The 111,210-nt window shown below is 67.3% G+C and carries 107 protein-coding genes and 1 riboswitch (1 of these 108 only partly in view); of the genes, 67 read left to right on the top strand and 40 right to left on the bottom strand.

Features of this window, described 5'->3' with window-relative positions:
- A protein-coding gene (locus ACGTN6_RS13230) for an electron transfer flavoprotein-ubiquinone oxidoreductase (RefSeq protein WP_394592251.1) crosses the window boundary here: on the bottom strand, positions 1–1,188 show its 5' portion. The gene continues 480 nt to the left of window position 1, outside the view; the window shows 1,188 of its 1,668 coding nt (coding positions 1–1,188); it begins with the start codon at positions 1,186–1,188; its stop codon lies off the left edge, out of view.
- Positions 1,189–1,792: 604 nt separating this feature from the next.
- Between ACGTN6_RS13230 and ACGTN6_RS13225 the strand changes: the two genes are divergently transcribed.
- A complete protein-coding gene (locus tag ACGTN6_RS13225; protein WP_394592249.1) occupies positions 1,793–2,542 on the top strand; it encodes an electron transfer flavoprotein subunit beta/FixA family protein in 750 nt (249 codons plus the stop codon).
- A 29-nt stretch (positions 2,543–2,571) separates the two neighbouring features.
- A complete protein-coding gene (locus ACGTN6_RS13220; protein WP_394592247.1) occupies positions 2,572–3,498 on the top strand; it encodes an electron transfer flavoprotein subunit alpha/FixB family protein in 927 nt (308 codons plus the stop codon).
- A gap of 196 nt (positions 3,499–3,694) precedes the next feature.
- On the opposite strand, the gene ACGTN6_RS13215 is transcribed toward ACGTN6_RS13220, so the two are convergent.
- Positions 3,695–4,093, bottom strand: a complete 399-nt coding sequence (locus ACGTN6_RS13215) for a hypothetical protein (protein ID WP_394592245.1) — start codon at positions 4,091–4,093, stop codon at positions 3,695–3,697.
- A gap of 139 nt (positions 4,094–4,232) precedes the next feature.
- Here ACGTN6_RS13215 and ACGTN6_RS13210 point away from each other — a divergent pair, with 139 nt between their 5' ends.
- Genes ACGTN6_RS13210 through ACGTN6_RS13185 form a run of 6 tightly spaced genes read left to right on the top strand, consistent with a single transcriptional unit; the run spans position 4,233 to position 9,247 of the window.
- Positions 4,233–5,021 (top strand): DUF3450 domain-containing protein, encoded by a 789-nt coding sequence (locus ACGTN6_RS13210; protein WP_394592243.1) that lies wholly within the window; start codon positions 4,233–4,235, stop codon positions 5,019–5,021.
- Positions 5,021–6,421, top strand: coding sequence for a MotA/TolQ/ExbB proton channel family protein (locus ACGTN6_RS13205; RefSeq protein ID WP_394592241.1), 1,401 nt, complete (start codon positions 5,021–5,023; stop codon positions 6,419–6,421). The genes ACGTN6_RS13210 and ACGTN6_RS13205 overlap by 1 nt, the downstream gene beginning before the upstream one ends.
- A complete protein-coding gene (locus ACGTN6_RS13200; protein ID WP_394592239.1) occupies positions 6,402–6,938 on the top strand; it encodes a MotA/TolQ/ExbB proton channel family protein in 537 nt (178 codons plus the stop codon). The genes ACGTN6_RS13205 and ACGTN6_RS13200 overlap by 20 nt, the downstream gene beginning before the upstream one ends.
- Complete coding sequence (locus tag ACGTN6_RS13195; protein WP_394592237.1) at positions 6,931–7,338, top strand: ExbD/TolR family protein; 408 nt, start codon at positions 6,931–6,933, stop codon at positions 7,336–7,338. The genes ACGTN6_RS13200 and ACGTN6_RS13195 overlap by 8 nt, the downstream gene beginning before the upstream one ends.
- A complete protein-coding gene (locus ACGTN6_RS13190) occupies positions 7,338–8,105 on the top strand; it encodes an energy transducer TonB (protein WP_394592235.1) in 768 nt (255 codons plus the stop codon). The genes ACGTN6_RS13195 and ACGTN6_RS13190 overlap by 1 nt, the downstream gene beginning before the upstream one ends.
- Positions 8,102–9,247: a hypothetical protein gene (locus tag ACGTN6_RS13185; RefSeq protein ID WP_394592233.1), complete on the top strand. Its 1,146-nt coding sequence runs from the start codon at positions 8,102–8,104 to the stop codon at positions 9,245–9,247. Before ACGTN6_RS13190 ends, ACGTN6_RS13185 begins: the two co-directional genes overlap by 4 nt.
- On the opposite strand, the gene xthA is transcribed toward ACGTN6_RS13185, so the two are convergent.
- Together xthA and ACGTN6_RS13175 are read right to left on the bottom strand one after the other, a co-directional pair.
- A complete protein-coding gene (xthA, locus tag ACGTN6_RS13180) occupies positions 9,248–10,078 on the bottom strand; it encodes an exodeoxyribonuclease III (protein WP_394592231.1) in 831 nt (276 codons plus the stop codon).
- A 3-nt stretch (positions 10,079–10,081) separates the two neighbouring features.
- On the bottom strand, positions 10,082–10,318 hold the full coding sequence (locus ACGTN6_RS13175; RefSeq protein ID WP_394592230.1) for a hypothetical protein: 237 nt from the start codon (positions 10,316–10,318) through the stop codon (positions 10,082–10,084).
- 161 nt (positions 10,319–10,479) lie between these two features.
- Between ACGTN6_RS13175 and rhlB the strand changes: the two genes are divergently transcribed.
- Both rhlB and dinG read left to right on the top strand, forming a co-directional pair.
- Positions 10,480–11,760 (top strand): ATP-dependent RNA helicase RhlB, encoded by a 1,281-nt coding sequence (gene rhlB, locus ACGTN6_RS13170; RefSeq protein WP_394592228.1) that lies wholly within the window; start codon positions 10,480–10,482, stop codon positions 11,758–11,760.
- A gap of 123 nt (positions 11,761–11,883) precedes the next feature.
- Positions 11,884–14,016: an ATP-dependent DNA helicase DinG gene (dinG, locus tag ACGTN6_RS13165; protein WP_394592226.1), complete on the top strand. Its 2,133-nt coding sequence runs from the start codon at positions 11,884–11,886 to the stop codon at positions 14,014–14,016.
- Between the two features lie 206 nt (positions 14,017–14,222).
- Here the strand turns inward: dinG and ACGTN6_RS13160 are convergent, their stop codons facing one another.
- On the bottom strand, positions 14,223–14,813 hold the full coding sequence (locus tag ACGTN6_RS13160) for an SCO family protein (protein WP_394592224.1): 591 nt from the start codon (positions 14,811–14,813) through the stop codon (positions 14,223–14,225).
- Positions 14,814–14,829: 16 nt separating this feature from the next.
- Positions 14,830–15,702 (bottom strand): cytochrome c oxidase assembly protein, encoded by an 873-nt coding sequence (locus ACGTN6_RS13155; protein ID WP_394592222.1) that lies wholly within the window; start codon positions 15,700–15,702, stop codon positions 14,830–14,832.
- A gap of 186 nt (positions 15,703–15,888) precedes the next feature.
- On the opposite strand from ACGTN6_RS13155, the gene ACGTN6_RS13150 reads away from it, so the two are divergent.
- From ACGTN6_RS13150 to ACGTN6_RS13140, 3 genes are all read left to right on the top strand, one after another.
- Positions 15,889–16,782: an Nmad3 family putative nucleotide modification protein gene (locus ACGTN6_RS13150; RefSeq protein ID WP_394592220.1), complete on the top strand. Its 894-nt coding sequence runs from the start codon at positions 15,889–15,891 to the stop codon at positions 16,780–16,782.
- Complete coding sequence (locus tag ACGTN6_RS13145; RefSeq protein ID WP_394592218.1) at positions 16,779–17,210, top strand: GNAT family N-acetyltransferase; 432 nt, start codon at positions 16,779–16,781, stop codon at positions 17,208–17,210. Before ACGTN6_RS13150 ends, ACGTN6_RS13145 begins: the two co-directional genes overlap by 4 nt.
- A 78-nt stretch (positions 17,211–17,288) precedes the next feature.
- The gene (locus tag ACGTN6_RS13140; RefSeq protein WP_394592216.1) at positions 17,289–18,044 is read left to right on the top strand and encodes an alpha/beta hydrolase family protein; all 756 of its coding nucleotides are present in this window, start codon (positions 17,289–17,291) and stop codon (positions 18,042–18,044) included.
- Positions 18,045–18,206: 162 nt separating this feature from the next.
- On the opposite strand, the gene ACGTN6_RS13135 is transcribed toward ACGTN6_RS13140, so the two are convergent.
- Entirely contained in the window at positions 18,207–19,286 is a 1,080-nt protein-coding gene (locus ACGTN6_RS13135; RefSeq protein ID WP_394592214.1) for a 3-deoxy-7-phosphoheptulonate synthase, read from the bottom strand.
- 331 nt (positions 19,287–19,617) lie between these two features.
- Here ACGTN6_RS13135 and rpoE point away from each other — a divergent pair, with 331 nt between their 5' ends.
- The 11 genes from rpoE (at position 19,618) to acpS (ending at position 30,211) form a co-directional block, all read left to right on the top strand.
- The gene (rpoE, locus tag ACGTN6_RS13130) at positions 19,618–20,223 is read left to right on the top strand and encodes an RNA polymerase sigma factor RpoE (protein WP_394592212.1); all 606 of its coding nucleotides are present in this window, start codon (positions 19,618–19,620) and stop codon (positions 20,221–20,223) included.
- Positions 20,224–20,416: 193 nt separating this feature from the next.
- Complete coding sequence (locus tag ACGTN6_RS13125) at positions 20,417–21,091, top strand: sigma-E factor negative regulatory protein (RefSeq protein ID WP_394592210.1); 675 nt, start codon at positions 20,417–20,419, stop codon at positions 21,089–21,091.
- Positions 21,092–21,120: 29 nt separating this feature from the next.
- The gene (locus ACGTN6_RS13120) at positions 21,121–22,104 is read left to right on the top strand and encodes a MucB/RseB C-terminal domain-containing protein (protein ID WP_394592208.1); all 984 of its coding nucleotides are present in this window, start codon (positions 21,121–21,123) and stop codon (positions 22,102–22,104) included.
- Between the two features lie 166 nt (positions 22,105–22,270).
- Entirely contained in the window at positions 22,271–23,686 is a 1,416-nt protein-coding gene (locus tag ACGTN6_RS13115; protein WP_394592206.1) for a DegQ family serine endoprotease, read from the top strand.
- 164 nt (positions 23,687–23,850) lie between these two features.
- Entirely contained in the window at positions 23,851–25,671 is a 1,821-nt protein-coding gene (gene lepA / locus ACGTN6_RS13110) for a translation elongation factor 4 (protein ID WP_394592204.1), read from the top strand.
- 16 nt (positions 25,672–25,687) lie between these two features.
- Positions 25,688–26,494 (top strand): signal peptidase I, encoded by an 807-nt coding sequence (gene lepB, locus ACGTN6_RS13105; RefSeq protein WP_394592202.1) that lies wholly within the window; start codon positions 25,688–25,690, stop codon positions 26,492–26,494.
- Between the two features lie 42 nt (positions 26,495–26,536).
- On the top strand, positions 26,537–27,223 hold the full coding sequence (gene rnc, locus ACGTN6_RS13100; RefSeq protein ID WP_394592201.1) for a ribonuclease III: 687 nt from the start codon (positions 26,537–26,539) through the stop codon (positions 27,221–27,223).
- Positions 27,220–28,119 (top strand): GTPase Era, encoded by a 900-nt coding sequence (gene era, locus ACGTN6_RS13095; RefSeq protein WP_394592199.1) that lies wholly within the window; start codon positions 27,220–27,222, stop codon positions 28,117–28,119. The genes rnc and era overlap by 4 nt, the downstream gene beginning before the upstream one ends.
- A gap of 60 nt (positions 28,120–28,179) precedes the next feature.
- Positions 28,180–28,881 (top strand): DNA repair protein RecO, encoded by a 702-nt coding sequence (recO, locus tag ACGTN6_RS13090; RefSeq protein WP_394592197.1) that lies wholly within the window; start codon positions 28,180–28,182, stop codon positions 28,879–28,881.
- Between the two features lie 149 nt (positions 28,882–29,030).
- Positions 29,031–29,837, top strand: a complete 807-nt coding sequence (gene pdxJ / locus ACGTN6_RS13085) for a pyridoxine 5'-phosphate synthase (RefSeq protein WP_394592195.1) — start codon at positions 29,031–29,033, stop codon at positions 29,835–29,837.
- Positions 29,834–30,211: a holo-ACP synthase gene (gene acpS / locus ACGTN6_RS13080; RefSeq protein ID WP_394592193.1), complete on the top strand. Its 378-nt coding sequence runs from the start codon at positions 29,834–29,836 to the stop codon at positions 30,209–30,211. The genes pdxJ and acpS overlap by 4 nt, the downstream gene beginning before the upstream one ends.
- Here the strand turns inward: acpS and ACGTN6_RS13075 are convergent.
- Positions 30,151–32,889, bottom strand: a complete 2,739-nt coding sequence (locus ACGTN6_RS13075; protein WP_394592192.1) for a HAMP domain-containing sensor histidine kinase — start codon at positions 32,887–32,889, stop codon at positions 30,151–30,153. The genes acpS and ACGTN6_RS13075 overlap by 61 nt on opposite strands.
- Before the next feature lie 119 nt (positions 32,890–33,008).
- Here ACGTN6_RS13075 and cysM point away from each other — a divergent pair, with 119 nt between their 5' ends.
- Genes cysM through ppc form a run of 5 tightly spaced genes read left to right on the top strand, consistent with a single transcriptional unit; the run spans position 33,009 to position 41,125 of the window.
- Positions 33,009–33,905, top strand: a complete 897-nt coding sequence (gene cysM / locus ACGTN6_RS13070) for a cysteine synthase CysM (protein ID WP_394592190.1) — start codon at positions 33,009–33,011, stop codon at positions 33,903–33,905.
- A 52-nt stretch (positions 33,906–33,957) separates the two neighbouring features.
- Positions 33,958–35,340 carry a TRAM domain-containing protein gene (locus ACGTN6_RS13065; RefSeq protein WP_394592188.1) on the top strand — a complete coding sequence of 461 codons (1,383 nt, stop codon included), beginning with the start codon at positions 33,958–33,960 and terminating at the stop codon, positions 35,338–35,340.
- Entirely contained in the window at positions 35,333–37,609 is a 2,277-nt protein-coding gene (relA, locus tag ACGTN6_RS13060) for a GTP diphosphokinase (RefSeq protein ID WP_394592186.1), read from the top strand. Before ACGTN6_RS13065 ends, relA begins: the two co-directional genes overlap by 8 nt.
- Positions 37,609–38,487, top strand: a complete 879-nt coding sequence (gene mazG / locus ACGTN6_RS13055; RefSeq protein ID WP_394592184.1) for a nucleoside triphosphate pyrophosphohydrolase — start codon at positions 37,609–37,611, stop codon at positions 38,485–38,487. Before relA ends, mazG begins: the two co-directional genes overlap by 1 nt.
- Positions 38,477–41,125 (top strand): phosphoenolpyruvate carboxylase, encoded by a 2,649-nt coding sequence (gene ppc / locus ACGTN6_RS13050; protein WP_394592182.1) that lies wholly within the window; start codon positions 38,477–38,479, stop codon positions 41,123–41,125. The genes mazG and ppc overlap by 11 nt, the downstream gene beginning before the upstream one ends.
- Before the next feature lie 145 nt (positions 41,126–41,270).
- Here ppc and ACGTN6_RS13045 read toward each other — a convergent pair whose 3' ends face one another.
- From ACGTN6_RS13045 to ACGTN6_RS13035, 3 genes are all read right to left on the bottom strand, one after another.
- Positions 41,271–41,792, bottom strand: a complete 522-nt coding sequence (locus tag ACGTN6_RS13045) for a hypothetical protein (protein ID WP_394592180.1) — start codon at positions 41,790–41,792, stop codon at positions 41,271–41,273.
- A 154-nt stretch (positions 41,793–41,946) separates the two neighbouring features.
- Positions 41,947–42,864 (bottom strand): ketopantoate reductase family protein, encoded by a 918-nt coding sequence (locus ACGTN6_RS13040; RefSeq protein ID WP_394592179.1) that lies wholly within the window; start codon positions 42,862–42,864, stop codon positions 41,947–41,949.
- On the bottom strand, positions 42,861–44,867 hold the full coding sequence (locus ACGTN6_RS13035) for a DNA topoisomerase III (RefSeq protein WP_394592177.1): 2,007 nt from the start codon (positions 44,865–44,867) through the stop codon (positions 42,861–42,863). The genes ACGTN6_RS13040 and ACGTN6_RS13035 overlap by 4 nt, the downstream gene beginning before the upstream one ends.
- A 121-nt stretch (positions 44,868–44,988) precedes the next feature.
- On the opposite strand from ACGTN6_RS13035, the gene ACGTN6_RS13030 reads away from it, so the two are divergent.
- Both ACGTN6_RS13030 and ACGTN6_RS13025 read left to right on the top strand, forming a co-directional pair.
- Positions 44,989–46,233, top strand: a complete 1,245-nt coding sequence (locus ACGTN6_RS13030; RefSeq protein ID WP_394592175.1) for an ABC1 kinase family protein — start codon at positions 44,989–44,991, stop codon at positions 46,231–46,233.
- 61 nt (positions 46,234–46,294) lie between these two features.
- On the top strand, positions 46,295–48,115 hold the full coding sequence (locus tag ACGTN6_RS13025) for an SEC-C metal-binding domain-containing protein (protein WP_394592173.1): 1,821 nt from the start codon (positions 46,295–46,297) through the stop codon (positions 48,113–48,115).
- A gap of 47 nt (positions 48,116–48,162) precedes the next feature.
- Here ACGTN6_RS13025 and ACGTN6_RS13020 read toward each other — a convergent pair whose 3' ends face one another.
- On the bottom strand, positions 48,163–49,524 hold the full coding sequence (locus ACGTN6_RS13020) for an AmpG family muropeptide MFS transporter (RefSeq protein ID WP_394592172.1): 1,362 nt from the start codon (positions 49,522–49,524) through the stop codon (positions 48,163–48,165).
- A 152-nt stretch (positions 49,525–49,676) separates the two neighbouring features.
- Between ACGTN6_RS13020 and rfaH the strand changes: the two genes are divergently transcribed.
- The 3 genes from rfaH (at position 49,677) to ccoM (ending at position 51,250) form a co-directional block, all read left to right on the top strand.
- Positions 49,677–50,219 carry a transcription/translation regulatory transformer protein RfaH gene (gene rfaH, locus ACGTN6_RS13015; protein ID WP_394592170.1) on the top strand — a complete coding sequence of 181 codons (543 nt, stop codon included), beginning with the start codon at positions 49,677–49,679 and terminating at the stop codon, positions 50,217–50,219.
- Between the two features lie 92 nt (positions 50,220–50,311).
- Positions 50,312–50,818, top strand: coding sequence for an FKBP-type peptidyl-prolyl cis-trans isomerase (locus ACGTN6_RS13010; protein WP_394592169.1), 507 nt, complete (start codon positions 50,312–50,314; stop codon positions 50,816–50,818).
- A 312-nt stretch (positions 50,819–51,130) separates the two neighbouring features.
- Entirely contained in the window at positions 51,131–51,250 is a 120-nt protein-coding gene (gene ccoM, locus ACGTN6_RS13005) for a cytochrome c oxidase subunit CcoM (protein WP_394592167.1), read from the top strand.
- A gap of 96 nt (positions 51,251–51,346) precedes the next feature.
- Here the strand turns inward: ccoM and ACGTN6_RS13000 are convergent, their stop codons facing one another.
- Both ACGTN6_RS13000 and ACGTN6_RS12995 read right to left on the bottom strand, forming a co-directional pair.
- Positions 51,347–52,003 (bottom strand): transglycosylase SLT domain-containing protein, encoded by a 657-nt coding sequence (locus ACGTN6_RS13000; protein WP_394592165.1) that lies wholly within the window; start codon positions 52,001–52,003, stop codon positions 51,347–51,349.
- Between the two features lie 19 nt (positions 52,004–52,022).
- A complete protein-coding gene (locus tag ACGTN6_RS12995) occupies positions 52,023–53,735 on the bottom strand; it encodes a proline--tRNA ligase (RefSeq protein ID WP_394592163.1) in 1,713 nt (570 codons plus the stop codon).
- Positions 53,736–53,976: 241 nt separating this feature from the next.
- Here ACGTN6_RS12995 and ACGTN6_RS12990 point away from each other — a divergent pair, with 241 nt between their 5' ends.
- Complete coding sequence (locus ACGTN6_RS12990; RefSeq protein ID WP_394592161.1) at positions 53,977–55,512, top strand: acetyl-CoA hydrolase/transferase family protein; 1,536 nt, start codon at positions 53,977–53,979, stop codon at positions 55,510–55,512.
- A gap of 32 nt (positions 55,513–55,544) precedes the next feature.
- Here ACGTN6_RS12990 and ACGTN6_RS12985 read toward each other — a convergent pair whose 3' ends face one another.
- Positions 55,545–56,033 carry a DMT family transporter gene (locus ACGTN6_RS12985; RefSeq protein WP_394592159.1) on the bottom strand — a complete coding sequence of 163 codons (489 nt, stop codon included), beginning with the start codon at positions 56,031–56,033 and terminating at the stop codon, positions 55,545–55,547.
- An 11-nt stretch (positions 56,034–56,044) separates the two neighbouring features.
- A complete protein-coding gene (locus ACGTN6_RS12980; RefSeq protein ID WP_394592157.1) occupies positions 56,045–56,476 on the bottom strand; it encodes a DMT family transporter in 432 nt (143 codons plus the stop codon).
- 88 nt (positions 56,477–56,564) lie between these two features.
- Here ACGTN6_RS12980 and ACGTN6_RS12975 point away from each other — a divergent pair, with 88 nt between their 5' ends.
- Complete coding sequence (locus ACGTN6_RS12975) at positions 56,565–57,503, top strand: LysR family transcriptional regulator (RefSeq protein WP_394592155.1); 939 nt, start codon at positions 56,565–56,567, stop codon at positions 57,501–57,503.
- 4 nt (positions 57,504–57,507) lie between these two features.
- Here ACGTN6_RS12975 and ACGTN6_RS12970 read toward each other — a convergent pair whose 3' ends face one another.
- The 3 genes from ACGTN6_RS12970 to ACGTN6_RS12960 all read right to left on the bottom strand — a co-directional run bounded on the left by ACGTN6_RS12970 (position 57,508) and on the right by ACGTN6_RS12960 (position 60,331).
- Complete coding sequence (locus tag ACGTN6_RS12970) at positions 57,508–58,419, bottom strand: carbon-nitrogen hydrolase family protein (RefSeq protein ID WP_394592153.1); 912 nt, start codon at positions 58,417–58,419, stop codon at positions 57,508–57,510.
- The gene (locus tag ACGTN6_RS12965) at positions 58,416–59,012 is read right to left on the bottom strand and encodes a GNAT family N-acetyltransferase (RefSeq protein ID WP_394592152.1); all 597 of its coding nucleotides are present in this window, start codon (positions 59,010–59,012) and stop codon (positions 58,416–58,418) included. Before ACGTN6_RS12965 ends, ACGTN6_RS12970 begins: the two co-directional genes overlap by 4 nt.
- Before the next feature lie 107 nt (positions 59,013–59,119).
- Entirely contained in the window at positions 59,120–60,331 is a 1,212-nt protein-coding gene (locus ACGTN6_RS12960) for a benzoate/H(+) symporter BenE family transporter (RefSeq protein WP_394592150.1), read from the bottom strand.
- Positions 60,332–60,487: 156 nt separating this feature from the next.
- Between ACGTN6_RS12960 and ACGTN6_RS12955 the strand changes: the two genes are divergently transcribed.
- Positions 60,488–61,123 carry a helix-turn-helix domain-containing protein gene (locus ACGTN6_RS12955; protein WP_394592148.1) on the top strand — a complete coding sequence of 212 codons (636 nt, stop codon included), beginning with the start codon at positions 60,488–60,490 and terminating at the stop codon, positions 61,121–61,123.
- Here the strand turns inward: ACGTN6_RS12955 and ACGTN6_RS12950 are convergent.
- From ACGTN6_RS12950 to ACGTN6_RS12935, 4 genes are all read right to left on the bottom strand, one after another.
- Positions 61,042–61,965, bottom strand: a complete 924-nt coding sequence (locus ACGTN6_RS12950; protein WP_394592146.1) for an N-acetylmuramoyl-L-alanine amidase — start codon at positions 61,963–61,965, stop codon at positions 61,042–61,044. The two genes, ACGTN6_RS12955 and ACGTN6_RS12950, sit on opposite strands and share 82 nt — an antisense overlap.
- A gap of 4 nt (positions 61,966–61,969) precedes the next feature.
- Positions 61,970–62,713, bottom strand: coding sequence for a DUF3307 domain-containing protein (locus ACGTN6_RS12945; protein WP_394592145.1), 744 nt, complete (start codon positions 62,711–62,713; stop codon positions 61,970–61,972).
- Positions 62,710–63,357, bottom strand: coding sequence for a hypothetical protein (locus ACGTN6_RS12940; RefSeq protein WP_394592143.1), 648 nt, complete (start codon positions 63,355–63,357; stop codon positions 62,710–62,712). Before ACGTN6_RS12940 ends, ACGTN6_RS12945 begins: the two co-directional genes overlap by 4 nt.
- 173 nt (positions 63,358–63,530) lie before the next feature.
- On the bottom strand, positions 63,531–64,418 hold the full coding sequence (locus tag ACGTN6_RS12935; protein ID WP_394592141.1) for an NAD(P)-dependent oxidoreductase: 888 nt from the start codon (positions 64,416–64,418) through the stop codon (positions 63,531–63,533).
- Between the two features lie 459 nt (positions 64,419–64,877).
- Between ACGTN6_RS12935 and ACGTN6_RS12930 the strand changes: the two genes are divergently transcribed.
- The 4 genes from ACGTN6_RS12930 (at position 64,878) to trxC (ending at position 69,288) form a co-directional block, all read left to right on the top strand.
- On the top strand, positions 64,878–65,516 hold the full coding sequence (locus tag ACGTN6_RS12930; protein WP_394592139.1) for a LysE family translocator: 639 nt from the start codon (positions 64,878–64,880) through the stop codon (positions 65,514–65,516).
- A 22-nt stretch (positions 65,517–65,538) separates the two neighbouring features.
- Entirely contained in the window at positions 65,539–66,300 is a 762-nt protein-coding gene (locus ACGTN6_RS12925; protein WP_394592137.1) for a metallophosphoesterase, read from the top strand.
- Positions 66,301–66,355: 55 nt separating this feature from the next.
- Positions 66,356–68,719 carry a DNA polymerase II gene (locus tag ACGTN6_RS12920; RefSeq protein ID WP_394592135.1) on the top strand — a complete coding sequence of 788 codons (2,364 nt, stop codon included), beginning with the start codon at positions 66,356–66,358 and terminating at the stop codon, positions 68,717–68,719.
- A gap of 131 nt (positions 68,720–68,850) precedes the next feature.
- Positions 68,851–69,288 (top strand): thioredoxin TrxC, encoded by a 438-nt coding sequence (trxC, locus tag ACGTN6_RS12915; RefSeq protein WP_394592133.1) that lies wholly within the window; start codon positions 68,851–68,853, stop codon positions 69,286–69,288.
- A 37-nt stretch (positions 69,289–69,325) separates the two neighbouring features.
- Here the strand turns inward: trxC and ACGTN6_RS12910 are convergent, their stop codons facing one another.
- The 6 genes from ACGTN6_RS12910 to ACGTN6_RS12885 form a co-directional block, all read right to left on the bottom strand.
- The gene (locus ACGTN6_RS12910; RefSeq protein ID WP_394592131.1) at positions 69,326–70,522 is read right to left on the bottom strand and encodes a GGDEF domain-containing protein; all 1,197 of its coding nucleotides are present in this window, start codon (positions 70,520–70,522) and stop codon (positions 69,326–69,328) included.
- Positions 70,523–70,684: 162 nt separating this feature from the next.
- A complete protein-coding gene (locus tag ACGTN6_RS12905; protein WP_394592129.1) occupies positions 70,685–71,680 on the bottom strand; it encodes a nucleoid-associated protein in 996 nt (331 codons plus the stop codon).
- Between the two features lie 82 nt (positions 71,681–71,762).
- Complete coding sequence (locus ACGTN6_RS12900) at positions 71,763–72,350, bottom strand: NAD(P)H-dependent oxidoreductase (protein WP_394592127.1); 588 nt, start codon at positions 72,348–72,350, stop codon at positions 71,763–71,765.
- A 69-nt stretch (positions 72,351–72,419) separates the two neighbouring features.
- Positions 72,420–73,181: an ABC transporter permease gene (locus ACGTN6_RS12895; protein ID WP_394592125.1), complete on the bottom strand. Its 762-nt coding sequence runs from the start codon at positions 73,179–73,181 to the stop codon at positions 72,420–72,422.
- Positions 73,178–74,119, bottom strand: coding sequence for an ABC transporter ATP-binding protein (locus ACGTN6_RS12890; protein ID WP_394592123.1), 942 nt, complete (start codon positions 74,117–74,119; stop codon positions 73,178–73,180). Before ACGTN6_RS12890 ends, ACGTN6_RS12895 begins: the two co-directional genes overlap by 4 nt.
- 215 nt (positions 74,120–74,334) lie before the next feature.
- A complete protein-coding gene (locus tag ACGTN6_RS12885; RefSeq protein ID WP_394592121.1) occupies positions 74,335–74,613 on the bottom strand; it encodes a peptidylprolyl isomerase in 279 nt (92 codons plus the stop codon).
- A gap of 127 nt (positions 74,614–74,740) precedes the next feature.
- Between ACGTN6_RS12885 and ACGTN6_RS12880 the strand changes: the two genes are divergently transcribed.
- Both ACGTN6_RS12880 and ACGTN6_RS12875 read left to right on the top strand, forming a co-directional pair.
- Positions 74,741–75,199 carry an HIT family protein gene (locus ACGTN6_RS12880; RefSeq protein WP_394592119.1) on the top strand — a complete coding sequence of 153 codons (459 nt, stop codon included), beginning with the start codon at positions 74,741–74,743 and terminating at the stop codon, positions 75,197–75,199.
- Between the two features lie 166 nt (positions 75,200–75,365).
- Positions 75,366–76,031, top strand: coding sequence for a cell wall hydrolase (locus ACGTN6_RS12875; RefSeq protein WP_394592117.1), 666 nt, complete (start codon positions 75,366–75,368; stop codon positions 76,029–76,031).
- Between the two features lie 97 nt (positions 76,032–76,128).
- On the opposite strand, the gene ACGTN6_RS12870 is transcribed toward ACGTN6_RS12875, so the two are convergent.
- Complete coding sequence (locus tag ACGTN6_RS12870) at positions 76,129–77,076, bottom strand: LysR substrate-binding domain-containing protein (protein WP_394592115.1); 948 nt, start codon at positions 77,074–77,076, stop codon at positions 76,129–76,131.
- A gap of 120 nt (positions 77,077–77,196) precedes the next feature.
- On the opposite strand from ACGTN6_RS12870, the gene ACGTN6_RS12865 reads away from it, so the two are divergent.
- From ACGTN6_RS12865 to ACGTN6_RS12850, 4 genes are all read left to right on the top strand, one after another.
- On the top strand, positions 77,197–78,066 hold the full coding sequence (locus ACGTN6_RS12865; RefSeq protein ID WP_394592113.1) for a pirin family protein: 870 nt from the start codon (positions 77,197–77,199) through the stop codon (positions 78,064–78,066).
- 76 nt (positions 78,067–78,142) lie between these two features.
- Positions 78,143–78,766, top strand: a complete 624-nt coding sequence (gene ycaC, locus ACGTN6_RS12860) for an isochorismate family cysteine hydrolase YcaC (RefSeq protein ID WP_394592111.1) — start codon at positions 78,143–78,145, stop codon at positions 78,764–78,766.
- 60 nt (positions 78,767–78,826) lie between these two features.
- Entirely contained in the window at positions 78,827–79,768 is a 942-nt protein-coding gene (locus tag ACGTN6_RS12855; RefSeq protein ID WP_394592109.1) for a pirin family protein, read from the top strand.
- 38 nt (positions 79,769–79,806) lie between these two features.
- Entirely contained in the window at positions 79,807–80,367 is a 561-nt protein-coding gene (locus ACGTN6_RS12850; protein ID WP_394592107.1) for an antibiotic biosynthesis monooxygenase, read from the top strand.
- Between the two features lie 16 nt (positions 80,368–80,383).
- Here ACGTN6_RS12850 and ACGTN6_RS12845 read toward each other — a convergent pair whose 3' ends face one another.
- Positions 80,384–81,040 (bottom strand): DUF1826 domain-containing protein, encoded by a 657-nt coding sequence (locus ACGTN6_RS12845; RefSeq protein ID WP_394592287.1) that lies wholly within the window; start codon positions 81,038–81,040, stop codon positions 80,384–80,386.
- Positions 81,041–81,175: 135 nt separating this feature from the next.
- Here ACGTN6_RS12845 and ACGTN6_RS12840 point away from each other — a divergent pair, with 135 nt between their 5' ends.
- Genes ACGTN6_RS12840 through folE2 form a run of 3 tightly spaced genes read left to right on the top strand, consistent with a single transcriptional unit; the run spans position 81,176 to position 83,765 of the window.
- Entirely contained in the window at positions 81,176–81,607 is a 432-nt protein-coding gene (locus ACGTN6_RS12840) for a TraR/DksA family transcriptional regulator (RefSeq protein WP_394592105.1), read from the top strand.
- Complete coding sequence (gene zigA / locus ACGTN6_RS12835) at positions 81,604–82,860, top strand: zinc metallochaperone GTPase ZigA (RefSeq protein WP_394592103.1); 1,257 nt, start codon at positions 81,604–81,606, stop codon at positions 82,858–82,860. The genes ACGTN6_RS12840 and zigA overlap by 4 nt, the downstream gene beginning before the upstream one ends.
- Positions 82,860–83,765, top strand: coding sequence for a GTP cyclohydrolase FolE2 (folE2, locus tag ACGTN6_RS12830; protein ID WP_394592101.1), 906 nt, complete (start codon positions 82,860–82,862; stop codon positions 83,763–83,765). The genes zigA and folE2 overlap by 1 nt, the downstream gene beginning before the upstream one ends.
- Positions 83,766–83,806: 41 nt before the next feature.
- Here folE2 and ACGTN6_RS12825 read toward each other — a convergent pair whose 3' ends face one another.
- Both ACGTN6_RS12825 and ACGTN6_RS12820 read right to left on the bottom strand, forming a co-directional pair.
- The gene (locus ACGTN6_RS12825; RefSeq protein ID WP_394592099.1) at positions 83,807–84,631 is read right to left on the bottom strand and encodes a metal ABC transporter permease; all 825 of its coding nucleotides are present in this window, start codon (positions 84,629–84,631) and stop codon (positions 83,807–83,809) included.
- Positions 84,628–85,344 (bottom strand): metal ABC transporter ATP-binding protein, encoded by a 717-nt coding sequence (locus ACGTN6_RS12820; RefSeq protein WP_394592097.1) that lies wholly within the window; start codon positions 85,342–85,344, stop codon positions 84,628–84,630. The genes ACGTN6_RS12825 and ACGTN6_RS12820 overlap by 4 nt, the downstream gene beginning before the upstream one ends.
- A 155-nt stretch (positions 85,345–85,499) precedes the next feature.
- Here ACGTN6_RS12820 and ACGTN6_RS12815 point away from each other — a divergent pair, with 155 nt between their 5' ends.
- The 4 genes from ACGTN6_RS12815 (at position 85,500) to ACGTN6_RS12800 (ending at position 88,650) form a co-directional block, all read left to right on the top strand.
- A complete protein-coding gene (locus tag ACGTN6_RS12815) occupies positions 85,500–86,573 on the top strand; it encodes a zinc ABC transporter substrate-binding protein (RefSeq protein WP_394592095.1) in 1,074 nt (357 codons plus the stop codon).
- Between the two features lie 147 nt (positions 86,574–86,720).
- Positions 86,721–87,455 carry a maleate cis-trans isomerase family protein gene (locus ACGTN6_RS12810; protein WP_394592093.1) on the top strand — a complete coding sequence of 245 codons (735 nt, stop codon included), beginning with the start codon at positions 86,721–86,723 and terminating at the stop codon, positions 87,453–87,455.
- A gap of 312 nt (positions 87,456–87,767) precedes the next feature.
- On the top strand, positions 87,768–88,043 hold the full coding sequence (locus ACGTN6_RS12805; protein WP_394592091.1) for a hypothetical protein: 276 nt from the start codon (positions 87,768–87,770) through the stop codon (positions 88,041–88,043).
- A gap of 136 nt (positions 88,044–88,179) precedes the next feature.
- Positions 88,180–88,650: a GFA family protein gene (locus ACGTN6_RS12800; protein ID WP_394592090.1), complete on the top strand. Its 471-nt coding sequence runs from the start codon at positions 88,180–88,182 to the stop codon at positions 88,648–88,650.
- An 88-nt stretch (positions 88,651–88,738) separates the two neighbouring features.
- Here ACGTN6_RS12800 and nhaD read toward each other — a convergent pair whose 3' ends face one another.
- Together nhaD and ACGTN6_RS12790 are read right to left on the bottom strand one after the other, a co-directional pair.
- Positions 88,739–90,160: a sodium:proton antiporter NhaD gene (gene nhaD / locus ACGTN6_RS12795; protein ID WP_394592088.1), complete on the bottom strand. Its 1,422-nt coding sequence runs from the start codon at positions 90,158–90,160 to the stop codon at positions 88,739–88,741.
- A gap of 430 nt (positions 90,161–90,590) precedes the next feature.
- Complete coding sequence (locus ACGTN6_RS12790) at positions 90,591–90,716, bottom strand: hypothetical protein (protein ID WP_394592086.1); 126 nt, start codon at positions 90,714–90,716, stop codon at positions 90,591–90,593.
- A gap of 265 nt (positions 90,717–90,981) precedes the next feature.
- Between ACGTN6_RS12790 and ACGTN6_RS12785 the strand changes: the two genes are divergently transcribed.
- The 6 genes from ACGTN6_RS12785 to ACGTN6_RS12760 all read left to right on the top strand — a co-directional run bounded on the left by ACGTN6_RS12785 (position 90,982) and on the right by ACGTN6_RS12760 (position 97,251).
- The gene (locus ACGTN6_RS12785) at positions 90,982–92,490 is read left to right on the top strand and encodes a Na+/H+ antiporter NhaC family protein (protein ID WP_394592084.1); all 1,509 of its coding nucleotides are present in this window, start codon (positions 90,982–90,984) and stop codon (positions 92,488–92,490) included.
- A gap of 50 nt (positions 92,491–92,540) precedes the next feature.
- Positions 92,541–93,608, top strand: coding sequence for a class II histone deacetylase (locus tag ACGTN6_RS12780; protein WP_394592082.1), 1,068 nt, complete (start codon positions 92,541–92,543; stop codon positions 93,606–93,608).
- Between the two features lie 47 nt (positions 93,609–93,655).
- Positions 93,656–94,456, top strand: coding sequence for a helix-turn-helix transcriptional regulator (locus ACGTN6_RS12775; RefSeq protein WP_394592080.1), 801 nt, complete (start codon positions 93,656–93,658; stop codon positions 94,454–94,456).
- Positions 94,457–94,535: 79 nt separating this feature from the next.
- A complete protein-coding gene (locus ACGTN6_RS12770; protein WP_394592079.1) occupies positions 94,536–95,498 on the top strand; it encodes a YbgA family protein in 963 nt (320 codons plus the stop codon).
- Complete coding sequence (locus ACGTN6_RS12765; RefSeq protein WP_394592077.1) at positions 95,488–96,687, top strand: methyltransferase; 1,200 nt, start codon at positions 95,488–95,490, stop codon at positions 96,685–96,687. The genes ACGTN6_RS12770 and ACGTN6_RS12765 overlap by 11 nt, the downstream gene beginning before the upstream one ends.
- A 78-nt stretch (positions 96,688–96,765) precedes the next feature.
- Positions 96,766–97,251, top strand: coding sequence for a GNAT family N-acetyltransferase (locus ACGTN6_RS12760; protein WP_394592075.1), 486 nt, complete (start codon positions 96,766–96,768; stop codon positions 97,249–97,251).
- Positions 97,252–97,340: 89 nt separating this feature from the next.
- On the opposite strand, the gene ACGTN6_RS12755 is transcribed toward ACGTN6_RS12760, so the two are convergent.
- The 3 genes from ACGTN6_RS12755 to ACGTN6_RS12745 all read right to left on the bottom strand — a co-directional run bounded on the left by ACGTN6_RS12755 (position 97,341) and on the right by ACGTN6_RS12745 (position 99,604).
- A complete protein-coding gene (locus tag ACGTN6_RS12755; RefSeq protein WP_394592074.1) occupies positions 97,341–97,811 on the bottom strand; it encodes an aminoacyl-tRNA deacylase in 471 nt (156 codons plus the stop codon).
- A gap of 174 nt (positions 97,812–97,985) precedes the next feature.
- Entirely contained in the window at positions 97,986–98,759 is a 774-nt protein-coding gene (locus ACGTN6_RS12750) for a triose-phosphate isomerase (RefSeq protein ID WP_394592072.1), read from the bottom strand.
- 50 nt (positions 98,760–98,809) lie between these two features.
- Positions 98,810–99,604: a hydroxypyruvate isomerase family protein gene (locus ACGTN6_RS12745; RefSeq protein WP_394592070.1), complete on the bottom strand. Its 795-nt coding sequence runs from the start codon at positions 99,602–99,604 to the stop codon at positions 98,810–98,812.
- A gap of 186 nt (positions 99,605–99,790) precedes the next feature.
- Here ACGTN6_RS12745 and ACGTN6_RS12740 point away from each other — a divergent pair, with 186 nt between their 5' ends.
- The 7 genes from ACGTN6_RS12740 (at position 99,791) to ACGTN6_RS12710 (ending at position 108,693) form a co-directional block, all read left to right on the top strand.
- Positions 99,791–100,774 (top strand): sugar-binding transcriptional regulator, encoded by a 984-nt coding sequence (locus tag ACGTN6_RS12740; RefSeq protein WP_394592069.1) that lies wholly within the window; start codon positions 99,791–99,793, stop codon positions 100,772–100,774.
- Positions 100,775–101,004: 230 nt separating this feature from the next.
- Complete coding sequence (locus ACGTN6_RS12735) at positions 101,005–102,567, top strand: FGGY family carbohydrate kinase (RefSeq protein WP_394592067.1); 1,563 nt, start codon at positions 101,005–101,007, stop codon at positions 102,565–102,567.
- A gap of 36 nt (positions 102,568–102,603) precedes the next feature.
- A complete protein-coding gene (locus ACGTN6_RS12730; RefSeq protein WP_394592065.1) occupies positions 102,604–104,193 on the top strand; it encodes a glycerol-3-phosphate dehydrogenase in 1,590 nt (529 codons plus the stop codon).
- A gap of 97 nt (positions 104,194–104,290) precedes the next feature.
- On the top strand, positions 104,291–104,947 hold the full coding sequence (locus ACGTN6_RS12725; RefSeq protein WP_394592063.1) for a DUF2291 family protein: 657 nt from the start codon (positions 104,291–104,293) through the stop codon (positions 104,945–104,947).
- Positions 104,948–104,980: 33 nt separating this feature from the next.
- Positions 104,981–106,522, top strand: a complete 1,542-nt coding sequence (locus tag ACGTN6_RS12720; RefSeq protein WP_394592061.1) for a sugar ABC transporter ATP-binding protein — start codon at positions 104,981–104,983, stop codon at positions 106,520–106,522.
- 26 nt (positions 106,523–106,548) lie between these two features.
- Positions 106,549–107,664, top strand: coding sequence for an ABC transporter permease (locus ACGTN6_RS12715; RefSeq protein ID WP_394592059.1), 1,116 nt, complete (start codon positions 106,549–106,551; stop codon positions 107,662–107,664).
- A 72-nt stretch (positions 107,665–107,736) separates the two neighbouring features.
- Positions 107,737–108,693, top strand: a complete 957-nt coding sequence (locus tag ACGTN6_RS12710) for a D-ribose ABC transporter substrate-binding protein (protein ID WP_394592057.1) — start codon at positions 107,737–107,739, stop codon at positions 108,691–108,693.
- A gap of 185 nt (positions 108,694–108,878) precedes the next feature.
- Here ACGTN6_RS12710 and ACGTN6_RS12705 read toward each other — a convergent pair whose 3' ends face one another.
- Both ACGTN6_RS12705 and ACGTN6_RS12700 read right to left on the bottom strand, forming a co-directional pair.
- Positions 108,879–109,358, bottom strand: a complete 480-nt coding sequence (locus ACGTN6_RS12705) for a 6,7-dimethyl-8-ribityllumazine synthase (protein ID WP_394592056.1) — start codon at positions 109,356–109,358, stop codon at positions 108,879–108,881.
- A 104-nt stretch (positions 109,359–109,462) separates the two neighbouring features.
- A riboswitch (FMN riboswitch) is annotated at positions 109,463–109,639 on the bottom strand.
- Positions 109,640–109,780: 141 nt separating this feature from the next.
- On the bottom strand, positions 109,781–111,210 hold a 1,430-nt coding region (locus ACGTN6_RS12700), incomplete at its 5' end, for a transketolase family protein (RefSeq protein ID WP_394592054.1).

Here is a 111,210-nt window from a genome sequence, read left to right as displayed (position 1 = left end):
GAAGCTGCGGGTCTCGTCGAGCTCGCGGTAGGCCCAACTGGCCTGCCACTTGTCTTCGAAGGCGCTCAGTTCCAGGCCGCCCTCGTCGCCGGCCGCGATGGCCTCGAAGACGCTTTCGGCGGCCACCATGCCCGACTTCATGGCGGTGTGCAGTCCCTTGATCTTGGCGAAGTTGAGGGTGCCGGCGTCGCAGCCGATCAGCAGGCCGCCGGGAAAGGTCATCCTGGGCAGGCAGTTGAGGCCGCCCTTGGCGATGGCACGGGCTCCGTAGGCCACACGCGAGCCGCCCTTGAGATGCTTGGCGAGCACCGGATGATGCTTCATGCGCTGGAACTCGTCGAAGGGCGACAGCCAGGGGTTCTGGTAGGAGAGGTCGAGGATCAGGCCGACCACCACCTGAGAGTTCTCGGCGTGGTAGAGGAACCAGCCGCCCTGGGTCGACTTGTCCAGCGGCCAGCCGGAGCCGTGCAGCACCAGGCCAGGCTCGTGCTGCTCGGCGGGCACGTCCCACAGCTCCTTCAAGCCGATGCCGTAGTGCTGTGGATCCTTGCCCTCGTCGAGATGGAAACGCTCGATCAGTCGCTTGCCCAGATGGCCGCGGGCGCCCTCGGCGAACAGGGTGTACTTTGCGCGCAGTTCCATGCCCGGCATGTGGCCGTCCTTGGGCTGACCGTCCGCGCCCACGCCCATGTCACCGACGATGATGCCCTTGACCACGTCATCCTCGACGATCGTTTCCTGGGCGGCAAAGCCGGGGAATACCTCGACGCCGAGCTCCTCGGCCTGCTCGGCTAGCCAGCGGCACAGGTTACCGGCGCTGATCACGTAGCGGGTGAGGTCGCCACCGGTGTTATGCATGGTCTTGGGGACCAGGGCGTTGGGCAGCTTCTGGGCCTTTTCGGCATCCTTGAGCAGGTAGACTTCGTCGCGCACGGCCGGGGTGGTCAGTGGCGCGCCGCGCTGCTCCCAATCGGGAAACAGCTCCTGCAGGGCGCGGGGCTCGAAGACGGCGCCGGAGAGCGTATGGGCGCCCACCTCGGAGCCCTTCTCGACCACGCACACCGTCAGTTCGTGTTCGGCCTCGCTCGCCTGCTGCATCAGACGGCAGGCCGCGGCCAATCCGGAGGGCCCGGCGCCGACGATGACCACGTCGAATTCCATGGCGTCGCGTTCGATCTGTTCTGTCATTGGATTTTTCTCCTTCCTTGCCGGTCACGCCCGGGGCCTGGGTCCTGTACGAAAACTGTCTGCGCTCGTCCCTGCGGTGTTTGACATCGGCTCGTGTAAGAGCCCGGTCCGTCTTTTGACTCGTGACATCCTGTCACTCGCTCTGCGAGCGTCGGGCTGCCCAAGCGGCAACCCTGGCGATCTGTCGTCGATGCTTGCCTTGCGACCCACATGGATGCGGGGAGTGCGCCGGCATGTCGGGAACCGGTCTGGCCATCGTTCGCCGACTTTTTCGTACAAAACCCGGGCACCATTCACGGTGGCAGGTTTTAAAACGGTCGTTTGCTTCTAGGTGTGTCCCATGATAGGCATAATAGCCGCAAAGGGGCACCCCTTACGATGGCAGGGGCTCGAGAAGCCGGAATCTCGGCATAATCGGGGATTGTTGCCACAGCCCGGGCTGTGGCACATTTAGGGGGTTTTTTCGGTATGGCGCCTATCAAACGCTTGCATGAAACGCATAAGAGCATGCCGGACGGTTCTATGAGGCCCGGTGTCGCGTTCCGTCAGCGTGTCGCCGACCTCCGTCACCCAAGGTTCCGATACTGAACCAAGCGAGGGCATTATGAAGGTACTCGTCGCGGTCAAACGCGTCATCGATTACAACGTCAAGATCCGTGTCAAGCCGGATCACTCCGACGTCGACCTGACCAACGTCAAGATGGCCATGAACCCCTTCTGCGAGATCGCCGTGGAAGAAGCGGTGCGGCTCAAGGAGAAAGGGGTGGCGACGGAAGTGGTCGCGGTCACCGTGGGCCCCAAGGCCGCCCAGGAGCAGCTGCGCACCGCGCTGGCGCTGGGCGCCGACCGGGCGATCCACGTGCAGACCGACGAGGCCGTCGAGTCGCTGGCCGCGGCCAAGCTGCTGGCCAAGGTGGTCGAGGAAGAGCAGCCGGGGCTGACGATCCTCGGCAAGCAGGCCATCGACAGCGACAACAACCAGGTGGGGCAGATGCTCGCCGCGCTGACCGGCCGCCCTCAGGGTACTTTCGCCTCCGAAGTGGAAGTTGACGGCGACACCCTCAAGGTGACCCGCGAGATCGACGGCGGCCTGCAGACCGTCGCCCTCCAGCTGCCGGCCATCGTCACCACTGACCTGCGCCTCAACGAGCCGCGCTACGCCAAGCTGCCCGACATCATGAAGGCCAAGAAGAAGCCTCTGGACACCAAGACGCCGGACGAGCTGGGCGTGTCGGTTGCCTCCGGGCTCAAGCGTGTGCGCGTCGAACCGCCGGCCGAGCGCCAGGGTGGCGTCAAGGTGGGCTCCGTGGACGAGCTCGTGGACAAACTCAAGAACGAAGCAAAAGTTCTTTGATAACAGTTGCTTTGAAAGGAGCTGATCTGATGAGCATTCTGGTACTCGCGGAGCATCACGACGGCCAGCTGGCCGAGGCCACCGCCCACGTGGTCGCCGCCGCCCAACGCATCGGTGGCAATATCGACGTTCTCGTGGCCGGCGAGAACGTCGGCGCCATCGCCGAGGCCGCCGCCAGGCTCGATGGCGTGGCCCGGGTGCGCGTGGCCGACGCCGCCGTCTACGCCCACCAGCTGGCCGAGCCGCTGGGTGACCTGCTGGTGGCGCTGGCCGACGACTACTCTCACGTTCTGGCCGCTGCCACCACCACCGGCAAGAACGTGCTGCCGCGGCTCGCCGCGCTCAAGGACGTCAGCCAGATCTCCGAGATCATCGGCGTGGAGAGCGCCGACACCTTCCAACGACCGATCTATGCCGGCAACGCCATCGCCACCGTGCAGAGCGAGGACGCGCTGAAGGTGATCACCGTGCGGCCCACCGCCTTCGATGCGGTGGGCGAGGCGGGGAGTGCCGCCGTGGAAGCGGTCGAGGCCGGCATCGACAACGCCCTGTCGAGCTTCGTCGACGAGCGGCTCGAGCAGAGCGACCGCCCCGAGCTGGGCGCCGCCAAGATCGTCATCTCCGGCGGCCGCGGCATGGGCAGCGGCGAGAACTTCACGCTGCTCGACGGCATCGCCGACAAGCTCGGCGCGGCGATCGGCGCCTCGCGTGCGGCGGTGGACGCCGGCTTCGTGCCCAACGACATGCAGGTCGGCCAGACCGGCAAGATCGTGGCGCCGGAGCTGTACATCGCGGTGGGGATCTCGGGCGCCATCCAGCACCTGGCGGGGATGAAGGACTCCAAGGTGATCGTCGCCATCAACAAGGACGAGGAAGCGCCGATCTTCCAGGTCGCAGACTATGGTCTGGTGGGTGATCTGTTCGAGGTGCTGCCGGAGCTAGAGAGCAAGCTGTAAACCGAAGACAGGGATCTTCCAGGTGTCGCTTTCGATGATCGGTGGCCTCGTGGCGGATCTATTCGAGGCGCTGCCGGAGCTCGAGCACGAACGTCGAGGCTCCGGCAAGCGGTAAGCGCTCGACCGCATGCGCCCAATGACAAGGGGCCGGCCTCCAGCGAGGCCGGCCCCTTGTGGTGTGGGCATGTGTGCGGCGTCAGTGCCGCAGCCAGCCGCCCAAGCGGCGGGCTGCCGCCTGCCAGGGGCCCTCGCGACGGATGGGGGAGGCCAGTCGCGTAGTGGTGTCCCCCAGCGGGGCAATGATGGCTTCCAGGTGCTGTCGACAGCGTCGATGGTCCAGGGCGCCGGGACATTGGGCCATCAGCAGCCCGCAGTGGGAGAGGGCGGTGTCCAGGGAGGGGTGGAGGTCCGGGAAGGGTGCCGCCTCTTCGCGACAGCGTCTTAGTTCTGCCGACAGCATTTCGACCGTCCGGGTGTCCAGCCAGCATGGCATGCCTGGGCGGCGGGCGTGCCCGTCCACCGATTCCAGCAGGGCCCGGAAAGACACGCAGAGAAAGGTGCAGGAGTAGTAGAGCCGAGCACGGTCCGTCGTCATGGCGTCTCACCTCTTGGATAAAATAGATTCTCATTCTTGTTTTGTGGGATGGATCTGTCAATCGCCTGCGCCAGGGATTGATAACAATTCTTGTTCGGAGTAGGGTGCTCCGCATCTGTGCACCTTTCGGGAGACGCGAGTGCCCTACCCAACCCCCTGGATCCGCCATGGCCTGGCAGGCGTCGCCCTGATGCTGGCCGCCACGGCGGCCGCCGAATCCACCTTACGTGACGAGGCCCTCGACGCCCAGCGCACTCAGGCTGAACTGCAGGCGCGCATCGACGAGGCCGATGACGACGTGCGTGACAAGCTCCAGGCCCTTCGCCAGGCGCGCGAGGAGACTCGCCGCCTGAACGACTACAACGCCGAGATGGCGCCGCTGGTCGAGCGACAGGCCGAGACCCTGGCCGAGCGTGACGAGGCGCTGTCCACGCTATCCGCGACCCGCGAGGTGCTTCCCGGGCTGGTGCGCGACATGGTCGAGCGCCTGCGTGCTTGGGTGGCGAGCGACATGCCCTTCCTGCATGACGAGCGCATGTCACGAGTAGAGAGCCTCGAGCACCTGCTGGCGGCCCCCGAAATGAGCCGTGACGAGAAGCTGTCCAGAGTGTTGGCCGCCTGGCGTGCGGAGCTCGACTATGGTCGTGGGATCGATGCCTGGCGGGGTGAGTTGCCCGGCGACACGGCGAGCGAGGTGGATTTCCTGCGCCTTGGGCGGGTTGGCTGGTATTACCTGACCCCCGATGGTCGCCGGGGTGGCGTATGGAGCGTCGAGCGAGGCGACTGGCAACCGCTCGATGATGCGGCCCGAGCCGAGGTGCGCAAGGGGCTGGCCATAGCGCGTGAGCAACGTGCGCCGGCCCTGCTCGAACTGCCCGTGTCTCAAACCGTCTCGAGCGCCGAGACGCCAGCGGGGGAGGGCGCCTGATGAAGATGCCGACGATAATGTGTGCTGCCCTTGCCGGCCTGTGGCTGGCTAGCATGCCGCTGCAGGCCTCGGCCCAGCAGACGGCTGCGACCGGCGACGAGGGTGCGCTGACGACCCTGAGCGCCGAACGCGAAGCCGCGGAAGCCCGCGACCGCGCCCGCCTGGCCGAGTTGGTGGACGACGAGGCGGCTCTGGATGCCGCCCTACAGGAGGCCCAGGCCGCGCTGGCCGAGGCCCGCGAGCGCCGCGAATCCCTCGACGCTCGGGAGCAGTCCCAGCGCGAGGCGCTCGAGGAGCTCAACGCCCGCCGCCAGGAACAGGGCGGAGATCTGCAGGCCCTGTTCGATGAGGTGGCCGGCGTCAGCGGCGAGCTGCGTGACGATCTGGCCGCCAGTTGGCTGACCCTCGGCGGCCAGGCCGAGTTGCCGCCGCGGCTCGAGGCCGATGGCATCCTCGGCGCCGATCAGGTGGCCGTCCTCGCCGACAGCCTGATGGCGCTGACACGCGAAACCGCCCGCGTGGCGGAGCTTGAGGCCCCGGTGGCCGGTGCCGATGGTGAGGTGGTCGAGCGCTCGGTGCTGCGGGTCGGCGATCTGCTGGCGGCCACCGAAGACGGTCAGCTGCTCGAGCGCTCCGGTGAGGAAGGGCGCCCAGCGGTACTGCCGACGACGCCCGAGGCGATCGCCGACCGGGTTGCGGCCTTCCTGGGCGGCGCGGGCGACACCCTGGCCTTCGATCCGGCCGACGGACAGGTCATCGCGGCCATGGCACAGACGCCGAGCCTTTGGCAACGCTTCCAGCAGGGGGGCGCCGTGGGCTATGTGGTCGTGGCGCTGGGCATCATCGGCCTGCTGGTGGCGCTGGTGCAGTATCTCTATCTGACGAGGGTAACCGTACGGCTGCGTCGTCAGCTTGGCGATCTCGACCGGCTGCGCGATGACAATCCGCTGGGGCGCGTGCTCAAGCGTTTCCATGCGCTCGGCCCGGGTCATGCGCCCGAGGCGCTGGAGGCCCGCCTCGACGAGGCGCTGCTCGCCGAGCAGCCGAAGCTCGAGCGCGGCCAGGGGTTGGTCAAGATGCTCGCCGCCGTGGCGCCGCTGATGGGCCTGCTCGGTACCGTGACCGGGATGATCGTGACCTTCCAGTCGATCACCGTGTTCGGCACCGGCGACCCGCAGCTGATGGCCGGGGGCATCAGTCAGGCGCTGGTGACCACGGTGCTGGGCCTGATCACCGCGGTGCCGCTGCTGTTCGCTCAGACGGCGCTCTCCAGCCGCAGCCGTTCGCTGATCGGCACCCTCGAAGGGCGCGCCAGTGCCGTGCTCGCCGACACCCTCGAAGCCGGCCGCGACGCTGCTTCCCCGAGCGTGACGCCGCGCCATGCCGATGCTCTGGCTTGATCCCCTGGCCTGGCTGGTCGAGGCCGGCGGCCCGGTGCTGGTGGTCATCATCGGCGTGGCGGTGCTGCTGTTCTCGCTGGGCCTGGAGCGCTGGTGGTTCTTCCGCTTCCACTATCGTCCGGCGCGCCACGCCCTGGTGGCGCGCTGGGTGGCCCGCGAGGATCACGTCAGCTGGAGTGCGCTGACCCTGCGCGAGATCTGGGCCCGCGAGCTGATCACCCGTCTCCGTGCGCCGCTGCCTTGGCTCAAGCTCTTGGTGGTGATCTGCCCGCTGTTCGGGCTACTCGGCACGGTGACTGGCATGATCACCGTCTTCGACAGCCTGTCTGTGAGCGAGGTCAATCAGGCGCGCGCCATGGCCGACGGCGTAGCCCGCGCCACTCTGCCGACCCTGAGCGGCATGGCGGTCTCGGTGGTGGGGCTCTTGTTCATCGCTCGTCTCGAACACATCATCCGGCGCGAGGATCAGCGGTTGCACGACCGCCTGGCGCGCGCCGCGGAGGACGCACATGCGTAGACGTCGACTGGCGGCGGCCGGTGAGGAGAGCAGCGAGGTCAACCTGACCCCGATGCTGGACGTGGTCTTCATCATGCTGATCTTCTTCATCGTGACCACCAGCTTCATCAAGGAGAGCGGCGTGGAAATCGAGCGGCCCGAGTCCAGCGCGGCATCGCCGCGGCCGGACGTTCAGGTGCTGGTAGCGATCACCCCCGAGGGCGCGGTATGGGTTGACGGCGAGCCCGTGGATCTGCACCGGATCGGCCCGCACGTGGCCGGCATGGTCAGCGACGACGGCTCGGTGGTGATCCAGGCCGATCGCGATGCCACCACCGGCGTGCTGATCGAGGTCATGGATCGCCTGCGCGAGGCCGACGTCGATAATGTGGCGGTGGCCGCCCAGCGGAGCGGTGACTGATGCGGCTACCGGTTTCTCTGCTGGCCGGGGCGGCCCTGACCCTGGCGCTGTTCGCGCTGCTGGCCTTGCTGGTGGCGCCTCCCGAGGCCGAGCCCGAGCCTCAGCAGGAGATCATGATGACGCTGGCCGAGGCGCCGGCCGAGATGGCGCCCGAGCCGGCCACGGCGGCCAGCGCGGCGCCACCGCCGCCGCCCAGTGCTCCGACGCCGCCGCCACAGCCGGCGCCCGTGCCCCAGGTCGACAGCGCCATTTCCTTGCCGGAGCCGGAGCTTCCTCCCATGGAAACGCCGGAGACGCCGGTGGACGAGGCCTTGCCGGAGCTCACCGAGACGCCGCCTGAACCTGAGCCACGACCCGAACCGGAACCCGAGCCGCAGCCTGAGCCCGAACCGCAGCCGGAACCCGCGCCGGCGCCCGATCCTGCCCCGAGTCCGGCACCGACGACCAGCGCCTCTGCCGCAGCACCGGCTGCGACTCAGGCGGCCTCCAATACGCCCGTGGACGTGGGCTCATCGGCCCAGGCCACGCGTCGCGTGCCGCCCGAGTATCCCCCCCGCGCGCGGCGTCGCGGCCTGGAGGGGTACGTGGTGGTGCAGTTCATCATCCGCCGTGACGGCAGCGTCGAGCGCGACAGTATCCAGGTAGTGGAGGCCAATCCGCAGCGCGTCTTTGATCGCGTCGCTCGCCGTGCCATCGCCGGCTGGCAGTTTGCCGCCGCCGACCATCTCCGTCGGGCCCGCCAACGCCTGGAGTTCCAGCTGAGATGAAGACCATGATGCAGACTCGCCCGCTGTGCCTGCTCGCCTGGCTGCTGTTGGCGTCGCCCGCGCTGGCGGCGCCTACCCTGTCCGGGGCACGTATCGACGATCTTCAGGGCCTCGAGCGGCGCTTGGGGCAGTCCGAGTTTTCCGCCGTGCGCGAGCTCGCCCTGAGCCAGGCAGAGCGCTTGGCCGGCGGTAATGCCTCGGATCGCTGGGCGCGTGCCCTTTATCTTCAGCTCGCCGCGAGTGCCGAGTCGCGCCTCGACGACCCGCTTGCCGCCGCCGACCATCTGGCCGAGGCGCGCGGAATCCACGGGGTGGAGCGCGCCCAGGCGGATCGCTGGCTGCGCCAGGAGGCGGGCCTTCGCCTGCAGGGTGATCAAGCTGGACGGGCGAGGGCGCTGCTGGGCGACTGGTTTCAGCGCCATGGCGGCACCAGCGAGGATCACTGGTTGATGGCTCAGCTGCTGGCTGCCGAGTCCGAGTGGGAGGCCGCAGCGCGCTGGGTGAATCGTGCCCTGGAGGCGGACGCCACACCCGGCCAGGCCCGGGCGACGCTTGCTGCTACCGTGCTGCAACGGGCCGGCGACGAGAGCGCCGCGCTGGCGGTGATCGAGCGGCGCCTGGCTGCCGCCAACGGCGATCCCGAGACCTGGCGCCGGGCGGCGGGGCTGGCCCAGCGCCTGGGTGATCCCGGCAGAGCGGCGGCGATCTGGGAGGCCGGCTGGCGGCGTGGCGTGTTGGCGGGCAGCGATGACCTGCGCCAGCGAATCCGCCTGCATCTGGCCGGCGGCACCCCGGCGCGGGCCGCCGAGCTGTTGACGAGTTCGCTCGAGGAACAGGCGTTGGCCGACGATCTGGACAATCGACGCCTGCTGGCCAGGGCCTGGCAGGCGGCGAGGGATCATGAGCGGGCGCTTTCCGCCTGGCGGGATGTCGCTGAACGCAGTGGAGCCGGTGACGACTGGCTGCAGTTGGGCGAGCTGGCCTATGGCTGGGGCGAATGGGACCTTGCTGGCGAGGCGCTGGTGAAGGCCCAAGCGCTGGGCGAGCTCGAAGCGGAAGCCTGGCTGTCGAGCCTGCCGGAGCAGAACGGCGATGAGGAAACGGGCGGGACCAAGGAGAATGGTCCCGCCGCCGAGGCCTGATTACGACTCGAACTCGGTCCACACGGGCGCGTGGTCGGACGGCTTCTCCATGCCGCGCAGCACGTAGTCGATGCCGGCGTCACGCACCTGGCCGGCCAGCGGCTGGGTGACCAGAATGTAGTCGATACGCAGGCCGCGCTTGGGCTCACGGTCGAAGCCCTTGGAGCGGTAGTCGAACCAGCTGAAGCGATCGTCTACGTCCGGATGGCAGAGCCGATAGCTGTCGCTGAGCCCCCAGGCCTTGATGCCCTCGAGCCACTCGCGCTCCACCGGCTGAAAGCTGGTCTTGCCCTCGCGCAGCCACCGTTTCCGGTTGGACTCGCCGATGCCGATATCGATGTCCTCGGGGGAGATGTTGAAGTCGCCCATGATCGCCAGGCGCTCGTCGGGCGTATGCTGCTCGTCGAGCAGTCGCGACAGCTGGGCGTAGAACTCGCGCTTGTGGGGAAACTTCACCGGGTGATCGACGTTCTCGCCCTGAGGGAAGTAGCCATTCCATACGGTCAGCGGTTCGCCGCCGCCGATACGCAGGCGCACGCCGATCAGCCGGCGCTGGGCCTCCTCACCGTCGTCCGGGAAGCCACGATAGACCGCCTCCGGACCCTCCGGACACTGCTTCCGGCAGATCATCAGAGCCACTCCATAATGGCCTTTCTGGCCATGGAAGTGGACGTCGTAGCCCATGGCTTCCACGGCCTCGAGTGGAAACTCGCTGTCCTGGACCTTGGTTTCCTGAAGACCGATCACCGCCGGGCGATGGGTCTCGATCAGCGCCTCCAACTGATGGAGGCGGGCGCGAATTCCGTTGATGTTGAATGACACCAGGCGCATCGGTCAGTCGTCCTTGTGCTCGGGCTTGTCGGGATGGATGGCGATCGGCTGCCCGGCCTCCTGCCGAGCCTGCTTGCGTTCGGCCTGCAGCTTGCGCTGCTGGCGCTTCTTCTCGGTGTAGCGCCGCGACGAGGTGACCTCGTCCGGGTTCTCGTGGCGCCACTGCTTGTAGTCCTTGCGCCGGCCGGTGCGGATGGTCACCTTGTCGGCCAGTGAGCGGGTCTTCTTCTTGCGTGTCATGACGCAGGCTCCTTGATCGTTGGGCGCCATTCTAGCAGCCGGGAGCAGACCTTCGACAGCGAACGCGCCCTCGGCGCCAGAGACTGTTACAATGGCCGTTTGCGTCACGCATCCCTGCCGATGCGCCTCCATCCACGAACATGGACGAGACAGCACAGCCTATGAGCGAGTCGGAACAGACCACAGCACCGGCCCAGACCCAGAATCGCAAGCCCAAGCGTCGCCGCCGCAAGCCGCGCCGCCGCCAGTCTAACTGGGATCTGCGCCAGTTCCAGGTCCCCGCTGTGGCGGGCAAGTGGCGATTCCACGACTTCGATCTGCCGCTGCCGCTGATGCGGGCCATCCATGCTCAGGGCTTCGAGTACTGCACGCCGATCCAGGCCGAGGCGCTGACGCATACCCTGCTCGGCGGAGACGTGGTCGGCAAGGCGCAGACCGGCACCGGCAAGACCGCCGCCTTCTTGATCTCGATCCTGGCCTACTTCCTCGAGGAGGAAGCGCCGGACGGCCAGAAACCCGGCGCGCCTCGCGCGCTGATCGTGGCGCCGACCCGTGAGCTGGCACTGCAGATCGAGAAGGACGCCAAGGCGCTGGCCCGCTTTACCAACCTCAACGTGGCCAGCGTGGTCGGCGGCATGGACTACCAAAAGCAGCTCGAGGGGCTGGGCAAGACGCTCGACATCCTGGTGGCCACCCCGGGCCGGCTGCTGGACTTTCATCAGAAGCGCGACGTGGACCTGACACAGGTCGAGGTGCTGGTGCTCGACGAGGCGGACCGCATGCTCTCCATGGGCTTCATCCCCGACGTCAAGCGCATCATCCGCCACACGCCGAAGAAGGAGGAGCGCCAGACCTTCCTGTTCTCGGCGACCTTCACCGACGACATCCTCAGCCTGGCCAGCCAGTGGACCCAGTCCCCGGCCCACGTGGAGATCGCGGTCACCGTCGATAACGCCGCCGACATCGACCAGCGCGTCTACCTGGTCAGTGACGAGGACAAGCAGCGCCTGCTGGTCCAGCTGCTGCAGCAGGAGAGCTTCGACCGGGTGATGGTGTTCGGCAACCGCCGCGACCTGGTGCGCAAGCTCGACGAGCTGCTCCAGAAGGCCGGCATCAATGCCGCCATGCTCTCCGGGGACGTGCCCCAGAACCAGCGTATCCGCACCCTGGAGCGTTTCCGCGAAGGCGAGATCCAGGTGCTGGTGGCCACCGATGTGGCCGGTCGCGGCATCCATATCGAGGATGTCAGCCACGTGATCAACTACACCCTGCCCGAGGACCCGGAAGATTACGTCCACCGCATCGGTCGTACCGGGCGTGCCGGAGCCAAGGGCGTCTCGATCAGCTTCGTGGGCGAGGAAGACGCCTTCTCGCTGCCGGAGATCGAGCGCTTCATCGACGACAAGTTGCCCTGCGAGCATCCGCCGGAGGGACTCTTGTAAGCTCTTAGCTTTAAGCTTGAAGCTGGAAGAAAAAACACCGGCTGTGCCGGAAGCCAGAGCCTTATCCGACTGGCAATGGTGTGACTTCCAGCTTCCGGCCTCCGGCTTCCGGCTAGGAATTTTATGCTTGACGAGGTCCTGAAGGGCGAGATCCAGAGCGCCTATCGCAAGGTGCTAGATGGTCTCGACCTGACGCCGCGCTACGGCCAGCGGCTGATGATCGCCGAGATCGCGCGCACCCTGGGCGGCATCGAGGCCGATGACGCTGGCCAGCGGACCAGCAACGAGCACGTCTGCGTGCTCGAGGCAGGCACCGGCACCGGCAAGACCCTGGCCTACCTGCTCGCCGCGCTGCCGGTCGCCAAGGCCCGTGGCAAGCGCCTGGTGTTGGCCACTGCCACGGTGGCCCTGCAGGAGCAGGTGTTGCACCAGGACCTGCCGTCCCTCAAGGCCCATAGCGGGCTGGCCTTCGACTACGCCCTGGCCAAGGGGCGCGGGCGCTATGTATGCGTGGCGCGCCTCGACCAGGCCATGGACGGCGGCGAAGACAATCCCACCCTGTCGCTGTTCGAGCAGGCCCTGGACAGCGGCGGCGATGACTTCCAGCAGCTCGTCCAGTCGCTGGGCGAAGCCTACGGCAACGGGCGTTGGGCCGGTGACCGCGACAGCTGGCCGGAGGGCATCGAAGATGCTCACTGGCGCAAGCTCACCGTCGACCATCGCCAATGCACCAATCGGCGCTGCGGTCACTTCGGAGCCTGCGCCTTCTTTCGCGCCCGCCGCGATCTGGACAGCGCCGAGGTGATTGTCGCCAATCACGACCTGGTGCTGGCCGACTTGGCGTTGGGCGGAGGCGTGGTGCTGCCGGACCCCGGCGACTGCATCTACGTCTTCGACGAGGGCCACCACCTTCCCGACAAGGCGCTCAACCACTTCACCCACCGCTTCGCCGTGGGCTTCACCCTGCGCTGGCTGGGCACCCTGAAGAAGTCGCTCACCGAGCTCAACCAGGCGCTGGCCGTGCAGCCGACCCTGGCGCGGCTGCTGGCGAGCCTGCCGCCGCTGTTCGAGGCGCTGGAACCGCGGCTCGGCGAGGCGTTCTCGCTGGGTCACCAGATTGCCGGCCGACCCGAGGGCCTGGGCGATGGCGAGGACGGCGCCCAGCACCGCTTCGAGATGGGCCGGGTGCCGGACGCCCTGCGCGAGCAGGCCGACGGCCTGGTGACGCTGTTCGCCGAGCTGTCGCGGACCCTGGAGTCGACGGCCGACATCCTGCGCGAGAGCCTGGACCCGGATAAGTCCACCGGGCTGCCCAAGGAACAGGCCGAGCCCTGGTTGCCGCTGGTGGCGCTGCTCCACGGCCGCGCGCTGGAAGCCCACGCTCTGTGGCAGGCCTTCGCCGAGACCGATCCCGAGGGCGAGCCACCGCGCGCCCGCTGGCTGACGCTGGAACGCTTCGGCGGTGATCCGGAGCTGACCTTCTCGGCCAGCCCGGTTTCCGCTGCGCACACCCTGGCGAAATCGCTGTGGGGGCGCTGCTTCGGCGCCGTGGTGACCTCGGCGACCTTGACTGCCCTGGGTCGCTTCGAGCGGCTTCAGGAGCGCGCCGGGCTTGCCAACCGCTATCGCTACCAGAGCCTGCCGAGCCCCTTCGACTATTCCCGGGCGGTGCTCAGCGTGCCCCGCGAGGCGGCGGATCCGTCCGACCGCGAGGGCCACGAGCGCGCCATCGTCGAGTTCGTCGAGGCGCTGGGCGAGGACGAGGCCGTGCTGGCGCTGTTCTCGTCCCGCGCCCAGCTGCGCGCCGTGGAGCGCGCGCTCTCGGCGACCACCCGCGAGCGGGTGCTGGCCCAGGGCCGGCTGCCCAAGCGCGAGCTGGTGGAGCGCCACCGGGCGAAGATCGACAAGGGCGAGGGCAGCATCCTGTTCGGCCTGGCGAGCTTCGCCGAGGGTATCGACCTGCCCGGCGACTATCTGACGCACGTGGTGATCACCCGGCTGCCGTTCGCGGTGCCCGACGACCCGGTGGGCGCGACGCTGGCCGAGTGGATCGAGCGCCAGGGCGGCAATCCCTTCATGCGCATCAGCGTGCCCGACGCCTCCATCAAGCTGGTCCAGGCCTGCGGCCGGCTGATTCGCAAGGAGGCCGATCGCGGCCGCATCACGCTGCTCGACCGCCGCGTGCTGACGCGCCGCTACGGCCGCGCGCTGCTGGATGCGCTGCCGCCCTTCGTGCGCGAGATCGACGGCCAGTAAAGGTCGAAAAGTGGCTGTGCTCGGCTATACGGTGTTAAACATAAACTCGTGCGCGAGTCCGATCAAAGTCCTCATTTACGGCTCGTAAACTCCGGCTTTTCGTTGATGTTTGCCTTGCGACCCACAAGGACGTGGGAAGTGCGTTGGCCCGCAGGGAGCGGGCCTAGCCCTAGCCTTCGCTCACCGACTTTTACCCTTTTTTGAGATCATCCTTCCTCGGCGAGCAGCCGCTCGAGGTCGTGGCGCACGGCTTCGGGGGCGTCGCCGTCGCGGATCAGCAGCCGCGCCGCGCCATCTCGATCGAAGGCGAAAATGCCGCTCGGGTGGGAGACCGGATAGTCCCCATCGCTGTCCTTTTCCCCGTAGCCGTAGGTCACCCGATAGCGCTTGGTGAGGGCGTCGAGCTGTGCCCGGCTGCCGGTCAATCCGACAATCGCCGGCCCGAAGGCGTCGGTGTAGGTCGTCAACCGCTGGGGGCCGTCGCGGGTCGGGTCCACCGAGACGAACAGCACCCGCACGTCTTCTCGCGCCTCGGGCGCCAGGCCATTCAGGGTTTTGGCGAGCCGGGCGAGGGTGGCGGGGCAGACGTCCGGGCAGTGGGTATAGCCGAAGTACAGCAGGGTTACGTCGCCGTGGTAGCGGCTGGCCTCCACCGTCCGGCCTCGCTCGTCGGTCAGCGTGAAGGCGAGCGGCGGCATCAGCGAGGCGATGTCCTTGGTCCGCCAGTCATCCTCGCCGCAGCCGGCCAGAACCAGCAACGCGAGCAGTGCAAGCCGTCGGAGCATGGGGTGGCGCATGTTATCTCCTCGGCGGTCAGCCGGTCGCATCCCGCGGCGCAGGGGCGGCCGCCGTCTGTCGGTCGCTTGTCTCGCCACGCCGCAGCTGGCGCAGCACGATCAGGGTGCCGATCACGCTCATCATGGTGGCCGGGATCCAGGTGATCAGCCCGCCCAGCTGCTGGTCGACCAGCGGCGCCAGCGGCCAGGCGCGGCCGCACACCTCATAGACGTCGAACAATACCGTGGAGCTGAAGGTGAGATAGGCGCCGAGCAGGATCTGCGGTGGCACTACGGCCAGCAGCAGCAGGATGCGTCGACCATGGCCGAGCCTTGTGGATGGCGTGAGCACCAGCCACCAGAACAGCACGCCGTCGACCAGCATGCTCCAGTTCATGAGCTGGTAGAGCTCTCGGCTGAGCATGGCGTCGAAGTGCACCTCCGGGATCAGCCAGAAATAGATCAGGCCCACGAACAGCAGTGGCGCGACCAGCGGCTGCTGCAACACATCGATCAGGGGGCGCGCGAGTCGCCGCGGACCCTCGAGCCCGGCCGGCAGGCCGGCTGCCAGCACCGGCCCGGGGAACGCGAGGACCATCAGGAAGGGCGCGGTATGGTGCAGCACCAGGTGCTGGGCCCGGTGGGGAAAGAACATGTACTGAGAGAGGTAGTCGTAGTGGGTCTGGCTGACGAGGTAGACGAGAGCGAGCCCGGCGAGGAAGGCGGTCGGTCGCGCCCAGCCGACGGCGGGATGGCGGCGGCCCAGGCGCCGAACGCCGCGCAGATAGACGGCAGAGGCCGCCAGGCAGGCGAGTCCCCACAGCGGCTCGAACTCCCAGGGGGCGAGCCAGGAAGCAAGGGAGGCGAGTGGGGCGGTGAAAGAGTCCAGCAGGGCCGTTGATTCCGCCATCCGCGGGTCCTTGTGGTCGGGGAGGGGGTATCGCCTCAAGCTAGCCGAGGCCCGTGCGGCCGGCAATCGGGCCCGCTCACGCTACAGTGACGCTTGAACCCCGGGACGCGATTGGCCAGTATTTCCCGCGCTCGACCCGTTGTTGCCGCCTGGTTGCGTTGGCCTGTTCTTCCGCAAGGATTCGCGATGAAATTGATCCTGAGCCGCAAAGGCTTCGATACTTCTGCCGGAGGCGTGCCCAATCCGATCCTGCCCGATGGGCGGCTGCTTGCGCTGCCGATTCCCGATGCGCGAGCGACGGCTGCCTATGAGGACATCACCCAGCAGGGCGAGCCGCTGGGGCCGCTCGTCGCCGACCTGACGCGGGGGAAGATCGCCCCGAGTGCCCGGGCCCACTTGGATCCCGATCTGCGCGCCGATCAGCGGCCTCGCGCGCCGGGCTGGCGGCCGCTGTTTGGCCAGATGGGAGCGGCACAGAGCCATCTGCGCAATCAGGGGGTGGGGCCGGGCGATCTGTTCCTGTTCTTCGGGCTTTTTCGAGACGTCGAGCGCGTTGATGGCCGCTGGCGTTTCGTGTCCGCGTCAAGGCCGCGTCATGTGCTGTGGGGCTGGCTGCAGGTGGCTGACATCCTTGCCCTCGGTGATCACCTGCCGGTCGGATTCGAGTGGGCCCACGACCACCCGCATTGCCAGCACCTGGGCACGCCTCGCAACATGCTCTATATCGCCAGTCCACGGCTCACCAGCGACGGGCGTGACGTCGGGCTGCCGGGCGCCGGTATCTTCTCGCGCTACGCCACTCGGCATCGCCTGACGGCGCCGAATGCCGAGACGGTATCGGCCTGGGAACTGCCAGCCTGGTTTCAACCGCGCAAAGGTCAGCCGCCGCTGACCTATCATGCCGACCCCCGCCGCTGGCGGCGGTGCAGCGATCGCGTTGCGCTGCAGGCCGTGGCCCGTGGGCAGGAGTTCGTGCTGGATGGCGAACAGTACCCCGAGGCGATACCCTGGGCGCGGGAGTTGATCGCTGGCGCAGTCGATGTCGGGCACGACGCGACGGGAGACGAGGGGGCAGGATGACGATGCGCTTCCGGCAAGCGACGGCGATAGACGCCGAAGCGCTGGCCGGGCTGATGGGACAACTGGGCTACGAACATGGCCCCGACGGGGTAAGAGACAACCTCGCGGCGATGGTCGAGCGAGGTGACGCCGTTATCGTCGCCGAGGATGAGCGGGGCATCGTCGGCTGCGTCTCGGCGATCCTCGACGTGCGCCTGGCGGAGGGGCGCTGTGGTGAGGTCGTGAGTCTGGTGGTCGCGGAGTCGAGCCGGGGGCAGGGGCTTGGCGCCCAACTGGTGGCCGCCGCCGAGGCCTGGCTGCGGCCACGCACCGATCGGGTCCGGGTGCGGGCCAACGTGACGCGCGAAGCCGCGCATGCTTTCTACGGGCGGCAGGGCTATCGGCTCGACAAGCGCCAGTGTCTGCTGACCAAGTCGCTAGAAGAGTAAGGGCTCGGACGCGGTAAGATCGTGCCGACGCTCCATTCAGGGTGCAACAAGCAAGACACCCGCGGACAGGGAGGTCCCATGTTGAATATCGTGCGCCGGCTGCTGCCGGAATTCGGCACCACTTACGGGCCCGCCGGGGATGGCCCGTTTCCGGGCATCTTGATCCTGCATGGCTCTGAGGGCGGCTTCTCCGGCTGGTCGCACCGGCTGGCCGTCCTGTTTGCTGCGCACGGTTTTCTGGCCTATCCCCATGCCTATTCGCGTGGCGGTAATGTCTGGAATGCCGGCGCGATCGAGGAGGTGGCGCTGGATCGTACCGCCGAGGCCATGGCGGCGCTGAGGGAATCGGCCTACTGCTCGGGGCAGGTCGGGATGCACGGCGTGTCACGAGGCGGCGAGCACGCCCTCTTGCTGGCATCGCTGATGGCCGAGGAGGGTCTCGCGGGGCAGGCCGATGCGCTGGCTGCTCATGCCCCCGCCGACGTGGTTTGCGGGGCTTTCGATGCGCGTTCCTTCCGGGACTCGGGGGACCCGGGCTGGCAAGCTTGGGACGCCGCCTCCCGGGCCTGGGCATGGCGGGGAAGCTCTGAGCGCCTCAAGCCGACCACTCGCATCGAGATCGAGCGCTATGCCGGCCCCGTCTTGTTGAGTCACGGCGTGGAGGACGCCACCTGGAGCGTCGACATGACCCGGCGCCTGGCGGAGCGCCTCGGCGCAAGAGGCGGCTATGTCGAGACGCATCTCTACGAGGGGGAGGGGCATATGCTGCGCGGCGAGGCGGAGAACCTTCACCATGAGCAGCTGCTGCGATTCTTCACTCGTTTCCTGGGCTAGGTTCGTCCATGGCATCCAAGCGCTGCACGCTCGAGCCTCGCGCCAAGGGCAGGGTTCGGTAAGGACCATGTTCGGTAAGAGCAATGTTTGATAAGAGCAATGTCCGGACGAAATGGGCCCGCCATGCGGCGGGCCCATCGATAGCGTGAAGGCTCGAGCGCGTCAGGCGGCGCGGCTCCGCTTGGCCAGGATCGGGGCCAGCTTGTCGTTCATGGTCGTGAAGGCCTGTTCGGTGGCGTCCCAGTCGATGCAGGCGTCGGTGACGGAGACGCCGTAGGCCAGCTGGCTATGGTCCTCGGGGATCTTCTGGTTGCCCCAGCCGATGTTGGATTCGACCATCAGGCCGATGATCGAGCGGTTACCTTCCAGGATCTGGTTGGTGACGTTCTCCAGCACCAGCGGCTGCAGGCTGGGGTCCTTGTTGGAGTTGGCGTGCGAGCAGTCGATCATGATGTTGGGCGTGACGCCGGCCTTGTTCAGCTCCTGCTCGGCCAGCGCCACGCTGACGCTGTCGTAGTTGGGCTTGCCGTTGCCGCCACGCAGTACCACATGGCCGTAGCGATTGCCGCGAGTGCGGATGATCGCCACCTTGCCGGCCTGGTCGATACCCAGGAAGTTGTGCGGGTGGGCAACCGACTGCAGAGCATTGACGGCCACGTCGAGGCTGCCGTCGGTGCCGTTCTTGAACCCTACGGGGCCGGACAGCCCGGAAGCCATCTCGCGGTGAGTCTGGGATTCGGTGGTACGTGCGCCGATCGCCGACCAACTGATGCAGTCCTGCAGGTACTGGGGCGAGATCGGGTCCAGCGCCTCGGTGGCCAGCGGCAAGCCCAGCTCGGCGAGTTCGACCAGCAGGCGCCGGGCGATATGCAGGCCTTCCTCGATCTCGAAGGAGCCGTTGAGATGCGGGTCGTTGATCAAGCCCTTCCAGCCCACGGTGGTTCGCGGTTTCTCGAAGTAGACGCGCATGACGATATAGAGGCTGTCCTTGACCGCGTCCGCCAGCCGACGCAGGCGGCGAGCGTAGTCCAGGGCCGCGTCGACGTCGTGGATCGAGCAGGGACCTACTACCATCAGCAGTCGGGAGTCGCGGCCGTCGAGAATGTTCTGGATGGTCTGGCGCCCCTCGATCACCGTGCGTTCGGCGTCCTCGGTGAGCGGGATTTCCCGCTTGAGGTCGGCCGGGCTAATGAGGACGTCCTCGGCGAGAACGTTGAGGTTGTTGACCTGTTGCTCGGACATGTTGCTTCGCTACCTGTGTCGTGTCAGCGCTGATGCGGCGTGAGAGGCCTACTATCGCCCGCGTGCCGGTCAAATTCAATCGGCTCGGGAACCCGGCGGGGAGGCGGGTTGTCCTAGCGCCGGCGCGGGGCCGTCCGTCGATCGGCGTCAGCGGGCCCATGGCGGCGTCGAGGCTTGATGCGCGCCCGCGAAACAGGAACACTTGGGCACCCGCCGATATCGGCGCATGCTCACCCCAGGGTCTAGGTTGATACATATGGAAGCGATACCCGTCTCTATGCGACGTCATTCTGGCGCGTCGCGGCAAGCTCCCGCCACGGGGAGGCGCTGAATGGGCACCCGGGAAACCGACCAGCAACTCGTCGAACGCGCACAGAAGGGGGATACCCGCGCCTTCGACCTGCTGGTGAAGAAGTACCAACACAAGATCATCGGGCTGATCGGCCGCTACGTGCACGATCACGCCGAGGTCCAGGACGTGGCGCAGGAGGCCTTCATCAAGGCCTACCGGGCGCTTGGCAAGTTTCGTGCCGAAAGCGCCTTCTATACCTGGATGTACCGCATTGCCATCAATACCGCCAAGAACCATCTGGTCTCCAAGGGGCGTCGCCCGCCGGGCAGCGACCTGGACATCGTCGATGCCGAGGTGGTCGATCACAGCGGCCGCCTGGCAGACATCGAGACGCCCGAGGCGGCCATCGCGCGGGATCAACTCCAGGCTGCCGTGTTCGAAGCCATCGAGGCGCTGCCCGATGACCTGCGAACGGCGATTACTCTGCGCGAGCTCGACGGCCTCTCCTACGAAGACATCGCCAACATCATGGAGTGCCCGGTTGGCACGGTGCGTTCGCGAATCTTCCGCGCTCGCGAGGCCGTGGATCAGCATATCCGGCCGCTGGTCACCACCTCCCGCAACCAGGAAGCGGTGGTCGAATGAAGCGAATTTTCACCGTTTTTGCGGATTGGCTGAACTGTCGGGCGCGAGTGACGTCATATGCGGTGACCGATCCGTACATGGCGGGTCTGGGGCCTCTCGATATGGCCGACACGACGGGCAACGAGGTCGGGATTCCGGGCTTCCAACAGGATTCAAGGCGGTGGTGCCTTGTCGATTGTGAGGGTGATGAGAAATGAGTCAGAACGCACGGGAATCGCTTTCTGCGCTAATGGACAACGAAGGGGACGAGCTCGAGCTGCGGCGCGTCCTCAAGTCGCTGGATGACGAGCCCGATGCGGCGGATGCCTGGCGCCGCTACCACTTGATGAGAAGCCTGTTGCGGCGCGAGAGCGACGTTGACATGGCCACTGATCTGTCGGCCGGCGTCATGGCCGGCCTGCGCGATGAGCCCGCTCCGCTAGGGGCGTCCGTCTCGACGACACGGCGTTCCCTGCCGCTTGGGCGCAGTGCCGGCATTGCCGCTGCGGTTTCGTTGATGGTGATCACCGGTGTGCAGTTTTATAACGGTGCATCTCCTCTCGGCGGCAGCGAGGCGCCGGTGGCCAGTACCGTCTCTAATACCGAGTCCGTGGGGGCGTCGCTGGCGAGTAGTCCGGCGCCATCGCTGGTGGACATGCCGATGTTCCAGGGCTCGAGCGGTAACAATCAGGGGCTGATGACCGTCGGGGCAGATGCGCCGACGATGCTATCGCCCACTCAGCGCCAGTCACTGCTTATGGATCGCCAGCAGGCGCTGCTTCTGCAATCCTACCTGGATCGTCACGCCGAGGGTGCCGCTGCTACCGGCGGTGATGTCTGGATGCCGCTGCTGCGAGCCTCGGGAAGCGAGTCTTCAGGGGCGCGCTGATGGTTAGGCAGGGGAGTTGCTCGGCCCTTTTGGGGGCGTGGCTCCTGATCAGCGCAGTCCTTGCGTCGCCGATCGGCACCGCCCAGGCGGCGTCGGTCGGCACCGATTTCGACTGCTCCCGGCTGGCGGAGGAGGATGAGCCCGACTCGGCGATGGCCTGGTACGAACGCAGCCTGTGGGCCGGCCATTGCTATGTCTTTCAGGCCAGAGCGGTGCGTATCGGCAGCGACGGCGTGCGCAGCCTGGCCATGTCCCATGAGATTCAAGATGGCATCGAGCGAGAGGTAGCACGCTTCCTCGATGGTCCTGCCGTCGCCTTCGAACGGGAAGGGCGTATAGCGCTATTGGGCGGCATGGCGCCGGGCAAGGCGTCCTCGGCCTCTCCCGAGGCCATCGTTGGACATCTCGATGGCCTTTACCGTCTGCAGCTGTCCGGGTCGGACCGGATTGCCGGCCGCCATGCGATGCGCCTCGACATCGAGCCCCTCGACGACCAGCGCTACGGCCATCGCCTGTGGCTCGATGCCGCTACTGCTCTGCCGCTCAAGCAGATGCTGCTCGATGAGCGCGGGCGGGTGCTCGAAACCTTCCAGATCACCGAACTGCGCTCTCCCCGGCTCTACCAGGGTCGGGTCGGTCTGGCCCCGGAGCGCCAACTCGAGCGACGACCCTGGCGGCCGGCCTGGCTGCCCGAGGGCTTCGTCGCCCAGCCGGTGAAGACCGGCGAGCGTCGCCCCGGCGTCAGCCATCGGGTCTACGGTGACGGTCTGGCGACCCTGAGCCTGTTCGTTGAACCCCTCGAGAACCGTGACCTGCTGATTCCCGGCATTCACCGCCTGGGCGTTTCCTACGCGGCGGTGCTGCACCGAGAGCTCGGCGGCCGGCCGCGCCAGGTGGTGGCCATGGGCGAACTGCCACCGCCGGTGTTGCGGCGAGTGGTCGAGTCGGTGGTCTGGTCCGGCGAGACGCCGACGGCCGAAGCCGCCGCGGACGAGGCGGAGGGCACGCCATGAGCGCTCGCTTCAAAGCATCCCCAAGGCGCGTGGGATCGCCGCGTACCGATTCCTGCCGCCGCCCACCCCGGCTCAAGCCGCCCTGCTGAACCTTTTGCCCTCGTCGAGGTAAGGGGTAGGGGCAGATGTCCTTGCCATCCATTGCACCTTGTCACAGGAGTCATTCATGACACGCATGACGCGCACGCTATCTTTCTGGGTGCTGCTGGTCGTGGCGCTGTTCGCCACCCAGTCCGCCATGGCCCGCGAGTTGCCGGACTTCACCGAGCTGGTGAAGGATGCCGCCCCCGGGGTCGTCAACATCTCCACGTCCCGGGTGGTGGAACGTCGCGATTCGCCCTTCCGCGGCTTCGGCAACCAGGAGATTCCCGAGATCTTCCGTCACTTCTTCGGCGACCAGCTGCCGATGCCGCCTGGAGGAGGGCACGGTCACAGTGAGGAGCGCCAGTCACTGGGCTCGGGCTTCATCATCAGCGAGGACGGCTACATCATGACCAACGCTCATGTGGTCGATGGTGCCGATCAGATCCTGGTACGTCTCAACGACCGTCGGGAGCTCGAGGCCGAGCTGGTAGGGGCCGACGAGAAAACCGACGTGGCCGTTCTCAAGGTCGATGCCAGCGACTTGCCGAAGCTCACGCTGGGCGACTCCGATCGGCTCGAGGTGGGCCAGTGGGTGGCGGCCATCGGCTCGCCGTTCGGCTTCGACCACTCGGTGACTTCGGGCATCGTCAGCGCCATCAACCGCACCCTGCCGCGTGACGTATACGTGCCCTTCATACAGACCGATGTGGCGATCAATCCCGGCAATTCCGGGGGGCCGCTGTTCAACCTCGACGGCGAGGTGATCGGCATCAATTCCCAGATCTTCACCCGCAGCGGCGGCTTCATGGGGCTGTCGTTCGCGATTCCCATCAACGTGGCGATGGACGTAGCCGACCAGCTGAAGGCCAGTGGCTCTGTCGAGCGCGGCTGGCTCGGGGTGATGATCCAGCCGGTGTCCCGTGAGCTGGCCGAGTCCTTCGGCATGGATAATCCCGAAGGCGCGCTGATCGCCGATCTCGATCCCGAGGGGCCGGCGGCCGAGGGCGGCCTCAAGGCCGGCGACGTCATCCTCGAGGTCAACGGCCAGGGTGTCGAACGTTCCAGCAGCCTGCCCCGGCTGATCGGCCGCGTATCCCCAGGCGGCAGCGTGGCCCTCACCGTGCTGCGTGATGGCGAGCGCGAGACGCTGGACATCGAAGTCGGCGAGTGGCCGGACAGCGCGGCGACTGGCGGCGGCAGCGATCAGGCTGAGCCCGCTCGACTCGGCGTGGTGGTTCAGCCGCTGGGCGAGGCCCAGCGCCGCAAGCTCGAGCTTGACCAAGGCGTTCAGGTGACCGAGGTCGACCCCGAGGGCATCGCCGCCGCGGCTGGCATACGGCCCGGCGATGTCCTGATCAGCATCGGCCAGCAGACGGTGGAGAGCCCTGACCAGCTTGCCGAGCTGGTGGCTGACCTGCCTGAGGGTAGCGCGGTGCCTGTGCGGCTCTATCGGGACGGGCGGTCCTACTACGTGGCGCTGCGCCTGGCCAGCGACTGATCAATGCGACCCTCGTCGTGACCTGCGACCCGACGGCCATGCCGTCGGGTCGCTGTATCTGGCCGGCGCATCCCGCTACAATGCCGCCATCTCACTCGACGCACCAGAGACGGCGAACGCCAATTTTTGTACACGGGTGCGTACACGAACCGGATCTTTTTCGAATGTCAGAAAGCGATAACCGCAAAGTAATCAACGGGATACGGAACTTTTCCATTATTGCCCACATCGATCACGGCAAATCGACCCTGGCCGATCGCCTGATCCAGAACTGTGGGGGACTCACGGAGCGGGAACTCAAGGAGCAGGTGCTCGACTCCATGGACCTGGAGCGTGAGCGTGGTATCACCATCAAGGCCCAGTCGGTGACGCTGGACTACCATGCCCAGGACGGAAACGTCTATCAGCTGAACTTCATCGATACCCCGGGACACGTGGACTTCTCCTACGAGGTGTCCCGCTCGCTGTACGCCTGCGAAGGCGCCCTGCTGGTGGTGGATGCCGCCCAGGGCGTCGAGGCCCAGTCGGTGGCCAACTGCTATACCGCCATCGAGCAGGGCCTCGAGGTGCTGCCGGTGCTCAACAAGATGGACCTTCCCCAGGCCGACCCGGACAAGGTCAGCGTGGAAATCGAGGAGATCATCGGCCTGGATGCCACCGACGCCTGCCAGGTGTCGGCCAAGAGCGGGCTCGGCATCGATGCGCTGCTCGAGCGACTGGTACGCGATATTCCGCCTCCCAGGGGCGATCGCGAGGCTCCGCTGCAGGCGCTGATCATCGACTCCTGGTTCGACAACTACCTGGGCGTGGTGTCGCTGGTGCGTATCTTCGATGGCACGCTGAAGAAGAACGACAAGATCCGCATCACCTCCACCGGTCGCGACTGGCAGGCCAACCAGGTCGGTATCTTCACTCCCCAGCGTCGCGAGACCGACGTGCTTCGCGCCGGCGAAGTGGGTTTCGTGGTGGCCGGGATCAAGGACATCCATGGCGCTCCGGTGGGTGATACCATCACTCATGCCAAGACGCCGGACGTCAAGCGTCTGCCGGGCTTCCAGAAGGTCAAGCCCCAGGTCTATGCCGGCATGTTCCCGGTCAGCGCCGATGACTACGAGGACTTCCGCGACGCCCTGGAGAAGCTGGCCCTCAACGATGCCTCCCTGGACTATGAGCCCGAGAACTCCGACGCCCTGGGCTTCGGCTTCCGGGTCGGCTTCCTCGGCACCCTGCACATGGAGATCGTTCAGGAGCGGCTGGAGCGCGAGTACGACCTCGACCTGCTAACCACGGCGCCGACCGTGGTCTACGAACTGCTGATGAAGGACGGCGAGGTCCGTTACGTCTCCAACCCCTCCAAACTGCCCGACATGGCCGACGTGGAGGAGATGCGCGAGCCCGTGGTGCGGGCCAGCATCCTGGTGCCCCAGGAGTTCGTCGGCAATGTCATCGCCGAGTGCGAGCAGCGCCGCGGCACCCAGCTCGACATGCTGTTCCTGGGCAGCCAGATCCAGCTCACCTACGAGCTGCCCATGGCCGAGGTGGTGATGGATTTCTTCGATCGCCTCAAGTCCATCTCCAAGGGCTACGCCTCGCTGGAGTACAACTTCGAGCGCTTCGAGGCCGCCAGGCTGGTGCGCCTCGACGTGCTGATCAACGGCGACAGGGTGGATGCCCTGGCAGTGATCATTCACCGCGACCATGCCCACACCCGAGGGCGGGTGCTGGTCGAAAAGATGAAAGAATTGATTCCGCGGCAGATGTTTGATGTGGCCATCCAGGCGGCCATCGGCGGCCAGGTGGTGGCGCGCTCCACCGTCAAGGCACTGCGCAAGAACGTGACCGCCAAGTGCTACGGTGGCGACGCCTCGCGCAAGAAGAAACTGCTCGAGAAGCAGAAGGCGGGCAAGAAACGCATGAAGCAGGTCGGCCGGGTGGAAATTCCCCAGGATGCCTTCCTCGCCGTGCTCAAGGTGAACGACGACTAAGGAAGGGCAACGACTGATGGATTTTGCACTCCTGCTGACGGTGGCCGTGCTGGTCACCGGGGCGATCTGGCTGCTGGACCTGGTATGGTGGCGGCCGGCGCGTCGGGCTCGCCTTACGGCCAGCGTCGAAGCCGGCACCACCGAGGGCGCCGATCCCGCCGTCCGCGAAAAGGCGCTCAAGGAGCCCTGGCCGGTAGATTACGCGCGCTCCTTCTTCCCGGTGCTGCTGGTAGTGCTGGTGCTGCGTAGTTTCCTGGTCGAACCCTTCCAGATTCCCTCCGGCTCGATGCGCCCGACCCTCGAGGTGGGCGATTTCATTCTGGTCAACAAGTTCGCCTATGGCTTGCGCCTGCCGGTGCTCGACACCAAGTTCGTCGACGTCGGCGAGCCGGAGCGAGGCGATGTCATGGTGTTCCGGTTCCCCAACGAGCCATCGGTGAACTTCATCAAGCGGGTGATCGGCCTGCCTGGAGATCATATTCGCTATGAAGACAAGCAACTGTTTGTCAATGGCGAGCCGGTGCCCAAGTCGCTGATCGAGGCCGGTCCCCAAGGGGCTACCGATGAGCTGTTGATGCAGGAGCAACTGGGCGAGGTCGACCACCCTATCTACAATAATCCACGCGACCCCGGTCCGCAGATGCGCGAGATCGTAGTGCCGCCGGGACACTATTTCATGATGGGGGACAACCGCGACCACTCCAACGACAGCCGCTACTGGGGCTTCGTGCCGGAGGAGAACATCGTCGGCAAGGCCTTCGCCGTCTGGATGCACTGGAACGGCGGACTGCCGAGTTTTACCAGTGTGCGCCGTATCCAATGAATGCCGGGAGCGGCATTCCTTGCATGACATAGCAGGAGCTTCGTGAGCAATTCCCTGACCATTTTCAGCCGCCGTATCGGCCACGATTTCGCGCAGTCCGATCTGCTCGAATTGGCCCTCACCCATCGTAGCTATGGCGGTCGCAACAACGAGCGCCTGGAGTTCCTCGGCGATTCCATTGTCAACTTCGTCATCGCCGAGGATCTCTACCAGCGCTTTCCCCAGGCGCGGGAGGGGCAGCTTTCCCGCCTGCGCGCCCGCCTGGTCAAGGGCCAGACCCTGGCCGAGTTGGCCCGTGAGATGGAATTCGGTGACTATCTTCGCCTGGGGTCCGGAGAGATGAAGAGCGGCGGTCATCGTCGCGATTCCATCCTCGCCGATGCCGTCGAGGCGGTGATCGGTGCCATCTATCTGGACGCCGGCATGGATACCGCTCGTGCCCGGGTGCTGGCCTGGTACGCCGAGCGCCTGGAGGCCATCGACCTTCAGGATACCCAGAAAGATCCCAAGACCCGGTTGCAGGAGTTCCTGCAGTCTCGCCAGGCGGCGCTGCCGCGCTACGAGGTGATCTCGGTAGAGGGCGAAGCCCATGCCCAGACCTTCACTGTGGAATGCCATGTGGAGATGCTGGAAGAGCATACCCGGGGGACGGGATCGAGTCGTCGTCACGCCGAGCAGCAGGCCGCCGAGCGTGCCTTGGCCCGTTTCGAACAAGGGGGGCACTCATGAGCCAGACCTGCGGATTCGTGGCCATCGTCGGCCGACCCAATGTCGGCAAGTCGACGCTGATGAATCGTATTCTCGGACAGAAGATTTCCATTACCTCGCGTCGTCCCCAGACCACGCGCCATCAGGTGATGGGGATCAAGACCGAGGGCGACGCCCAGTTCATCTATGTCGACACGCCGGGGATCCATATCCTCGAGAAGGATCGCAACAAGGCCATCAATCGCTTCATGAACCAGGCCGCTACCCAGGCCCTGCGTGACGTGGACTGCGTGGTTTTCATCATTGATCGAACGCGCTGGTCCGCCGAGGACCAGGTGGTGCTGGAGCGTCTGGCCAATGTCGAGGCACCGGTTATCCTGGCGGTCAACAAGGTCGACCGCCTCAAGGACAAGACGGAGCTGCTGCCGTGGCTGGAGTCGGTAGGCGCCCGGCGAGACTTCGCCGCTATCGTGCCCATCGCCGCCAAGCATGGCACTCACGTGGCCGACCTCGAGGCCGAGGTGGCCAGGCATCTGCCCGAGAGCGTGCACTTCTTCCCCGACGACCAGGTCACTGACAAGAGCCAGCGCTTCCTGGCCGCCGAGCTGGTTCGCGAGAAGGTCATGCGGCAGCTCGGTGACGAGCTGCCCTACCAGATGACCGTGGAGATCGAGGAGTTCCGCGACGAGGGGCGTGTGGTGCACATCAGCGCCCTGATCATGGTCGAGCGCCAGGGCCAGAAGAAGATCTTGATCGGTGAGCGCGGCGAGCGTATCAAGAAGATCGGGCGCGAGGCGCGGCTGGACATGGAGCGGGCCTTCGACGCCAAGGTCATGCTCAACCTCTGGGTCAAGGTCAAGCGCGGCTGGTCCGACGACGAGCGAGCCCTGAAGAGCCTGGGCTACGACTTGGACTGATTTCGAGCTTCGAGCTTCGAGTTTCGAGCTTCGAGTGGCGATTCTCCTGAACGGCGTCCCATGACCCCTCAGCCGGCCTATCTGCTGCACAAGCGCCCTTACCGCGAGACCAGCGCCCTGGTTGAGCTGCTGACGCTCGACCACGGCCGGGTGCGGGCGGTAGCGCGTGGCGTGCAGCGCCCCGGCAGCCGTGCCCGAGCCACGCTTCAGCCTTTCGCCCCCCTGTATCTCACCTGGAGCGGTCAGGGCGAGCTCAAGCGGCTGTCGCTGATCGAGAGCCGGGCCCCGGCGGCGATGCTGGTAGGGGAGGGGCTGCTGTGCGGGCTCTATGCCAACGAGCTGCTGACCCGGCTATTGCCGGTGGAACTCCCGGCGGGCGACGTGTTCGCCTTCTACGCTGCTGCGCTGGAGGCGCTGCCGCGTCCCGAGGGCCGGGCCGGTGCTCTGCGCCGCCTGGAGTTGTCGCTGCTCGAGGTCCTGGATGCCGAGCCGCGTTTCTGCGCGCCCGATGGTCAGGCCCTGGACCCTCAGGCCCGCTATGTCTTTCAGGCCGACTCGCGGGCCTTCGTGCCGGGTGAGCCCGGCATCGATGGGCGCACCCTGAAACTGCTGGCCAGCGGCGACTGGCGAGAGCCGGGCCTGGCCGGCACGGCCAAGGCAGTGACCCGGGCGGCGCTGGCACCGCTGCTCGGCGGCCGACCGCTGCGTTCCCGCGAGTGGATGCGCCAGTTGGCTGCCCGCCGGCGTGCCCGCCAAGCTTGAAGAGCGGCGCTGTGCGCCTGGAAGCTTGAAGAAAGGCTTGTGGCACAGCTGGATGGTAACATGCTGTTTTCCAGCTTCCAGCTTCCAGCTTCCAGCTTCCAGCTTCCAGCTTCCAGCTTCCAGCTTCCAGCTTACCGAAGGAGAGCCCCATGCATCCCCCCCGCATCCTGCTCGGCGTCAATATCGACCACATCGCTACACTGCGCCAGGCGCGCGGTACCCGCTATCCCGATCCCGTCCAGGCGGCGCTGCTGGCCGAGGAGGCCGGGGCCGACGGCATTACCGTGCACCTGCGCGAGGACCGTCGGCACATCCAGGAACGTGACGTGCGTTTGCTGGCCGAAGTGCTCAACACGCGCATGAATCTGGAGATGGCGGTCACCGAGGCGATGCTGGCGCTGGCCGAGGAGATTCGCCCGGCCCACGTCTGCCTGGTGCCGGAGAAACGCGAGGAGCTTACTACCGAGGGCGGCCTGGACGTGGTCGGTGGCTTCGAGACGATCGAGGAAGCGTGCCGGCGGCTCGCTGCGGCAGGCTCGGAGGTGTCGCTGTTTATCGACCCTGATCCCAGGCAGGTGGAAGCCGCTGCCCGTGCGGGGGCGCCGGTGATCGAGCTGCACACCGGTGCCTATGCCGAGGCGATAGGCGACGAGGCGGCCCGCGAGCATGCCCGGTTGGTGGCTGCCGCCGAGATGGCCGGTGAGCTTGGCCTGACCGTTAACGCTGGTCATGGCCTGCACTATCACAATGTCGAGGCAGTCGCGGCCATTCCGGGGCTGCACGAGCTTAACATCGGCCATGCGATCATCGCTCGGTCGCTGTTCGTGGGCCTCAAGGAGGCGGTGGCCGAGATGAAACGTCTGGCGATTGCCGGTCAGGAGGCCGGCTTCGTGGCGGCGCTCGACGAGCATGAGCACGACAACGACCATGAGGCCGGGAGCGGCTGCTGCGGATGATACTGGGCATCGGCACCGATATTGCCCGGGTCGCGCGCTTCGAGGCCGCCAAGGCTCGCCACGGCGAACGCTTTGCCGAGCGCGTGCTGGGCCTCGACGAGTTGGTTCTCTATCGGGAGCGAGGCCGGCCGGCGGGCTATCTGGCCAAGCGCTTCGCCGCCAAGGAGGCTTTCGTCAAAGCGCTGGGCACGGGCCTGCGCCGTGGCATGCGCTGGACCGACATTCAGGTGGTCAACGATGCCCTCGGACGACCTTCGCTGGTTCTGTCGGGGCGAGCCCTGGAGCTGGCCGAGGCTGAGGGGGTTCGAGTCCTTCATCTCTCGTTGTCGGACGAGTCGGCGTTCGCGGTGGCCTTCGTGGTACTGGAAGCCTGAGCGTGGGAAGACAGGGAATGGGCAGAGTGCGTCGCCTGCCAGTCGCGCAGTGCGGCCATCGCCGCATAGAGATCCGGTAGCAACGGCATGACCGCCTCCAGGCCGCGGGAGCGCAGCCGGGTTTCCAGCGTCTCGGCCAGCAGGCCAAGGCGCGGCACGCCGCAGTAGCGGCAGGCGCCGTTGAGGGCGTGGATGGCATCGAGCAAGGCCTCGGCATCGCTAGCCTCCACCGCTCGGCGAATGTCGGCCTCGCTGTCATCCAGGGAGGCGATCAGGTGGCCCAGCAGCTTGCGGGCCAGCGGCTCGCGCCCGCCGGCCAACTGGGTCCCCAGCGCCAGGTCCACCGAGTCCAGCTCGGCGTCGCTGGAAGGATCGGCTTGCGTGGTTTCGCCGGATTCCTCCAGTGCCAGGCCGACCCCCAGGTGGTGGCGCAGCAGGCTGGATAGCTGGGCGGTATCCAGCGGCTTCTCGAGCACCCCGTCCAGACCGCTTTGCAGCAGCTGCTGGCGTTGCTCGCTCTGCACATGGGCGGTAACGGCGATGATTGGCACGTGTCGCCAGGGGCCGCCCAGGCCACGCAGGGCATGCGTTGTTTCCACCCCGTCCATGCCGCTCATGCGGATATCCATCAGCACCACATCGAAGTGGGTCTCCTGGGCCATGGCCAAGGCCTCTTCGCCGCTGGCGGCCAGACTCACCTCCAACTGCGGTCCACGAATCAGCTCCTGCAGCAACAGACGGTTGGATTCGGTGTCGTCCACCACCAATAGCCGCAGCGAGGCCCTGGCGTTCTCGGATGGCGGGCGCGGGAGCTGGTCGCGGCGGGCTCGGGCCAGGGTGCGGGAGACCGCCTCCACCAGGGTGTGGCGGGACAGCGGCTTGCTCAGGATCTCGCCACCGTGGGGTAGCGTCAGGGTCGGTAGATCGGGCGGACTGGCGTTGACCAGCAACAGCGCCGGACAGGCCAGGCGCTCCAGGCGCTGTTGCAGGGCCGCCTGGCCATCCTGGCCGAGGTCGGTATCATACAGGCTGATCAGCGCCAGGACGGCGCCTTCGGTCGGCTCAGCCTGCGGATCGATGAGGCTGGCCTTCCAGCGGGTCAGCAGGTGCCGCAGGGCGGAGCGAGTCGGCGTATGAGACTCTTCCAGGATGACCTGTTGTCCGTCCAATTCCAGTTCGGGGGCACGCTGTTCTTCGCCCTGGCAGGCCAGTGGCAAGGTGAAGGCGAAGGTAGATCCTTCGTCTGGCGTACTGACGACGCTGATCTCGCCGCCCATCTGTTCGACGAGTTGACGGCTGATGGCCAGGCCCAGGCCGGTACCGCCGAATTCGCGCTGGTGGCTGGCGTCCGCTTGACGGAACGCCTGGAAGAGCCGGCGCTGGGCGTCGGCGCTCATGCCGATGCCGGTATCGCTGACCGCCACTCTCAACACCACATGCCCGCTGGCGCGCTGATCGACCATGACTCGTACGATGACCTCGCCCCGTTCTGTGAACTTGACGGCGTTGCCGGCCAGGTTGGTAAGTACCTGACGGATACGCAGTGGGTCACCGCTCAGCGACTCGGGAACGTCGTCATAGACCAGGCCGAGCAGTTGGATGCCTTTCTGCTGGGCTTGGGGCGCCTGCAGCCCCAGTACTTCGTCGACCAGGGCCACCATGTCTAGCTCGGTATGCTCCAGCTCCAGGCGCCCAGCTTCGATCTTGGAGAAGTCGAGGACGTCGTTGACCAGCATCAGCAGGTTGTCGCAGGCGCGCTGGACGTGGTCGAGCCATTCTCGCTGGCGGGGGGCCATCTCGGTGCGGTGCAGCAGGCGGCAGAAGCCGATGATGCCGTTCAGCGGGGTGCGGATCTCGTGGCTCATGTTGGCCAGGAACTCCGATTTGGCGCGGTTGGCCTCCAGGGCTCGACGATGGGCCAGGTCCAACTCGATGTTCTGGACCTCGATGGTCTCCATGGATTCCTGGAGTTCTCCCGTGGCCTGCTCTATCTGGGCCTGGAGGTCCTCCCGGGCGGCGGCCAGGTGGTCACCCAGAGCGTTGAGGCTCTGGGCGAGGCGTCCCAGCTCGGCTTCCTGCGGCACCGGCATTGGCCCTGGGTGTGCCCCCGCGGTCAACCACTCCAGCTTCTGGGCCGCGCGTTCGAGGGGATGGGTCAGCCGTCGGGACAGAACATGGGCAACCATGAACAGCAGCATGCCGACGATCAGCAGCAGCAGGCCGCCGCCGGCCAGGTGGCGATAGTAGCTCAGCGGCAGCGTCGAGGCGTCGATATCCAGTACCAATTGGGTACCGGGAGCGCCGGGTAGTGGCGCCTGTAGCTGCCAGTGTCGGCCGTTCTCTATCAGCGACGGGCCGTCGTTCGGAGCGTGGGGTGGAGCCTGGCGCAGGTGGCCAAGCTCCAGGTGTCGCTCGCCATCGGCGTCAAGAATGCTCAAGGCGCGGACATCCTCCAGTGCGAGCAGGCGGCCGGCGAGGATGTCGAGGTCGACGGTATCGCCGGCCGCCAGTGCTTGGCCAAGGCTCGGCGCCAGTAGGTCGATGGCCTGAGTCAGGCGCTCGCGCATCTGAAGGTGGTGGTGGTGATCATTCAGTTCCGTGATCGCCACCACTACCAGGGCGATCAGCACCAGTGGCAGGGCGAGGATGGCCAGCATCAGGCGGGTCTTCAATGACATCGTGAGAGCTCGTCGGCTGGAGTGTCGTGGCCCAGTATGCCACAGCCGGGCGGGATGCCTGTCCAGTGTCGTTGCCCGAGGATATAATGCCGAAAAGACGTTTCCAGAAGGATAGTTGCATGCAGTTCCCCACTCTGGAGGAGACCATCGGCCATACGCCGCTGGTGCGCCTGAAGCGGATTACCGCGGGGCGTAACAACACCCTGCTCGCCAAGCTCGAGGGCAACAACCCGGCGGGGTCGGTCAAGGATCGTCCGGCGCTGTCGATGCTTGAGCAGGCCGAGGCGCGGGGTACCATCTCGCCTGGCGACACGCTGGTCGAGGCCACGTCCGGCAATACCGGGATCGCGCTGGCCATGGCGGCGGCGATCAAGGGCTATCGGCTGATCCTGATCATGCCGGAGAACGCCTCCAGCGAGCGCAAGCAGGCCATGGCCGCGTATGGCGCCGAACTCATCGAGGTCAGCCGCGAGGGCGGCATGGAGGCCGCCCGCGACCTGGCCGACACCATGATCGCCCGCGGCGAGGGCAAGCCGCTCGACCAGTTTGCCAATCCGGACAACCCGCTGGCTCATTATCGTGGCACCGGGCCCGAGCTGTGGGAGCAGACGGCTGGCACCATCACGCATTTCGTCAGCTCGATGGGGACCACCGGCACCATCATGGGCGTCTCTCGCTACCTCAAGGAGATGAGCCCGGAGGTGCAGATCGTCGGCCTGCAGCCCGAGGACGGTGCCAGCATTGCCGGCATCCGTCGCTGGCCCGAAGCCTATCTGCCGAGCATCTTCGATCCTGCCCGTGTCGATCGGATGCTGGACATCGGCCAGCACGAGGCCGAGGAGCACATGCGGCGTTTGGCTCGGGAGGAGGGCATTCTCGCTGGAGTTTCGTCCGGCGGGGCTCTGGCAGGGGCACTGCGTATCGCCGCCGAGGTCGAGAATGCCGTGATCGTGTTCATCGTCTGCGACCGCGGCGATCGCTATCTGTCCACCGGCCTTTTCGCTCCGGAGTCCTGAGGTGGGCCTCGGAAAGCGTCGGCCCACCAGGGCCCGTTCTGGCGTCTCGGGGTTGCAGACACCGCAGCGCGGCAAGGCTCCTCCACGGCAGGCGAACGACGATACTGCGCCGCTGACCATCGAGGGCCTGGCCCACGACGGCCGCGGCGTGGCGCACACGGCGGCCGGCAAGACGGTGTTCGTCGAGGGGGGGCTGCCCGGCGAGCGCGTCGTGGCGGCAGTGCACCGTACCCGCAAGCGTTTCGACGAAGCCCATGTGCGCGAGGTACTCGACGCGTCTTCCGAGCGGGTCGTTCCGCCGTGTCGCCACTTCGGCGCATGTGGGGGATGTGACCTGCAGCATCTCGACCTGGCCGGGCAGCGGCGGCACAAGCAGACGGTATTGACCGAGCTGCTGGCTCGCCAGGGCATCGCACCCGAGGGTGAGCCCGAGCTGTTGGCGGAGGCCGGCGAGGGCTATCGGCGCCGGGCGCGGCTGGGCGTCAAGGTCGATGCCGATGGCGGCGTGCATCTGGGGTTTCGCGCTCGCCATAGCCATCGGCTGGTGGATCTCGATGATTGCCCCATCCTGGTGCCGTCGCTGGCCGACCTGCTGGCGCCGTTGCACCAGCATCTCGCCGCCTTGGAGGCGCCGCGCCAGGTCGGCCATCTGGAACTCACGGCCAGCGATGCCGGCGTGGTCCTCGTGGTGCGACAACTTCGCGAGCAGACCGTCGATACTCGCCGCTGGCATGATTTCGCCATGGCCCGGGGTTTGCATCTTGCTCGCTGGGTGGGTCGAGAGTCGCCGCGTTTCGAATGGCTCACTGCCGCGCCTGAACTGAGCTTCGGGTTGGCGGCGGCGGGGAGAGCGCTGACGCTTGGCTTCTCTCCAGGTGATTTCCTGCAGGCCAACGAGGCGGTCAACCGGCGCATGGTGGACACCGCCATGGCATGGCTGGCGCCCATGGCGCCGGGCGAGCGGGTGCTGGATCTGTTCGCCGGGGTCGGCAACTTCAGCCTGCCGTTGGCCGCGCTGGGGGCCCGCGTGCGGGCCGTAGAGGGCAGTCCGGCGATGGTCGAACGCCTCGCCGACAACGCGCAGCGTAACGGCTTGGAGATCGAGGCGTGCCAAGCCGACCTCAACGAGGTCACGGCCGGTGGATTCCCGCTCGAGGCGCCCGACTGCGGCACGCTGGTGCTGGACCCGCCACGTGACGGTGCCGAGGCGGTCTGTCGGGCCATCGCCGCGCATCCGGTGCCGCGCGTGCTTTACGTCTCCTGTGATCCGGCCACCCTGGCGCGGGATGCGGCCCACCTGGTGCGGGCCGGCTACGCCATCCAACGCTGGGCGGTGGCCGACATGTTCGCTCACACCGCCCATCTGGAATCCATGCTGTTGCTCGAGTACCCGAACGCCGGGCAGCGGTGCGAAGGAGCGTCAACCGATGGTTAAAGTGCGTGAAGACCAGCCCTTGAGCGCCGACGGCGGGGTCGACATCCCGCTGTGGGTCGAGCGCCTCCAGGAGGACGTCAAGCTGCGAGCACCGGACGAGATGCGCGTGGTCTGCGAGCTGGCCCAGCGCCTGGAGCGCGAGTCCGAGCGTCCCCACAAGGCCTGGCTCAAGGATGGCTCGAGCTTTCGCATGGGCCTGGAAATGGCCGATATTCTCGGCGAGCTGCGGCTGGATCAGCCGGCGCTCGAGGCGGCGGTGCTGTACCGTGCGGTGCGTGAGGGCTTGATTGGCCTGGAGGCGATCGCCAAGCGCTTCGGCCAGGAAGTCGCCGGGCTGATCGACGGCGTGCTGCAGATGGCTGCGATCAGTACCTCACAGACGCCCAGTCATGGCCTCAGCCAGCATGACCAGCAGGACAACCTGCGCAAGATGCTGGTCAACATGATCGACGACGTGCGGGTGGCACTGATCAAGATCGCCGAGCGGACCTGCGCGCTGCGCCAGGTACGCGATGCCCCGCGCGAGAAACGCCTGCAGGTGGCTCGCGAGGTGTTCGACATCTACGCGCCGCTGGCCCACCGCCTGGGTATCGGACACCTCAAGTGGGAGCTGGAAGACCTGTCCTTCCGCTATCTCCACGAGGGGGACTACAAGGCCATCGCCCGGCAGCTGGCCGAGAAGCGGCTCGATCGCGACCGCTACATCCACGACGTGGTCGAGACCCTGGAAGGCTTGATGGAGGCCCAGGGCATCCATCGTTATCAGGTGGACGGGCGCGCCAAGCACATCTATTCGATCTGGCGGAAGATGCAGCGCAAGCGCATCGACTTCTCGCAGGTCCACGACATCCGCGCGGTGCGCATACTGGTGCCCGAGATCACCGATTGCTACACCGTGCTCGGCATCGTCCACTCGCGCTGGCACCACGTGCCCCAGGAATTCGACGACTACATCGCCAATCCCAAGAAGAACGGTTACCAGTCGCTGCATACCGCCGTCTTCGGCCCGGAGGGCAAGGTGCTGGAGATCCAGATCCGCACCTTCGCCATGCATGAAGAAGCCGAACTCGGGGTGTGTGCCCACTGGCGCTACAAGGGGCACGATACCAATGCCCGCAGCGCCAGCTACGAGGACAAGATCGCCTGGCTGCGTCAGGTGCTGGAGTGGCAGGAGGAGGTCGGCGACTTCGGCGACATCCGCGAGGGGCTGACCAGCGACGTGGCCCCGGACCGCATCTACGTCTTCACGCCCGACGGCCATGTCATCGACCTGCCGCGGGAGGCCACGCCCATCGACTTCGCCTATCGGGTGCATACCGAGGTCGGGCATCGCTGCCGCGGCGCCAAGGTCAACGGCCGCATCGTGCCGCTGACCTATCGGCTCGGCACCGGCCAGCAGGTGGAGATCCTCACCGCCAGCAAGGGCGGGCCGAGCCGCGACTGGATCAATCCCAGCCTCGGCTACGTGTGCACGTCACGTGCGCGGGCCAAGATCCAGTCCTGGTTCAAGCACCAGGCGCGTGATCGTAACCTCGACGAGGGCCGCGCGCTGTTCGAGCGCGAGATGAAACGCCTCGACGTGGGCGACATGGACCTCACCCGACTGGCCAACCAGGTCAACTACTCCACACCCGACGACATGTATGCCGCGCTCGGTGCCGGCGACCTGCGCATCGGCCAGGTGTTTCACCAAGCCCAGCAGCTGTTCGGAGAGAACGACGATCAGGAGCAGCTCGACAAGCTGCTGGCCAAGCCGCGCAAGTCCGCCGACAAGAGCGGCGGCGATGGCATCACGGTGCTTGGGGTCGGCAACCTCAAGACCAGCATGGCCAACTGCTGTCATCCGGTGCCCGGCGAGTCGATCGTGGGCTTCATCACCCAGGGGCGCGGCGTCACCGTGCACCGCGAGGACTGCCCCAATATCCTCCAGCTGCGTCTCGATGAGCCCCAGCGGGTGATCGAGGTGGAGTGGGGGGAGCGGGCCCGCACCCAGTATCCGGTGGATATCGAGATCCAGGCCTGGGATCGCTCGGGACTGCTGCGTGATGTCACCGCCGTGCTCAGCCACGAGAAGGTCAACGTGCTGTCGGTGAACACCCTCACCGACACCGACGACGGCATCGCCCGCATGCAGATCACCCTGGAGGTGGACGGCCTGGAAACGCTGGGCCGGCTGTTCTCGCGCATCCAGCAGCTGCCAAACGTCATCGAGGTGCGCCGGCTGCGTGCCGGCGGCAAGGGCAAGAAGAAACGCGGGGGCAAGCGCTGATGAGCGAGCAACGCTACGGGCTTGACGACCTGCTGACGCTGATGGCGGTGCTGCGCGACCCCGCGCAGGGCTGCCCGTGGGACGTCAAGCAGGACTGGGACAGTATTGTCCCGCATACGCTGGAGGAAGCCTACGAGGTCGCCGACGCCATCGAACGCCGCGCCTTCGACGAGCTGCCCGGCGAGCTGGGCGACCTGCTGTTCCAGGTCGTGTACTATAGCCAGTTCGGTGCCGAGGAGGACCGCTTCGATTTTCACGATGTGGTTCATGTCCTCACCGCCAAGATGCTGCACCGTCATCCCCATGTCTTCCCCGACGGGACTCTGGCCTCGCGACGCCAGGGTATCAGCGCCGCCGAGGTGGAAACCCGCCAGGTACATTCCCGCTGGGAGACCCTCAAGGCCGAGGAGCGCGATGCTCGCTCGGTGCTCGACAGCGCCCAGGCATCGGTACTCGACGACGTACCGCGAAACCTGCCGGCGCTTTCTCGTGCGGCCAAGCTGTCCAAGCGCGCCGCCCGGGTCGGCTTCGACTGGCCGGACACCCGAGGCGTGCTCGACAAGCTGCGCGAGGAACTCGGTGAGGTCGAGGAGGCGTTGGTCGCCGGGGATCGCGACCATGCCATGGAGGAGGTCGGTGACCTGCTGTTTGCCACGGTCAACCTGGCACGCACCCTCGGGGCGGATCCCGAGCGCTGCCTGCGTGCCACCAATGGCAAGTTCGAGCGCCGCTTCCGCCAGGTGGAGGCCGCCCTGGCCGACGAGGGCGTGCCGCTGACTGAAGCGGGGCTCGATCGCATGGAGCGACACTGGCAGGCGGCCAAACGCCGAGACGTCCATTCCCCTGATCGGAAGGAGAACAACGCCAATGAGCCATGACCTGCATGAATCGCTGCGCGATAACGTCCGCATCCTCGGCGATAGCCTGGGGCGGACCATCGCCGATGACCTTGGTGAAGGCTTCGTCGATCGTATCGAGGCCATTCGCGGGCTCGCCAAGCAGGGTCGCCAGCGTGAGGAAGGCAGTCATCGTCAACTGATCGATTACCTGCGCGGGCTGCCGGACAATGAACTGCTGCCGGTGACCCGGGCCTTCAACCAGTTTCTCAACCTGGCCAATATCGCCGAGCAGCATTATCGGGCGCGCTTTCGCCGGGTCGAGGACTACAAGCCTGGCGCTCAGCCGGTACTCGGCGAACTGCTCCAGCGGGCCCGGGGCGAGGGCCATTCGCCGCGCAAGCTGGTCGAGACCCTTGCCAACATGCGCGTCGAGCTGGTGCTTACCGCTCACCCGACCGAGGTCATCCGCCGGACCCTGATCCAGAAGTACGATGCCATCGATGACTGCCTGACCACCATCGAGTCCTCCTCTGACTATCCGGAGCGTGCCGCCCGTGCCCGCGGTCGGCTCGAGGAACTGATCAGCCAGGCCTGGCACACCGACGAAATTCGCCACGAGCGCCCGACCCCGGTGGACGAGGCGAAGTGGGGCTTCGCGGTGATCGAGAATTCGCTGTGGCAGGCGGTGCCCGATTTCCATCGCGACCTGGACAACCTGCTGCTGGACACCGCCGGCGAGCGCCTGCCGCTGGACGCCGCGCCGATCCGTTTTGCCTCCTGGATGGGGGGCGATCGTGATGGTAACCCTAACGTCACCGCCAAGGTGACCCGCGAGGTGCTGCTGCTGGGCCGCTGGATGGCCGCCGATCTCTACCTGCGCGATCTCGAGCAGCTCAAGGCCGAGCTGTCGATGTGGAAGGCCAATAGCGCGCTCAAGGCCGAAGTCGGCGACGTCGCCGAACCGTACCGCGAGCTGATCAAGCGCCTGTTGAGCAAGGTCGAGGCCACCCGTGACTGGGCTCAGGCCCAGCTCGATGGCAAGAACTACGACGGCGGGCCGATCATCGAGACCCGTGACCAGCTGTATGCCCCGCTGCTGGCTTGCTACCGTTCGCTGTGCGACGTGGGGCTCGATACCATCGCCAACGGCGTGTTGCTCGACACCCTGCGCCGCGTCTCGGTGTTCGGAGTGACGCTCACCAAGCTCGATCTGCGCCAGGAGTCCGGTCGCCACGAACAGGTGCTGGAGGAACTCACCGACAGCCTGGGGCTCGGCCACTATCGCGACTGGGACGAGGAGCAGCGTCAGGAATTCCTGCTCTCCGAGCTGACCTCCCGCCGTCCGCTGATTCCGCGGCGCTGGGAGTGTTCCGCGGAGACCCGCGAGGTCATCGACACCTTTCGGGTGATCGGCTCCGAGCATGCCGAAGCGCTCGGGACCTACATCATCTCCATGGCCGGTCAGCCCTCGGACGTGCTGGCCGTGGCGCTGCTGATGAAAGAGGTGGGCGGCGACGCCATGCTGCCCATCGCCCCGCTGTTCGAGACCCTGGACGACCTCAATCGCGCCGGCGATGTCATCGATCGCCTGCTGGCGCTGCCGGGCTACCGAAAGCTGACCCGGGACGGCCAGGAAGTGATGATCGGCTATTCGGACTCCGCTAAGGACGCCGGCCAACTGGCGGCGGCCTGGGCGCAGTACCGTGCCCAGGAGGCGCTGGTCGAGGTGTGCAGCCGGCACGGCGTGGCCCTGACCCTGTTCCACGGACGGGGCGGTACCGTCGGCCGCGGCGGCGGCCCGGCCCACGCGGCCATCCTGTCCCAGCCCCCGGGCTCGGTGAACGGCAGCCTGCGGGTGACCGAGCAGGGCGAGATGATTCGCTTCAAGTTCGGCCAGCCCGACATCGCCCTGCGTTCCATGGAGATCTACGCCTGTGCGGTACTGGAAGCCTCGCTGCTGCCGCCGCCGACGCCCGAACCGGCCTGGCGCGAGGAGATGGATCGCCTCGCCGGGGTGGCCCACCAGGCCTACGTCGGCGTGGTGCGCGAGGATCCCGACTTCGTGCCCTATTTCCGCTCGATGACGCCCGAGACCGCGCTGGGTCGCTTGCCGCTCGGTTCGCGCCCGGCCAAGCGGCGCCAGGACGGTGGCGTCGAGACCCTACGGGCGATCCCCTGGATCTTCGCCTGGACCCAGACTCGGTTGATGTTGCCGGCCTGGCTGGGTAGCGGGGAGGCCTTCTCCCAACGCCTTCAGCAGGAAGGTGGCCTCGAGGTGCTGCGGGAAATGCGTGATCGTTGGCCGTTCTTCGGTACCTATCTGGACATGCTGGAGATGCTGCTGGCCAAGGCCGACGTCGACATCGCCGCCTACTATGAGCATCGGCTGGTGGACGAGCCGGCACTGCAGGCACTGGGCGAGCGGCTACGCGAGCGCTTTGGCCGGCTCAACGAAGCGGTGTTGACCATTCTCGACCAGCAAGAGCTGCTCGAGAGCACGCCGCTGATTCGCCAGGCCGTGGAGGTGCGCAACCCCTACATCGATCCGCTTCACGGGCTGCAGGCCGAGCTCTTGCAGCGAAACCGCGACGCCGATGGGGCGATCAGCGGAGACCTGTCGCGCGCGTTGATGGTGACCATGGCCGGCATTGCCGCTGGGCTGCGCAACACCGGCTAGGCCCGGGCTTCGCCCAGGAGCTGTAAGCTATAAGCGGTAAGCTTGAAGAGAAACACCCTCGGGGGAAGCCTCGGGGGTGTTTGCGATAGAGGGAGCGGGGATCTTGCTGCCTCGCACCTCGCACCTCGCACCTCGCACCTTATCCCTAGAACGGCACATGCACCGAGGCGGTGATCAGATTGAGGTGCGAAAGGGCCGGGTCGTCGACGCGTTCCACCTCCAGGCGGCTGACCCAGCTTGCGAAACTCAGTCGCGCGCCGAAACCATTGACGCGGGTGGTGCCGCCTTCTGGCAGGCCAGGATTGCCGCCGCTGGCCGCACGGCCTTGCCAACCCGCAAGCCCGGACTTTGCATAGAGGCCAAGGTGGCCGAGACGCACGCCGGCCAGCAAGCTGCCGCCAAGGCTGGTGGTATCGAGGAGGGTATCGCGCGCGGCGACGGAAACGGGGACGTCATCGCTTTCCCGGTAGCGTACTTCGGCGCCGATATCGAAGCGCGGCAGTCCCCTGGGAGAGAACCCGGCCGTCAGGCGGAACCCCGAGGTCACGCCATCGGGGCTCTCGACGTCGTCGCCCTGAAGACGCAGACCGTTGTCCAGCAGGGCGATATCGGTGGCATCACCGGTAAAGGCAGGAAGCTCGGCATCCGCGAGGGCCGATGAGGACACCACTAACGACGAGGGTAGTAGCAAGGCCAATAGAATGTGTCGCCATGCCGGGGAGATGTTCATGGATGCCGGGCCTTGAGAGGAGACGTCGGGTCGTAGGCTTCAATTTATTGAAGTTAGCAGGCGACACCGTCGTTTGCCAGACGCTAATGTCTCAATTCTTCATCGGCATTCTCTCTGCGAAGCGAGCATGCAGCGCCGACAGCGTCGGCGTGTCGAGATCATGATATCGCGCGGCATTGAGCAGCGGACCGAGAATGGCAGCATGCTCGGTGGGGCGCCCGGCCTGCACGTCCTGAAGCATCGAAGCGCGATTGTTGGCGGTGGCCGACACCACCGACCATACCTGCGATGACCAGCCATCCTCCGGTGCCGCGATGTCCTCGGCGGTCATGATCGCTGCCACCTCGGCGATCGCTGCGTCGACCATGGGCCGAAAAGGGCGGTCGCGCAGCTGACCGTTGCGAATCCGAAAGCGTGCCACCAGCGGATTGATGGCGGCGTTGACGGCGAGTTTGTGCCACAGCCGCACGCGGATATCGTCGACCGCGCAGGCGGCAAGTCCCGCTGCACTGAGCCGCGCCGCGATCCTCTTCGCCAGTTCGGTGTGGCGGCCGGCGAGATCGCCGATCACGGTCTGGCCCCGGCCGGCATGCACCACCCCAGCGTCGCCGTCGAGATATGCCCCCTCGGTGGTGCTGGCACATAGCACCGGGCCGGACCAGATGGCGCTGATCGATTCCTGTACGCCGTAGCCGTTCTGCCACAGCACCAGTGGCGTGTCCGGGGCGAGACGTGGCGCGATGGCCTGGAAGGCAGCCTCGGCGGCGTAGGCCTTGGTGGTCAGATGGACGACGCTGGCCCGTTCGGCAACGGCGTCGGGCAGCGTCGCCGCGGTGATGCTCTCGATATCGAGCGTTCGCGTCTCGCCGTTCAGCGCGGTGAGGGCCTGGCGGCGGGGAAGCTCGCGGCGGCCGATCAGCGTCACGCTGGCGTCGTTCGTCGCTGGCGTGGCGAGGTGCAGGGCCAGCAGTCGTCCCAGGGCGCCGGGTCCGAGAATCAGCGTGCTCATGAAGAAGAGCTCCGTCGGCGCCGGGGGCTGCTCGCGCCGGTCTTGCCGCCTTTCGCGGTCCCGCCGGTGCCGCCGCGTCGGCCGGTCGTCTTGCCGGCGCTCTTGTTCCCGCTCTTGCGTCCGGCTCCGCGGCGCGCCTTGCCGCCCGACTTGTTCGAGCGAGCCGCCGGCTCGGCACCCTGAGCATTGGCCAGGGCCTGACGCATGCGGTCGGCGTCGGCTCGGCCCAGCAGCTCGCGCAGGTCGTGCACCAGGGCATCGAGGAAGGGGGCCGGGGCGTCGCCGGCCTCGGCGATGGCGGAGAGTCGCTGCTCCCACAGGGCGGTGCGCTCCGGGCGGCCTACGGCCTCGGGTAGCGAAGCGATCAGGGCGTCACCCAGGCGAGTGGCGCGCAGCGCCTTGCCTTCGCGTACGAGATAGCCACGGGTTTCCAGGGTCTCGATGATACCGGCGCGGGTGGCTTCGGTACCCAGGCCGTCGGTGTCGCGCAGGGTGCGCCGCACTTCCTGATCGTTCACGTAGCGGGCGATGTTCATCATCGCCTTGATCAGGCTGGCGTCGGTGAAGGGCTCCGGCGGTCGGGTCTCGCGGTCTTCTACGCCGGCCTCTTCGACGCGGCATGCCTCGCCCTCTGTGAGCGGCGGCAGCGGCGGGGCCTCGTCGCGGGTGGTGAACAGCGGCTTCCAACCTGCTTCCAGCACTTCCTGGCCGCGTGCGCGGAACAGCTCGCCGGCGATCGTGAACTCGGCCTTCATCTCGCGAGTGGCGAGCGCAGGGTAGAACTGGGCCAGCACGTTGCGCGCGATCAGCCGGAAGACGTCGGCTTCCTGGCGCGACAGCTTCGCCGGATCGGCGGTCTTGCCGGTGGGGGCAAGCGCATGGTGAGCGCCGACCTTCTTGTCGTTCCAGGCCTTGGAGCGCTTGGCGAAGTCGGCGCCGGCCAGCCAGCTGCGCAGTGTGTCGTCGCCGGCACAGGCGCCTTGCAGGGTACGTCGGGCGCCGGACCAGTGCTCCTCGGGCAGGTAGCGGCAGTCCGAGCGCGGATAGGTGATCAGCTGGTGGCGCTCATAGAGGCGTTGGCAGATGTCGAGCACCGCCTTGGCCGAGAGGCCGTGGCGGCGTGCTGCATCGACCTGCAGCGCCGACAGCGAGTAGGGCAGGGGCGCGGCCTGGCGCTTGTCGCGGCGCTCGAGCTTGGTCAATCGGCCCTCGGCGCCGGGCAGGCGCTCGGCCAGGGCGGCCGCCGGGGGGCGCTCGAGCAGCCGTCCCTGGTCGTCCAGCGGATGTCCCTCGCCGGGGGCCCACCAGGCTCGCAGCCGACCGCGGGCGACGGCGAGATCGGCCCACAGCACGTAGAAGGGCTTGGGCTCGAAGTGGCGGATCTCGGCATCGCGGCGCACCACCAGGCCCAGTACCGGGGTCTGCACCCGGCCCACCGACAGCACGCCGTCGTGGCCGGCCTGGCGGCCGACCAGCGTCCAGGCGCGAGTCAGGTTGATGCCATACAGCCAGTCGGCCCGGGAGCGGGCCTGCGCGGCGCGGTAGAGCGGCGCGTAGCGGGCGTTGTCCTCCAGCCGCGAGAGCGCCCGCTTGACCGCCGGGGCGTTGAGGTCGCTGACCAGCAGCCGCGACACCGGCCCCTTCCAGCCCAGGTGTTCGATTACCTCCTGCACCAGCAGCTGGCCCTCACGGTCCGGGTCTCCGGCATGGACGACCTCGCCGGCCTGCTTGAGCAGGCGGCGGATCACCGCGATCTGGCCCCTGGCCTTGGGTCGTGGTGCGAGCTTCCAGCGATCGGGCAGGATCGGCAGGGTATCGAGGCGCCAGCGTTTGAGGTCCGGGTCGTAGGCCTCTGGCGGGGCCTGCTCCAGCAGGTGGCCGAGGCACCAGGTGACCGTGGTGTCGCCGGCCACCAGGGCGCCGTCCTCGCGGCGGGCGGCGGCGGGCAGGGCATCGGCGATGGCCCGGGCCAGGCTGGGTTTCTCGGCGATGATCAGGCGCATGGGACCTCGTTGGCGACGTTCGGCACATGGGAATTCTTACAGTATTTCACTCGGGTCGCCAGGGGTAAGATGGGGAACTGCTGTACAATACTTGTCACACTTTATCGGAGAGCCAAGGCCCATGCGCGAACGCGGTCGTACACGACGCCTGCTGGGGCTGGGGACCCGCACCGGGGGTGCCATGCTGCGCACCCGCCTGGGTGGGCAAGCGAACTGGCGCGCCCTCGGCGAGGCGCTGTTCGAAGGGCTTGCCGAGCTCAAGGGGCCGGCCATGAAACTGGCCCAGATCATGGCTCAGTGGGACGACCTGCTACCCCCGGAGCTGGCCGACGAACTGGCCCGCCTGCAGCGCCAGGCCACGCCGATGCCCTGGGAGGACATTCGGCGGACCCTGTGCGACCAGTATGGTGAGCTCGAAGCCTTATTCATCGAGGTCGAGACCGAGCCCTTCGCCAGCGCCTCCATGGGCCAGGTGCATCGGGCGGTGACCCGCGACGGCGAGACGGTGGTGCTCAAGGTGCAGTACCCGGGCCTTGACGAGGTGCTGGAAAGCGATCTCATCCAACTGCGTCGGCTGATGCGTCTGGGGCGCTGGTTCAATGTGCCTCAGGCACGCCTCGAGGCGCTGTTCGAGGAGCTCGCCGCCAGCCTGCGCGGCGAGCTCGACTACCGGGCCGAGGCCAGTGCCCTGACGCGCTATCGGGCGCGCTATGCGCACCTCGAAGGGCTGGTGATTCCCGAGCCGCTACCGGCACTGTGCGGCCAACGAGTGCTGGCCATGCGCCACGTGGCGGGTACTCCGCTGCGCGAACTGGAGGGTGCCGATGACGCCGTGCGCCAGCGCCTTGCCACTACGCTGGCCGACTGGCTGACCGAAGAGCTGTTCACCCATGGCGAACTGCACGCCGACCCTCATGCCGGCAATTTTGCCGCCGACGCGGCCGGTCGGCTGGTGATCTATGATCTGGGAGCGGTCATCACGGTGCCCCACGAGCGCCTGGCGGCGATGATGCGGCTGCTCGAGGCGACCCTGGATGCCGACCCCCTGGCGATGGACGCCGCCATGCTTGCGCTGGGCGGTCGCCAGGGCGAGGGGGCGCCTCTGTCGCTCTATCGTGAGGCCGCCGAGGCGGTGGCGCCGCTCTTCGCTCCCGGCCCCCAGGACTTCGGCGACGTACGCGTGCACCGCCGGCTGCGCGAGCTGAGCCCCCGGGTCTGGGCGGCCATGGACCGCCTGCAGCCCCCGGCGGATACCCTGCTGCTGTCGCGAACCCTCAACGGCCACTACTGGAACCTGGTGCGCCTCGGTGCGCGTCTGGACATGTCGGCGCGGGTGCGGCCGCTGCTCGCTCGGGCTTTGCGGTAAGCGGCTGCCAGCCCGTCGCTTGGCTGGTAGACTGTGCGATTTTTCGGCAGTGGAGACGGCAATGCTGGCGGTATGGGTAGAACAGCTGCTGGGGTTCGCCTCGGGCGCCCTCAAGGCGATTCGCGAAGACGAGCGTTATCCGACGCTGATGGCCTGGGCACGTGAGGAGGGACCCAAGCTGACCGGAGATCCGGCCCTGGCCCAGGCGCTGGCGCCGGAGCTGTGGTCGCAGACCCCGCTGGCACGTTTGGATTTCGCCTGCGAGGCCCTGGCTCGCCCGGGGCGCAATGAGCCCTGCTGGTGTGATTCCGGGCGCAAGACCAAGCACTGCTGTGGGGCCGTCACCCTGCCGGGCGAGGTGCCGGGCCACCTGATGTGGATGCTGTCGCTGCGCGACTGGAAGGGTGAGACCCTCAAGGCCGCGCTGGCCAGCGGGCGGGCACCGGCCCAGGCGCTGCTCGAGGCCGGACTGATCGCCGCCGAGTCCGGCCAGCGCGGTCGCGCCCAGCAGATCCTCGAATCGCTGTTCGAGACCGCCGACTGGGCGCGTCTGCCGGAGCAGGCCGAACCCGCTTTCGAGATCCTGGTCGACCTCTATCAGGAGCGAGGTTTCCACCGCAAGCGTGAGGCACTGCTCGACGCCGTGCTCGATCGCGGCCCTCTGTTCCTGCGCGGCGTCGCCCTGGAGCGGCTGTGCCTGCTGCATCTCGACAACGACGACCTGGACAGCGCCCGGGCCGCCTTCGTGCGCGCCCAGCAGGCGCTGCCCGATTCGCCGACCCTGGCCTACATCGAGGCTATGCTGCTGCTCCATGAGGGCCACGAGGAAGAGGCCCGGGAGCGCTCGCGGTTCTGGTTTCGTCGGCTCTCTCGCCAGGGCGACCTCGATCCCGACCAGCTGCAGTTCCTCGCCGACCTGGCCGACAATCCCGGGGCAACGCTGGCCGAGCAGTTGCTCAACGCCGAGGAGGACCTGGCAGAGCCGCTGGTCGCCTTCCAGGCGCTGCTCGAGTCGCTGCCCACGGCGCCATGCCTGGACCTGCGCGTAGAGGAGGGCCAGCTTGCCTACCATCGTAGTGCCCGGGAGGACACCCTTTATGCGGCCTTCCGCGCCGTGTTCCCGGCCGAGGTCGAGAACGAGGCGCCGCTCGGCTTCGATGCCGACCCCTGGTCGGCGGCCGGTGAATGGTTGCCGGAGCTGTGTGCTCATCCGGAGTGGCTGGATTCCCCGGCGGTGATGCAGTCCCTGTCGCTGGCCATGACCAGTCGCTTCGGCAGCCTGCCCTGGATGGCGCCGAGCCTGTTCGAGCCGCTGGCCGGTCGTCTGGAGCGCTGGCTCGATCAGGCTCGGCAGCTGGGGCAGGCGTCGCTGACCTGGGAAGTGGCCGACAACGCCGTGTTGCTGCGCACGGGGCTGGCGTTGGTGGTGGGCATGGAACGCGGCGCCCGGCAGCGTTCACGGCGGCTCGCCGAGCGGCTGCTCGAGCTGGATGATCGCGACAGCCTGGGACTGCGCGAGCTGGTGCTTGACCAGCTGCTGCGCGAAGGACGCGACGCCGAGGCCTTGGCGCTCAGCGAGTCCGCGCTGTCCTCGCCGTCCGAAGAAGAGGGCCTGCTGGGACTGTTGATGGGCCGGGTGCTGGCGCTTTATCGGCTGGAGCGCGGCGATGAAGCCGCCGAAGCCCTGCGCGAAGCGCACCGCCACAACTCTCATGCGCCGGCGCTGCTGTGTGCCGACAACCCGCGTCCGGCGGGGAGCGCTGACAGTGCCTCGGCGCCCGGCTCGCGGGCCGAGGCCTGGCAATACCGTACCTTGATGCGCGACCAGTGGCGGACCACCCCGGGCGCACTAGAGTGGCTGGCTGCTCGCCTGGACGCCTGACTCGGCGATCCCCGACGAGCGGCCGTGTCTCCTCGGCGTCGGTCGCGTCAGGTCGCGTCGGGCGTCGCCACCAGGCGGCGGTCGCGGCTGACCCAGATCGCCAGGGCGATGGCCGGCAGGCCCAGCAGCGAGGCCAGCAGGAAGAAGTCGGCGTAGCCCTGGGCCTCCACGACCAGGCCGCCGAAGCCGCTGAGGAACTTGCCTGGCAGGGTCATCAGCGACGAGAACAGCGCGTACTGGGTGGCGGTGTATGCCCTAGATGTGAGACTGGAGAGAAAGGCGATAAACACCGCGCTGGCCAGGCCGTTGGAGAGATTGTCACCGACGATGGTCACCACCAGCATCGGCAGGCTGTCGCCGACCAGCGAGAGGCCCACGAACAGCAGATTGGTCAGGGCCGTGGCGGTGGCGCCGAGTATCAGGATCGGGCCCACGCCATATCGGGCCACCAGCAGGCCGCCTAGCAGGCCGCCGCCGATGCTCATGGCGATGCCGAAGACGTTGGTCACGTTGGCGATGGCGGCCAGGCTGAAACCCAGGTCGATGTATAGCGGATTGGCCATCGAGGCCATGGCCAGGTCGCTGATCCGGAACACCGCCACGAAGGCCAATAGTGCCAGCGCCTTGAGCCCGTGGCGGGCGAAGAAGTCGGTGAACGGGCAGACCACCGCACCGATCACCCAGGCACCCAGGCGGCGCAGCCAGGTCGGTTGGCCGCGGCTGGCGCGCAGGAAGGCGCGCACCCGTGGCTCGTGAATCAGCTGGGTGGACAGAGCCAGACGCTCGGGCTCGGGACGCGCCAGTACCGTGATCATGCCCACCGTCACCAGGGCGGCCATGGCGAGGTAGGCGGCGTGCCAGGAGACCAGCGAGGCGACATAGAGGGCGCCGGCGCCGGCGGCGATCAGCCCGCCGCGATAGCCGATGATGTAGGTGGAGGCCATGGCCGCCTGCAGATCTTCCGGCGCGGATTCGATGCGAAAGGCATCGATGGCGATGTCCTGAGTCGCCGAGCCGAAGGCCACCAGCAAGGCGAAAGCGGCGACCAGCGGCAGATGGTCCAGCGGATCGAGGCTTGCCAGGCCCACCAGGCCGGCGGCGATCATGGCCTGGGCCAGCAGCATCCAGCTACGGCGCTGACCGAGTGCCCGGGTCAGCACGGGCAGCGCCAGGCGATCGACCACCGGCGCCCAGAAGAACTTGATCGAGTAGAGAATGCCGATCCAGGCGAAGAAGCCGATCGCCGCCACCTCGACGCCATCGCTGCGCAGCCAGGCCGAGAGCGTCGAGAACACCAGCAGGAAGGGTAGGCCCGCCGAGAAGCCCAGAAACAGCATGGTCAATACCGAGGCCTGCCGGTAGACCGATAGGGCATCGCGCCAGCTGCGCTGCGCGGTTGGGGTCGGCATGGTGAGGCTCTCCTTGCTTCATGTCAGGTCACGTACTGGGGTATCGATGCTAAGATGGCGGCCTCAACCGGGGCTCGCATCGCGGGCGGCACGCGCCGCCGATTGTTGCAGAGCCCCGGCGCCGACACCAGCCAGATGCGACTGACAACGACATGAGTGACGACGACATTCGCCAGGATGACGCCGAGGATGCGGTGCCCCGCTGGTACGCCATCCAGTGCAAGGGCGGCGAGTCCTTTCGCGCTGCCGAGCACCTGGGCAATCAGGGCTACGAGATCTTCCATCCGGTGCTCGAGGTCCAGAAGAAGCGCCGCGGTAAACTCGAGTGGGTGAGCGAGCCGCTCTTCCCTTACTACCTGTTCATTCGCCTCGACCGCCTGGTCAGCAACTGGCGACCAATCCGTTCGACGCGTGGCGTGCTCAAGCTCGTTACCTTCGGCGGCGGAATGCCGGTGCCGGTCGGCGACGCTTTGGTGGCGACCCTGCGCCAGCACGCCCAGCGTGACCAGGACGATACGGGCCATGTCTATTTTCGCGCCGGCGAGGCAGTAGAGATCACCGAGGGGCCCTTCAAGGACCTTCAGGCGATCTTCTCCAGCCACAAGGGCGAGGAACGTGCCATCGTGCTGCTCAACATGCTGCACCAGCAGCAGCGCCTGGAGATGCCCGTTACCCAGCTGCGTCGTCGCGACTGACCGCGCCTCGTTCATGCATCCGATCCGCGAGTTCGCAGAACCCGAGCGCGTTGTTTCGATGCCGAACCCATTTCCTGTCCCGGAGAACGCCCATGACCATTGCCCCCCAGCGGGTCGTCAGCCTGCACTACGTGCTCAGTGACGAGGACGGCCAGGTCCTCGACGACTCCCGTTCCCGTCAGACGCCGCTCGAGTACCTGCACGGCCATGACAACCTCATGGCGGGTCTCGAGCGTGCCCTGGCGGGCCGTGAGGCCGGCGCCGAGCTCGGTGTGACCCTGGCGCCTGGCGAGGCTTACGGCCTGCGCGACGAGGCGCTGGTGCGTGAGGTCGGCCGCGACGCCTTCCCGGTGCCGGACCTGGCTCCCGGCATGCGCTTTCAGACCCCGGGTGACGATGGCCCCGAGATCGTCACCGTGCTCGAGGTGCGCGACGACAGCGTAGTGATCGACACCAACCATCCGCTGGCCGGCCGGACCCTGCACTATCGGCTGGAAGTGCTCGAGGTGCGCGAGGCTACCCGCGCCGAGCTCGCCAAGGGGCATCCCCTGCCTCCGGGGACCACGCCGGATCAGGTGGAAGACAAGAAGATGGTCTGAGCCTGGCGGCTCGAGAGCGCTGGCCGTGTCGTTCCTCGGCGCGGCCCTTATCATCTCTATTCCTCTCCCGGCCAGTTTCTCTACTGGTCGGTTTCCTACCCTCCTTGCCTTCCTGCTCTTCTACACGAGGCAGCACCGTTTCCAGGACCGATGATCTTCCATCAGCAGCGTCGCTGGAGCGTGAAACTGACCTGGATCAAGCCTAGACGGCCGGCATGTTCACAGCGGGTGGTGCACTTGACGCAGATCAGCGTATCGCCCGGGGCGTACCGCTAGAGTGAAGCCATCACATCGCGACGGGAGGCAAGCGCCATGTACTGGGATGACGCCGTGATCTTCGGGCTTGCCACCGTCGGCATGATGATCGCCTTCATGGGCGGCTGGATTGCCTTCGTCATCCGCGACCACCATCGTCGCAATAGGAAGCGCTGATCCACCGTTCCACAGTCGTCAGGGGAGGGGGGGGCTACCCCCCACTGGGCCGATCCTTCGGGATCGGCTTTTTTTTTCGTGGCGCCAGATACGCGGTCAGCGATCGGCGGTCAGGCGACGCGGAAGTGCCGGATCGGAGGGGGTCCAGCGAGTCGCCAGGGCGTGCATCACCCGCTCGGGGTATCGGGTTTCGCCTAGGCTGCCGTGGTAGCGGGCCAGCGCTCGGGTCAGATCGCCGTTTTCCACTGCCAGGTAGTGGGCCAGGATGGTGCAGCCATAGCGCAGGTTGCGCCCGGGATCCTTCAGGTCGTCGGCAGGCAGCCCCAACTCGCGGATCCAGAATGGCATGATCTGCATCAGGCCGACGGCGCCTGCGGAGGACACCGCGTCGGCGCGGAAGGCGCTCTCTATCTGGATCACTGCCAGCACCAGCTCGGGTGCCAGGCCGGCCAGCCGGGCTTCCTGGTGAACGCGGGCCAGCAGGGCCCGGCGTCGCGCCCGGTCGGGCACGAAGCGGGCCAGGCGCGGTGCCATGTCGTCGAGCCATTGGCGGGCCGCCCATACCGCAGCTGGCGCGAGAGGTGCCTGACGTGCGGCGGCGAGGGTCGGACGCAGGGTCGCAGGCGGGGGCGTCGCCTCCTCGGTCGTTGCCTGGGCCCAAGGCGAGGGAAGGGCGAGGGCCTCGAGGAAGTCGACCGCTTCCCGGGCGGGAAGCGGCGTCGTCAGGCCCAGGCCGCCGACCGCCAGCAGCATGGCGGCCGGGAGCCGGAGCTTATTGGACCTCGATTCGCTCGCGCAGGAACGCGAGGATGTCCCCGGCGGGGACCATGGTGGCCTCGCTGTCACGGCGTCCCTTGTATTCCAGCTCTTCCTTGTCCAGACCTCGATCGCCGACCACCAGGCGATGGGGAATGCCCATCAGCTCCTGGTCGGCGAAGCGCACGCCCGGGCGCAGATCGCGGTCGTCGAGCAATACGTCGAAGCCGGCGGCGCGGAGCTCCTGATAGAGGCGCTCGCTCTCTTCGCGTACCCGCTGCGACTTGTGGGCGTTCATCGGCACCACGGCGATGTGGAAGGGCGCGATGGCGTCCGGCCAGATGATGCCGCCGTCGTCGTGGTTCTGCTCGATGGCGGCGGCCACCACGCGTGTCACCCCGATACCATAGCAGCCCATCCACGGGTGCGCGGCCTTGCCGTTGGCGTCGAGCACGGTGGCATTCATCGCCTCGCTGTACTTCTGGCCCAGCTGGAAGACGTGGCCGACCTCGATGCCGCGCTTGATCGACAGGGTGCCATGGCCGTCCGGGGAGGGATCGCCTTCGACCACGTTGCGCAGGTCGGCGACCTGGGGCAGCGGCAGGTCGCGCTCCCAGTTGATGCCGAAATAGTGTTTGCCGTCGATATTGGCGCCGGCACCGAAGTCGCTCATCATCGCCACGCTGCGATCGATGATGACCGGCATGTCGAGGTTGACCGGGCCCAGGGAGCCGGGGCCTGCACCCGCCGCCGCGCGGATTTCCTCTTCGGTGGCCATGGTCAGGGGGCTCGCCACCTCGGGCAGGTTCTCGGCCTTGACCTCGTTGAGCTCGTGGTCGCCGCGCACCAGCAGTGCGATCAGCCCGCCTTCCGTGGCGCGCACCATCAGCGTCTTGATGGTCTTCTCGATCGGCAGGCCATGCTGCTCGACCAGCGCGGCGATGGTCTTGGCGTCAGGGGTGTCGACCAGGCGCAGCTCCTCGCTCGGCGCGGCTCGCTCGCCCTGGGGCGCCAGTGCCTCGGCCTTTTCCATGTTGGCGGCGTAGTCGGACTCGGTGGAGAACACGATGTCGTCCTCGCCGGAGTCTGCCAGCACGTGGAACTCGTGGGAGCCGGTGCCACCGATGGAACCGTTATCGGCGATCACCGGGCGGAAGTCGAGCCCCAGGCGGGTGAAGATGCGTACGTAGGCGTCATACATCACCTGGTAGGTGTCCATCAGCGAGGCTTCGTCGATGTGGAAGGAGTAGGCATCCTTCATGATGAACTCGCGGGAGCGCATCACCCCGAAGCGCGGGCGGATCTCATCGCGGAACTTGGTCTGGATCTGATAGAAGTTCGACGGCAGCTGCTTGTAGCTGGCGATCTCCTTGCGTACCAGGTCGGTGATCACCTCCTCGTGGGTCGGGCCGACGCAGTAGTCGCGATCGTGGCGATCCTTGAGGCGCAGCAGCTCGGGGCCATACTGCTCCCAGCGGCCGGATTCCTGCCACAGCTCGGCGGGTTGCACGGCGGGCATCAGCACTTCCTGGGCGCCGGCGCGATCCATCTCCTCGCGGACGATGCGTTCCACCTTGCGCAGGGTCTTCAGGCCCAGCGGCAGCCAGGTATAGAGCCCTGAGGTCAGGCGGCGGATCATCCCCGCGCGCAGCATCAGCTGGTGGCTGACCACCTCGGCGTCGGCGGGAGTTTCCTTGAGGGTGGAGATCAACAGTTGCGTGGCGCGCATGGGTCCGGGGTGTCCTCGAAAGCGTCTGTCAGGGAGGGGCGGTCGGGCCGCCTGGATATGAACGACATTGTACGATCAAGCGCCAGTGGCGGCAAAAGCGACGCTCGGCGGCGGCGTGACTACGCCTTTGGTCGAAGGTGGGCGGCTATGTGTAGCTGGCAATCTATTAGCGTGAAATGATTAAGGCAGGCCGCCGGGCGCTTCCGACGGTTCCTTTCCCACCGACGAGGAGATTGCAGGCGTGTACGACAACGATCGCATCCAGCAGCGCTGCCGCTGGCCGCAATGGCATGACAGGCTCCATTCGGCCGAACAGGCCGCGGCGCTGATCGAGGATGGCATGACGGTCGGGATGAGTGGCTTCACCCGGGCCGGCGAGGCCAAGGCGGTGCCGCTGGCGCTGGCCGAGCGGGCCGCCCGCGATCCGCTGTCGATCACCCTGATGACCGGGGCGTCGCTCGGCAACGACCTGGACCGCCTGCTCACCGAGGCCAACGTGCTGGCGCGGCGGATGCCGTTCCAGGTGGACACCACCCTGCGCCGGGCGATCAACGACGGCCGGGTGATGTTCATGGATCAGCATCTTTCCGAGACGGTCGAGCTGTTGCGCAACCATCAGCTCGCCGATCTGGACGTAGCGGTGGTCGAGGCCTGCGCGATCACCGAGGACGGCGGCATCGTGCCGACCACCTCGGTGGGCAACTCGGCCAGCTACGCGCTGCTGGCCGACAAGGTGATCGTCGAGCTCAACCTGGCCGCGCCCGCCGAGCTCGAGGGCATGCACGACATCTTCGTGCCGGCCATGCGCCCGACGCGCCCGCCGATTCCGGTGGTGGCGCCGGAATCGCGCATCGGCACCACGGCCATCCCCGTCGACCCGGCGCGGATCGCCGCCATCGTGGTCACCGAGGGAAAGGACAGCCCCTCCACCGTGCTGCCGCCGGACGCCGATACCGCGCGCATCGCCGAGCACCTGATCGGCTTCTTCGCCGATGAGGTCGAGGCCGGGCGCCTGACGTCGTCGCTGCTGCCGCTGCAGGCCGGCATCGGCAGCATGGCCAACGCGGTGATGTGCGGCTTGGCCGAGGGCCCCTTTGAGCACCTGACCATGTACTCCGAGGTGCTCCAGGATTCCACCTTCGACCTGCTGGACGCCGGCAAGCTCGATTTTGCCTCCGGCTGCTCGATCACCCTCTCAGAGGCCTGCGGCGAGCGCGTCTGGCCGCGCTTGGCCGAGTACCGTGACCGTCTGGTGCTGCGGCCCCAGGAGCTCTCCAATCATCCGGGCATCGTGCGCCGGCTCGGGGTGATCGCCGTCAACACCGCGCTGGAGGCTGACATCTACGGCAACGTCAACTCCACTCACGTGAACGGCTCGAAGATGATGAACGGCATCGGCGGTTCCGGAGACTTTGCCCGCAACGCCCAACTGTCGGTGTTCGTCACCAAGTCGGTGGCCAAGGGCGGGGACCTGTCGAGCTTCGTGCCCTTCGCCAGCCACGTCGACCACACCGAGCACGACGTCGATATTCTGGTCTCCGAGCATGGCCTGGCCGACCTGAGGGGGCTGGCGCCGCGGGAGCGCGCCGAGGTGATCATCGAGCGCTGCGCCGATCCGCGCTATCGCCCAGCGCTGCGGGACTACTTCGCCAGGGCCTGCGAGCGTGGCGGCCACACGCCGCACTGCCTTGAATCGGCGCTGTCCTGGCATCTGGCCGCCCAGCGCGACGGCCATATGCGTTCGCTGATCGAGCAGGTCGAGCCGCGTTCGGCCTGACGCCGCGCGAAAACCCCGCCTTCCGGGCGGCGTCAGCCCGACGCCGTCTCCTCATTCAACGCCTGCCGACGCTCCCGGCGGGCGTTGCTCATGTAGATCAGCCACAGGGCGCCGGCCAGCAGCGCCACCGCCGCCAGGCGCGAGGCGTCGAAGGGCAGGCGGTCGTTGTGCAGCCAGCCGAAGTGGTCGATCAACAGGCTCATCAGCAGCTGGCCGGAAATCACCGCCACGGTGGCGGCGGCGGTGCCTACCCGCGGCACCGCGAAGACGATGGCCAGCATGTAGACCACGCCGAACAGCGCGCCGGTAAGCTGCCACTTGGGCACGCTGAACAGCGTCGCCTCATGGGGCGGCTCGAAGAAGAACATCAGCAGGAAGGTCACCACGGCGCCCATGACGAAGGTCAGCCAGGCGCTCGGCAGCACGCCGACGGTGGCGCCGAGGCGGCCGTTCACGGACGACTGGGCGGCCAGCACGGCGCCGCCGGCGAGCAGCAGGGGAAAGATCAGGGTCAGCAGCATGTCGGGTCTCCTCAGTGGATGAGCCAAAGGGCGGCGAGAATCAGCACCAGGGCGCCGACCCGATAGCCGTCGATGGCGCGGCGTTCGCTGCCCAGCCAGCCGAAGTGGTCGATGACGAGGCTGGCGCCGACCTGGCCGAAGAGGATGCCGACCATGGTGATGCCGACGCCCACCAGCGGGGTGGTGACGGTCAGCACCACCACGTAGATCGGCCCCAGCAGGCCGCCGATCAGCTGCCAGCGCGGCTGGCGGAACAGCGTGCCCAGCGAGACGCCACGGCTGAACACCATGGCCAGCGAGAGCAGCAGGCCGCCGACCATGAAGATCGACAGCGTCGCCGAGAGATGGCCGACCTGTTCGCCGAGCGGGCCGAGCAGGCCGGCTTCCACCGACAGGCCCATGCCGACGCAGAGCACAAGTAGCAGTATTGCGAGGGGTGGCATGTTCGCCTCCGTGATGGGGAAGGCGACCTACCCTACTTATGTGCTCTAATGGGAACAATCCGGCGATCTGACAAAGGTTCTTTGCTAAATGGACAATGATGTTCAGCTGCTGTCGCTGCGCCTCTTCGCCCGGGTGGCCCAGGGCGGCAGCTTCACCGAGGCGGCGCGGGCCTTCGAGCTGCCGCCGTCGTCGGTCTCGCGGCGCATCGCCGCCCTCGAGCGCGCTCTCGGGCAGCGCCTGCTGTATCGCCATTCACGGGCGGTGCGGCTCACCGAGGCCGGGCAGCGCTATCTGGAGCAGGTGAGCGAGGCGCTGGCGCTCTTGGACGGTGCCGCCGAGGAGGTGGCGGGGGCGACCCGCTCGCCCCGCGGCGTGCTGCGCATCAATGCGCCGGTAGCCTTCGGTCGCCGGCACATTGCCCCCTGGCTGGAGGGCTTCCAGTCGCGCTATCCCGAGCTCGAGGTGGAGCTGACGCTGACCGACGCCCTGGTCGATCCGGTACAGGAGGGCGCCGATCTGGTGGTTCGCATCGGCGCGCTGGAGGACTCCAGCCTGGTGGCCCGGGAGCTGGCCCCGCAGCATTTCACCATCGCCGCCTCGCCGGGCTATCTGGCGCGCCACGGCCGGCCCGAGCACCCGGACGATCTGCTCCACCACAACTGTCTGATCTACAAGGGAACCCGGGGGCGGGAAGCGTGGTATGTGCGGCCCGATGACCGGGAGGCGTTCCGATCCGTCGAGGTCCACGGCAACCTGCGCAGCAACAACGCCGAGAGCCTCTGCGAGGCGGCGTGTCAGGGTCAGGGGCTGGTGCTGTTCCCCACCTGGCTGCTGCAGCAGGCGCTGGAGCGCGGAGCGCTGGTGCCGGTGATGCGCGACTGGCAGGTCGCCAATCGGCCGCGGCTCGATGCCATCCACCTGATCTTTCCGGAGCACCGGCTGCGCTCCTCCAAGGTTGCTGCCTTCGTCGACGACCTGATGTCGCGGCGCGAGCGGCTGTCGCCGCGCCTCGAGGCGGGCGGATGAGTCGCTAGGTGAGCGATTCGTGGGCAACGCCTGCTGCCAGGCAGGCGTCCTGGAGAGACCAGTCGGCGTGGTTGTTGACCTGGCCGTGGTTGCGCAGGGCGCGGATCGCGGCCAGATCGAGGCGGGCCAGCTGCCAGCCGGGCGTGGCGTCCCGGGCCTGGGTCAGCACGCCGTCGGGCGGGAAGCCATGGTCGCAGGGCGTGTAGACGCCGGCCCGGCCGATGTTGATGTCCACCGCCGGTGACCACAGCGCCTCGCCCACCGTCGGCGAGTGCACGACCGCCACCTGCTGCTCGATGGCGCGGGCCTGGGCGCTGAGCCGTACCCGCTGGAAGCCGGCCTCGGTGTCGGTGCAGCTCGGCACCAGCAAGAGATCTGCGCCGGCGTCCACCAGCGCCCGGGCCAGCAGCGGAAACTCGCTGTCATAGCAGATCAGCACGCCCAGCCGCCCGGCCGGGGTGTCGAAGACCCTGAGGCCTTGGCCGGCATCCACGCCCCATTCGTCGTTCTCGAAGCGCGTCATCACTTGCTTGTCCTGGAAGCTCAGATCGCCGTCCGGGCCGCACAGCCAGGCGCGATTGACGAAGCGGCCGTCGTCGAGCCGCCAGGGCAGCGAGGGGGCGAGCAGGGTCACGCCATGCTCGCGGGCCAGCGCGCGCCAGGTCTCGACGAAGGCGTCGCGCCAGGGCTGCAGGCCGTGCAGCTGGGCCGCCAGGTCGCCCTGCTCTGAGGCGGGCAGCAGCGAGGCCAGCTCCATGGCGCCGTATTCGGGGAACACCAGCAGCTCGGCGCCCCGGCTCGCGGCATTCTGCACCCAGCGCGCCGCCTTGCCCTGGAAGTCGCCAAAGCTGGCGAACGCCTCGATGGGATACTGGGCGGTCGCCACGGTCACCGTCGGCCGGCCGCTCGCGTTCATGAATCCAGGGCCTTGAGCCAGAAGATCATCGGCTTGGCGGTCTCCTCGTCCGCATCGATGTCCTTCCAGGCGAAGGAGGTCGAGAGCGACGGTGTGCGGCGATAGCCCCAGGCGTTCCAGAAGTCGTGCAGTGGCCGGTAGTCGTCGGGCTTGAGCGGATGGTCGACCGGGCGTTCCACGGCGCAGAAGGCCGCATGACCGAAGCCCTCGCTCTCGGCGTGACTCTCGCGGGCTTCCATGAAGGCCTTGCCGATGCCGCGGCCGCGGTATTCGGGCAGCAGCACCGACTCGCCGTAGTAGAAGACGCCTTCGGGGCGGTAGCCGGCGGCCTCGAAGGGTGCGCGGAAGTCCTCGACCTCGTCGTCCAGCGGCTGGCCGGTGGCCGCGCCGACCAGGGTATCGCCGTCGAAGGCCAGCACGAAGAAGCTTTCCGGGTTGGCGGCGTAGCGCTCGAGGTAGCTGGCTTCGTAGGCTTCGTCGCCGTCGTAGAGATAGGGGAAGTCTCGGAAGACCCGGATGCGCAGTTGGGCCAGGGCCGGCAGGTGCGGGGCGATGTCGCGTCCCCGGCAGATGGATAGAGTCGGGTTCGCCATGGGTATGCTCCAGGGAGGGATTTGTTATTGGGTCGCGGCACCTTAGCAGATGCGCCCGGGGCGAAGCAGTGCGGCGACGACGCCAGCGGTGCCAAGGGCGACATGGCTCATGCACCGCTGCCCGCGGCGCGCCAGCGGCCGACGGCCAGCGCCACCAGCCCGGCCACGAGGCCCCAGAAGGCCGCTCCGATGCCGCCCAGCGCAATGCCCGAGGCGGTGACCAGGAAGGTGAGTAGGGCGGCGTCGCGCTGGGCGGCATCGTCCAGGGCGTCGGCCAGCGATGCGCCGAGGGTCGGCAGCAGCGCCAGGCCGGCGATGGCCACCACCAGTTCGCCGGGCAGGGCCGCGAACAGCGAGCTCACGGTGGCGCCGAAGAGCCCCAGCAGCAGATAGAAGCCGCCCGCCGCGACCCCGGCAGCGTAGCGTCGCCGTGGGTCGTGATGCGCCTCCGAGCCTTGGCAGACTGCGGCGCTGATCGCCGCCAGATTGAGGGCGAAGCCGCCGAAGGGCGCGAGCGCGAGGCCGGCAAGCCCGGTGCCGCCGACCAGCGGCGAGATCGGCGGTTGGTAGCCGGCGGCACGCAGGGCGGCCACTCCGGGCAGGTTCTGGGAGGCCATGGTGACCACGAACAGCGGAATGCCGACGCCGATCAGGGTGCCTAGCTCGAAGTTCGGCGCCGTATAGGCCGGCACCGCCAGCGCCGGGGTGATGGCTCCCAGATCCAGCAGGCCCTGGGCCTGGGCCACCAGGCAGCCCGCGGCCAGCACCAGCGGGATGGCATAGCGCGGCCACAGCCGCTTGGCGACCAGGTAGGTCAGCCCCATCGTCAGCGGCAGCACCAGCCGGTGCTCCACGGTCATCACCAGGTCGAGCCCGAAGCGCAGCAGCACCCCGGCCAGCATGGCCGAGGCCAGCGCTCGCGGCAGGCGGTGCATCAGGCGTTCGAACAGTCCGGTCACACCGCACAGGGTGATCAGCAGCGACGAGAACAGGAAGGCGCCGATCGCCTCGCTCATCGGCAGCCCCGGCAGGCTGGTGGCGAGCAGCGCCGCGCCCGGGGTCGACCAGGCGGTGAGCAGCGGCATGCGGTAGCGCAGCGAGAAGACCAGGGTGGTGACGCCGGAGCCGATCCCCAGCGCCCACAGCCAGGAGCCGATCTCGACCTGGCTGGCGCCGGCCGCCTCGGCGGCCTGGACGATGATCGCCGCCGAGCTTGAGTAGCCGATCAGCACGGCGATGAAGCCGGCGGTGAGGGTCGACAGGCTGCTGTCGCGCCACAGCGAGGGACGTTCGGCGGTGGCGGGGCGCGGCGTTGACATGGCAGGGGCTCCGGATGGCTGTGCGTTATAGCGCACGATGGCGCTACCCTAGCATCGTGCGCTATAACGCACAAATGGGCATGCACACCTTGAGGGCCGCGCTACAATGGCGCCTTTTCATCTATCCGAATGTCCGCACGTTACCGGGAGAGGCCGATGCAGGAGATCTCGCAGCACATCGCCGAACGGCTCAGGACGCTGCGCCGCGCCGAGGCCTGGAGCCTCGAGCGCACCGCCCGGGAGACCGGGGTCAGCAAGGCCATGCTGGGTCAGATCGAACGCGGCGAATCGAGCCCCACGGTGGCGACGCTGTGGAAGATCGCCAGCGGCTTCCGCGTGCCGTTCTCGAGCCTGTTCGAATCCGAGGCCCTCGCGCCGGACGATGGCGCGGCCGGAGCCGCGCGTCAGGTCGCGCCGACCGGTGGGGGCGACGCCGCCGGCATGACGGCGGTGCCGCTGTTTCCCTTCGACTCAGGGCTCGGCTTCGAGCTGCTGGTGGGCACCCTGGCTGCGGGCGCGGTCAGCGAGTCGGCGCCCCACGCGCCGGGCGTGGTGGAGCATCTGGTGGTGATCGAGGGCGAGCTGGAGGTGCGGGTGGACGGTGTCTGGCATCGCCTGGCCACGGGCGAGGGGCTGCGCTTCGCCGCGGACCGGCCCCACGCCTATCGCAACCCGGGCCTGGAGCCGGCGCGCTTCCACGACGTCATCCACTATCCTCGCGGCTCTGGTGTCGCCCCAGGTTTCGATGCCGGTGAGTCGAGCCCCGAGTCGGACAGCGCCTCCGGGCGATAGCGGGTCAGTAGTGCCCACAGCCGGGCGGCGGTCTCGGTGTCCGGCCGGCCGCGATAATCATCGGGTCGATAGCGCATCTGGAAGGCGCGCAGCGCGCCCCGGGTCGCGTCATCGAGCTCGCCGTTGGCCGACACCGCGAACCCCCAGGCCGCGAGCGCCCGCTGCAGCATGTCGAGCGGCGGTGGCGCCTCGGCGAAGGCCCGGCGGAAGCGCGCGATGTCGGCGTCCGCCGGCCAGGTGCCGATGCCGGCCGCATACAGGCGTTGCCAGGGGAAGGCCGGCCCCGGATCGATCTTGCGGGTGGGCGCGATCTCGGCGTGGCTCAGCACGCCGGTGGGCGAGATATCGTGGCGCGTGATCAGGTCCCGGAGCAGAGCGATCAGCGCTTCTATCTGGGCCTCGGGAAAGGGTGCCCAGGTCACCGGACCTTCGCCCGGTGAGGCGTCGGGGAGTCGATTCGGCCCGGCATTGACCAGTTCGATGCCAAGCGAGCTGTCGTTTAGGTGGGTGCGCCCCGCCCAGGCGCTGGTGCCGGCGTGCCAGGCGCGGCGGGACTCGTCGACCAGGCGGTAGATCCTCGGCGCGCCGAGCGCTCGGTCGGGCCGCTGCGGCACCAGGTAGTGGGCGCTGACTCGCGGCCCGGAGAGGATCTCGAGCGAGGTCGCCTCGTTTTCGTCGGTGTAGTGCAGCACGATAAAGCGCACCCGGCTGGAGTGGGCGCTGGATGGGTGGCGGTCGTCGATGGCGTAGCCGTCACTCTCCACGGGCCCTTGCCCGCCGGCGCAGCCGCCGAGCAGCAGGGCGGCGAGGATCGCCAGGGTCAGGGATAGACGGCGGTGCATGGCTTCAACCGCTCCAGGGTAGCTGGCGCACCAGCAGACCGAGCGCCAGGGTGGCGGTGACGCTGAGCAGGGTGCCCAGCAGCACGTATTCGGTGAGCTTGCGGTCGCGGCGGGCGCGCAGGTCACCGAAGCGCAGCACCGACTTGGCGGTCAGCAGGAAGCCTACCGCGGTGAGCTCGTCTAGCAGCACCAGGGTCAGCACCAGCAGCCGTTCGAGGATGCCGATGCGCGCACCGGCGGCGACCAGGGTGCCCGGGTCCGTGACCTCCTCGCTCCAGGGGCGCATGGCCAGTGCGATGGCGATGGCCATGGGGCGGGTGACCAGCAGATAGGCCAAGGCATGGGTCAGCACCTCGGGGCGGGCCAGCCAGTCGATGACCGCGAGCAGCGGCGCCAGGCTGCCCTGCCAGATCAGCCAGACGCCGACCAGCACGGCCAGGTGCAGGGCCTGGTCGACCAAGAACCAGGCCAGGCGACGCGGATCCAGGTGGGCCTTGCCCAGGTCGATCAGCGCGTGGCTCGCGGCGATGGTCAAGGCCAGGGCCACGGCGGCGAGCGGTTCGATGCCGGCGACGATCAATACGGCCAACGCCAGTAGCCCGTGCAGCCCGGCGTGAAGGTAGAGGACACCGGCGAGTGCCTTGTCGCGCTGGCGCGCCTCCACCCAGCGCCGCGGCTGGAGCAGGAAGTCGCCGACCAGGTGGGCGATGATCAGGGCGATCAGCGTTGCCAGTGCCGTGGGGGTCATGGGGTTGAGTCCTCCCGGGCCAAGCGCTCGCGAAAGTGCGTCAGGGTATCGGCCACGAGCGGCCAGCGCGCGGCCCGTAGCCTCTTGTGGACGCTGGGTTGGCGAATGCCGAGGCGCTGGGCCAGGGCCTGCTGCGTCTCGTCGTGCTCCAGGCGCAGACCGACGATTTCGGCGGCGTAGGGCGACCAGCCATCGACCAGGGCGTCGAGATAGCGTAGCAGCAGCGTCTGGCATGGCTCGATGGGGCCGTCGGTCAGGTTCAGGGAGAGATGTGCGTCTCCCTCGGCCAGCGTATCCAGGGCCTGGCCCGAAGCCACGAACACCGGGCCGTCGGCCGAAGCCAGGTCGTGCCCCGGACGCCATCGGTCGCGGCCCACCGCAATCGCCAGGCGGGCATCCCAGCGTCGGTCTGCCTCCGAGTTTGCAATCAGCGCCGCGCGCAGCGCCATGGCGGCGTCCAGGGCCGCATCGGCGCGGCCCAGTGCGAGTTGGAAGCCGTCGCCCCTGTAGCGCTGGTAGGCGCCATCGTGGCGGTCGGCGAGACGCGTCAGAACGGCATCGAGCACCCGGCGAAGCCGCCGGGCGTCGTCGATGCGGCGCGAGTCGATGACATCGCCGGTGAGCACGGCGAGGCGGATGGCCATGGGGCGGTCTCTCGTGTTCCGTTGATCCATAAAAATAGCCCTTTAAGGCTATTTTTCAAGTTAATAGCCTTGAATGGCTATAATTTCTTGGTATTGCCCTCACGGCCTATGGCTATCTGGTGGCCAGCCGGCCAGCTGCGGGTGGCCAACGGCTCGAGAACTGCGCTGAGCACTCAGTCGCTGTCCCGGGGGCGATAGGCCTCGACCAGGGTCGCCGGATCCGCCTCCGCATGGCCACTGGCGGCGTGGGCGCGCATCAACTGAGCCGCCAGGGCGCTCATCGGCGTGGCGCTGGTCACTCGCCCGCTTTGCGCCACCGCCATGTCCAGATCCTTGAGCAGGGTGCGAAGGTGCCAGGGCGGGGCGGTGAAGTCGCGCGCTGCCATGCGTGGCGCGAGGATGCGGAACGGTTTGGAGTCGGCGAAACCGCCGCCCAACGCCTCGTCGAGTCGGGTCGCATCCACACCGCTGGCTTCGGCCATGGCGATCGTCTCGGCGATCACCGCGGCCTGACAGCCGACGATCATCTGGTTGCAGACCTTGGTCACCTGGCCGCTGCCCACCGGCCCCATATGGGTCACGCGGGAGGCCAACGGCGCGAGCACGGGGCGCGCGGCCTCGATGTCCTCGGCGGCACCGCCGCACATGATGGCAAGCTCCCCGGCCTCGGCGCCGGCTACGCCGCCGGAGACCGGCGCGTCCACCCAGTCGACACCGCGTTCGGCCTTCATCCGGGCGGCGAAGTCACGCGTGGCGGCAGGGTCGCTGCTGGATAGATCGATCAGGCATTGACCCGGGCGGGCGTGGGTGGCCACGCCATCCTCGCCGAACACCACTGCCTCGACCACGGCGGTATTGGCCAGGCACAGCAGGAGGACGTCCGAGTGTTCGACGAGTTCGCCGAGTGATCCGGCCACGCGAGCGCCGGCGGAGGCCACGCCGGCGGTCTTGTCCGGCGAGCGGTTCCAGACGCTGACAGCGAAACCGGCGGCCAGCAGGCGACGGGTCATGGGATCGCCCATCAGGCCGATACCGATGAAGCCGAGGCGAGGTTGGGACATGGAAGGTCTCCGCGCTTGGATAAAACGCCAGAATGCTCCATGGAAGGGATTTCCATCAAGTATCGGGGCGGTATGTGCCAGGATGATGCGGGGCGGCAAGTTAATGGAGCCTGATGGTGCATGGTAGAGAAGCCGTGCGATGCCTGGCGCGGTGCGAAGGCGATGATTTTTTTGTAACTATATGATTTTATGGTTTATGAGAGAAGTTGGTTCGACTTTTGTACTGCATTAACTGTCGGCGGCCGGATCCTCCCGTGCCCGGGACCCGGATCCGGTCGTGACGTCGATTGTTGTTGCGTCGCTGTAAGGCAATCGACACGACGAGTGAGCTGGCGTGCTCCAACTGGCCTCCCTTCGGGGAGGCTTTTTTTTATGCGGCTAGGCCGGGCCACTGGACGCGCTGCCTGGACTTGCCTAGCGTAGTGAGGCTCTTGCCTCTGCTCACCGAGATCCCCGTCAATGTTGGACTATACCCTGACTCACTGGATGACCTTCCTATCTGCCGCGGTGCTGCTGAACCTGGCGCCGGGGCCTGACATGGCCTTCATTCTCGGCCAGACGGCGCGTCATGGCCGACGAGGTGGCGTGGCCGCCATGCTCGGCGTGTGGAGCGGCGCCGGAGGCCACGTGATCATGGCGGCCCTGGGCCTGTCCGCCATCCTGGCCACCTCGGCACTGGCCTTTTCGTTGGTGAAGTGGATCGGGGCGGCCTATCTGGTGTGGTTGGGGATCCAGGCGCTGCGAGGTGCCGGCGACGGAGAGTCGACGGCGACGCCGGCGGCTATCCTTCGCCCCGGCGCGATATATCGCCAGGGGGTGCTGGTCTCGCTGCTCAATCCCAAGGTGGCGATCTTCTTCCTGGCCTTCCTGCCCCAGTTCGTGGTGGACGGGGCCGGGCCGGCGAGCCTGCAGCTGGCCCTGCACGGGGCGTTGATCATCGCCGTGGCCGCGCTGATCGAGCCGCCCCTGGTGCTGCTCGGCGCGCGACTGGCCGGTGCCTTGCGTGGCCAGCGACGGCTGGGCGCCTGGCTCGAACGGGGCCTGGGTGCGCTGTTCATCGGCCTGGGCATGCGCCTGGCCCTGAGCGGTCGAAGCTGAGCCAACGGGGCGCGGAAGAAACATGCGACTCCGGGTGCTCTCCGATTTGCATCTCGAGCACTTCGACGCGGGGCGCGATCTGCCTCGAGTCGACGCCGACGTGATCGTGCTGGCCGGCGACATCCATGTCGGGTGTCGAGGACTTGCCTGGGCCGCCGACCACTTCGCGGGCCTGCCGATCCTCTACGTGCCTGGCAACCATGAGTTTTACGACAGCTGCATGGAAACCCTGCGCGCCGAGCTGGTTTCGGAAGCCGAGCGGCTCGGCATCCACCTGCTGGATTCCCGGAGCCTTACCTTGGGAGGCGTGCGTTTCCATGGGCTCACCCTGTGGACCGACTGTGCGCTGTATGACGATGATCCGGGCTACGACCCTGCCGAGACGGAGCAGGCGGCGCTGCGCTGGATGCCGGACTATCGCATCATCGAGCAGCCCTCGGGGGCGGTGTTCACCCCCGAGCAGAGCCGTCGACTGCATGCCGAGTCGATGGCCTGGTTGACCCGGGAACTGGCCCGGCCTTTCGCCGGCAGGCGGGTAGTGATCAGCCACCATGCGCCCCTGGCCGACTGCATCCCGCAGCGCTATCGCGGCGATCCCCTGTCGCCGGCCTTCGCCTCCCGGCTGTCGTCGCTGATGGGGCGGATGGACCTGTGGATCCATGGCCATGTGCATGAACCGGTGGATCTCCGGGTGGCCGGTACCCGGATCGTGGCCAATCCCGGCGGCTACCCGGGCGAGCTCGAGCCGCCGCGCTTCATCCCCGACCTGGTGATCGAGGTGTGAGGCCACCGACGGCGCGGTAAGATCATGCCGACACGAGGGGAGACGAGGAGCAGCGGTGGCGACACGGCAGGGGTTCATCCTGAGCCGGCACTGGCAGGAGACGCCCGAGGGCAACGAGGTGGTACTGTGGCTGGCCACCGAGGAGGGAGCCCTGAGGGTGAGCGTGCCGCCACAGCCGTCGGTGGCCTTCCTGCCGGCGGCTCAGCGCCGGCGCGCCGAGGCCGTGCTGCACGCCGAGGCCGGCGTCGAGCTGCGTTCACTCTCGCTGCGCGACTTCCACCTGCGCCCGGTGCTGGGCCTCTACTGCCAACAGCATCGACGCCTGACCGCCCTGCAGCGGCGCCTGAAGCACGCCGGCGTGGAGCTCTACGAGGCCGATATTCGGCCGCCGGAGCGCTATCTGATGGAGCGCTTCATCACCGCGCCCGTTTCGGTGACCGGCTCACCCGATGGCGAGGGCGGCCTGATGGCTGCGCGGCTCAAGCCGGCACCGGACTATCGTCCGCGGCTCACGATGGTGTCGCTGGACATCGAGACCAGCGGGAGCGGCGAGCTGTACTCCATCGCCCTGGAGGGTGTTGGTCAGCGGCAGGTCTTCATGCTGGGCCCGGCCAACGGTACGGCCGAGGATCTCGACTTCCGCCTCGACTACTGCGATAGCCGAGCGGCGCTCCTGCAGCGACTGAACCGCTGGTTCGTCGAACACGACCCCGACGCGATCATCGGCTGGAACCTGGTGCAGTTCGACCTGCGGATTCTGCAGGAACACGCCCGGCGGCTCGGCGTGCCCTTGCGCCTGGGCCGTGGCGGCGCCGAGCTGGAGTGCCATGCCCTGGGACATCAGACCAATCGCATCGTCGCCTCGGCGGCCGGTCGGCTGATCATCGATGGCATCGAGGCCCTGCGTTCGGCGACCTGGCAGTTCCCCTCCTTCACACTGGAAGCCGTCGCCCAGGCGCTGCTTGGCGAGGGCAAGGCCATCGATAACCCCTACCAGCGCCTCGAGGACATCCTGCGCATGTTCGCCGAGGACAAGCCGGCGCTGGCGCGCTACAACCTCAAGGACTGCGAGCTGGTGACCCGGATCTTCGCCAGGACCGAGCTCCTCGACTTCCTGCTGGAACGGGCTACCGTGACCGGGCTGCCCGCCGATCGCAACGGCGGCTCGGTGGCGGCCTTCACCCACCTCTACCTGCCGCGCCTGCACCGCCTGGGGTTCGTGGCGCCGAACCTCGGAGAGGCAGAAGCCGCCGAGAGCCCCGGCGGCTTCGTCATGGATTCGCGTCCCGGCCTCTACGACTCGGTGCTGGTGCTCGATTTCAAGAGCCTGTATCCCTCGATCATCCGCAGCTTTCTGATCGATCCGGCGGGGCTGGTGGAAGGGCTCGCCGAGCCCACGGACGCGGCCTCGGTGGCGGGGTATCGCGGGGCACGCTTCTCGCGTTCGCGACACGCCCTGCCGGACATCGTGGCGCGCGTCTGGGAAGGGCGCGAGGCGGCCAAGCGAGCGGGCAACGCGCCGCTCTCCCAGGCGTTGAAGATCATCATGAACAGTTTCTATGGCGTGCTGGGGTCGAAGGGCTGCCGCTTCTTCGACGCTCGCCTGGCCTCGTCGATCACCATGCGTGGCCACGAGATCATGCGCCGCACCCGGGCGCTGATAGAGGTCGAGGGATATACCGTTATCTACGGCGACACCGACTCCACCTTCGTGTGGCTCGGTGGCGAGCATCCGGAAGCGCAGGCGTCGGCGATCGGTCGGCGCCTGGTGGAGCGCGTCAATGCCTGGTGGCACGATCATCTGGCCCGGGAATACGGCCTGGAGAGTGCGTTGGAACTGCAGTTCGAGACCCATTACCGGCGCTTTCTGATGCCGACCATACGCGGCGCCGAGGCGGGCAGCAAGAAGCGCTATGCCGGGCTGATGCGCGACTCGGATGGGGAAGAACGGATGGTCTTCAAGGGGCTGGAAAGCGTGCGCAGTGACTGGACACCTCTGGCCAAGGTCTTCCAGCAGGAACTCTACCGGCGCATCTTCGCCGGCGAGTCCCATCGGGACTTCGTGCAGGACTACGTGCGCCGCACGGTGGCCGGCGACTTCGACGATCGACTGGTCTATCGCAAGCGGCTGCGGCGCCCCCTCGCCGAATACCGGCGCAACGTGCCGCCTCACGTGAGGGCGGCGCGACTCGCCGACGAGCTCAATGACCGGCTGGGGCGGCCGCGCCAGTATCAGCAGGGCGGCTGGATCCGCTACGTGATGACGGTGGCGGGGCCGGAGCCCCTGGAACAGCGGCGCTCGGCCATCGACACCGATCACTACCTGGCCAGCCAGCTGCAGCCGGTGGCGGATGCCATCCTGCCCTTCGTGGGCGACGACTTCGCGACCCTGATCGATCGCCAGCTCGGGCTATTCTGAGTCCGATCGTCTTCGCCACGAGCGTGGCGTATGGCTGAGCGACATTCTGCGCGCGATGGCCCGACAGGGATTGCCGGAAAGCGGCGGAGACGGCATCGTCATCCAGACATGTCTCACATCGGAGTCCTGCCATGTCCGAGCCCTTGCTGGTGGGCTGTGCCCACTGTGCCGCCGTCAATCGCGTCGCGGCCGAGCGTTTGGCGTCGGCCCCCAGGTGCGGGAAGTGCCGGCAGCCGTTGTTTACCGGGGAGCCCGTCACACTGACTGCCGGCAATTTTTCGGCCCTGGTCGAGCGCGGCACCTTGCCGGTGGTCGTGGATTTCTGGGCCAGCTGGTGTGGGCCCTGCAAGATGATGGCGCCAGTGTTCGCCGAGGCTGCCAGGGAGCTCGAGCCACGCCTGCGTTTCGCCAAGCTGGATACCGAGGCGGAACAGGCCCTGGCCGGGCGATTCGGTATCCGTAGCATTCCGACCTTGATGGTGTTCAAGGATGGGCGTGAGGTGGCGCGACAATCGGGGCTTCTCCAGGGTCGGCAACTGTACCAGTGGCTGAAGCCATACCTCGACTGACATTGTCTTGGTCACCTGCGTCTTGGTCACCTGCGTCTCAGCCGTCTACCACGACAAGGCGTGGTTCGTCCTCGACGCCGTGGACCATCACTCTGTTACGGCCCAGGGCCTTGCCGCGATAGAGCGCGGCATCGGCCCTGTGCAGGGCTGGAGTCAGCGTCGTCTCTCCGGGCTCGATGCAGGCGATGCCGATGGTGACGGAAAGTGGTTCGTGGACATCCAGGTCCAGCGTGGGTGTGGCCTCGATGCAGCGTCTCAGGCGTTCGTTGATGTCCAGGGCCTTACCCAGGTCGGTGTCGGGGAAGGCGATGACGAACTCCTCGCCGCCGATGCGACCGATGATGTCGATATCCCGGATATGTCGGCGGCACTGGCCGGCCACCTGGACCAGGACGCGATCCCCGACGGCGTGTCCGTAGCGATCATTGATGGTCTTGAAGTGGTCCAGGTCGATCATGCAGAGGGTCATGGGGCTGCCGTGACGCCGCGTACGGTGCAAGGCATGTTCGGCGCGCTCGAAGAAGCGGCGGCGGTTATCCAGGCCGGTAAGTTCATCGGTACCGGCCATGTGCCGCAGGCGCTGCTCCAGGCGGGCACGTTCTCGAATCTCTCCCTGGAGGCGCCGGCAGTAGGCGCGCTCGTCGAGCAGTGAGGCATATTGCCGGCGCTGCAGGCGCGCCAGGCGGCGCGCACTCAAGAAGCCGACCACATTGGCAAAGCCCAGCACCAGCGACTGGACCAGGACCACGCTGGGAGGGGTTGATACCCATAGCGCCGTGGTCGCCAGGAAACCGAGCGTCAGGTAGAGGCTGGCGGCGACCATCCACGGCACCCGGTTGGGCACGAAGAGATACAGGGCCATCACCGCCACGGCCGCGGAAGGTGCGTGGGTGCTGAGCGTGTCCGGCCCCAGGGGCACGATCAGGATGAGCACCGTACAGCCCAGCCAGATCACCGGATTCAGCGGTGCGAAGCGAAAGGTCAGGTCTGGGTTGCGGCGAACGGCCCACCAGGTCAGCAGGCAACCGGCGGCTGCCAGCAGCCGCAGTCCGAGCAGTTGGAAGAAGCTGTCGGTCGGGCCGAGACGGGGAAAATCTGCCACACCCAGCACCAAGAACAGCAGCGCTGCCGTCAGCATGGCGGCGCGCAACAGACCGGCGGTGGTATCGCGCACCGAGCGTCGAAAGGCAGCTTCCTGACGACGATTCGTGAACTCGCCGCTCCAGGGGGTCATGGCCTCCCCGTTTTTTCTGTATCGCATTTTTCCCCTCCCTGCTTCTTAGAAAAGTTAGCCGGGGCGACAGGGGATGACGACACGAAAAAACTCATGCTTCAGAGGGCCGAAGGCATGACTCGTCTCGACGGGGAGCGGGTAGCCTGGTGGAGAATTCGGCGCCTATTGCCGACGTTTGAGCTGGTCGCGCAGGCCGTTCGGCACCTTTTTGATGATCAGCCGGTCGCCTTCCTCGTCATACTCCACCGCGGCGCCGAGCAGGTGCGAGTCGAAGCTGATCGAGACGCCCGCGGCACGACCTGTGAAGCGTCGGAACTGGTTCAGGGTTCGCTTGTCCGGCGGGATCTCCGGTGCCAGCCCGTAGTCGCTGTTGCGGATGTGCTCATAGAAGGCCTTGGGGCGCTCTTCATCGACCAGCTCCGAGAGCTCTTCCAGAGTGATCGGCTCCCCGAGCCGTGCCTGATCGCTGGCATAGTCGACCAGGGTGTCGGTCTTCTCTCGGCTGGCCTCCTCGGGGAGATCCTCGTGCTCGACGTAGTCGCTGAAGGCCTTGAGCAGGGTGCGCGTCTCCTCGCCGGCGTCGCGCTGCTCGCGGGCCCCCAGCGTCTCGGCAAAGGCTTCGGCGAGTTTCTTGCCGCCCCGGTCGCGAGTCCAGGACAGGTAGGGGTGCGACGCCGAGCCGGCCTGCCACTGGCCGATGTCGAGCCGGGCGGCGAGCGTCATCTGCGCCAGGTTGAGCTGGCGGTCGGGCACCACGCCCAGCGACTCGTCGATGGCGAAGCCTTCCCGGTGGTGCAGCAGCGCCAGGATCAGATAGCGGGCATCGCCCTGACGGTGGTCCACGCACAACAGGTGGCCGCCCACCGGCAGGTGATCGTCGATCAGCGGGGCGAGCCGCTCGGCCAGAGCCCGAGTCAGGGCCGGGAAGTCGCGCTCGCCGGCGAGAAATGCCGCCAGTTCGGCGGGAAAGGCGGCTGGTTCCTCCTCGGCGAAGCGTCCCCAGTTCTTGGCCTTGCCGTGATAGGCGTCGTTGAGCTTCGCCAGCAGGTCGTCCAGGGCCGTGGACGGCGACAGCGGCGCATCGGCGGGCACCAGGCGTGCCGGCGTCTCGCCGTCTCCCTTGTCGATACGATGGATAATGCTGTGCAGGATCGGCATGGGGACCTCCCTCGGTGGACGGGGGAGGGGATGATACCCGGCGCGGCGCGACGACGATAGCGGCTGGCGCCGCCTGCGGTCGTCAGCGGGCGGCGGCGCCCAGCCGCTCCAGATGCTCGAACCAGCGTGCCCGGGCCGTCTCGTCCTGGTTGTCTACCGAGCCGATCAGCGTCTCGCGGACCGGGGCGAAGCCCACGAAGCCGAGGATGTTCCGCTCCAGGGATTTGACGCTGTGGGCTCGGTAGAGGTGGCGGTAGATGACGGATGGCATGCCCATGGTGACGATGATTCTCGCCGAGCGTCCGGTGAGGCCCTTGTGGCCCAGCGGGTCACCGGCCTCGTATTCGAAGGCGAAGCCAGGGCGCAGCACCTGCTCGAGGAAGGCCTTGAGCATGGCCGGCATGTCGCCGAGCCACAGGGGAAATACCATCACCAGGTGATCACAGTGCAGGATGGCGCGTTGGGCCTCGGCCAGTGGCTCGCTCGGCATGCTGGCCTGCCACTCCTGCCGGCTGCGCAGCAGCGGCACGTCGAGCGTGGCGATGTCGAGTTGCGCGACCTCATGGCCGGCTTTCTCGGCCCCGCGCCGGTAGTGGTCGGCCAGGGCATGGCAAAGGTGTTCGGCGCAATGATCGGGATGGCCCTGCAGGATCAGGATGCGTGAGGACATGGCCCGGCTCCCCGGCGGATGACGTATCGTCAGCCTAGCCGGGGCGGCAAGCGGGCGACTTGCGCCGGGTCAAGGCTTGAGGCGATAGCCGGTACGGAAGATCCAGCTCACCACGGCCAGCGCCACCATCAGAAACAGCGCCACCATCGCCAGGCTGGCCCAGATGCTGACGTCGCCCATTCCGTAGAAGCTCCAGCGAAAGCCGCTGATCAGGTATACCACCGGGTTGGCCAGCGTCACCGCTTGCCAGATCGGCGGGAGCATGTCGATGGAGTAGAAGGTGCCGCCGAGGAAGGTCAACGGGGTGATCACCAGCAGCGGCACCAGCTGCAGTTTCTCGAAGCCGTCGGCCCAGATGCCGATGATGAAACCCAGCAGGCTGAAGGTCACCGCCGTGAGGACTAGGAACAGCAGCATCACCAGCGGGTGGGCGATCGAGAAGGGCACGAACAGGCTCGCCGTGCCCAACACGATCAACCCCAGGATCACCGACTTGGTGGCCGCCGCGCCGACGAAACCGAGCACCACCTCGAAATAGGAGATCGGTGCCGAGAGAATCTCGTAGATCGAGCCCGAGAAGCGCGGGAAGAAGATGCCGAAGGAGGCGTTGGAGACGCTCTGGGTCAACAGCATCAGCATGATCAGCCCTGGCACGATGAAGGCGCCATAGCTCACGCCCTCCACCTCGCTGATGCGCGTACCGATGGCGGCGCCGAACACCACGAAGTAGAGCGAGGTGGAGATCACCGGCGAGACGATGCTCTGCAGTACGGTGCGCAGGCTGCGCGCCATCTCGGCGACATAGATGGTCCTCACGGATTCCAGGTTCATGCGTCCTCCCTGACCAGACTGACGAAGATTTCCTCCAGCGAGCTCTGCCGGGTATGAAGGTCCTTGAAGCGGACGCCGGCGGCATCCAGGTCGGCCAACAGCTCGGCGATGCCGGCCTGGTCGTCGCCGTTGCGGCGGCTCTCATAGGTGTAGATCAGCGCCTGGCCGTCCTCGGAAAGCGCCAGTTGGTGGCCGTTGAGCCCAGCCGGCAGGCGCTCGAGGGGCTCACGCAATTGCAGGGTCAGTTCCTTGCGGCCGAGCTGTCGCATCAGCTCGCGCTTCTCCTCCACCAGCACCAGCTCGCCCGCCCGGATCACGCCGATGCGGTCGGCCATCTCCTCGGCCTCCTCGATGTAGTGAGTGGTGAGGATGATGGTCACGCCGCGTTCGCGCAGCCCCCGTACCACCTCCCACATGTCACGACGCAGTTCCACGTCGACCCCGGCGGTGGGTTCGTCGAGAAACAGTATCTCGGGCTCGTGGGCCAATGCCTTGGCGATCAGCACCCGGCGCTTCATGCCGCCGGAGAGGGTGATCAGGCGATTGCGGCGCTTGTCCCACAGCGACAGCGACCTCAGTACTCGTTCGATGTGAGCGGGATCCCGTGGCTTGCCGAACAGCCCGCGGCTGAAGCTCACCGTGTCCCACACCGTGGAGAAGGCCTCGCTGGTCAATTCCTGGGGCACCAGGCCGATCAGACTGCGGGCGTGGCGATACTCCCCCACGTTGTCGTGTCCTGCCACCAGCACCCGGCCGGCGCTGGCATTGACCAGGCCGCAGATCACGCTGATCAGCGTAGTCTTGCCGGCGCCGTTGGGACCGAGCAGGGCGAAGATCTCGCCGCGGCGGATCTCGAGGTCGACGTTCTTCAAGGCCTGGAAGCCGCTGTCGTAGGTCTTCGACAGGCCCTCCACGCGGATCACGCTGTGCTCGCTCAAGCTCGATACCTCCCTGGTCGTCTGCCCCGAATCGCATCGGGGTCCTGCAATACCTTAACGTTTTCCCGGCCCTGGAGGCACAGGCATGACGCGCCTCGAGGGCCTGCCATGCCTGCCCGCTGGTCGGCTAGCTCCGGGGAGCGGCTCGGGACGCCCGACGATAAAAGGCCGCGCCGGTTTCCCGGCGCGGCCTTGTGCTGCCTGGTACGAGGCAATTAGCCGCGACTGGTGACTTCCAGCAGGTGGTAGCCGAACTGGGTCTTCACCGGGCCCTGGACCTGGTTCAGGTCGGCGGAGAACACCACCTTGTCGAACTCGGGGACCATCTGGCCGGGGCCGAAGCTGCCGAGCTCGCCGCCCTGCTGGCCGGACGGGCACTGGGAATGCTCGCGGGCGACCTCGGCGAAGTCGCGACCGTTCTCGATCTCGGTCTTGAGGGCTTGGCACTGCTCTTCGCTGGCGACCAGAATATGGCGGGCGGTGGCCTTGGTCATGGGAATCTCCTTGGCGGGTAGGGTAGGCTCTGGAATGAACCTGGAGAATAACATGCCGTCACGCCCCTGGGGGCTTGCTACGGCGTCGTCGTCTTCCGGGTGGTTCAGCGTTCAAGGAGGAACTCGCATGAGCTGCATCTTCTGCGACATCGTCGCCGGCCGGGCACCCTGCCACATGATCTGGGAAGACCGCGATCACCTGGCCTTCCTGTCCATCTTTCCCAACACGCCGGGGTTCTCCGTAGTGATCCCCAAGGCTCACTACTCGAGCTATGCCTTCGATCAGCCGGATGAGGTGCTGACCGGGCTGATGCTCGCCACCAAGCGGGTGGCACGCCTGCTGGACGCTTCCCTTGATGGCGTCGCTCGCACCGGCATGTTCTTCGAGGGCTACGGCGTCGATCACCTGCACAGCAAGCTGTTTCCCATGCACGGCACCGGCAACGATGCCGCCTTCCAGCCCGTGGAGTCGCGGGTGGACAAGTTCTTCGACCGCTACGAAGGCTATCTCTCCTCCCACGATTATTGCCGAGCCGACGATGCGCAACTGGCCCGGCTGGCGGCGCATATTCGCGGTTTTGCCTAACGCCTCCATATCAGAAGTCGACCATGGCCTTCGGGCGGCTCTCTGGGCCGCCTTAAGGCGTTGCCGTCCTCGCCATGGCACGGCTGGTCCTTCGTCACGCTACACTGTGCGTATCGCGACCGCTCGTTCCCCGGGTCCCTACGCGGACGTCGTTGAGATCCCCATCATGCATCGCTCTCCGTGCTGCCTTCTGCTGTGCCTCGCCCTCCTGATCCCGATGCCGCTGCCGGGAGCGGAGCGATCGGATGAGGCGGAGGCCGCCGAGCGCAAGGCGGAGCATCTGGAAGAGACGGTGGTGGAGGAAAACGATCCCGGGCCGATTGTGCCGGGCATGGCCATCGAGAAGTCCGAGGCCCAGGCGGTCGACCCCGAGGGCGAACAGCCCCTGGACGATGCTCTCACCTGCCTGGCGCGCACCATCTACTGGGAGGCGCGGGGCGAGGCGGCCGCCGACATGGAAGCGGTGGCTAACGTCGTGATCAACCGCCTCGCCCACGGGGGCTTTCCCGATACCGTGTGCGGTGTCGTCCGGCAGGGCCTCGAGCAGGGCACCTGCCAATTTTCCTGGTGGTGCGATGGGCGCGTCGACGAGGCGGACGAGGAGGGCGCCTATGATATTTCCAAGGAAATTGCCCGGCGAGCCCTGAACCAGCAGCTACCGGATCGCACCGACGGCGCCCTGTACTTTCACCACCGTAAGATGCTGCCCGACTGGGCGACCCACTACACCAAGACGGTCGATGTCGGCGGATTCGCCTTCTATAGGCCGCAGGACGGTGCGGCGCGCTGGGTTCTGTACGAAAACTGTCTGCGCTTGCCCATACGGCGTTAAAAATCGGCTCAAAGTACTCATTTACACCACGTAAACTCCGTCTTTTCACCGATTTTTGCCTTGTCTGGCCATCGCTCGCCGACTTTTCGCACACAACCTAGGGCCGTCGAACCTCACCGTCGTTCAGATCGGGAAACCGGTTTGCCACGTCTTCGGCTGCGATATTTTCCTCGAGGAAGTCCAGCAGCGCCCGCACCGAGGGCAGCAGTCCGCGCCGAGAGGGGAAGACCGCATGCAGGATGCCGCCCCGCGGCGACCACCCCGGCAGCACGTCGATCAGTCGACCGGCGGCCAGGTCGCATCCGCCGACCAGCAGCGCCAGCTTGACCACGCCGATTCCCGCCAGGGCCGCTTCGTGCAGGGTTTCGGCGCTGTCGGTGACCAGGCGCGGGCGATGCTGGACTCGGGCGCTTGCCCCGTCAGGTCCGACCAGGTCCCAGCAGTGCTGTCCGGCGAACTGCTCGAAGTCCAGGCTCGGCAGACGGGGCAGGTCGGCGGGCACCCTTGGCCGGGGGTGAGTCTCGAACAGTGCCGGGGCGGCCATCAGCCGCTGGGGGCTCTGGGCCAGTACCTTCATGGTCAGGTCGCTGTCCTCCAGCGGCGGGAAACGAATGCGGATGGCCAGGTCGAATCCCTCCTTGACCACGTCGACGCGTCGGCTGGCGGCCTCCACCTGGACGTTGACCTTGGGGCACTGGGCCATGAAGCGCACCAGCAGCGGCGTGATCAGGTAGTGAAGCACGCTGGGGGAACAGCTGAGGCGAACGTTGCCCTGGGGTTCTGCCCGGTGCCGCTCGATCAGCTCCTCGGCGGCTTCGGCCTCCACCAGCATGGCCACGCAGTGCCGGTAGTAGGCCTGGCCCAGTTCGGTCACCGAGAAGTGGCGCGTGGAGCGGTTGACCAGGCGCGTTCCCAGGCGTTCTTCCAACTGGGCGACGCGTCGGCTCAGCTTCGACTTGGGGATGCCCAGGGCACGGCCCGCGGGCGCGAAGCCGGCATGGTCCACCACCTGGACGAAGTAGTAGAGGTCATTGAGGTCTCGCATTCTATCGTCCTGTTTGTGGAACGCACTGTGTGAATTCTACCATCTAGTCGATTCAGCGTTCCTTACATAGGCTTTCTGCATCGGGGCCAGCGCGCCCTTCCTGCCCACAGGAGCCTCATGATGAAGCAGATCCAAGCCATATACGGTGCCCCCTACGGTCACTGGGTCGGCGACGGCTTCCCGGTACGTTCCCTGTTCACCTACGACCGCATGGGCGCCGAGCATCTCAGCCCCTTCCTGATGCTGGATCATGCCGGTCCCCATACCTTCAAGCCGGCCAAGCGGCCGCGCGGCGTGGGTCAGCATCCCCATCGTGGCTTCGAAACGGTGACCCTGGTCTACGAGGGGGAGCTGGAACACCGCGACTCCACGGGCAGTGGCGGCAAGATCGGCGAGGGTGACGTGCAGTGGATGACCGCCGGGGCCGGCATCGTCCACGAGGAGTTCCACTCTCGCGCCTTCACCGAGCGAGGCGGACGACTGGAAATGGTGCAGCTATGGGTCAACCTGCCGGCTCGCGACAAGGATGCGCCGGCGGCCTATCAGACGCTGCTCGACGGCACGATTCCGACGATTCCGCTGAATGATGCGGCCGGGCACGTCCGCGTGGTGGCGGGAAACTATCTTGGACACGAAGGGCCGGCCCGGACCTTCACACCCATCGAGCTGTGGGACGTGCGGCTCAAGGCGGGCGGCGACGCGCTGCTGCCGGTGCCGGACGGCCATACCACCCTGCTGGTAGTGCTGGAGGGCACCGTCCAGGTCAACGGCGAGGCCATCGTGCGCGACGAGGCCGTGGTGGCCTTCGAGCGCCAGGGCCACGAGCTGGTCCTGGAGGCCAACAACGACGCCAAGCTGCTGCTGCTCAGCGGCGAGCCCATCGACGAGCCGGTGGTCGGATACGGTCCCTTCGTGATGAACCACCAAGAGCAGATCCATCAAGCCTTCGCCGACTTCCAGCGTGGGAAGTACGGCGCCTTGAACGGCTAGCGGGAGGGTATCCGCTGGCGTTCGATCCCGGCGGCCGAGCCGCCGGGTTATCCCCCGATGCAATAGGAGAGCGATCATGTCCTTCACCTACAACCGCCTGAACAAGGACGACGTGGCACTGCTGATGGTCGACCACCAGGCCGGCCTGCTGTCCCTGGTGCGCGACTATAGCCCGGACGACTTCAAGAACAACGTGCTGGCGCTGGCCGACATCGCCAGGTTCTTCGATATTCCTACCATCCTCACCACCAGCTTCGAGGACGGCCCCAACGGGCCCATGGTGCCGGAGCTCAAGGAGATGTTTCCGGATGCCCCCTACTTCGCGCGGCCCGGACAGATCAATGCCTGGGACAACGAGGAATTCGTCGCTGCGATCAAGGCCACCGGCAAGAAGCAGCTGCTGATCGCCGGCGTGGTTACCGAGGTCTGCGTGGCCTTCCCGGTGCTCTCCGCCCTGGAGGAGGGCTTTGACGTCTTCGTGGTCACCGATGCGTCGGGCACCTTCAACCAGACCACCCGCGATGCCTCCTGGGATCGCATGTCCCAAGCCGGTGCCCAGTTGATGACCTGGTTCGGCGTCGGCTGCGAGCTGCATCGCGACTGGCGCAACGACATCGAGGGCTTCGGCGGCCTGCTGGCCGGCCATCTGCCGGCGTACGCCAACCTGATGCAGAGCTATGCTCAGCAGGCGCGCAGCTGATTCGTGCGGCTCGGCCCTCGTGGCCGAGCCGTCTCGCTATCCACGCAGGAGATATCGCCCATGAGCAGTTTGATTCAGGACAAGGAGCCGCAGTCCTCGCTCGATTGTCCGATCGTCGACGGCAAGCGCCAGGTCCAGCACGTGCCGCCGCGCACCGCCGATGTCGGCGGCATCCCGGTCAATCGGGTGCTACCGTCTCGCCATCGTCGCCTGGTGGGTGCCTGGTGCTTCCTCGACCATGCCGGTCCCTGCGTGTTCAAGGGCGATTCCCGCGGTCTGCGGGTCGGCCCTCATCCGCATATCGGCCTGCAGACCTTTACCTGGATGATCGAGGGCGAGGTGCTGCACCGGGACAGCCTCGGCAACCGACAGGTGATTCGCCCCGGCCAGGTCAACCTGATGACCGCCGGGCGCGGCATCAGCCACACCGAGGAGTCGGTGACCGGCGAGACCCATCTTCACGCCGCCCAGCTGTGGATCGCCCTGCCCGAGGCCGACCGGCGCACCGACCCGCGCTTCGATCACTATCCCGTCCTGCCGAACTGGCAGGAGGATGGCGTCGATTTCACCCTGCTCGTCGGCGAGTTTGCCGGCCGTCGCGCCCCGACGCTGGCCTTCTCGCCGCTTGTGGGCCTGGACCTGGCGAGTTCCGAGGCGAGCCGCATCGAACTCCCGCTGCGCGAGGACTTCGAGTATGGGGTGCTGCCCCTGGAGGGAGGCATCGACATCGAGGGAGAGACCTTCGTCGCCAACGAACTGGCCTATCTGGGGCGGGGCCGAGCGGCCGTCACCCTGGCGCTACCCGCTGGTGGCCGGGCCATCCTGATCGGCGGCGAGCCATTGGGCGAAGAGATCCTGATCTGGTGGAACTTCGTCGGCCACAGCAAGGCCGAGATCGCCGAGGCCCAGCGCGACTGGGAGGCCGGCAGCGAGCGCTTCGGCAACATTCCCGACTACGACGGCGAGCCGCTGATGCCACCGCCGCTGCCCTGGAAGGCCTGATCGGCCACCTGTGTCATTCCTCAGCAGAAGGCTTGCTCATGATCGAGACCCCGTCCAGCGATAGCGTCACCATTCGCATTCAGCATCGCGTGCGGCCGGAGGCCCGAGCGCACTATGAAGGCTGGCTGCGCCGCATCATCGAGGTGGCCGGGCGATACTGCGGGCACCAGGGCGTGCACGTGCTGAGGCCGCCGGCGGATGGCTGCGACTACGAGATCGCGGTGCGCTTCGCTTCCGAGGAGCAGGCCGAGCGCTGGCGACATTCAGACGAGCGTCGTCGGCTGCTCGACGAGATCCTCCCCTCCCTGCAGCGCAAGGAAACGATCGAGATCCACAGCGGTATCGACTACTGGTTCACGCCGTCGACCTCGACGGCCAAGCAGCCGGTGCGCTGGAAGCAGTGGCTGGTGACCACCGCCGTGATCTGGCCGCTCACCATGCTGGTACCGCTGCTATGGCAGCCGCTGTTTGCCGTTCAGCCGGTGCTCGCTACCTGGGGTGTGCGGCATGGCCTCATCGCGGCCACCGTCGTGGCCCTGGTGATCTATGTGGTCATGCCGCGTGTCGTGCGTCTGGTGGCGCACTGGATGTTCGAGTAGCTCCTCCTGACCCGCCTCAACCGGGATCAATGGTCAGCAGCAGCCGCGGCTGGCCGTGATCTCCCGCCGGGCTGCGATGCACCTGGCCGCGCGTCTCGTTGCCGATCCAGCCACTGCCCTTGAGCAGCGCCACGTCGCCTGCCTCCAGCCGGCGGATGGCGCCGTCCTCCGTCACGATCGGCGGCTTGTCGGGACGAGGCGCGCCGAGTCCGTCGCGGTTTACCGCCGTCTCGGGCAGCCATTCGCTGCCTGGCCCCAAGTAGGTCGTGACCAGCCGTACCGGCAGGTTGTCACAGTGAAAGCGCGGGCACATGGGAGCGTCGAGGACACGCAGGCGCAGACCCACGTTGTCGGTGTCGAAGAGGAAGGCCATGGCCTCGGCCAGGGTCGCGATGTCTTCCACCAGCGGGCCCGAGACGCCGGGTGCGTGCAGCGTCGCGAGCAGGTCGGCGCGTAGCGCATCGCCCGGTGCGCCGCGCCAGGAGAACGACAGCGGGCGCTTGGCGCGCATCTGAGCCAGGGCGCCGGCCAGCAGGTCGCTGGACAGCGGTCGGCGCAGCACCGCGAGGGTGATGGCGTCCTCGAAGATCCGCGGCAGCACCTCGATGCCACCGCCTTCCACCCAATGGGGCGGAGCATCGAGGTCATCGGGTAGGGATGGGGCGGCGGTCATCGGCATCGCGAGCTCCTGACGGTACGTAAGGCGGTTGATTTTTTGATATGTTATAACGTATCTTGCGGCGTCTTGAAAGCGTACTGGCGGCACTCGACCCTTGCTCGCCTTCAGACGCCCAGGAGAGAGACCGAGATGGCATACAGCGCAGAAGAGCGTCGTCTGTTGGCGATGTCCGATGAGGCCTACATGGACGACGAGCAGCGGGCCTTTTTCCGGCGTCGTCTACACGACGAGCGGGAGACCATTGAAGCGCGTCTTCGCGAGGTCCGCGAGTCGATCGCCCACCATGAGCGCGGCGGTGACGAGCTCGATCAGGCGGCGGGCGAGGAGGAGATGCGGCTGGCCTTGCGCCAGGCGGATCGCGAGTCCCGACTGCTGCGCAATATCGCCGCGGCGCTGCGCCGGCTGGATGACGGCGAGTACGGCTACTGCGAGGAAACGGGGCAGCCGATCGGCCTGGCCCGCTTGATGTTCCGTCCCACGGCCAGACTCTGCGTCGAGGCCAAGGAGCATCAGGAACAGCGCGAACACCATTATCAAAAGCGAAGAGGAGAGGCCCGATGAGTCAGTTCGAGCCCCTGCCGGTCACCGTGCTGTCAGGGTTTCTGGGCGCCGGCAAGACCACCCTGCTCAACCACATCCTGGCCAATCGCGAGGGTCGGCGGGTGGCGGTCATCGTCAACGACATGAGCGAGGTCAACATCGATGCCGCTCTGGTGCGCCAGGACGCCAGCGGCGGCGATGCCACGCCGGGAGACGTGGCGCTCAACCGGGCGGAGCAGCGCCTGGTCGAGATGAGCAACGGCTGCATCTGCTGCACGCTGCGCGAAGACCTGCTCGAGGAAGTGGCGCGGCTGGCCCGGGAAGGGCGCTTTGACCAGTTGGTCATCGAGTCCACTGGCATCTCCGAGCCCCTGCCGGTGGCCGAGACCTTCACCTTCGAGGACGAATCGGGGTATAGCCTGTCGCAGCTGGCCAGGTTGGATACTCTGGTCACCGTGGTCGATGGGGCCAACTTCCTCGCCCAGTACCGCGAGGCGCGCTCCCTGGCCGAGGCGGGTGAGAGCCTGGGAGAAGACGACCAGCGCAACGTCGCCGACCTGCTGGTCGACCAGATTGAGTTCTGCGACGTGCTGCTGATCAGCAAGGCCGATCTGATCGACGAGGCCCAGCGCGCCGAGCTCGAGGCCGTGCTGCGCACGCTCAACCCCGACGCCGAGGTCATCGCCATGGCGCAGGGGCGGGTGCCGCTGGACAAGGTGCTGGACACCGGCCTGTTCAGCTTCGAGCGGGCCCAGCAGGCGCCGGGCTGGCTGAAGGAGATGCGCGGCGAGCATGTGCCCGAGACCCAAGAATACGGCATCGGCAGCTTCAGCTACCGCGCGCGTCGCCCCTTCCATCCACAGAAGTTCCACGCGCTGCTGCACGCCGGCTGGTTCGGGGAAAAGCTGCTGCGCTCAAAGGGCTTCTTCTGGTTGGCCTCGCGCCCGCGCTTCGCCGGCCAATGGAGCCAGGCCGGCGGCATCGCCCACTATGGTTTCGCCGGGCTGTTCTGGAAGGCGGTGCCGGAGGCGGACTGGCCGACCGACCCGGATTTCCGCGACGCCATCCTCAGCGTATGGGAGGAGCCCTTCGGCGACATGCGCCAGGAGCTGGTGTTCATCGGCCAGGGGCTGGACGAGGCGCGCATGCGGCGTGCTCTGGACGACTGCCTGCTCGATGACGAGACCCTGGCGGCGGGCCTCGAGGCCTGGTGTGCGTTGCCTGATCCGTTCACCGACTTCGTGCCCGCCGCGCTCGATACCGAGGAAGCCTGATGACGACGTCTCTCATCGATATCGCCGACGGCGCCTCCGATCAGCCGGGGCGTCTCTCCTGGGTCGGCATGGAGGGCATCGACCTGCCGCTGCAGGTGGCGGGTCGCCCGCTGGCCGGCCGCGCCGATGCGGGCGTCAGCCTGGACGATCCCGAGGCGCGCGGCATCCACATGTCGCGGCTCTATCTGGCCCTGGAGCGCCTGACCGACCGGGAGCTGACTCCGGGGCGCCTGCATGAGGTGCTGGCGCACTTTCTCGACAGCCATCACGGGCTCTCGCAGCAGGCCTTCCTCGACCTGAGCGGGGAGGCCATGCTGCGCCGGCCCGCCCTGGTCAGCCCGCTGGCGGGCTGGAAGGCCTATCCCTTCGCGGTGCGTGGCCGGCTCACGGCGCAGGGGTTCGAGGCGCGGCTCGAGCTTTCCATCGGCTACTCCTCGACCTGCCCTTGCTCCGCGGCCCTGGCGCGCCAGCTGATACAGGAACGCTTCGATCGTGATTTCGCCGAGCAAGAGGCCGTCGATTCCCGGGCCATGCGTGACTGGCTGGGCAGCGAGCAGGGCATCGTCGCCACCCCGCACAGCCAGCGCAGCCAGGCGCATCTCGAGCTGCGCCTGGCCCCCGATGTCGAGTCCCTGCCCGTGGTCGAGGTCATCGACCGGGTGGAGTCGAGCCTGGGCACCGCCCTGCAGACGGCGGTCAAGCGCGTCGACGAACAGGCCTTCGCCCTGGCCAACGGCCAGAACCTGATGTTCTGCGAGGACGCCGCCCGGCGCCTGGACCGTGCCCTGCGCGAGCAGCCCGGGGTGGCCGGCTTTCGACTGCGGGTGGTGCACGCCGAGAGCCTGCACGCCCACGACGCCGTCGCGCGCAGCGCGTGGAACTGGCCCGGCGAGCAGGCTGGCTGAGTCTCCTGCGCCGCCGGCATGTAGTAGCCGGCGGCGCAGCGTCAGCGCTGACTCGGCGCACGCGCGGCCGCTTCCCTCCCGCGGCGATGGCCGATCAGGCTGGCCGCCAGGAACAGCAGCGTGGCCAGGCAGACGATGGTGGGGCCGGTGGGCGTGTCGAGTCGATAGGCGGCGGCCAGCCCGCCGTTGGCCGAGAGGACGCCGATGGCCGCCGCGACCAGGGCCATGCGTTCCGGGGTACGGCTGAAAGGCCGAGCCGTGGCGGCGGGAATGATCAGCAGCGCGGCGATCAGCAGCACGCCCACCACCTTGATGGCCACCGCCACCACCATGGCCAGGCACAGCGTCAGCACCAACTGTTCGCGCTTCGGGTCGAGGCCGGCGGCATGGGCCAGGTCGGGGTTGAGAGTGGCGGTCAGCAGGGCCGACCAGCGATAGTCGAGCAGGGTCAGCACCAGCAGGGCGCCGCCCCAGATGATGGCCAGGTCCGCACGGCTTACCGCGAGGATATCGCCGACCAGATAGCCCATCAGGTCGATGCGTACGCCGGAGACGAAGGACACGGCCACCAGACCGAAGGCCAGCGCCGAATGGGCCATCACCCCCAGCAGGGTATCCATGGCATAGCCGCGACCGCTCAGTACCGACACGGCCAGGGCCATCAGCAGCGAGACCGCCAGCACGCCGGCGAACAGCGAGGTCGAGAGCACCAGGGAGAGCGCCACACCGAGAATGGCAGCGTGGGCGGTGGCGTCGCCAAAATAGGCCATGCGTCGCCAGACCACGAAGCAGCCGAGCGGCGCGGCCGCCAGGGCCACGCCGGTGCCGCCGAGCGCCGCGCGGAACAGGAAGTCGTCGAGGATCATGCCGAAGCCTCCGTGGGTGAGGGGTGATGTCGGTAGAAGCCCACCGCGTCGCGTTCGTCGAGCCCCAGCAGGTCACGATAGGCCGGGGAGCCGGCCACCGTCTCGGGGCTGCCCTGGCAGCAGATATGGCCGTTGAGGCATATCACCCGGTCCGAGGCCTGCATCACCGCGTGCAGCTCGTGGCTGACCATCAGCACCGTGCAGCCGAGCTCCCGGCGCACGCTCTCGATCTGGCGATAGAAGGCCGCGGTGGCGCGGTGGTCGAGGCCCTGGTTGGCCTCGTCGAGGATCAGCAGGTCGGGGCGTCCGAGCAGGGCGCGTGCTAGCAGCACGCGCTGAAACTGCCCGCCCGACAGGCCAGCCATCTGGCGCTCGGCGAGCCCCTCGGCCCCGGCCTGCTCGAGGGCGCGATGCGCGTCGTCGGCGGGCCGGCGCCGTGGCAGGGCCAGGAAGCGCGCCACGCTCATCGGTAGGGTGGGGTCGATGTGCAGGCGTTGCGGCACGTAGCCGATGGACAGTCCTGGTCGACGGGTGATGGTGCCGCGGGTCGGCGCCAGGGCACCGATGATCACCCGCATCAGGGTGGTCTTGCCCGAACCGTTGGGGCCGACGACCGTCACGACCTCTCCCGCGTCCAGGGCCAGGTCGATGCCCGCCAGGATGGAATTGCCGCGACGGGAGACGCCGATATCGTGAAGGGACAGCAGATGCATGGACATTACCGGATGATTTCACCGTTGGGCGCCTGTCACCGAGGATGTCTGGCCGACCCGCTCCAGGCGGCGACGAGGTGGAGGCTTGTCATTTTGGTTATGTTATAACATATTATTGGTCGTCATAAAGACCAACGACATCCAGGAGATCTGCCATGTCCCGTCACGCTCGCCCGCTGCTGGCGCTACTCGCCGTTCCGACCCTCGCCGTGGCCGAAGTGCCCAGAGTGGCGGTGGACATCCCTCCGGTGCATGCCCTGGCGGCCCAGGTCATGGGGGATCTCGGCGCGCCCGAGATGGTCATCCGGCCCGGTGCCTCGCCCCACGGCTACTCGATGCGCCCCTCCGAGGCCGAGAGCCTGGATCGCGCCGAGGTGGTGTTCTGGGTGGGGCCGGCGCTGACGCCCTGGCTCGGGGACTCGATCGATACCCTGGCCGGCGATGCCCGGACGGTTCCGCTGCTGGAGGCGCCCGGTCTCACGCGCCATGACTTCCGCGAGGGGGCCACCTTCGAGGCCCATGACCATGGTGGTGACACCGGGCATGGCGGTCACGCTGCTGCCGACCATGACCATGACCATGACCATGACCATGACCATGACCATGACCATGACCATGACCATGACCATGACCATGACCATGACCATGACCACGACCATGACCATGACCACGACCACGACCACGACGCTGGGCATCATCATGCCCACCACGGCCTCGATCCTCACGCCTGGCTGGATCCGCGCAATGCCCAGGTGTGGCTCGGTGTCATGGCCGAGACGCTGGCCGAGGCCGACCCGGAACATGCCGAGACCTACCGCGACAACGCCCGCCGCGGCCAGGCACGGCTGGATACGCTGATCGAGGAGGTACAGCAGCGTCTCGATGCTGCAGGCTCGCCCCAGTTCATCGTCTTCCACGATGCCTATCAGTACTTCGAGCGGCGCTTCGAGGTGCCGGCCGCTGGGGCCATCTCGCTGGGCGACGCTTCCGACCCGAGCCCGGCGCGAATTCGCGAGATCCAGCGGAAGGTCGCGGATCTGGGCATCGACTGCGTCTTCTCTGAGCCTCAGTTCAACCCCGACCTGGTGCGCAGCGTGTTCGGCGACATGCCCGTGGATACCTCGACGGTCATCGATCCGCTGGGCGTGGGGCATGAGCCTGGCCCCGACCTCTATGCCGGAGTCATCCGCGACCTGGCCGAAGGCGTGGCGCAGTGCGCGACGCATTGACGACGGCAAGCAGGCGCGGGGAAAAGGTGTCTGTGGGGGAGGCCGTGGGGCGAGCGAGATGGTCATGTGGCGATGTCTTGGGCAGCGCCGAACCTCCTGCTAGAGTTTCGGGGCAATCATCCCGACACGCACGGAGGACTGCGTCCGATGAGCATCTCCGACGCCCGGCTTGGCATCCTGCTGCCCGATGACGGTCCGGACGACTACGAGTGGCACGATCTGGCCGCGAGCCAGGATGGTGGGTCTCCCCGTTTCCTGGTGGGGAAGGTGTCCAGCGATGGCCATCATTCGCCGGCGGCGCTGTTGGCCCTCGGCGACCCCGAGCGGCTTGCGCCGGTAGGCCGCGAGCTCGTCGCTCAGGGCGCCGAGGCCGTGGTCTGGGCCTGCACCAGCGCCAGCTTCATCGGCGGGCTCGACTGGGCCCGCGAGCAGGAAAGCCGGCTGGAAGCGATGCTAGGCGTGCCGGTCACCAGCACCGCACTGGCCTTTCTGGAGGCCCTCGAGGCGTTGGGTCACCGCCAGGTGGACCTGCTCAGCCCCTATCCCGACGACGTCACCCTGCGTCTGGTGAGCTTCCTGCGCGAGGGCGGCGTGTCGGCGGGTACGGTGAAGTCCCTCGACTGCCCCTATGCCGCCGATTCCCACGCCGCCGACATCCTGGACGAGGTGAGATCCCTGCGGGCGCAGCATCCCGGGGCCACTGCGCCGCTGCTGATCCCCGATACCGCCGTCAACAGCCTCGACATGCTGGCGACCCTGCAGTCAGAGGCGGGCAGGCGCGTGTTGACCGCCAACCAGGTGACACTCTGGGCCGCACTTCGTCGCCTGTCGCTCGTCGAGGCTACCCCACGGCCGCTGGGTGATCTGGACGGGCTGCGCTGAGCGCAACCGGACGGCTTGGCAAGCGAGATCGGCGACACGCCTGCCCCGGCAGGAGGATTTTTTTTCATCGGCCTCTCGCAGCAGTGGCCGAGAACTATAGTGAAAGTGCCAACGCCGGGCGCCCACCCAAGGCGGCCAGAAGGCGAAGCGCCGAGAACCAGGGGCCTCTCACGGGTCCCTCCTCACCTCCCGCGACTCCTCTCCACCACACCAGGACGGGCATGGCTGGTGGCACGGTCGTGCCTCGGTCGAGCATCGTGTCGACCGGGCGCATGCTTAGCAATACGGATCGTAGAATCGTTGAGGTGTCCCATGAAACACATGATTCTGGCGACGTCATTCGTCGTGGGGGTATTGGCATCGGCATCGCTGATGGCCATGGAGGCCCCCATGTCGGCATCGCCTCACACGGATGTTCGTACGGCCCCAAGCGATAGCGTGCTGAAGGCCGGTGAAGCGCCGCTGCTGTTGGCGGCGGGCGACGCCTGGGAGGTACGCAGCGAGCGCTTGCAGAAGCCGCTGAGTCCCAAGACCCTCAAGGCGATGCCGCAACGCGAGGTGCGTGACACCACCCCCTGGTGGCGTTGAGTCGCATAGCGCGTCGATATGGAGAGAGATCGGCCGGGGCCATGCCCCGGCCATTTTCTTGGCGTGGCCGATGGCCTTTGCGCGAGGTTCTCATCGGCTAGGCTGGGAGCGATAGCGCAGCCCGAGGAGAGGCACCATGAAGCTAGCAGGATCCTGCCATTGCGGGTCGATACGCTTTCGCGTGGAGGCGCCGCACCCCTATCCCTTCAACCGTTGCTATTGCTCGATCTGCCGCAAGACCGCGGGTGGGGGTGGCTACGCCATTAATCTCGGGGCGCTCGCCGAGACCCTGGAGGTCGAGGGCGCCGAACATGAGGCGGTCTATCACGCGGTCATCGACGGCGAGACGAGCGCCGGCGAGCGACACTTCTGTTCGCACTGCGGCAGTGCGCTGTGGGTCTATGATCCTCACTGGCCCGATCTAGTGCATCCTTTTGCCTCGGCGATCGATACCGCATTGCCGGTAACGCCGGAGCGCGTACACCTGATGCTGGACAGCAAGGCATCCTGGGTGGAGGTCGAGGCGGGTCCCGATGACCGTTGTTACGCCGGCTACCCGGACGAGAGCCTCGCCGAGTGGCACCGGCGGCTGGGGTTGGAGCGATAGGCCGGCAAGAGCCCGCGAGAAAAACGCGCGGCGGGCTAGGGCCCGCCGCGCGTCGTGTCGCCGCCGGCCCCGTGGGGCCGGATCAGGGTCAGTGGAAGACGTTGAAGCTCTCGGCGTTGATCCACAGGTGCATCAGCACGCTGGCCACGTAGCCCAGCGCGATGACCGGCGCCCAGCGCATGTGCGCGGCGAAGGTGTAGATACCACGGGCCTGGCCCATCAGCGCCACCCCGGCGGCGGAGCCCACCGACAGCAGGCTGCCGCCGACGCCGGCGGTCAGGGTGATCAGCAGCCAGTTGCCCATGGACATGTCGGGATCCATGGAAATCACCGCGAACATCACCGGAATGTTGTCGACCACCGCCGAGATCAGGCCCAGCACCACGTTGGCCCAGGTTGGATCCCAGCCGGCATAGAGGGTCTCGGACAGCAGCGCCAGATAGCCCATGAAGCCCAGGCCGCCGACGCTCATCACCACGCCGTAGAAGAACAGCAGGGTGTCCCACTCTGAGCGAGCGATCCGGGTGAAGACGTCGAATGGCACCACGCTGCCCAGCGACTCGAGCTTGCGCCAGTCACCGCGCTGGCTGTAGCGGGTGCGCTTGCGCTCGAGCGAGCGCGGCAGGCTGCGCCGCAGGTAGTAGCCGAAGAACTGCAGGAAGCCTAGCCCGGTCATCATGCCCAGCGCCGGCGGCAGGTGCAGCACGGTGTGGCACAGCACGGAGATGACGATCGTCAGCAGGAACAGCAGGACGATACGCCTGGCGCCGCGCTTGAGCCAGATGTGCTCCTCGAGAGGGCTCGGCTGCTTGTTCTTGATGAACAGGCTCATGATGACGGCCGGCAACAGATAGTTGACCAGCGACGGCCCCAGCAGCTCGAAGAATTCCTGGAACTCGACCAGCTTGGACTGCCAGACCATCAGCGTGGTGATATCGCCGAAGGGGCTGAAGGCGCCACCGGCGTTGGAGGCCACCACGATGTTGATGCAGCACAGGCCGATGAAGCGATTGTCGCCCTCGGCCACCTTGAGCACCACGGCACACATCAGCATCGCGGTGGTCAAGTTGTTGGCAACGGTCGAGATCCAGAAGGCGAGAATGCCGGTGATCCAGTACAGGGCGCGATAGCTGAAGCCCTTTTCCACCATCCAGGCGCGCAGCTTGTCGAACACCCGTCGCTCCTCCATGGCGTTGACGTAGGTCATCGCCACCAGCAGGAACAGCAGCAGCTCGGTGTATTCGAGCAGGGTTTCCTTGAAGGCGTGCTCGGCGGCATCCGGCAGGCCTTCCTGGACGTAGACCCAACCGATCAACGCCCAGATAAGGCCCGCCGCCACCAGCACGGGCTTCGACTTGCGCATGTGCAGCTGCTCTTCTGCCATGACCAGGCCATAGGCAAAGATGAACAGCGTGACGGCAATGAACCCGCTAAGCGAGTAGGTGAGGTCCAGCTCGCCGGCCCCGGCGGCCAGCACCTGGGGGCTGAACAGCAGCAGAGCGGCAAGCACGACAAAACCTGGCAGCCGGTCGCGTTGCCGGAGCCAGTGTTGCGTACGACATCTTGTCAGCATGACGAAAGCATCCTGAGGTAGGAGAGGAAGGGGGGTTAAAAAAGCGTGCGTAATTCTACTACATGGCCGACTCGATCACTATGGACGTTTCATCTAGTTAAGGGCTCCAGGCCCCCGACTTTCGGCTAGTTTCGAAGGCATCGTCACGGTCATCTGCCGGGCGGGCGCCAGCCTGGCAGCGCTGGCTTAAGGAACCCTTAAGGATCGGGAAAGATCGCGGGCGATGTGCGGCGCCCGTCGAGCGTGACTCACGGCGTGTCTTCTGGTGGTAAAAAGCGGGCCTGCACCTCCCGACGCCGGCCGCCTCGCTCCATCACACAGGAGCAGGGCGGTGCCGGGGGCTCGGCGCGCAGGCATCCGCGACATCTCATGGCAGCAGGCTCCCGGTATTCGAGACCCCCTGGTCCGCCAGCTGATGCGGCACCGCATGGCCATTGACCAGGTGGCGCACGCCCAACAGGCCCGCCACCAGGGTGTCGTCCTCGCTGGCCATGGCGCGGTCCTAGACCAGTTGAGCCTGGATGAAGGCCGCCCGATGCGTGGCGCCTTCGAAGCCGTGCGTGGCGAAACTCTACTCGAGCGTGGGCGATAGGCGGGCGAGACCGGCGCCGGCGAGGGTGGCGATGACGGTGGCGGAGTGTGGCGGCATGGGGTCTCCGGCGAGACATCCTCCCATCAGCCTATCCCGGGGTGTTGTCGCGGCAAAGGCCGATGTTCGTCCGGCGTTCCGGTTGTCCCCTTGGGGATATCGTGCCGCCATGGATGGTGGTGCTATCAATGCCGTGTCCTTCAACAACAACAAGGGGATGGCAACGCAAGACTCGACGCATTACCCACGCGAGCATGGCCTGGGCGCCGAGCCCCATCTGCGCCGCGGCCTGGCGCTGTTGGCGGCGGTAGTGGCCGCGAGCCTGAGCGGCCACCTGCTGGTGGATGATTCGGCCTATGGCCTCTATGCGCTGCTGCCCACCCTGGTGGTGATTGGCATGGCGCTGCTCACTCGCCGCACCCTGGAAGCGCTCCTGGCCGGCTGTCTCAGCGGCTTCCTGATTCTCTCGCCGACCACGGCGGTGCAGGATATGGCGGTGTCCGGCCTCGAGGTGATGCAGAACCCGACCATGGGCTGGATCATCCTGGTCTGCGGCCTGCTGGGCAGCCTGATCGGGCTGCTGCAGTTTGCCCGCGGCACCGAGGCCTTCAGCCTCAGTGCCGGTCGCTACCTGCGTAGCCGGCGCAGCGCCATGCTTGGGGCGACGGGCCTTGGGGTGCTGATCTTCATCGACGACTACCTCAACGCCATGACGGTCTCGGCGGCCATGAAGCGTCTGTTCGACAGCCTGGGGCTCTCGCGCTCGATGCTGGCCTACATCGTCGACTCCACGGCCGCCCCGATCTGCCTGCTGATCCCCTTTTCCACCTGGGCAATCTATTTGGCGGGGCTGCTGGAGAGTCACCAGCTGGCCGAGGCCGGCCAGGGGTTTGGCTATTACCTCGGCCTGGTGCCCTACCTGATCTACCCCTGGGTCGCCCTGGCGCTGGTGCTGCTGGTGGCCTCGGGCATCGTCCCGGCGCTCGGGCGCATGAAGGCCGCCGAAGGCGGCGACGAGACCCGCGAGCATGAAGAGGCCGGCGACGACGCCGAGCGACGTACGCGGCGGCCTCCTCGGTTGATGAACTTCGTGCTGCCGGTGGTCACCTTGCTGTTGGCGACCTGGTGGTTCGACATCGACGCCCTGATCGGGGTCGGCTTCGCGCTGCTGGTCACCCTGGGGTTGTATATTGCCCAGGACATTGCGCCGCTCGGTCGGTTGTTCGATGAGCTGCTGACGGGCTTCCAACAGATGCTGCTGCCACTGGGTATCGTCTTCGCTGCCTTCATGCTGCAATCGGTCAACCAGGGCCTGGGGCTCACCGAGACCCTGGTCGCCTGGGTGGAACCGGTGATGCGCGGTAGCTGGCTGCCCGGCGTGACCTTCCTGCTGCTGGCCGCGTTGGCCTTCGCCACCGGATCGTTCTGGGGCGTCTATGCCATCGCCTTTCCCATCGTCATTCCCATCGCCCAGGCCACCGATGCCTCCTTGCCGCTCACTCTGGGGGCGATGATCTCCGCCGGGGCCTTCGGCTCCCATGCCTGCTTCTTCGGCGATTCGACCGTGCTCAGTGCGCGCGGCTGCGGCATCTCGCCGATCCATCATGCTCTGACCCAATTGCCCTATGTGCTGATGTCGGCGCTGATCAGTGCCGCGGCTTATTTCCTGCTGGCTTGAACAAGGACAAGACGATGCGACGTACCGGTTTTGCATTTCACGAACACTGCATGTGGCATGACGGTGGCCCCTGCTCGGTGTTTCCCGCCCCCGGGGGACACGTCCAGCCGGCGGGCGCTGCCGAGCACCCGGAGACCAAGCGTCGGCTGCGCAATCTGGTGGAGATGACCGGCCTGATTGACCAGCTGGTGCCGCTCAAGGGCACGCCGGCCGAGGAGGCGGACCTGCGGCGCTTTCACACCCGAGACTACCTGTCGCGGCTCGCCGAGATGAGCGAGCTTGGACACGGCGAGGCGGGAGAGTGCGCGCCGGTGGGCCGCGACAGCTATGCGATCGCGCGACGCTCTGCCGGGCAGGCGATCGCCGCCATGGAGGCGGTGCTGCGGGGCGACTGCGACAACGCCTACGCGCTGTGCCGGCCGCCGGGGCACCACGCCGAACCCGATCGCGGGCGGGGCTTCTGCCTGCTGGGCAACATCCCGGTGGCGGTCATGGCCATGCAGGCGCGGCATGGCCTGGGCCGCGTGGCGGTGATCGATTGGGACGTGCATCACGGCAACGGCACCCAGCGCGCGTTCTGGGACAGCGGCGAAGTGCTTACCCTGTCGCTGCACCACGATAACAACTACCCGCTGGGCAGTGGGGGGCTGGAGGAACGAGGCGAGGGCGCCGGTTACGGCTACAACCTCAACGTGCCGCTGCCCGCCGGCAGCGGGATCGGGGCCTACCTGGCCTGCATGGAGCGCGTAGTGCTGCCGGCGCTAACTCGCTTCAAGCCCGAGCTGATCGTGGTGGCTTGCGGTTATGACGCCGCCGCGATGGATCCGCTGGGCTGCATGCTGCTCGACAGCACCACCTTCGGGCGCATGACACGCATGCTGGTGGACGCCGCCGGCGACCTCTGCGGGGGGCGGCTGGTGATGGTCCACGAGGGCGGATATTCCGAGGGCTATGTGCCGTTCTGTGGCCATGCGGTGATCCAGGCGCTGTCGGGCAGCACCATCGCCGCCGAGGACCCGGCCGCGGCGGAGATCGCCCAGTGGGGACAGCAGTCCTTGCAGCCCCATCAGGCGGCGCTGATCGAGCGGGCCGCTGCGATGCTCGAGGCGATCGGATAAGCTTGAGGCCTGTCGCCGCCGATCCGCCCCCTGACGAGAGGATGCCCATGGTGCCTGCCTCCCGCGAGAGCCTAGCGCCTGCCAGTCTGGCCCCGGTGGCTCGACTGGCCGATCAGGTACGCTCGCCCGAGTTCCTGGAAGGCCTCGGGCGAGCGCTGGAGGCGTATTTTCCCGATATCAGCCACGTGGTCTTCCACTTTCCCCGCGGCGGGCGACCCACGGTGCTGGCCGACAACCTCTCCGCCGAGCTGGACCGGCGCGTGCTGGTGCCCTACGTGGAGCGCATGTACCTGCTCGATCCCTTCTATCGCTACTGGCAGACGATGCCCCAGGCCGGACTTCGGACGCTGGACGAGCTGGCGCCGGCCGGCTTTCGCCACAGCGACTACTTCGCCACCTACTATCGCGACCTCGGGCTCTACGACGAGGCCGCTGCCTTCTTCCCGCTGGGGCAAGGCGAATGCCTGTCGCTGTCCTTCGGCTTCTACCGACGGCATCACGCCACCCACCAGGCCGAGCTCATGGCCATCCTGGCGTACCTGTTTCCGCTGCTTGAGGCACTGATACGCCAGTTCTGGCTCGCCAGCAGCCTGCACCTGCCGACGCTCCACGAGTCGCCGACGCTGCTCGAGAGCTTTGGGCAGGATTGCCTCAGCGAGCGCGAGCGCCAGGTCGCCTGGCTGATCCTGCGCGGCCATACCGGCCCAGAAATGGCGCGGGAACTGGGCATCACTCTTGGCACCCTGAAGAATCATCGCAAGCGCCTCTACGCCAAGCTCAACATTGGCAGCCAGGCCGAATTGTTCCGCCAGTTCATGCTCTTCCAGCATCGAGAGACGCGCGCCTGATCTGGTCCGCCATCTCGCGAGCCTAGGCGCCCGGCGTTATCCTGTGCGCATGGTAGTCACTGGCACAGGAGCGCTTGGCATGGCGCAGCAATCACAGCACGGCATCCCGGTCGGCATCAGCGCCTGTCTGACCGGTCAGGAGGTGCGCTACAACGGCGGCCATAAGCGGTCGCGCTATTGTCTCCAGGTGCTTGCGGAGCGCTTTGCGTTCGAGCCTTTCTGCCCGGAGCTGGCGGCCGGGCTGGGCGTACCCCGCGAGCCGATCCGCCTGGTCGGGAAGAGTGGCGAGATACCCCGCGTCAAGGGCACCGTCGACGAGACGCTGGACGTTACCGAGCGGCTGGAAGAGGTAAGTGAGACCTTCATCGAGGCGCACCGCCACCTGCGCGGCTTCATCCTGATGAAAGGCTCGCCCAGCTGCGGTCTCGAGCGGGTCAAGGTCTATCACCCCAACGGCATGCCCAGCCATGCCGATTCCGGTGCCTTCGTGCGTGCCTTGCGCCGTGGCTTTCCGGAGCTGCCGCTGGAGGAGGAAGCACGGCTCAACGACCCGGTGCTGCGTGAGAACTTCATCACTCGTATCTATGCCCTGGACGACTGGAAACGCAGCGTCGAACCGGCGCCCAGCCATCATGCCCTGCTGCAGTTCCACAGTCGCCAGAAGTTCCTGCTCATGGCGCATCGGGTAGAGACCTATCGCGAGCTTGGCCGCTATCTGGGCGAGGCTCACCAGGTGCCGGTGGAGGAGGCCATGGCCCACTACCTGCAGCGCTTCATGGCGGCGCTGTCGAGGCCGGCGACCCGCAAGTCCCACACCAACGCGCTGATGCACGTGATGGGCTATCTCAAGCGTGCCCTGGACGGCGAGACCCGCCAGGACCTGCTGGCCGTGGTGGAGGAGTATCGCCTCCAGCAGGTGCCCCTGGCGGTGCCCATGCGGCTGCTCAACCACTATCTCAAGCGCCACGGCTCCGACTACATCCGTGCTCAGTCCTATCTCGACCCACATCCCTACGAGCTGGGCCTGCGCAATGCCATCTGAGCCGGACCTCGAGGCTCGCTTTGTCGCGCTCACTCGCCTGCTGGCCGACGGACAGCCGCTGTGGCGACCGCTGCCGTTCCAGCACCGTGCCATGCCTTGGGGAGCGCATGCCCCGGGGCTCGCCGAGGCGCTGCTGGCGCTGCCCGACGACGCGATCGAGCGGCTCCAGGCGGCGCCCTTCGAGGCGTCACCGCTGGCGGCCTGGCTGCCGGTGGCCGAGCTTGCCGAGGCCGCGGCCCTGCCTGACCTGTCGGCAGGCGGCGCTGCGCTGCCCGAGGCCTGGGGCGAAGGCATCGGGGCGCGCAAGTGGCGCCAGCTCCAGGCCTTCGCCGGTTGCGTGGCACCCGCCGAGGGCGAGTCGCTGGTGGAGTGGTGTGCCGGCAAGGGCCACTTGTCACGCACCCTGGCGCGGCTGCATGGCCGGCCGGTGACGGGCCTGGAGTGGCAGGCGGCGCTTTGCGAGGCGGGCCAGGCCCTGGCCGAGCGGCAGTCGCAGCCGGTGCGGTTACACCAGCAGGACGTGCTGGACGATGACGCCGGTGATTGGTTGGGGCCCGGGCGTCGGGTCACGGCACTGCACGCCTGCGGCGATCTGCACGCCCGGCTGCTCGAGTTGGCCGCCGAACGCGGCGCCGCGGTGAGTCTGGCGCCCTGCTGCTATCACCGCACCGAGGCCAGTGAGTATCGCGCGCTGTCGCGTCGCGGACGGGCGCTGATGGCCCAGCACGGCCTGGCGCTGTCCCGCGAGGATCTGGCCATGGCGGTGCAGGAGACGGTGACCGCGCCGCAGGGCGTGCGCCGCCACCGGCAGCGCGCCAATGCCTGGCGGCTGGGCTTCGACCGACTGCAGCGCGAGGTGCGTGGCCATGATGCCTACCTGCCGGTGCCGAGCCTCGCCTATGGCCGGTTGCCCGATGACTTTGCCGGCTTCTGCCGCTGGGCGGCCGAGCGCAAGGGCGTCGCGTTGCCGGCCACGCTCGATTGGGCGGCCTTCGAGACAGCGGGTTGGCGGCGCCTGGCCGAGGTCTCGCGGCTGGAGCTGGTGCGCCATCTTTATCGTCGCCCGCTGGAGGTCTGGCTGGGGCTGGATCGCGCCTGGCGACTGGTGGAGGCCGGCCAGCAAGTGCGCCTCGGTACCTTCTGCACGCGGGAGCTGACGCCTCGCAACCTGCTGCTCGAGACATGCTGATCGAGCCGGTTGTCGGGGCCCGGGGTGCGGCGCCATTATGACCCTGCACACCATGGGAATACAGACTAGGAAGACCGCATGTCCGACGACGACCTCCTGATCCGTCCGCTCCAGATGAGCGACAAGCCGGAATGGGCCCGCCTGTGGCAGGACTATCTGACCTTCTACGGCACCGAGCTGCCGGAGGCGGTGTACGACAACACCTTCGCGCGCCTGCTGACCCCGGGCCCCGGCGAGCCGAGCGGCTTCGTGGTCGAGGTGCCGGGGGAGGGGGAGCCGGATGCTCCGGCGCTCGCCGGACTCGTCCACTACCTGTATCACGCCCACTGCTGGAAGCTGACCTCGGTCTGCTATCTTCAGGACCTGTTCGTCGACTCCCGCTATCGCGGGCGACGCCTGGGGCGGCAACTGATCGAGCGGGTCTACGCCCAGGCCAGCGAAGACGGGGCGCCCGACGTCTACTGGATGACCCAGGACTTCAATCGCGAGGCCCGGCAGCTGTACGAGCGCGTTGGTGCGCTGACGCCGTTCATCAAGTATGTGCGACCTCCGCGCGATGCCTGAGGGCATGCCCGGCGCGCCAGCGCCAATGCCCTGACAGCGCTCGGCCACGCGACGAGGCGTGGCCGAGCGGTGGCGGACCCGAGCCGGGGTCAGTGGGGGCGGCTGAAAGCGCCATGGCGGCTTTCGGCCATCAGGCGGTCGAACTCGTTGCCGCTCATGTGCACCAGCGTTTCGTGGTCGCCGGCATCGAAGTAGATGTCAGACTGGTGGCGTAACTGGTCGTCGAGGTAGACCTGCAGGCCGTAAGCCTGGCCCACGGCGATCGTCGCGCCGGGGTCACAGTCGCTGAACTCGTGCTGAATCTCCTCCTCGCTGGCCAGTTCGAGCTTCTCGTGGAACATCTGCGAGAGTTTCTCCAGATCCGCATCGCAGGTGCTGGGCACCACGGCGACGCGATAGCCCTGGTCGCCGTGCAGCATGATCGCCTTGGCCATCTGGCTGCCGCCGATGTGTGACACCTGGGCGATGCGGCTGGTGGAAACTTCGCGTGGATGGGGAACCTCCTCGTAGTCGATATCACAGGCGCGGAGGTACTCCCGTATCGTCATCGGCATGGCCATGACGTGCACTCCTTCGGCCCCGTGGGCCGACCCATCGGATTACCGTGCCTCCCTTCTTGGCATGCGTGTCTCCCTGATGACAAGAATAGTCTCCATGGTGTGTGTTACCCACGTCGTAGTTGAGCGGAAGCCCTGTCCGAAGGCTTGAGCATTGTCGACGACGGCGTGTCGCTGTCAGCGCTTTTCGCACACTGCCAGGACGCGCGTGGCGATATCGCAGAGCCCCTCCGGCTGCCAGGCGCTGCGCCCGATGAACAGGCCGGCGACCTCGGGCAGGGCAGCGAGCTCCGCGCAGTTTCCCGGGTTGACGCTGCCGCCGTAGAGCACCGGCAGCGTTGCGCCCTGGGGCGTCGTCGGCAGCGCCTCGCGAATCCGGCGATGCATCCAGCCGGCATCCTCGGCCGCGGCGGGTGTGCCGTGTTCGCCGATGGCCCATACCGGCTCGTAGGCGATCAGCACGCGGTCCAGCGCCTCGGCGGGTACATCGCTGAGGGCGATCCGGCACTGGCGGATCACGGTATCGGCGGCCACGCCCTGGGCCTTCTCCTCGGCGGTCTCGCCGACGCAGATCAGCGGGCGCAGCCCGTGTGCCAGGGCGGCTCGAACCTTGCGGTTGATCGCGCTGTTGGTCTCGTTGAAGTACTCGCGTCGCTCGGAGTGCCCCAGCTCGACGATGTCGGCGCCGCAGTCCCGAACCATCAGCGGCGATATCTCCCCGGTGTAGGCGCCATCATCGGCCCAGTGCATGGTCTGGGCGCCGACCATCACCGGCGTTTCGGCCAGCGCCTGGCACACCTTGCTTAGCGCGGTGAAGGGGGGAATCACGAAGCCTTGCAGCCGCGGATCGCGCAGCACGTCGGCGTCCTGCAGGGCGGCGCAGTAGTCGGCGGCCTCACCCAGCGTCTTGTTCATCTTCCAACTGGTGCCTACCCAGAATGGCGTGGTCATGTCGGGCGTCCTCTCATTTAGTCGATCGGTGTCGTCGCTCTCGGTGGGCATCAGGCGTGGCGAATGCCGTAGTCGCGTATCCAGGCCAGTGAGGCTTCGGTCCCGGTGCTGGGGCTGTACTCCAGCGAGATGAAGCGGTCGAAGGCCAGGCGTTCCAGCTCGGCGAACAGGAAGCGGTAGTTGATCTCCCCGGTGCCCGGCTCGTGGCGCCCCGGATTGTCGGCCAGTTGGAGGAAGCCGATGCGATCCAGGTGCTGGCGCAGCGTTTCGACGAGCTCTCCCTCCGAGCGCTGCATCTGATAGAAGTCGTACTGGATCAACAAGTTGGGATGGTCGACTGCGTCCAGAAGGGCCACCGCCTGGGCGGTGTTGACCAGTGGATAGCCGGGGTGGGTAATGGGATTGAGCGGCTCCACCAGCAGGCGGATGCCGGCCTGGGCGGTGGCCTCGGCGGCAAGGCGCAGGTTGTCGATCAGGGCCTGGTGCTGAGGCTCCGGTGCCAAGCCCTCGCCTGGGTAGCCCAGCGGGCAGTTGAGCTGGCCGCAGCCGAGTTTTCCGGCGATCTCGATGGTGGCGTCGAGCCCGCGGAGGAACTCGTCGCGGCGATCCGGCAGCACCGCGATGCCGCGCTCGCCGGCCTCCCAGTCGCCGCCCGGCAGATTGAAGTGAATGATCTCCACGCCGGCCCGGTCGGCGGCCTCGCGAATCGCCTCGGGGCGCTCGCAGAACGGATAGGGATTGTGGAACTCCACGTAGCGAAAGCCCGCGGTGCGGGCACGGGCGAAGCGCTCCAGGAAGGGCACCTCGGTGAACATGAACGTCAGATTGGCGGCGAGCTTGAGCACGCTGACCTCCTGCCTTGTCGTTGTTGGTGGGGCCTGGGGCACCGCTTCATGGTGCCGTTTGGCCCGTCATGGTGAGGCCGTCGGGGTCGATATCGCGCATCGACGGAACGTCTTGACAGTCTCGATAACCTACCCTAGCGTTATTTTTAACAATGCATGAACAAAATATCAAAACCGGAGACGGCCATGAGCAACACCCCGACCAGCCACAGCGAGAGTGACCTGGCCCTGAGAGCGGCTTGGCTTTCCTATGTGGGGGGCTATACCCAGGCACAGATCGCCGAGCGCCTGATGGTGTCGCGCATGAAGGTGCATCGGCTGATCGCTGCGGCCCACGAAATGGGCGCCGTCCAGGTGTTCATCAAGGGCTCGCCCGAGGCGTTGCTGACCCTGGAAGACGAGCTCAAGCGGCGCATGAACCTCGAGACCTGCTCGGTGGTGCCGGCGATGCCGGCGGAGGAGGGCGTCAACCCCGCCGCCAATCTGGGCATGGCCGCGGCCTACTACCTGAAGAGCCGGCTGGATGCCAAGAGCGTCGAGGTGCTCGGGCTGGGCTGGGGCCGAAGCCTGTCGGAGATGGTCAACTGCCTGCCGCAGATGGACTGCCCCCGGCTCAAGATGGTCCCGGTGCTGGGCAGCGTGGTGCGCAAGATGGCTCTGAACCCCTACGACGTCATCCATCGTCTGGTCGACAAGACCGGCGGCGAGGGCTATCTGCTGCCGGTGCCGCTGTTCGCCGACACCGCCGAGCACAAACGCGTGCTGATGGAGCAGCGCAGCGTGCAGGACGTCATCAATATCGCCACGTCCGCCGACCTGACCATGGTGGGGCTGGGCGCGGTGCCGTCCCAGGGCCACTCGCTGCTGATGGAACTCGGCGAGCTCGACGCCGAGGACGCCCGCCGGCTGCGCGACGCCGGCGCCGAGGCCGAACTGCTGGGCCAGTTCCTGGATGCCCACGGCAACCGGGTGGACTGCGAGATCAACGCCCGGACCCTGGGACTCGGCCTCGAGCAGCTGCGTGACCATCACATCGTCGCCGTCGCCGGCGGCGAGGAGAAGGTCGGCGCGACCCTCTCGGTGCTGCGCAGCGAGCTGCTCAAGGGGCTGATCACCGACGAGGTGGTCGCCCGCGCGGTGCTGGACCGGCTCGACCAGGAGAGTAGCTAGGCCACCGCGGCCGACAGTCGAGACACGCCACGACAACGATAACGACGGAAGACGCTGATGACCCGGGCGCGAGGTATGACCCGGGCGTGACGATCTTCCGCGAGGTACCAGGCGGCACCGCATCGCCGGGCCGCTCGCCAGCTCACAACATAGAGACAACATCATGTCGAGCTCGACCCACGACGGCGCCCGCGTGCGTCTCGCCACCGTCCCCGCCCGGGAGGTGTGCCATGCAGGATGAGGTCATCGTCGGCCTGGATGCCGGCACCTCGGTGATCAAGGCCGTGGCCTTCGATCGCCAGGGCCGCGAACTGGCCAAGTCCCAGTGCGAGAATCGCCTCGAGAACCGCCCGGATGGTGGCGTCGAACAGAGCCTGCCGGACACCTGGGCCGCGGCTCGGACCACGCTCCAGCGCCTGTTCGCCGAGCATCCCGCGCTCGTCCCGCGCCTGGCCGCCATCGCGGTGACCGGGCAGGGCGATGGCACCTGGATGATCGACGCCGAGGGGCGTCCCGTGGGCGATGCCCTGCTGTGGCTCGACAGTCGCGCCAGCGACATCGTCTCCCACTGGCGGGCGACCCGCACCGGGCCCGAGGCCTATCGCCGCACCGGGACCGGGCTCAACCAGTCGATCCAGAGCGGCCAGCTGAGTTGGCTCGAGCGCCATGCCCCCGAGCGCCTCGAAGCCGCGGCCACCGTCTTCCACTGCAAGGACTGGCTGTACTTCTGCCTGACCGGCGATCGCGCCACCGACCCGGCCGAGGCGCTGTGGACCTACGGCGACTTTCGCAGCGGCGAGTACTCCGACGCGGTGCTCGAGGTTTTCGGCCTGTCCGGGTACCGCGACCGGCTGCCGCGGATCGTCGACGGCAGCCGCGAGCACGGCGCCCTCGACGCTGAGGTGGCCCGGGAGATCGGCGTGGCCGAGGGCACGCCGGTGGTGCTGGCGCCGGTGGACATGCTGGCCACCGGTCTCGGCGCCGGCGTCTATGAGCCCGGCAAGCGGGTGGCCTGCAGCATCATCGGCACCACCGGTGCCCACCTGTGCGTGCGTGAGGACCCGCGCGACATCGTGCTCAGCAATCAGTCCTGCTACACCATGCCGTGCGTGGCGCCCGACACCTGGGTCCAGCTGTGCTCCAACATGGCCGCGACCCTCAACCTGGAATGGTTCATCAAGGGGCTCAACCAGATGCTCGAGGCGCTGGGCGAAGCGCCACTCGCCGCCGACGGCCTGCTGCCTCGGCTCGATGCGGCGCTGGCCGACACCCCGCCGGGGCGACTCATCTATCACCCCTTCATCTGCGCCAACGGCGAGCGCGGCCCCTTCTTCAATCCCCGTGCTCGGGCCCAGTTCCTGGGGCTGTCCACCGAGGTCAACCACCTGCACATGGCGCGGGCCATCTACGAGGGTGTCGCCTTCGCCGCCCGCGACTGCTACCACGCCCTCGAGGCCCATCCGGAGGAGCTGAGGCTGACCGGCGGCGCCGCCCAGAGCCGCACGCTGTGCACCATCCTCGCCTCGGTGATGGGCGTGCCGGTGCGCACCCTGACGCGGGGCGAAACCGGTGCCGCTGGCGCCGCCATGGTGGCGAGCCTGTGCCTGGGGCATCACCGCGACCTGGCAGAGGCCTGCCGGACCTGGGTGACCCCCTTCCTGGCCGAGGAGTGCGTGGCGCCGGATCCCGCGCTGCAGAACCTCTACGAACGGCTGTTCGGCGTCTATCGCCGTTCCCATACCAATTCCGACGGCTTCTGGCGCCATCTCGAGCGTGTCAACGCCGAGAGTTGAAGCGGCCCACGACATTTCCCCACGGAGGCAGACGGCATGTCCGATTCCCCCGCCCAGTCCCGCCCGCGCGACGAGCGCCCGCTCTACGACCTGCTGATCATCGGGGCCGGTATCAACGGCGCCGGCTTCGCCCGCGACGCCGCCGGCCGCGGCCTGTCCGTCGCGCTGTGCGAGAAGGACGACCTGGCCCAGGGCACCTCGTCGCGCAGCGGCAAGCTGATCCACGGTGGCCTGCGCTACCTGGAGTACTACGAGTTCCGCCTGGTGCGCGAGGCGCTCAAGGAACGCAGCGTGATGCTCAAGAAGGCGCCGCACATCATCTGGCCGATGCGCTTCGTGCTGCCCCACAGCCCCGAGCAGCGCCCGGCCTGGCTGGTGCGCGCCGGGCTGTTCCTCTACGACCACCTGGGCGGCAAGGACGACCTGCTGCCCGGCAGCCGCGGCCTCGACCTGCGCCGCTGCCCGGAGGGCGAGGCGATCAAGGATGCCTATCCCAAGGGCTTCGAATACGCCGACTGCTGGGTCGACGATGCCCGCCTGGTCATCCTCAATGCGCTCGATGCTGCGCGCCTCGGCGCCGATGTCTACACGCGCGCCGCCTGCACCAGGGCGACCCGGCGGGCCGACCGCTGGGAGGTCGAGCTCACCGACACTGACAGCGGCGAGGTCCGTTCGCTGGCCGCCAGGGCGGTGATCAACGCCGCCGGCCCCTGGGTGGACCAGGTGCTCAAGGGGGCGTTCGAGCAGGGCGGCAAGGACCGGGTCAAGCTGGTCAAGGGCAGCCACATCGTGCTGCCCAAGCGCTACGCCACCGCCAACTCCTACCTGCTGCAGAACGATGACAAGCGAGTGATCTTCGTCAATCCCTACGAGGGCGACAAGCTCCTGGTGGGCACCACCGACATCGTCTATGAGGGCGATCCGGACCGAGTAGCGATCGATCAGGGCGAGGTCGACTACCTGCTCGGTGTGGTCAATCGCTACTTTGCGACGCCCTATACCCGGGACGATGTCCTGACCAGCTTCTCCGGGATCCGGCCGCTGTTCGACGATGCCCAGGACAATCCCTCGGCGGTGACCCGCGACTACGTGTTCGATGTTTCCGACGACGCCGGCAAGGCGCCGCTGCTGTCGGTGTTCGGCGGCAAGATCACCACCTACCGAAAACTGGCCGAGCACGGCCTGGAAAAGCTCGCGTCCTACTTTCCGGCCATGGGCAAGACCTGGAACGAGACCGCGCCGCTGCCCGGCGGCGACATGCCGGGCGCCGACTTCGAGGCGTTCCTCAAGGGCCTCCAGCGCGACTACCCCTGGCTCGAGGCAGATACCGCCACCCGCTATGCCCGCCTCTACGGCACGCTTGCCCGCGGGATCCTCGGCGACGCCAGGGACTACGCGGACCTGGGCGAGCACCTGGGGGCCGATCTCTACGCCGTCGAGGCGCGCTACCTGGTCGATCACGAATGGGCACGCAGCGCCGCTGACATCCTCGAACGACGCACCAAGCTCTACCTGGTCATGAGCCCGGCCGAGGTCGAGCGGGTCGAGGCCTGGGTGGCGCGCGAGGTCGGTTCGCCCGAGGGCGCCAGCACCGCGGCCAGCATCGACCGCGTCGCCGCCTCCTGAGGCCGGCTCGGCGCAGAACGGACGACGACAACTTCATACAACGACGTTTTACAACAATGTCTTACAACAACGTATTACAACGGCGAGGTCTTTCATCATGAGTGCGTCAACCAATGCCATATCGCCGTCGCGTTCCGGCAAGGGGCGCGGCCTGGTCGCAGCCATCGGCGTGGCGATCGTCCTGCTCGGCGCCATGGCCCTGGATACCACGATCGTGACGATCGGCTCCCAGGACGACGTCGCCGATGACGGCTTCTCGGCCGAACGCTTCGGTGCCGAACAGTTCCCGCTGGTGCGGGACAGCGTCGAGGCGCGAGCCGTCGAGGCCGATGAGCTGGCGGCCGCGATCGCCGAGGACAAGGCGGCGGCCGGCGAGCGCTACGGCGTGGGGGCCGGCATCGGTCCGGTGATCCCGGTGCGCTTTTCTGGCGTGGTCGGGGAGGGCAAGGCCGGGATCTATCCGGTCGAGGTCGAGGGCCTTCCCGACGACCTGACGATCCGGGTCCAGACCGGGCCGGCGATCAACGGCACCGACCTGCGGGATGCCACCGGCAACATCCAGTTCGGCCAGTTCACCAACCAGATCGAGTACCAGAACGCTGGCGCGGCGCTCAACGATGCGATGAAGGCACAGGTGCTGTCGGGAATCGACGCCGAAGCGCTGTCCGGGCGGACCATCACGGTCACCGGGGCCTTCAAGCTGATCAACCCGAGCAACTGGCTCGTGACGCCGGTCAGCCTGAGCGTGCAGTGAGCCAGAACTTCCTGAATGACGGATGAGCATGCCATGAACGCGACACTTCAAGAACAAGACGGCACCGACGAGGTCATCCTCTCGGCGCGTCATATCGCCAAGTCCTTCGGCAACGTCCATGCCCTGAAATCGGTGCACTTCGACATCCACCGTGGCCAGGTCACCACCCTGTTCGGCGAGAACGGCGCCGGCAAGTCGACGCTGATGAAGATCCTGTCGGGGGTGCTCCAGCCGACCTCCGGCGAGATCCTCCTCGACGGCCGCCCGGTGAGCGTCGCCTCCACGACCGAGGCTCAGCGCCTGGGCATCTCGATCATTCACCAGGAGCTGAGCCTCGCGCCCAACCTCAGCGTGCGCGACAACATCTTCATGGGGCGCGAGCTGGGCGGGCCGACCGGCATCGACTACGCCGAGGAGGAACGTCAGACGCGCTTGTTGATGGAAGAGCTGGACGAGCCCATCGATCCCCGCACGCCGGTGGAGGAACTGCGCCTGGGGCAGCAGCAGATCGTCGAGATCGCCCGGGCGCTGTCGGCCGACTCGCGCATCCTGATCATGGACGAGCCGACCTCGGCACTCTCCGCCTCGGAGGTCGAGGTGCTGTTCCGGGTGATCCGCGACCTCAAGAGCCGTGGCGTCTCGATCGTCTACATCTCCCACCATCTCGAGGAAGCCCTGACCATCACCGACCACGCCGTGGTGCTGCGCGACGGCACCATGACGGCCTATGCCCCGCGTCGTGACATCGACCTGGAGTGGATCGTGACGAACATGGTCGGCGAGGGCTTCGACCTCGGCGCGCCGCCCGGCGGCTACGCCATGGGCGAGGTGGCGCTGTCGCTGCGCGAGGTGTCCGTGCCGGATGCCACGCTGTCGGAGCGTTCGGCGGTCGACCGGCTGTCGCTGGACGTCAGGGCCGGCGAGATCGTCTGCATCTACGGCCTGATGGGCGCCGGGCGCACCGAGCTGCTCGAGAGCGTGGCCGGGCGCCTGCCGCTGTCGGGGGGCAGCGTGCTGCTCCAGGGCCGTGACGTCTCGCGGCTGGGCATCGCCGAGCGCATCGAGCAGGGCCTGGTGCTGGTGCCGGAGGACCGCCAGCGCGACGGGCTCGTGCAGACCATGTCGGTGGGCGAGAACCTGTCGCTGGCCAGTATCGGCAGCTTCACCCGGCGCCTGTTTACTTCGCGCCGACGCGAGCAGTCGGTGGTCGAGGACTCCATTCGCAACGTGCATATCAAGACCGACGGCGGCGGCGCCGAGATCGGCTCGCTGTCCGGCGGCAACCAGCAGAAGGTCGTCATCGGCAAGATGCTGGCCACCCATCCCGACGTCGTGCTGCTCGACGAGCCCAGCCGCGGCATCGACATCGGCGCCAAGGCCGAGGTGTTCCGGTTGCTCAGCGAGGGCGCCCGGCAGGGGCTGGCCGTGGTCTTCACCACATCCGAGGTCGGCGAATGCTTGAGCATCGCCCACCGGGTGGTGGTGATGAGCCGCGGCCGGATCGCCGCCGAGTTCGGCTCCGACGTCAGCAAGGCCGAGATCATGGCCGCCTCGGGCGAGGCCGTGGCCGCCTGAGCCAATCACCAGTGGAGACCATAACAATGACTCATGCCAGCAAAGCTCAACGCAACGCCCAGCCGGATGGCGGCGGCGGATTCGACCTGGGGCGCCTGCTGCTCGAGGGCAGGGCGTTCTTCGCCCTGATCGCGATCATCCTGATCTTCTCGATCCTGTCGCCGGTCTACTTCTCGACCAACAACTTCCTGACCATGTCGTCCCACGTGGCGATCTTCGGCCTGCTGTCGATCGGCATGCTGCTGGTCATCCTCACCGGCGGCATCGACCTGTCGGTGGGTTCCACGCTCGGGTTCGCGGGCGTCTTCGCCGGCTTCCTGATGCAGGGCGTGTCGTTCGAAGCCTTCGGCGTGGTGGTCTATCCGCCGGTGTGGGCGGTGGTGATCCTGACCTGCGCCATGGGCGCCCTGGTCGGTGCCATCAACGGCGTGCTGATCGCCTACTTCAAGGTGCCGGCCTTCGTCGCCACTCTCGGCATGCTCTACGTGGCCCGCGGCGTCGCACTGTTGATGACCGACGGCCTCACCTACAACAACCTCGGCGGCAGCGAGGCGCTGGGCAACACCGGCTTCGACTGGCTGGGCTTCAATCGCCTGTTCGGCGTGCCGGTCGGCGTGCTGGTGCTGGCGGCCGTGGCCATCGCCGCGATGCTGGCGCTGTCGCGCACCCCCTTCGGCCGCTGGGTGTATTCCACCGGCGGCAACGCCCGGGCGGCGGAGCTTTCCGGGGTGCCGGTCAAGCGTGTCCAGGTGTCGGTCTACGTGCTGTCGGGGATCTGTGCGGCCATTGCCGGCCTGGTGCTGTCGTCGCAGCTGACCTCGGCGGGCCCGACCGCGGGCACCACCTACGAGCTGACCGCCATCGCCGGCGTGGTCATCGGCGGGGCGGCGCTGACCGGCGGCCGCGGCAACGTGCGCGGCACCCTGCTCGGCGCCTTCGTGATCGGCTTCCTGTCCGACGGGCTGGTGATCATCGGCGTTTCCTCCTACTGGCAGACCGTGTTCACCGGCGCCGTCATCGTGCTCGCGGTGCTGCTCAACAGCATCCAGTACAAGGGACGCAAGGGTCGCAAGACGTCGCCCTCAGCGGCGTCCGACGACGAGGCATCCTCCGCTTCCTCGCCACAGCGTGTCGCGGCCTGAGCGGCGCGACCGTCTGTCGCCAACCCTGCCGAGCCTTCGGCATCACAACCACAACAGTAAGGAAGGTCCAACATGTTCAAGAACGGAAAACGCCTGCTCATCACCGCCCTTGCCGTAAGCGCACCGCTATTCGCCGGTGTCGCTGCGGCCGACGACAAGGGCCTCATCTCGATCATCGTCAACGATAACTCCAACCCCTACTGGTTCACCGAGGGCAAGATCGCCCGGGAAACGGCCGAGGAGTTGGGCTACGAGGCGAACGTCAGCTCCCACAAGGGCGACACCAACGCCGAGAGTCGCCAGATCGATACCGCGATCACCAACCAGGCCGAGGCCATCATCCTCGATCCGGCCAACGCCGATGGCTCCATCGGTGCCGTGCGCAAGGCCGTCGATGCCGGGATTCCGGTGTTCATCGTCAACGCCGAGATCAACCAGCAGGGGCTGGCCGAGGCGCAGCTGGTGTCCAACAACGCCCAGGGGGCGGCGCTGGGGGCCCAGCAGTGGGTCCAGACCGTCGGCGACGGGGCGGACTACGTCGAGCTCAAGGGCGCGCCCTCCGACAACAATGCCGCCACGCGCTCGAACGGCTACGAGACCGTGCTCAGCCAGTACCCGAGCCTGGAGCGGGTCGGCGTGGACGTCGCCAACTGGGATCGCACTCAGGGCTACAACAAGACGCAGAGCCTGCTGCAGGCCAACCCCGACATCCAGGGGGTGATCAGCGGCAACGACGAGATGGCGCTCGGCGCGATCGCGGCGCTCAAGGAGGCCGGCCGGCTCGACGAGGTGGTGGTCGGCGGTTTCGACGGCTCGCCCGATGCCATCGACGCCATCAAGGCCGGCGAGATGGCCTACACGGTGCTGCAGCCGGTAGCGATCTTCTCCGAGCAGGCGGTGCGCCTGGCCGACCAGTTCGTGCGCACCGGCGAGACCGGCCTTGCCAGCGAGAAGAAGCTCTTCGACTGCTTCCTCGTCACCGCCGACAATGTCGACCAGTACAGCGCGCCCTTCGTGCTCGACATCTGACGCTGCCTCGGGCGACCTGCCGCGTCGCCCGCGCTCGATCGCCGCCGCCGGCTCCATCCGGCGGCGGCGTTTTTTGTGGAGGCTTCTCCGAAACATTGAGCCCCGTCCCGGCGATGCCCACGAAACGACACTGCCCGGCGCAAGGCCGGGCAGTGTCGTCGGGCATGCTTGCCTGGCGGCGTGCGTCAGCGGGTCAGTCGACGCGCCTGGCGGTGGTTCTCCAGGGTTATGGCGCAGGCCTCGGCGGCTTCGCGACCCTTGGTGACGAAGTGCTCGTGGAAGAACGCCGTGTGGGTGGCGTGCTCGTGGAAGTGGTGTGGGGTGAGCACTACCGACAGCACAGGCATCTCGGTGTCGAGCTGGACCCGCATCATGCCCTCGATGACCGCCTGGGCGACGAAGTCGTGGCGATAGATGCCGCCGTCGACCACGAACCCGGCGGCGACGATGGCGTCATAGCGCCCGCTTTCGGCCAGCAGCTGGGCCTGCAGGGGGATCTCGTAGGCGCCGGCGACGCTGAAGACCTCGACCTGGTCGGCGGCGATGCCGTGCTTCTCGGCGAGGGTGGCGGTGAAGGCCTCGCGGGCCTGGCCGACGATATCGCTGTGCCAGCTGGCCTGGATGAAAGCGATGCGCGGGGACTGACTGGGGGTAGACTGATTCATGGTTTCCTCGTTGATCTCACCAGAATCAGGGCATGCGGGACCCGTCGTCGGGCCAACCGGGGCAGGCGGCATGAACCGCGAGCGCGTGTCTGGCCCGTCTAAGGTGCCGTTCTCTTCCATCCGGACTATCACCGTCGGCTTCGGAGTCTCACCGAATCTGCTGACCCCGGTCGTGACCGCGTGGATGGGGAATCGCACGTCGGCCGTCCCGGGCGCTCGCGGGCTGAGGCAAAGAGGCCATCACCGCCGGTGGGGACTTTCACCCCGCCCTGAGAACATTGACCGCGGACCGGCGCCTGTCGGATGTACCGACCCGTGTCCGGTTCGCGGCCGCACTATTGTATTCGGCGACGCCCTGCGCCGCCAGTCTCGCCGTTTTCGGCGGCGGGAATCCGGCGCTGCGAGAATTCCCGGTGTCGCTGTCAGGCGGGCCATCGGGCCATCAGCTTCTCGGCCTCGGCCACCAGGTTGTCCACGGTGAAGCCGAAGTGCTCGAACAGGTCGCCGGCCGGGGCGGACTCGCCGAAGGTGCTCATGCCGACGATGCGGCCCTCGAGGCCGACGTACTTGTACCAGACGTCACGATGGCCGGCCTCGACGGCGATGCGGTTGCCGACTTCCGCCGGCAGCACGGCCTGGCGGTAGGCGGCGTCCTGGGCGTCGAAGACGTCGGTGGAGGGCATCGACACCACGCGCACCGCACGGCCCTGCTCGGCGAGGACGGCGGCGGCGTCCATGGCCAGGCCGACCTCGGAGCCGGTGGCGATCAGGATCAGCTCCGGAGTGCCTTCGCCGTCCTTCAAGACGTAGCCGCCGCGCTGGATGTTGGCCAGCTGCTGCTTGTCGCGGGCCTGGTGCGGCAGGCCCTGACGGGACAGCACCAGGGCGGTGGGGCCGGCCTGGCGCTTGAGCGCGGCGTCCCAGGCGGCGGCGGTCTCGGTGGCGTCGCAGGGGCGCCAGGTCGACAGGTTGGGGGTCGAACGCAGGGTGGTCAGCTGCTCCACCGGCTGGTGGGTGGGGCCGTCCTCGCCGAGGCCGATGGAGTCGTGGGTGAACACGTAGATCGCCCGCTGGCCCATCAGCGCCGCCATGCGCACGGCGTTGCGCATGTACTCCATGAAGATCAGGAAGGTGGCGCCGTAGGGGATGAAGCCGCCGTGCAGCACGATGCCGTTCATGATCGCGCCCATGCCGAACTCGCGCACCCCGTAGTGCAGGTAGTTGCCGGCGGGGGCCTCGGATGAGATCGCCTCGGCGCCCTTCCAGAAGGTCAGGTTGGAGGGCGCCAGGTCGGCGCTGCCGCCGAGCAGCTCGGGCAGCTGCGGGCCGAGCTCGTTGAGGCAGGAAAGCGAGGCCTTGCGGCTGGCGATCGACTCGCCCTTGGCCTGGGCCTGCTCGATCAGCGCCTCGCTGGTCAGCTCGGCGGGCAGCTCGCCCTTCTGGCGGCGCAGGAACTCGCGGGCCAGCGCCGGATGGGCCTCGGCGTAGCGCTCGAAGCGTGCCTGCCAGTCGGCCTGGCGGCTGCGCCCGGCCTCGGCGGCGTCCCAGCCCTGGTAGATGTCTTCCGGCACGTGGAAGGGGGCGTGGGGCCAGTCGAGGCGCTGGCGGGCCGCGGCGACCTCGTCCTCGCCCAGCGCGGCGCCGTGGCACTCTTCCTTGCCCTGCTTGTTGGGCGCACCGAAGCCGATGATGGTCTTGCAGACGATCAGGCTTGGCTTGTCGTCATGGCTGCGGGCCAGCTCGATGGCGGCCTTGATCTCTTCGGGCTTGTGGCCGTCGACGGCGGGCACCACGTGCCAGCCGTAGGCCTCGAAGCGCTTGGCGGTGTCGTCGGTGAACCAGCCCTCGACCT

It is taken from the genome of Halomonas sp. B23F22_20, from assembly GCF_043496985.1.
GTDB lineage: Bacteria > Pseudomonadota > Gammaproteobacteria > Pseudomonadales > Halomonadaceae > Halomonas.
The sequence above is the reverse complement of the archived record's forward strand: the minus strand, read 5'-3'. Positions and strand labels throughout refer to the sequence as shown.

Bases quoted from the DNA above. Each gene is read 5' to 3' on its own strand.
- ACGTN6_RS13225 (WP_394592249.1), top strand. From the start codon at position 1,793: ATGAAGGTACTCGTCGCGGTCAAACGCGTCATCGATTACAACGTCAAG.
- ACGTN6_RS13220 (WP_394592247.1), top strand. From the start codon at position 2,572: ATGAGCATTCTGGTACTCGCGGAGCATCACGACGGCCAGCTGGCCGAG.
- ACGTN6_RS13215 (WP_394592245.1), bottom strand. From the start codon at position 4,093: ATGACGACGGACCGTGCTCGGCTCTACTACTCCTGCACCTTTCTCTGC.
- ACGTN6_RS13205 (WP_394592241.1), top strand. From the start codon at position 5,021: ATGAAGATGCCGACGATAATGTGTGCTGCCCTTGCCGGCCTGTGGCTG.
- ACGTN6_RS13200 (WP_394592239.1), top strand. From the start codon at position 6,402: ATGCCGATGCTCTGGCTTGATCCCCTGGCCTGGCTGGTCGAGGCCGGC.
- ACGTN6_RS13195 (WP_394592237.1), top strand. From the start codon at position 6,931: ATGCGTAGACGTCGACTGGCGGCGGCCGGTGAGGAGAGCAGCGAGGTC.
- ACGTN6_RS13190 (WP_394592235.1), top strand. From the start codon at position 7,338: ATGCGGCTACCGGTTTCTCTGCTGGCCGGGGCGGCCCTGACCCTGGCG.
- ACGTN6_RS13185 (WP_394592233.1), top strand. From the start codon at position 8,102: ATGAAGACCATGATGCAGACTCGCCCGCTGTGCCTGCTCGCCTGGCTG.
- xthA (WP_394592231.1), bottom strand. From the start codon at position 10,078: ATGCGCCTGGTGTCATTCAACATCAACGGAATTCGCGCCCGCCTCCAT.
- ACGTN6_RS13175 (WP_394592230.1), bottom strand. From the start codon at position 10,318: ATGACACGCAAGAAGAAGACCCGCTCACTGGCCGACAAGGTGACCATC.
- rhlB (WP_394592228.1), top strand. From the start codon at position 10,480: ATGAGCGAGTCGGAACAGACCACAGCACCGGCCCAGACCCAGAATCGC.
- dinG (WP_394592226.1), top strand. From the start codon at position 11,884: ATGCTTGACGAGGTCCTGAAGGGCGAGATCCAGAGCGCCTATCGCAAG.
- ACGTN6_RS13160 (WP_394592224.1), bottom strand. From the start codon at position 14,813: ATGCGCCACCCCATGCTCCGACGGCTTGCACTGCTCGCGTTGCTGGTT.
- ACGTN6_RS13155 (WP_394592222.1), bottom strand. From the start codon at position 15,702: ATGGCGGAATCAACGGCCCTGCTGGACTCTTTCACCGCCCCACTCGCC.
- ACGTN6_RS13150 (WP_394592220.1), top strand. From the start codon at position 15,889: ATGAAATTGATCCTGAGCCGCAAAGGCTTCGATACTTCTGCCGGAGGC.
- ACGTN6_RS13145 (WP_394592218.1), top strand. From the start codon at position 16,779: ATGACGATGCGCTTCCGGCAAGCGACGGCGATAGACGCCGAAGCGCTG.
- ACGTN6_RS13140 (WP_394592216.1), top strand. From the start codon at position 17,289: ATGTTGAATATCGTGCGCCGGCTGCTGCCGGAATTCGGCACCACTTAC.
- ACGTN6_RS13135 (WP_394592214.1), bottom strand. From the start codon at position 19,286: ATGTCCGAGCAACAGGTCAACAACCTCAACGTTCTCGCCGAGGACGTC.
- rpoE (WP_394592212.1), top strand. From the start codon at position 19,618: ATGGGCACCCGGGAAACCGACCAGCAACTCGTCGAACGCGCACAGAAG.
- ACGTN6_RS13125 (WP_394592210.1), top strand. From the start codon at position 20,417: ATGAGTCAGAACGCACGGGAATCGCTTTCTGCGCTAATGGACAACGAA.
- ACGTN6_RS13115 (WP_394592206.1), top strand. From the start codon at position 22,271: ATGACACGCATGACGCGCACGCTATCTTTCTGGGTGCTGCTGGTCGTG.
- lepA (WP_394592204.1), top strand. From the start codon at position 23,851: ATGTCAGAAAGCGATAACCGCAAAGTAATCAACGGGATACGGAACTTT.
- lepB (WP_394592202.1), top strand. From the start codon at position 25,688: ATGGATTTTGCACTCCTGCTGACGGTGGCCGTGCTGGTCACCGGGGCG.
- era (WP_394592199.1), top strand. From the start codon at position 27,220: ATGAGCCAGACCTGCGGATTCGTGGCCATCGTCGGCCGACCCAATGTC.
- recO (WP_394592197.1), top strand. From the start codon at position 28,180: ATGACCCCTCAGCCGGCCTATCTGCTGCACAAGCGCCCTTACCGCGAG.
- pdxJ (WP_394592195.1), top strand. From the start codon at position 29,031: ATGCATCCCCCCCGCATCCTGCTCGGCGTCAATATCGACCACATCGCT.
- acpS (WP_394592193.1), top strand. From the start codon at position 29,834: ATGATACTGGGCATCGGCACCGATATTGCCCGGGTCGCGCGCTTCGAG.
- ACGTN6_RS13075 (WP_394592192.1), bottom strand. From the start codon at position 32,889: ATGTCATTGAAGACCCGCCTGATGCTGGCCATCCTCGCCCTGCCACTG.
- cysM (WP_394592190.1), top strand. From the start codon at position 33,009: ATGCAGTTCCCCACTCTGGAGGAGACCATCGGCCATACGCCGCTGGTG.
- relA (WP_394592186.1), top strand. From the start codon at position 35,333: ATGGTTAAAGTGCGTGAAGACCAGCCCTTGAGCGCCGACGGCGGGGTC.
- mazG (WP_394592184.1), top strand. From the start codon at position 37,609: ATGAGCGAGCAACGCTACGGGCTTGACGACCTGCTGACGCTGATGGCG.
- ppc (WP_394592182.1), top strand. From the start codon at position 38,477: ATGAGCCATGACCTGCATGAATCGCTGCGCGATAACGTCCGCATCCTC.
- ACGTN6_RS13040 (WP_394592179.1), bottom strand. From the start codon at position 42,864: ATGAGCACGCTGATTCTCGGACCCGGCGCCCTGGGACGACTGCTGGCC.
- ACGTN6_RS13035 (WP_394592177.1), bottom strand. From the start codon at position 44,867: ATGCGCCTGATCATCGCCGAGAAACCCAGCCTGGCCCGGGCCATCGCC.
- ACGTN6_RS13030 (WP_394592175.1), top strand. From the start codon at position 44,989: ATGCGCGAACGCGGTCGTACACGACGCCTGCTGGGGCTGGGGACCCGC.
- ACGTN6_RS13025 (WP_394592173.1), top strand. From the start codon at position 46,295: ATGCTGGCGGTATGGGTAGAACAGCTGCTGGGGTTCGCCTCGGGCGCC.
- ACGTN6_RS13020 (WP_394592172.1), bottom strand. From the start codon at position 49,524: ATGCCGACCCCAACCGCGCAGCGCAGCTGGCGCGATGCCCTATCGGTC.
- rfaH (WP_394592170.1), top strand. From the start codon at position 49,677: ATGAGTGACGACGACATTCGCCAGGATGACGCCGAGGATGCGGTGCCC.
- ACGTN6_RS13010 (WP_394592169.1), top strand. From the start codon at position 50,312: ATGACCATTGCCCCCCAGCGGGTCGTCAGCCTGCACTACGTGCTCAGT.
- ccoM (WP_394592167.1), top strand. From the start codon at position 51,131: ATGTACTGGGATGACGCCGTGATCTTCGGGCTTGCCACCGTCGGCATG.
- ACGTN6_RS13000 (WP_394592165.1), bottom strand. From the start codon at position 52,003: ATGCTGCTGGCGGTCGGCGGCCTGGGCCTGACGACGCCGCTTCCCGCC.
- ACGTN6_RS12995 (WP_394592163.1), bottom strand. From the start codon at position 53,735: ATGCGCGCCACGCAACTGTTGATCTCCACCCTCAAGGAAACTCCCGCC.
- ACGTN6_RS12985 (WP_394592159.1), bottom strand. From the start codon at position 56,033: ATGCTGCTGACCCTGATCTTTCCCCTGCTGCTCGCCGGCGGCGCCGTG.
- ACGTN6_RS12980 (WP_394592157.1), bottom strand. From the start codon at position 56,476: ATGCCACCCCTCGCAATACTGCTACTTGTGCTCTGCGTCGGCATGGGC.
- ACGTN6_RS12975 (WP_394592155.1), top strand. From the start codon at position 56,565: ATGGACAATGATGTTCAGCTGCTGTCGCTGCGCCTCTTCGCCCGGGTG.
- ACGTN6_RS12970 (WP_394592153.1), bottom strand. From the start codon at position 58,419: ATGAACGCGAGCGGCCGGCCGACGGTGACCGTGGCGACCGCCCAGTAT.
- ACGTN6_RS12965 (WP_394592152.1), bottom strand. From the start codon at position 59,012: ATGGCGAACCCGACTCTATCCATCTGCCGGGGACGCGACATCGCCCCG.
- ACGTN6_RS12960 (WP_394592150.1), bottom strand. From the start codon at position 60,331: ATGTCAACGCCGCGCCCCGCCACCGCCGAACGTCCCTCGCTGTGGCGC.
- ACGTN6_RS12955 (WP_394592148.1), top strand. From the start codon at position 60,488: ATGCAGGAGATCTCGCAGCACATCGCCGAACGGCTCAGGACGCTGCGC.
- ACGTN6_RS12950 (WP_394592146.1), bottom strand. From the start codon at position 61,965: ATGCACCGCCGTCTATCCCTGACCCTGGCGATCCTCGCCGCCCTGCTG.
- ACGTN6_RS12945 (WP_394592145.1), bottom strand. From the start codon at position 62,713: ATGACCCCCACGGCACTGGCAACGCTGATCGCCCTGATCATCGCCCAC.
- ACGTN6_RS12940 (WP_394592143.1), bottom strand. From the start codon at position 63,357: ATGGCCATCCGCCTCGCCGTGCTCACCGGCGATGTCATCGACTCGCGC.
- ACGTN6_RS12935 (WP_394592141.1), bottom strand. From the start codon at position 64,418: ATGTCCCAACCTCGCCTCGGCTTCATCGGTATCGGCCTGATGGGCGAT.
- ACGTN6_RS12930 (WP_394592139.1), top strand. From the start codon at position 64,878: ATGTTGGACTATACCCTGACTCACTGGATGACCTTCCTATCTGCCGCG.
- ACGTN6_RS12925 (WP_394592137.1), top strand. From the start codon at position 65,539: ATGCGACTCCGGGTGCTCTCCGATTTGCATCTCGAGCACTTCGACGCG.
- trxC (WP_394592133.1), top strand. From the start codon at position 68,851: ATGTCCGAGCCCTTGCTGGTGGGCTGTGCCCACTGTGCCGCCGTCAAT.
- ACGTN6_RS12910 (WP_394592131.1), bottom strand. From the start codon at position 70,522: ATGACCCCCTGGAGCGGCGAGTTCACGAATCGTCGTCAGGAAGCTGCC.
- ACGTN6_RS12905 (WP_394592129.1), bottom strand. From the start codon at position 71,680: ATGCCGATCCTGCACAGCATTATCCATCGTATCGACAAGGGAGACGGC.
- ACGTN6_RS12900 (WP_394592127.1), bottom strand. From the start codon at position 72,350: ATGTCCTCACGCATCCTGATCCTGCAGGGCCATCCCGATCATTGCGCC.
- ACGTN6_RS12895 (WP_394592125.1), bottom strand. From the start codon at position 73,181: ATGAACCTGGAATCCGTGAGGACCATCTATGTCGCCGAGATGGCGCGC.
- ACGTN6_RS12885 (WP_394592121.1), bottom strand. From the start codon at position 74,613: ATGACCAAGGCCACCGCCCGCCATATTCTGGTCGCCAGCGAAGAGCAG.
- ACGTN6_RS12880 (WP_394592119.1), top strand. From the start codon at position 74,741: ATGAGCTGCATCTTCTGCGACATCGTCGCCGGCCGGGCACCCTGCCAC.
- ACGTN6_RS12875 (WP_394592117.1), top strand. From the start codon at position 75,366: ATGCATCGCTCTCCGTGCTGCCTTCTGCTGTGCCTCGCCCTCCTGATC.
- ACGTN6_RS12870 (WP_394592115.1), bottom strand. From the start codon at position 77,076: ATGCGAGACCTCAATGACCTCTACTACTTCGTCCAGGTGGTGGACCAT.
- ACGTN6_RS12865 (WP_394592113.1), top strand. From the start codon at position 77,197: ATGAAGCAGATCCAAGCCATATACGGTGCCCCCTACGGTCACTGGGTC.
- ycaC (WP_394592111.1), top strand. From the start codon at position 78,143: ATGTCCTTCACCTACAACCGCCTGAACAAGGACGACGTGGCACTGCTG.
- ACGTN6_RS12855 (WP_394592109.1), top strand. From the start codon at position 78,827: ATGAGCAGTTTGATTCAGGACAAGGAGCCGCAGTCCTCGCTCGATTGT.
- ACGTN6_RS12850 (WP_394592107.1), top strand. From the start codon at position 79,807: ATGATCGAGACCCCGTCCAGCGATAGCGTCACCATTCGCATTCAGCAT.
- ACGTN6_RS12845 (WP_394592287.1), bottom strand. From the start codon at position 81,040: ATGACCGCCGCCCCATCCCTACCCGATGACCTCGATGCTCCGCCCCAT.
- ACGTN6_RS12840 (WP_394592105.1), top strand. From the start codon at position 81,176: ATGGCATACAGCGCAGAAGAGCGTCGTCTGTTGGCGATGTCCGATGAG.
- zigA (WP_394592103.1), top strand. From the start codon at position 81,604: ATGAGTCAGTTCGAGCCCCTGCCGGTCACCGTGCTGTCAGGGTTTCTG.
- folE2 (WP_394592101.1), top strand. From the start codon at position 82,860: ATGACGACGTCTCTCATCGATATCGCCGACGGCGCCTCCGATCAGCCG.
- ACGTN6_RS12825 (WP_394592099.1), bottom strand. From the start codon at position 84,631: ATGATCCTCGACGACTTCCTGTTCCGCGCGGCGCTCGGCGGCACCGGC.
- ACGTN6_RS12820 (WP_394592097.1), bottom strand. From the start codon at position 85,344: ATGCATCTGCTGTCCCTTCACGATATCGGCGTCTCCCGTCGCGGCAAT.
- ACGTN6_RS12815 (WP_394592095.1), top strand. From the start codon at position 85,500: ATGTCCCGTCACGCTCGCCCGCTGCTGGCGCTACTCGCCGTTCCGACC.
- ACGTN6_RS12810 (WP_394592093.1), top strand. From the start codon at position 86,721: ATGAGCATCTCCGACGCCCGGCTTGGCATCCTGCTGCCCGATGACGGT.
- ACGTN6_RS12805 (WP_394592091.1), top strand. From the start codon at position 87,768: ATGAAACACATGATTCTGGCGACGTCATTCGTCGTGGGGGTATTGGCA.
- ACGTN6_RS12800 (WP_394592090.1), top strand. From the start codon at position 88,180: ATGAAGCTAGCAGGATCCTGCCATTGCGGGTCGATACGCTTTCGCGTG.
- ACGTN6_RS12790 (WP_394592086.1), bottom strand. From the start codon at position 90,716: ATGGCCAGCGAGGACGACACCCTGGTGGCGGGCCTGTTGGGCGTGCGC.
- ACGTN6_RS12785 (WP_394592084.1), top strand. From the start codon at position 90,982: ATGGATGGTGGTGCTATCAATGCCGTGTCCTTCAACAACAACAAGGGG.
- ACGTN6_RS12780 (WP_394592082.1), top strand. From the start codon at position 92,541: ATGTGGCATGACGGTGGCCCCTGCTCGGTGTTTCCCGCCCCCGGGGGA.
- ACGTN6_RS12775 (WP_394592080.1), top strand. From the start codon at position 93,656: ATGGTGCCTGCCTCCCGCGAGAGCCTAGCGCCTGCCAGTCTGGCCCCG.
- ACGTN6_RS12770 (WP_394592079.1), top strand. From the start codon at position 94,536: ATGGCGCAGCAATCACAGCACGGCATCCCGGTCGGCATCAGCGCCTGT.
- ACGTN6_RS12765 (WP_394592077.1), top strand. From the start codon at position 95,488: ATGCCATCTGAGCCGGACCTCGAGGCTCGCTTTGTCGCGCTCACTCGC.
- ACGTN6_RS12760 (WP_394592075.1), top strand. From the start codon at position 96,766: ATGTCCGACGACGACCTCCTGATCCGTCCGCTCCAGATGAGCGACAAG.
- ACGTN6_RS12755 (WP_394592074.1), bottom strand. From the start codon at position 97,811: ATGGCCATGCCGATGACGATACGGGAGTACCTCCGCGCCTGTGATATC.
- ACGTN6_RS12750 (WP_394592072.1), bottom strand. From the start codon at position 98,759: ATGACCACGCCATTCTGGGTAGGCACCAGTTGGAAGATGAACAAGACG.
- ACGTN6_RS12740 (WP_394592069.1), top strand. From the start codon at position 99,791: ATGAGCAACACCCCGACCAGCCACAGCGAGAGTGACCTGGCCCTGAGA.
- ACGTN6_RS12735 (WP_394592067.1), top strand. From the start codon at position 101,005: ATGCAGGATGAGGTCATCGTCGGCCTGGATGCCGGCACCTCGGTGATC.
- ACGTN6_RS12730 (WP_394592065.1), top strand. From the start codon at position 102,604: ATGTCCGATTCCCCCGCCCAGTCCCGCCCGCGCGACGAGCGCCCGCTC.
- ACGTN6_RS12725 (WP_394592063.1), top strand. From the start codon at position 104,291: ATGAGTGCGTCAACCAATGCCATATCGCCGTCGCGTTCCGGCAAGGGG.
- ACGTN6_RS12720 (WP_394592061.1), top strand. From the start codon at position 104,981: ATGAACGCGACACTTCAAGAACAAGACGGCACCGACGAGGTCATCCTC.
- ACGTN6_RS12715 (WP_394592059.1), top strand. From the start codon at position 106,549: ATGACTCATGCCAGCAAAGCTCAACGCAACGCCCAGCCGGATGGCGGC.
- ACGTN6_RS12710 (WP_394592057.1), top strand. From the start codon at position 107,737: ATGTTCAAGAACGGAAAACGCCTGCTCATCACCGCCCTTGCCGTAAGC.
- ACGTN6_RS12705 (WP_394592056.1), bottom strand. From the start codon at position 109,358: ATGAATCAGTCTACCCCCAGTCAGTCCCCGCGCATCGCTTTCATCCAG.